Source organism: Bacteroides ihuae, from assembly GCF_900104585.1.
GTDB classification, from domain to species: domain Bacteria; phylum Bacteroidota; class Bacteroidia; order Bacteroidales; family Bacteroidaceae; genus Bacteroides; species Bacteroides ihuae.
In genome coordinates this window covers 807,402-922,744 of sequence record NZ_FNVX01000006.1, presented here as the reverse complement: position 1 = coordinate 922,744, position 115,343 = coordinate 807,402, and the positions used below count along the sequence as shown (strand labels likewise).

At 39.6% G+C, this 115,343-nt stretch carries 93 protein-coding genes and 1 tRNA gene (2 of these 94 cut by a window edge); 49 read left to right on the top strand and 45 right to left on the bottom strand.

The features are described 5' to 3' along the window. The 5 genes from BQ5338_RS14460 to dapB form a co-directional block, all read right to left on the bottom strand. A protein-coding gene (locus tag BQ5338_RS14460) for an SDR family oxidoreductase (protein WP_071147504.1) crosses the window boundary here: on the bottom strand, positions 1-486 show its 5' portion. The gene continues 327 nt to the left of window position 1, outside the view; the window shows 486 of its 813 coding nt (coding positions 1-486); it begins with the start codon at positions 484-486; the stop codon falls past the left edge of the window. Between the two features lie 85 nt (positions 487-571). Next, complete coding sequence (locus BQ5338_RS14455) at positions 572-1,201, bottom strand: WbqC family protein (RefSeq protein ID WP_071147503.1); 630 nt, start codon at positions 1,199-1,201, stop codon at positions 572-574. Positions 1,202-1,258: 57 nt separating this feature from the next. Continuing rightward, positions 1,259-2,206 (bottom strand): signal peptidase I, encoded by a 948-nt coding sequence (lepB, locus tag BQ5338_RS14450; protein WP_071147502.1) that lies wholly within the window; start codon positions 2,204-2,206, stop codon positions 1,259-1,261. Positions 2,207-2,213: 7 nt separating this feature from the next. Then, positions 2,214-3,698: a S26 family signal peptidase gene (locus tag BQ5338_RS14445; RefSeq protein ID WP_071147906.1), complete on the bottom strand. Its 1,485-nt coding sequence runs from the start codon at positions 3,696-3,698 to the stop codon at positions 2,214-2,216. Positions 3,699-3,714: 16 nt separating this feature from the next. Continuing rightward, the gene (dapB, locus tag BQ5338_RS14440) at positions 3,715-4,443 is read right to left on the bottom strand and encodes a 4-hydroxy-tetrahydrodipicolinate reductase (protein ID WP_071147501.1); all 729 of its coding nucleotides are present in this window, start codon (positions 4,441-4,443) and stop codon (positions 3,715-3,717) included. A 121-nt stretch (positions 4,444-4,564) separates the two neighbouring features. Between dapB and BQ5338_RS14435 the strand changes: the two genes are divergently transcribed. The 5 genes from BQ5338_RS14435 (at position 4,565) to BQ5338_RS14415 (ending at position 10,130) form a co-directional block, all read left to right on the top strand. Beyond that, positions 4,565-5,833 carry a DUF2851 family protein gene (locus tag BQ5338_RS14435; protein ID WP_071147500.1) on the top strand — a complete coding sequence of 423 codons (1,269 nt, stop codon included), beginning with the start codon at positions 4,565-4,567 and terminating at the stop codon, positions 5,831-5,833. A gap of 86 nt (positions 5,834-5,919) precedes the next feature. Then, positions 5,920-6,486, top strand: a complete 567-nt coding sequence (locus tag BQ5338_RS14430) for a DUF4348 domain-containing protein (RefSeq protein WP_071147905.1) — start codon at positions 5,920-5,922, stop codon at positions 6,484-6,486. A 79-nt stretch (positions 6,487-6,565) separates the two neighbouring features. Beyond that, positions 6,566-7,249 carry a carbohydrate-binding family 9-like protein gene (locus tag BQ5338_RS14425; protein WP_139265262.1) on the top strand — a complete coding sequence of 228 codons (684 nt, stop codon included), beginning with the start codon at positions 6,566-6,568 and terminating at the stop codon, positions 7,247-7,249. Between the two features lie 162 nt (positions 7,250-7,411). Beyond that, positions 7,412-9,316 carry an Ig-like domain-containing protein gene (locus BQ5338_RS14420; RefSeq protein WP_071147499.1) on the top strand — a complete coding sequence of 635 codons (1,905 nt, stop codon included), beginning with the start codon at positions 7,412-7,414 and terminating at the stop codon, positions 9,314-9,316. 13 nt (positions 9,317-9,329) lie between these two features. After that, entirely contained in the window at positions 9,330-10,130 is an 801-nt protein-coding gene (locus BQ5338_RS14415; protein ID WP_394331139.1) for a DUF3108 domain-containing protein, read from the top strand. A gap of 16 nt (positions 10,131-10,146) precedes the next feature. On the opposite strand, the gene cysS is transcribed toward BQ5338_RS14415, so the two are convergent. The 3 genes from cysS to BQ5338_RS14400 all read right to left on the bottom strand — a co-directional run bounded on the left by cysS (position 10,147) and on the right by BQ5338_RS14400 (position 16,622). Next, on the bottom strand, positions 10,147-11,625 hold the full coding sequence (gene cysS, locus BQ5338_RS14410) for a cysteine--tRNA ligase (RefSeq protein ID WP_071147497.1): 1,479 nt from the start codon (positions 11,623-11,625) through the stop codon (positions 10,147-10,149). Positions 11,626-12,130: 505 nt separating this feature from the next. Further along, positions 12,131-15,049 (bottom strand): DEAD/DEAH box helicase, encoded by a 2,919-nt coding sequence (locus BQ5338_RS14405; protein ID WP_071147496.1) that lies wholly within the window; start codon positions 15,047-15,049, stop codon positions 12,131-12,133. A 61-nt stretch (positions 15,050-15,110) separates the two neighbouring features. Then, positions 15,111-16,622: a GH3 auxin-responsive promoter family protein gene (locus BQ5338_RS14400; protein ID WP_071147495.1), complete on the bottom strand. Its 1,512-nt coding sequence runs from the start codon at positions 16,620-16,622 to the stop codon at positions 15,111-15,113. A 90-nt stretch (positions 16,623-16,712) separates the two neighbouring features. Between BQ5338_RS14400 and BQ5338_RS14395 the strand changes: the two genes are divergently transcribed. Continuing rightward, complete coding sequence (locus BQ5338_RS14395) at positions 16,713-17,723, top strand: ATP-dependent 6-phosphofructokinase (RefSeq protein ID WP_071147494.1); 1,011 nt, start codon at positions 16,713-16,715, stop codon at positions 17,721-17,723. On the opposite strand, the gene rnc is transcribed toward BQ5338_RS14395, so the two are convergent. From rnc to BQ5338_RS14380, 3 genes are read right to left on the bottom strand one after another with little or no spacing between them, the layout of a single operon-like run. After that, positions 17,682-18,680 carry a ribonuclease III gene (gene rnc, locus BQ5338_RS14390; protein ID WP_205409956.1) on the bottom strand — a complete coding sequence of 333 codons (999 nt, stop codon included), beginning with the start codon at positions 18,678-18,680 and terminating at the stop codon, positions 17,682-17,684. The genes BQ5338_RS14395 and rnc overlap by 42 nt on opposite strands. Next, positions 18,646-19,908, bottom strand: coding sequence for a beta-ketoacyl-ACP synthase II (fabF, locus tag BQ5338_RS14385; RefSeq protein ID WP_071147493.1), 1,263 nt, complete (start codon positions 19,906-19,908; stop codon positions 18,646-18,648). The genes rnc and fabF overlap by 35 nt, the downstream gene beginning before the upstream one ends. Positions 19,909-19,923: 15 nt before the next feature. Beyond that, entirely contained in the window at positions 19,924-20,160 is a 237-nt protein-coding gene (locus BQ5338_RS14380) for an acyl carrier protein (RefSeq protein WP_002558672.1), read from the bottom strand. A gap of 98 nt (positions 20,161-20,258) precedes the next feature. Here BQ5338_RS14380 and purN point away from each other — a divergent pair, with 98 nt between their 5' ends. Beyond that, positions 20,259-20,894 carry a phosphoribosylglycinamide formyltransferase gene (gene purN, locus BQ5338_RS14375; protein ID WP_071147492.1) on the top strand — a complete coding sequence of 212 codons (636 nt, stop codon included), beginning with the start codon at positions 20,259-20,261 and terminating at the stop codon, positions 20,892-20,894. Positions 20,895-20,907: 13 nt separating this feature from the next. Here the strand turns inward: purN and pdxB are convergent, their stop codons facing one another. Then, the gene (pdxB, locus tag BQ5338_RS14370) at positions 20,908-21,948 is read right to left on the bottom strand and encodes a 4-phosphoerythronate dehydrogenase PdxB (RefSeq protein WP_071147491.1); all 1,041 of its coding nucleotides are present in this window, start codon (positions 21,946-21,948) and stop codon (positions 20,908-20,910) included. A 417-nt stretch (positions 21,949-22,365) separates the two neighbouring features. On the opposite strand from pdxB, the gene BQ5338_RS14365 reads away from it, so the two are divergent. From BQ5338_RS14365 to BQ5338_RS14340, 6 genes are all read left to right on the top strand, one after another. Then, positions 22,366-22,971 (top strand): DUF4254 domain-containing protein, encoded by a 606-nt coding sequence (locus BQ5338_RS14365; RefSeq protein ID WP_071147490.1) that lies wholly within the window; start codon positions 22,366-22,368, stop codon positions 22,969-22,971. 3 nt (positions 22,972-22,974) lie between these two features. Further along, complete coding sequence (locus BQ5338_RS14360; protein WP_071147489.1) at positions 22,975-24,009, top strand: glycosyltransferase family 9 protein; 1,035 nt, start codon at positions 22,975-22,977, stop codon at positions 24,007-24,009. A gap of 85 nt (positions 24,010-24,094) precedes the next feature. Then, on the top strand, positions 24,095-25,204 hold the full coding sequence (gene glf / locus BQ5338_RS14355) for a UDP-galactopyranose mutase (RefSeq protein ID WP_071147488.1): 1,110 nt from the start codon (positions 24,095-24,097) through the stop codon (positions 25,202-25,204). A 13-nt stretch (positions 25,205-25,217) separates the two neighbouring features. After that, positions 25,218-26,246 (top strand): glycosyltransferase, encoded by a 1,029-nt coding sequence (locus tag BQ5338_RS14350; RefSeq protein ID WP_071147487.1) that lies wholly within the window; start codon positions 25,218-25,220, stop codon positions 26,244-26,246. Positions 26,247-26,289: 43 nt separating this feature from the next. Further along, on the top strand, positions 26,290-27,033 hold the full coding sequence (locus tag BQ5338_RS14345; protein WP_071147486.1) for a lipopolysaccharide kinase InaA family protein: 744 nt from the start codon (positions 26,290-26,292) through the stop codon (positions 27,031-27,033). Positions 27,034-27,051: 18 nt separating this feature from the next. After that, entirely contained in the window at positions 27,052-28,098 is a 1,047-nt protein-coding gene (locus BQ5338_RS14340; RefSeq protein ID WP_071147485.1) for a CDP-glycerol glycerophosphotransferase family protein, read from the top strand. A 22-nt stretch (positions 28,099-28,120) separates the two neighbouring features. Here the strand turns inward: BQ5338_RS14340 and BQ5338_RS16895 are convergent, their stop codons facing one another. Further along, the gene (locus tag BQ5338_RS16895; protein ID WP_071147484.1) at positions 28,121-28,909 is read right to left on the bottom strand and encodes a DUF5672 family protein; all 789 of its coding nucleotides are present in this window, start codon (positions 28,907-28,909) and stop codon (positions 28,121-28,123) included. Between the two features lie 649 nt (positions 28,910-29,558). Here BQ5338_RS16895 and BQ5338_RS14330 point away from each other — a divergent pair. Genes BQ5338_RS14330 through BQ5338_RS14305 form a run of 6 tightly spaced genes read left to right on the top strand, consistent with a single transcriptional unit; the run spans position 29,559 to position 34,458 of the window. Beyond that, the gene (locus tag BQ5338_RS14330) at positions 29,559-30,608 is read left to right on the top strand and encodes a CDP-glycerol glycerophosphotransferase family protein (protein ID WP_071147483.1); all 1,050 of its coding nucleotides are present in this window, start codon (positions 29,559-29,561) and stop codon (positions 30,606-30,608) included. 3 nt (positions 30,609-30,611) lie between these two features. Next, positions 30,612-31,475, top strand: coding sequence for a LicD family protein (locus BQ5338_RS14325; RefSeq protein ID WP_071147482.1), 864 nt, complete (start codon positions 30,612-30,614; stop codon positions 31,473-31,475). 7 nt (positions 31,476-31,482) lie between these two features. Beyond that, positions 31,483-32,520 carry a pyridoxal-phosphate-dependent aminotransferase family protein gene (locus BQ5338_RS14320; protein WP_071147481.1) on the top strand — a complete coding sequence of 346 codons (1,038 nt, stop codon included), beginning with the start codon at positions 31,483-31,485 and terminating at the stop codon, positions 32,518-32,520. Between the two features lie 10 nt (positions 32,521-32,530). Then, the gene (locus tag BQ5338_RS14315; protein ID WP_071147480.1) at positions 32,531-33,031 is read left to right on the top strand and encodes an FAD synthase family protein; all 501 of its coding nucleotides are present in this window, start codon (positions 32,531-32,533) and stop codon (positions 33,029-33,031) included. A 21-nt stretch (positions 33,032-33,052) separates the two neighbouring features. After that, positions 33,053-33,838: a glycosyltransferase family 2 protein gene (locus BQ5338_RS14310; protein WP_071147479.1), complete on the top strand. Its 786-nt coding sequence runs from the start codon at positions 33,053-33,055 to the stop codon at positions 33,836-33,838. Between the two features lie 8 nt (positions 33,839-33,846). Then, positions 33,847-34,458 carry a glycosyltransferase family 2 protein gene (locus BQ5338_RS14305; RefSeq protein ID WP_078063503.1) on the top strand — a complete coding sequence of 204 codons (612 nt, stop codon included), beginning with the start codon at positions 33,847-33,849 and terminating at the stop codon, positions 34,456-34,458. Positions 34,459-34,635: 177 nt separating this feature from the next. Here the strand turns inward: BQ5338_RS14305 and istB are convergent, their stop codons facing one another. Continuing rightward, positions 34,636-35,370: an IS21-like element helper ATPase IstB gene (gene istB, locus BQ5338_RS14300; RefSeq protein ID WP_071144985.1), complete on the bottom strand. Its 735-nt coding sequence runs from the start codon at positions 35,368-35,370 to the stop codon at positions 34,636-34,638. Next, complete coding sequence (istA, locus tag BQ5338_RS14295; protein WP_071144984.1) at positions 35,363-36,937, bottom strand: IS21 family transposase; 1,575 nt, start codon at positions 36,935-36,937, stop codon at positions 35,363-35,365. The genes istB and istA overlap by 8 nt, the downstream gene beginning before the upstream one ends. Positions 36,938-37,339: 402 nt before the next feature. Here istA and BQ5338_RS16890 point away from each other — a divergent pair, with 402 nt between their 5' ends. From BQ5338_RS16890 to BQ5338_RS14250, 9 genes are all read left to right on the top strand, one after another. After that, the gene (locus BQ5338_RS16890; RefSeq protein ID WP_071147477.1) at positions 37,340-37,588 is read left to right on the top strand and encodes a hypothetical protein; all 249 of its coding nucleotides are present in this window, start codon (positions 37,340-37,342) and stop codon (positions 37,586-37,588) included. Between the two features lie 27 nt (positions 37,589-37,615). Then, on the top strand, positions 37,616-38,701 hold the full coding sequence (locus tag BQ5338_RS14285; protein WP_071147476.1) for a glycosyltransferase WbsX family protein: 1,086 nt from the start codon (positions 37,616-37,618) through the stop codon (positions 38,699-38,701). 11 nt (positions 38,702-38,712) lie between these two features. After that, positions 38,713-39,699, top strand: a complete 987-nt coding sequence (locus BQ5338_RS14280) for a glycosyltransferase family 2 protein (RefSeq protein ID WP_071147475.1) — start codon at positions 38,713-38,715, stop codon at positions 39,697-39,699. Between the two features lie 491 nt (positions 39,700-40,190). Beyond that, positions 40,191-40,853: a glycosyltransferase gene (locus BQ5338_RS16885; RefSeq protein WP_159431331.1), complete on the top strand. Its 663-nt coding sequence runs from the start codon at positions 40,191-40,193 to the stop codon at positions 40,851-40,853. Positions 40,854-41,169: 316 nt separating this feature from the next. Continuing rightward, complete coding sequence (locus BQ5338_RS14270; RefSeq protein ID WP_071147473.1) at positions 41,170-41,901, top strand: glycosyltransferase family 2 protein; 732 nt, start codon at positions 41,170-41,172, stop codon at positions 41,899-41,901. Positions 41,902-41,903: 2 nt separating this feature from the next. Further along, complete coding sequence (locus BQ5338_RS14265; RefSeq protein WP_235816431.1) at positions 41,904-42,485, top strand: HAD family hydrolase; 582 nt, start codon at positions 41,904-41,906, stop codon at positions 42,483-42,485. Further along, positions 42,475-43,341: a phosphotransferase gene (locus BQ5338_RS14260; RefSeq protein WP_071147472.1), complete on the top strand. Its 867-nt coding sequence runs from the start codon at positions 42,475-42,477 to the stop codon at positions 43,339-43,341. The genes BQ5338_RS14265 and BQ5338_RS14260 overlap by 11 nt, the downstream gene beginning before the upstream one ends. Continuing rightward, a complete protein-coding gene (locus tag BQ5338_RS14255) occupies positions 43,331-44,011 on the top strand; it encodes a glycosyltransferase family protein (RefSeq protein ID WP_071147471.1) in 681 nt (226 codons plus the stop codon). The genes BQ5338_RS14260 and BQ5338_RS14255 overlap by 11 nt, the downstream gene beginning before the upstream one ends. After that, a complete protein-coding gene (locus BQ5338_RS14250) occupies positions 44,008-45,189 on the top strand; it encodes a hypothetical protein (protein WP_139265261.1) in 1,182 nt (393 codons plus the stop codon). The genes BQ5338_RS14255 and BQ5338_RS14250 overlap by 4 nt, the downstream gene beginning before the upstream one ends. Positions 45,190-45,336: 147 nt before the next feature. Here the strand turns inward: BQ5338_RS14250 and BQ5338_RS14245 are convergent, their stop codons facing one another. Continuing rightward, positions 45,337-46,800 carry an MAC/perforin domain-containing protein gene (locus BQ5338_RS14245; protein ID WP_071147469.1) on the bottom strand — a complete coding sequence of 488 codons (1,464 nt, stop codon included), beginning with the start codon at positions 46,798-46,800 and terminating at the stop codon, positions 45,337-45,339. 385 nt (positions 46,801-47,185) lie between these two features. On the opposite strand from BQ5338_RS14245, the gene BQ5338_RS14240 reads away from it, so the two are divergent. After that, on the top strand, positions 47,186-49,018 hold the full coding sequence (locus tag BQ5338_RS14240; protein ID WP_071147468.1) for an ABC transporter ATP-binding protein: 1,833 nt from the start codon (positions 47,186-47,188) through the stop codon (positions 49,016-49,018). Here the strand turns inward: BQ5338_RS14240 and BQ5338_RS14235 are convergent, their stop codons facing one another. After that, positions 49,019-49,642 (bottom strand): ribonuclease H1 domain-containing protein, encoded by a 624-nt coding sequence (locus BQ5338_RS14235; protein WP_071147467.1) that lies wholly within the window; start codon positions 49,640-49,642, stop codon positions 49,019-49,021. Positions 49,643-49,768: 126 nt separating this feature from the next. On the opposite strand from BQ5338_RS14235, the gene BQ5338_RS14230 reads away from it, so the two are divergent. From BQ5338_RS14230 to BQ5338_RS14220, 3 genes are all read left to right on the top strand, one after another. After that, positions 49,769-50,371 (top strand): nitroreductase family protein, encoded by a 603-nt coding sequence (locus tag BQ5338_RS14230; RefSeq protein WP_071147901.1) that lies wholly within the window; start codon positions 49,769-49,771, stop codon positions 50,369-50,371. Positions 50,372-50,504: 133 nt separating this feature from the next. Beyond that, complete coding sequence (locus tag BQ5338_RS14225) at positions 50,505-51,038, top strand: shikimate kinase (protein ID WP_071147466.1); 534 nt, start codon at positions 50,505-50,507, stop codon at positions 51,036-51,038. 25 nt (positions 51,039-51,063) lie between these two features. Then, positions 51,064-51,462, top strand: a complete 399-nt coding sequence (locus tag BQ5338_RS14220; RefSeq protein ID WP_071147465.1) for a hypothetical protein — start codon at positions 51,064-51,066, stop codon at positions 51,460-51,462. Between the two features lies 1 nt (position 51,463). On the opposite strand, the gene BQ5338_RS14215 is transcribed toward BQ5338_RS14220, so the two are convergent. Then, positions 51,464-52,162: a YgjP family zinc-dependent metalloprotease gene (locus BQ5338_RS14215; protein ID WP_071147464.1), complete on the bottom strand. Its 699-nt coding sequence runs from the start codon at positions 52,160-52,162 to the stop codon at positions 51,464-51,466. A gap of 185 nt (positions 52,163-52,347) precedes the next feature. Between BQ5338_RS14215 and BQ5338_RS14210 the strand changes: the two genes are divergently transcribed. Then, a complete protein-coding gene (locus BQ5338_RS14210) occupies positions 52,348-53,082 on the top strand; it encodes a head GIN domain-containing protein (protein WP_071147900.1) in 735 nt (244 codons plus the stop codon). A gap of 13 nt (positions 53,083-53,095) precedes the next feature. Beyond that, positions 53,096-53,872 carry a head GIN domain-containing protein gene (locus tag BQ5338_RS14205; RefSeq protein ID WP_071147899.1) on the top strand — a complete coding sequence of 259 codons (777 nt, stop codon included), beginning with the start codon at positions 53,096-53,098 and terminating at the stop codon, positions 53,870-53,872. Positions 53,873-54,185: 313 nt separating this feature from the next. On the opposite strand, the gene BQ5338_RS14200 is transcribed toward BQ5338_RS14205, so the two are convergent. The 5 genes from BQ5338_RS14200 to speA all read right to left on the bottom strand — a co-directional run bounded on the left by BQ5338_RS14200 (position 54,186) and on the right by speA (position 58,503). Next, positions 54,186-54,629, bottom strand: coding sequence for a DUF4252 domain-containing protein (locus BQ5338_RS14200; RefSeq protein WP_078063502.1), 444 nt, complete (start codon positions 54,627-54,629; stop codon positions 54,186-54,188). A 26-nt stretch (positions 54,630-54,655) separates the two neighbouring features. After that, entirely contained in the window at positions 54,656-55,165 is a 510-nt protein-coding gene (locus BQ5338_RS14195; RefSeq protein ID WP_071147462.1) for a hypothetical protein, read from the bottom strand. After that, complete coding sequence (locus BQ5338_RS14190; RefSeq protein ID WP_071147461.1) at positions 55,155-55,664, bottom strand: RNA polymerase sigma factor; 510 nt, start codon at positions 55,662-55,664, stop codon at positions 55,155-55,157. The genes BQ5338_RS14195 and BQ5338_RS14190 overlap by 11 nt, the downstream gene beginning before the upstream one ends. A 60-nt stretch (positions 55,665-55,724) precedes the next feature. Continuing rightward, on the bottom strand, positions 55,725-56,498 hold the full coding sequence (gene argB / locus BQ5338_RS14185; protein WP_071147460.1) for an acetylglutamate kinase: 774 nt from the start codon (positions 56,496-56,498) through the stop codon (positions 55,725-55,727). Between the two features lie 112 nt (positions 56,499-56,610). Next, positions 56,611-58,503 (bottom strand): biosynthetic arginine decarboxylase, encoded by a 1,893-nt coding sequence (gene speA, locus BQ5338_RS14180; RefSeq protein WP_071147459.1) that lies wholly within the window; start codon positions 58,501-58,503, stop codon positions 56,611-56,613. Between the two features lie 191 nt (positions 58,504-58,694). Between speA and rimP the strand changes: the two genes are divergently transcribed. The 9 genes from rimP to BQ5338_RS14135 all read left to right on the top strand — a co-directional run bounded on the left by rimP (position 58,695) and on the right by BQ5338_RS14135 (position 69,345). Continuing rightward, the gene (rimP, locus tag BQ5338_RS14175) at positions 58,695-59,162 is read left to right on the top strand and encodes a ribosome assembly cofactor RimP (protein ID WP_071147458.1); all 468 of its coding nucleotides are present in this window, start codon (positions 58,695-58,697) and stop codon (positions 59,160-59,162) included. Between the two features lie 2 nt (positions 59,163-59,164). After that, a complete protein-coding gene (gene nusA, locus BQ5338_RS14170; RefSeq protein WP_071147457.1) occupies positions 59,165-60,424 on the top strand; it encodes a transcription termination factor NusA in 1,260 nt (419 codons plus the stop codon). 43 nt (positions 60,425-60,467) lie between these two features. Continuing rightward, entirely contained in the window at positions 60,468-63,500 is a 3,033-nt protein-coding gene (infB, locus tag BQ5338_RS14165; protein ID WP_071147456.1) for a translation initiation factor IF-2, read from the top strand. 133 nt (positions 63,501-63,633) lie between these two features. Then, entirely contained in the window at positions 63,634-64,137 is a 504-nt protein-coding gene (locus tag BQ5338_RS14160) for a CvpA family protein (RefSeq protein WP_071147455.1), read from the top strand. A 4-nt stretch (positions 64,138-64,141) separates the two neighbouring features. Beyond that, positions 64,142-65,596, top strand: coding sequence for a Fe-S cluster assembly protein SufB (gene sufB, locus BQ5338_RS14155; protein WP_071147454.1), 1,455 nt, complete (start codon positions 64,142-64,144; stop codon positions 65,594-65,596). Between the two features lie 37 nt (positions 65,597-65,633). Further along, on the top strand, positions 65,634-66,386 hold the full coding sequence (gene sufC, locus BQ5338_RS14150; RefSeq protein ID WP_071147453.1) for a Fe-S cluster assembly ATPase SufC: 753 nt from the start codon (positions 65,634-65,636) through the stop codon (positions 66,384-66,386). Between the two features lie 2 nt (positions 66,387-66,388). Further along, a complete protein-coding gene (gene sufD, locus BQ5338_RS14145) occupies positions 66,389-67,732 on the top strand; it encodes a Fe-S cluster assembly protein SufD (protein ID WP_071147452.1) in 1,344 nt (447 codons plus the stop codon). Between the two features lie 15 nt (positions 67,733-67,747). Then, positions 67,748-68,959 (top strand): aminotransferase class V-fold PLP-dependent enzyme, encoded by a 1,212-nt coding sequence (locus BQ5338_RS14140; protein ID WP_071147898.1) that lies wholly within the window; start codon positions 67,748-67,750, stop codon positions 68,957-68,959. Between the two features lie 65 nt (positions 68,960-69,024). Further along, positions 69,025-69,345, top strand: coding sequence for a heavy metal-binding domain-containing protein (locus BQ5338_RS14135; protein WP_071147451.1), 321 nt, complete (start codon positions 69,025-69,027; stop codon positions 69,343-69,345). Between the two features lie 278 nt (positions 69,346-69,623). Here BQ5338_RS14135 and BQ5338_RS14130 read toward each other — a convergent pair whose 3' ends face one another. From BQ5338_RS14130 to BQ5338_RS14095, 8 genes are all read right to left on the bottom strand, one after another. Beyond that, positions 69,624-71,846, bottom strand: coding sequence for a S9 family peptidase (locus BQ5338_RS14130; protein WP_071147450.1), 2,223 nt, complete (start codon positions 71,844-71,846; stop codon positions 69,624-69,626). Between the two features lie 16 nt (positions 71,847-71,862). Then, positions 71,863-74,232 carry a glycoside hydrolase family 127 protein gene (locus BQ5338_RS14125; RefSeq protein ID WP_235816453.1) on the bottom strand — a complete coding sequence of 790 codons (2,370 nt, stop codon included), beginning with the start codon at positions 74,230-74,232 and terminating at the stop codon, positions 71,863-71,865. Between the two features lie 55 nt (positions 74,233-74,287). Continuing rightward, positions 74,288-76,342: a family 43 glycosylhydrolase gene (locus BQ5338_RS14120; protein WP_071147449.1), complete on the bottom strand. Its 2,055-nt coding sequence runs from the start codon at positions 76,340-76,342 to the stop codon at positions 74,288-74,290. A 9-nt stretch (positions 76,343-76,351) separates the two neighbouring features. Beyond that, a complete protein-coding gene (locus BQ5338_RS14115; protein WP_071147448.1) occupies positions 76,352-79,072 on the bottom strand; it encodes a glycoside hydrolase family 97 protein in 2,721 nt (906 codons plus the stop codon). Between the two features lie 404 nt (positions 79,073-79,476). Next, positions 79,477-80,781 (bottom strand): DUF6055 domain-containing protein, encoded by a 1,305-nt coding sequence (locus BQ5338_RS14110; protein WP_071147896.1) that lies wholly within the window; start codon positions 80,779-80,781, stop codon positions 79,477-79,479. Between the two features lie 246 nt (positions 80,782-81,027). After that, positions 81,028-82,695, bottom strand: coding sequence for a RagB/SusD family nutrient uptake outer membrane protein (locus BQ5338_RS14105; RefSeq protein WP_071147447.1), 1,668 nt, complete (start codon positions 82,693-82,695; stop codon positions 81,028-81,030). Between the two features lie 11 nt (positions 82,696-82,706). Beyond that, the gene (locus tag BQ5338_RS14100; RefSeq protein WP_071147446.1) at positions 82,707-85,751 is read right to left on the bottom strand and encodes a SusC/RagA family TonB-linked outer membrane protein; all 3,045 of its coding nucleotides are present in this window, start codon (positions 85,749-85,751) and stop codon (positions 82,707-82,709) included. Positions 85,752-85,781: 30 nt separating this feature from the next. After that, positions 85,782-88,217, bottom strand: coding sequence for a glycoside hydrolase family 127 protein (locus tag BQ5338_RS14095; protein WP_071147445.1), 2,436 nt, complete (start codon positions 88,215-88,217; stop codon positions 85,782-85,784). A gap of 279 nt (positions 88,218-88,496) precedes the next feature. Between BQ5338_RS14095 and BQ5338_RS14090 the strand changes: the two genes are divergently transcribed. From BQ5338_RS14090 to BQ5338_RS14080, 3 genes are all read left to right on the top strand, one after another. Next, a complete protein-coding gene (locus tag BQ5338_RS14090) occupies positions 88,497-92,525 on the top strand; it encodes a hybrid sensor histidine kinase/response regulator transcription factor (RefSeq protein WP_071147444.1) in 4,029 nt (1,342 codons plus the stop codon). 182 nt (positions 92,526-92,707) lie between these two features. Further along, on the top strand, positions 92,708-94,912 hold the full coding sequence (locus BQ5338_RS14085) for a sodium-translocating pyrophosphatase (RefSeq protein WP_071147443.1): 2,205 nt from the start codon (positions 92,708-92,710) through the stop codon (positions 94,910-94,912). 526 nt (positions 94,913-95,438) lie between these two features. Beyond that, positions 95,439-96,041 carry a ribonuclease HII gene (locus BQ5338_RS14080; protein ID WP_071147442.1) on the top strand — a complete coding sequence of 201 codons (603 nt, stop codon included), beginning with the start codon at positions 95,439-95,441 and terminating at the stop codon, positions 96,039-96,041. 13 nt (positions 96,042-96,054) lie between these two features. Here the strand turns inward: BQ5338_RS14080 and BQ5338_RS14075 are convergent, their stop codons facing one another. Both BQ5338_RS14075 and BQ5338_RS14070 read right to left on the bottom strand, forming a co-directional pair. Then, a complete protein-coding gene (locus tag BQ5338_RS14075) occupies positions 96,055-96,981 on the bottom strand; it encodes a magnesium transporter CorA family protein (RefSeq protein WP_071147441.1) in 927 nt (308 codons plus the stop codon). Positions 96,982-97,203: 222 nt separating this feature from the next. After that, positions 97,204-99,666 carry a TlpA family protein disulfide reductase gene (locus BQ5338_RS14070; protein WP_071147440.1) on the bottom strand — a complete coding sequence of 821 codons (2,463 nt, stop codon included), beginning with the start codon at positions 99,664-99,666 and terminating at the stop codon, positions 97,204-97,206. Between the two features lie 159 nt (positions 99,667-99,825). On the opposite strand from BQ5338_RS14070, the gene gpmI reads away from it, so the two are divergent. Both gpmI and BQ5338_RS14060 read left to right on the top strand, forming a co-directional pair. After that, the gene (gene gpmI / locus BQ5338_RS14065) at positions 99,826-101,340 is read left to right on the top strand and encodes a 2,3-bisphosphoglycerate-independent phosphoglycerate mutase (protein ID WP_071147439.1); all 1,515 of its coding nucleotides are present in this window, start codon (positions 99,826-99,828) and stop codon (positions 101,338-101,340) included. Between the two features lie 143 nt (positions 101,341-101,483). Continuing rightward, positions 101,484-102,065, top strand: coding sequence for a DUF3109 family protein (locus BQ5338_RS14060; protein ID WP_071147438.1), 582 nt, complete (start codon positions 101,484-101,486; stop codon positions 102,063-102,065). 218 nt (positions 102,066-102,283) lie between these two features. On the opposite strand, the gene gyrB is transcribed toward BQ5338_RS14060, so the two are convergent. The 3 genes from gyrB to BQ5338_RS14045 all read right to left on the bottom strand — a co-directional run bounded on the left by gyrB (position 102,284) and on the right by BQ5338_RS14045 (position 104,802). Beyond that, entirely contained in the window at positions 102,284-104,242 is a 1,959-nt protein-coding gene (gene gyrB, locus BQ5338_RS14055) for a DNA topoisomerase (ATP-hydrolyzing) subunit B (RefSeq protein ID WP_071147437.1), read from the bottom strand. Between the two features lie 191 nt (positions 104,243-104,433). Beyond that, the gene (rpsT, locus tag BQ5338_RS14050; RefSeq protein ID WP_071147436.1) at positions 104,434-104,688 is read right to left on the bottom strand and encodes a 30S ribosomal protein S20; all 255 of its coding nucleotides are present in this window, start codon (positions 104,686-104,688) and stop codon (positions 104,434-104,436) included. A 42-nt stretch (positions 104,689-104,730) separates the two neighbouring features. Continuing rightward, positions 104,731-104,802, bottom strand: a tRNA-Glu gene (locus BQ5338_RS14045). Positions 104,803-105,087: 285 nt separating this feature from the next. Here BQ5338_RS14045 and recO point away from each other — a divergent pair. Next, positions 105,088-105,816 (top strand): DNA repair protein RecO, encoded by a 729-nt coding sequence (gene recO / locus BQ5338_RS14040; RefSeq protein ID WP_071147435.1) that lies wholly within the window; start codon positions 105,088-105,090, stop codon positions 105,814-105,816. A gap of 98 nt (positions 105,817-105,914) precedes the next feature. On the opposite strand, the gene BQ5338_RS14035 is transcribed toward recO, so the two are convergent. The 9 genes in view from BQ5338_RS14035 to BQ5338_RS13995 are tightly spaced (at most 43 nt apart) and all read right to left on the bottom strand, a layout consistent with a single transcriptional unit that may run on beyond the window. Further along, a complete protein-coding gene (locus tag BQ5338_RS14035; RefSeq protein ID WP_071147434.1) occupies positions 105,915-106,364 on the bottom strand; it encodes a GatB/YqeY domain-containing protein in 450 nt (149 codons plus the stop codon). Positions 106,365-106,393: 29 nt separating this feature from the next. Then, the gene (gene ftsZ / locus BQ5338_RS14030) at positions 106,394-107,704 is read right to left on the bottom strand and encodes a cell division protein FtsZ (RefSeq protein WP_071147433.1); all 1,311 of its coding nucleotides are present in this window, start codon (positions 107,702-107,704) and stop codon (positions 106,394-106,396) included. Between the two features lie 20 nt (positions 107,705-107,724). After that, positions 107,725-109,134, bottom strand: coding sequence for a cell division protein FtsA (gene ftsA, locus BQ5338_RS14025; RefSeq protein WP_071147895.1), 1,410 nt, complete (start codon positions 109,132-109,134; stop codon positions 107,725-107,727). A gap of 43 nt (positions 109,135-109,177) precedes the next feature. Beyond that, positions 109,178-109,933, bottom strand: a complete 756-nt coding sequence (locus tag BQ5338_RS14020; protein WP_071147432.1) for a cell division protein FtsQ/DivIB — start codon at positions 109,931-109,933, stop codon at positions 109,178-109,180. After that, on the bottom strand, positions 109,930-111,306 hold the full coding sequence (gene murC, locus BQ5338_RS14015) for a UDP-N-acetylmuramate--L-alanine ligase (protein WP_071147431.1): 1,377 nt from the start codon (positions 111,304-111,306) through the stop codon (positions 109,930-109,932). Before murC ends, BQ5338_RS14020 begins: the two co-directional genes overlap by 4 nt. Next, complete coding sequence (gene murG, locus BQ5338_RS14010; protein ID WP_071147430.1) at positions 111,303-112,424, bottom strand: undecaprenyldiphospho-muramoylpentapeptide beta-N-acetylglucosaminyltransferase; 1,122 nt, start codon at positions 112,422-112,424, stop codon at positions 111,303-111,305. The genes murC and murG overlap by 4 nt, the downstream gene beginning before the upstream one ends. Before the next feature lie 18 nt (positions 112,425-112,442). Continuing rightward, a complete protein-coding gene (locus BQ5338_RS14005; RefSeq protein ID WP_071147429.1) occupies positions 112,443-113,720 on the bottom strand; it encodes an FtsW/RodA/SpoVE family cell cycle protein in 1,278 nt (425 codons plus the stop codon). 26 nt (positions 113,721-113,746) lie between these two features. Then, complete coding sequence (gene murD, locus BQ5338_RS14000) at positions 113,747-115,078, bottom strand: UDP-N-acetylmuramoyl-L-alanine--D-glutamate ligase (protein WP_071147428.1); 1,332 nt, start codon at positions 115,076-115,078, stop codon at positions 113,747-113,749. 15 nt (positions 115,079-115,093) lie between these two features. Beyond that, positions 115,094-115,343, bottom strand: the 3' portion of a protein-coding gene (locus tag BQ5338_RS13995) for a phospho-N-acetylmuramoyl-pentapeptide-transferase (RefSeq protein ID WP_071147427.1). 1,019 nt of this gene lie beyond the right edge of the window; 250 of the gene's 1,269 nt are visible here — the last part of the coding sequence; the start codon falls outside the window, past its right edge — the gene reads right to left on this strand; its stop codon occupies positions 115,094-115,096.

The window sequence follows — 115,343 nt, the reverse complement described above, 5'->3', positions numbered from 1 at the left end:
TACACGGGTGATGGGGCGGAAAGCTGCCATGGATGAGAAATTGATGATGCAACCAGAATGTTGTTCTACCATCGGTTTAAGGAAGATCTGCGTGGGCAGTACGGTTCCGGTCAGGTTTAAGTCTACCACTTTCTGAAAATCTTCTATCTTGAGGTCGAAGAATGTTCCTGTTGGTGCGATCACAGCTCCCGGCATATTGCCTCCGGCAGCATTGAGCAGAACATCCACCCGTCCGTAGGCATTGAGGATGTCGGCAAGGTTTTGCTCGAGCACATCATGACTTAACACGTCTGTGACCAGGAACATGGCTTCACCACCTTCGGCTTTAATTTCGGATACTATCTTTTCGCCCACCTCCGCTTTGCGGCCCATGATGACTACTTTAGCACCTTCTTCTGCCAGATGAGTAGCGATAGCTTTTCCTAGAACACCTGTTCCGCCAGTGATTACTACCACTTTGTTTTTTACACTGAATAAATTTGCCATGATATTTAAATTTTAGAGTGAATATCTATACCTATTTTAGAGGAACCTCAGTTCCTAAATAAACGATTGATATCTGCAAATGTAATCATAAAGTTGATAATACTAACAAACTTTCGGGTCCCATATTGAATAACAAGTCGATGATGCTGAGGTTGGGCACAAAGCCGTGACGTGCTTCGAATACTTGATAGTAAGGTTTGGCTGTAAATTCAGAATCTACGAGGGAGAAGTCTTTCTTCGGATGAATGAGTTCACGAAAGTCATGTTCATCTAAGGCAAACTCTGACTTATATTCTGTAGTACGTTCTAGTTGTGGTTGTATATCTATCAGTCTACACATTAGCTCACATAATTCTTCGTTGAAATCGGCTAAGAAGGTATACTCCTTCTCGTAAAATGGATGGAGATCGTCTTTGTAATATTCAAAGAATGGGCTACTATTATAGGATGACTCAATGGCATTCCAATGCAGATGCTGCCAGTTTCCGTGGTCGGAGATGCGGATGTCTTTCATTGCACATTTCAACGTGTCGGGTCGGATGGTGGGGATAGAGAGAGATTGTATACCTTCCGGGCCGGCTATATTGCAACGGTTGCGATAGGTTTGTTTGATATAGTGGTCGTGTTGCTCTATAAAAATATTGTCATAGGCAAGTAGCTTGCTGTAGTATTCTACGGGGGCCAAATAGGCCGAACTTAAATAAATGGTTTTCATTTATACTATAAACTTTTATTTTGCTAACGAGAGTTATACACTTCACTAAAAGATTACTTAGTGAACCGAGGAAAAGAAGCGATTCCATCGATAGCCCTTGAATAGACCTGCGTTTTCTTCTTGGGAGAACCAAATGAGGCTTGCTTTACCGATGATGTGATCTTTGGGTACGAGTCCGAACAGTCGGGAATCGGCTAAGTTCACTGAATTGTTGGAAGCCATCCAATAATAGTCTTTGGTGAAATAGCAATGCTGAACTGAACGACCATTAATATAGAGTGTGTCATTTTTCACTTCAGCTTGCTTGCCTTCGTGTAGCACTAATGTATTGCGTAGTAACGTTGCGTTCCAGGGGTAGACTCTTACGACTCTTCCTTTGCCCGGGATAACGAATGGATGAAGTGTTTTTAAGCTTGCTCCTTCTTTCTCGGGAAGCGGATAAATCCAATTTTTGCCTTTTACAGCTTGGCCCAATAGGTAATACTCATAGCGGCTAAAACTGCGTACATTCTCTTCTCTGTTCTGTCCCATCAACTGGTTTCCTGCGATGGAAAGGATCGAAAGCAACGAATCCATCGATCTTTCTTTTTCTCTAGGGTAGGCGTAGAGTCTCTTTTCGTCGGGAGTAGATTGTCTTCCGGTCGAAACAATATTAAACAATGAGTCTACTAACAATGTGTCGCCGGGAAGTCCAATGCAACGGCTGATATATATGCCTCTTTGATCGATGACAGGTTGGGTAATTTGGGCAGGGTTATTGAAAACAATGATTTCACCGTTTCTGACAGATTTCTCCATCCAACGATGATAAGAGAATAGTGACATGAACGGAAGTCTGAGTCCGTAGCTCCATTTATTTACCAAGATGCGTTCACCTTGAAATAGAGAGTTTTCCATACCAGAAGAAGGAATGAGGCAGGAGGTGAAAGCAAAGCAACGGAACAACAGCACGATGGCTATTGCTCCGGTTAATGCGATGATCCATCTGCCGGTCCCTTTTCTCATGGCTTGCTTAATGAACCCATTTAAATATTCGATTCCATCGTATCTTTCCGTCGAACCATCCACGATCTTTATCCAGCGATAGCCATACGACGATAGGTTTACCTACAACGTGATCTTCAGGCACGAAACCCCAATAGCGAGAGTCTGCTGACTTGTCACGGTTATCGCCCATCATCCAATAGTAATCCATTTTGAAGGTGTATTTATCGGTTTTCACACCATTGATGTAAATGGTATTATCTTTGGTCTCCAGCTTGTTACCTTCGTAAACATGGATACAACGCTCATAGATAGGCAAGTTGTCTGCTGTGAGAGTAATGGTTGCTCCTTTGGCCGGTATCCAGATCGGTCCGTAGTTGTTTCGGTTCCACTTGTTGTATAGGTTCTGAGGATATAGCTTCCCTGAATATTCATCCGGTTCATTCACCATTTTATGTATTAACTTCTTGTTGTTCGTGAAAGTATCATACATCTTTTTGGTTAAAGGAAGGTCGTAGATGGGATTTAAAACTCCTTGAGCATTTCTGCCGTCCAGTCCCATTTGAATGAATTCTGTTTCCCATCCAGAGTTGTTGCTCATCATCATCTGGTCATCTTTGCTGATGCCAAGTTCTCTTAACATGTCTTCAGGGATGTACGGCCCTGTGGTTTGCACAAAGTAATTGAATTGAACTTCTTCCGGATTTGTGGATATTTTATTGTTGATATATACTTGTCTGTTCACTATTTTAAGTGTATCACCCGGCAAACCCAGACAACGTTTCACATAGTTTTCTCTACGATCTACTGGTCGATAGACTACTTCCCCATATTCTCGGGGGTTAGTAAGTATGGCATTTCTTCCGGCAGCATAATAAAGATCATAAACCTCCTGTTGCTCTTTACGAGATAGGCTGTCCATGTTGATGGGTTTAGGATAGACGTGTTGTCCTTCTTGATAGGCTAGTGAGTAAAAGTCTGTTTGTTGATAATTCACTGCTACAGTGTCTCCCGCGGGGAAGTTGAACACCACAATATCGTTGTGCTTCACTTTCCCAAATCCCTTTACCCGTTTGTAACTCCACTGAGGCCATTCGATATACGATTTACAATTGAGTATCGGCAATGTATGCTGTGCCAGTGGCATAGAGAGGGGCGTATTCGGTACGCGAGGTCCATAGCTCATCTTGCTTACGTATAGAAAGTCGCCTACCAACAATGATTTCTCCAATGAAGAAGAAGGTATCTGATAGTTTTGAAAGATGTATATATTCACAAAGTAAACGGCTACAAGTGCAAAGACGATTGCATCTACCCAGCTCATCACGCTACGAAAAGCGACGTTTTTGGAATTACGCCAAAAAGACCAAGGTACTTTTTTAGTGATGTAGGCATCGAATATGAAAGGAACCACGATTAGTCCCCACCAACTTTGAACCCATACAAGAAATAGCAGATAAAGGACGGTGATGGCACTGCACTTAATCCATTGGTTGAGAGTTGCTTTTTTCATTGTGATATCTTTATTTTTAATCATTCAAGAATGGAAATAAATCGCTCATGCCCAAATAACCTTGTTTATCAACTGTATACTCGGCTGCGAGTACAGCTCCGAACGCAAGAGCTTTGCGGTTTTTTGCATCGTGGGTGATAGTGATACTATCAGCATCGGACTCGTAACGGATGGTATGTATGCCGCACACTTCTCCTTCACGGATTGAGTGGATGGGCAATTCATTCGCACTTTTTGCCTCTTCCTTTACCCAACGATCTTTGCGATTGATGTTCTCTAACAGGTCTTCGGCCAGCGTGATAGCTGTTCCACTTGGTGCATCGAGTTTGTGTATGTGGTGAGTTTCGCTCATTGTTATGTCATAAGCAGGAAACTGATTCATGATCTTGGCCAGGTACTTATTCACAGCGGAGAAAATGCTAACTCCCAAACTGAAGTTTGATGCCCAGAACAATGTCTTGCCACCGTTTCTACACAGTTCTTTTATCTCGTCACCATGTTCGTCCATCCAACCGGTACTGCCCGACACAACTTTTACTCCTGCTGCAAATGCTTTCATATAGTTAGTGTATGCCACCATCGGATTGGTGAACTCTATGGCTACATCGGCCGATCGGAATGTGTCGGATTCATAATCCTGTTGGTTATTGACGTCAATAATACAAACAATCTCATGTCCGCGATTAAGGGCAATTTGTTCTATCTCCTTGCCCATTTTTCCGTAACCTATTAATGCTATCTTCATCGTTGTTTATGATTTGTAGAAATACTTGTTGTTGCTAATCTTATAGACAAATAGTTGACGCAAAGATAACTATTTTGATGGTAAGTTATTACTTTTGTGCCACATTAACGCCCTGTTAACAATGGAACAACTACTACATTACGTCTGGAAACATAAAATATTTCCACTCAAGGAACTTAAAACAACATCTGGACTGCTGCTCGAAGTGATTGATCCCGGATTGGCGAACACCAATGCAGGGCCCGACTTCTTTAATGCTAAGCTAAAGATTGGAGGCACATTGTGGGTAGGTAATGTCGAAATTCATGAGGTTTCGTCAGACTGGTTTCGGCATGGTCATGACAAAGATAGAGCTTACGATTCTGTGATTCTACATGTAGCTGCCGGGGTCGATTGTGATGTACACCGACCCGATGGAGAACCTATCCCTCAACTGCAACTCGATTGTCCTGAAAATGTGCGTACTCATTATGAGGAACTTAGCCAGGCCGAGAGTTGTCGTCCATGTTACTCCATCCTTTCTTTGCTCCCCAAACTTACCATTCATTCGTGGCTCACAGCATTGCAATCGGAACGCTTTGAGCAGAAAACGAACTTAATATTCCAGCGTTTGCAGCAGGCAGACCATCATTGGGAAGATACCTTTTTTATCACCCTCTCACGTAACTTTGGCTTCGGGCTCAATGGAGACGCTTTTGAGACATGGGCCAAGATGCTCTCTTTGCGTGCAGTCGATAAGCACCGTGATGATCTGTTTCAAATAGAAGCGATATTCTTTGGACAGGCAGGATTGCTTGATGAGAGTGTTGAAGAGGATGCGTACTATCAAAAGCTTCAGAAGGAATATCTTTATCTAAAACATAAGTTTGAATTAACTCAGATGGGTGCCTCTTTGTGGCGCTTTTTGCGGCTTCGACCAGGCAATTTTCCTCATGTCCGCATAGCACAGTTGGCCTACCTGTATCATCGAAGTGGTGGCTTGCTTTCCCAAATACTTGAGGCTGATAGTATTAAAGAGGTTAAGGAACTCCTCTCTACCCGTACCTCCGATTATTGGGAAGAACATTTCATCTTTGGCAAATCATCTCCACACAGAGTGAAGAGCCTTGGCGACGGTTCGCTTAACCTACTGATTATTAATACGGTTGTTCCCTTTCTTTACGCTTATGGCCTTCATAGAAGCGATGATTCTCTTTGCCTCCGTGCCGGAAATTATTTAGAGGAGTTGAAGGCTGAAAATAATTATGTAACTCGTTTGTGGGAGGGTGCCGGGCTATCGGTAAATACTGCTGCAGACTCACAAGCCTTGCTGCAACTTCAGAAAGAATATTGTGATAAAAAGAACTGTCTTCGTTGCCGTTTTGGATATGAGTATCTCAAGCATAAATAAGTCATCCTTTTTGGATGTAATGTTAAGAAGATATATTATATTTGCCCGCTGAATTTCGAGCTCCAACAATTAAACGTTTAAACGCTATGAATGCAAAAAGATTTGTGCTCTGTTTATTAATGATTGCCTCAATGGTGGGAGGCTGCTTGATTTCTTGTGGAAACACTTCTTCTAAAGACTCACTGAATAAAGAAAGTAAACCTGCTGACCAAGCTGATAGTGACTTTCAATCCTTTTTAGCTAAATTCACGTCAAGTGCTGCCTTTCAGTATACTCGTGTGAAATTTCCGTTGAAAACACCTGTTACCCTCATGTCTGATGATGGAAACAGTGAAAAAACTTTTCCTTTTACTAAAGAGAAATGGCCTTTACTTGACGGAGAAACGCTTAAGGAAGAACGCATCACTCAAGAAGAGGGTGGCGTATATGTGTCGAAGTTTGTTGTTGATCAACCTACTCACAAAGAGTTCGAAGCCGGATATGATGAGTCGGAGGTGGACTTGCGCGTGGTGTTCGATCTCATTGACGGTAATTGGTTCGTAACCGATTGCTACACTGCTTGGTATAGTTTCGATCTGCCAATAGCTGAGTTGAAAGCAACGATTCAACAGGTGCAGGAAGAGAACAAAGCATTTCAAGAAATACATCCTTAAAGAATTGACACACATGCATGTTTCCTTGCAAATCATAAGGCGGTCTTTCATCTTGGTGGGACTGCCTTTTTGTCTTTTTATGCTCTTGTGTTCACATAAAACAGAAAATCAAATGAAAGAATTACTCGTAAAGAATATACATGCCACTAGCTTGGATGCTATTACTATTCCGACTCTGCTGGATGAACAACAAATCCCTTTTCAAAAGATAGATGAGGTGAATTGGCAGGCTTTCTCTTATCGTCCTCAGGTTACTTTCCGCATAGCTCATACAGAAGAGGCTATTTTACTGAATTTTCGGGTAAAGGAGGCAAGCGTTCGTGCTCGATACGGAGAGGATAACGGATCAGTGTGGACGGATGCTTGCGTAGAATTTTTTGTTATTCCAGGCGATGATGGTGTGTATTACAACCTTGAGTGCAACTGTATAGGTACCATTCTTTTGGGAGCAGGGCCTGAGCGTAGTAATCGCGAACGAGCCCCTCAAGTGGTGATGGATAAGGTTCTGCGTTGGTCGAGTCTTGGACGCCAACCTTTTGAAGAACGCATTGGTGAGTGTAGCTGGGAAGTAGCTTTGGTGATACCCTACAGTGCATTCTATAAACACCAGATAATTTCTCTGGACGGGAAAGAGATAAGAGCTAACTTCTATAAGTGCGGTGATGAACTCAACACTCCGCATTATCTTTCGTGGAATGTAATCAAAGCACCTAAGCCGAATTTTCATCTTCCCGAATTCTTTGGGCTGCTTCGGTTTGAGTAAACAACTTCTAATGCAGAGAAGAAATCGTAAATTTGTAATAGAAGATAGTCTTGAGTTCGTTTTGTAATCAACTCTCTTGAATAGCGTAGTCGTTTGCCTTTATTTTTGATAAATAAGTGTAAAAGAGAACGTTAATTGACTGATAACACCTATTTTTGTACCATGTTAAACGGAAAGTATCATAACACTAAGCGGTTTATCTACACCGCATTGGCAGTAACGTCTTTGGTCGCTGCATTCTATTCTTGTGCCAATGTAGGACATCCCGAAGGAGGCCCAATTGACACAACTCCACCGCGAGTGATCGGTAGCTCTCCTGTTGCTGGTGCTCATAACAATAAGAAAGGTAAAGTAGTCATTGAGTTTGATGAATTTATCAAGCTTGAGAAGGCCAATGAAAAAGTGGTGGTTTCGCCTCCGCAGGTGCAACAACCTGAGATTAAAACTACCGGTAAAAAGGTCTCGGTGAATTTACTTGATTCTTTAAGAGCGAACACGACTTATACCATTGATTTCTCCGATGCGATAGTAGATAATAACGAAGGAAATCCGTTGGGTAATTTTGCCTTTACATTCTCAACAGGCGCGGTGATCGATACGATGATGGTTTCCGGAACTGTACTTGAAGCATCTAATTTGGAACCGGTAAAAGGTATTTTGGTTGGTTTGCATTCCAATTTAAACGATTCTGCGTTCGTGAAGAATCCTTTTGACCGTGTGGCCAGAACGGATAGTCGCGGGCATTTCTCTATTCGGGGAATAGCACCGGGTAAGTATCGTATTTATGCTTTGCAGGATGCCGATCAGAATTTTGCTTTCTCGCAGAAGAGTGAGGAACTGGCTTTTAACGATTCACTCGTCATCCCTTCTTTTCAAGAACGTTTACGTCAAGATACCACTTGGGTAGATTCTCTCACGGTAGATACTATCGTGGAGCGCAAGTACACTCATTACTTGCCCGACGATGTAGTACTTCGCTCTTTTCTGGAAGAGAGACATTCGCAGTACCTACAGAAGAATGAGCGATTATCTCCTGAGAAGTTCTCTCTTTACTTTGCTGATAGAGCCGATACGTTGCCTACCATTAAAGGACTGAATTTCAATGAAAAGAATGCTTTTATTATTGAAAAAACTTCGCGTAATGATACGCTTCACTACTGGGTGAAAGACTCTTTGATCTATAAACAAGATACATTAAGCATGAGCTTGAGTTATCTTTATACAGATACGTTGGATCAATTAGTTCCCCGCACGGATACACTCAACTTGGTTGTGAAAAAGGTAAAGGGTGGAGCTAAAGAACAGCAGCCCAAGAAGAAGAAGAAAGGGCATGAGAACGATCCCGAGCCAACAATATTCTTGGCAATGACGCCTCATGTTCCGTCGCCCATGAATGTTTATGATAATATAAGCTTTGTCTTTGAGAAACCTATAAGCGAATATAATAGTGAGGCTATTCATTTGAAGCAGAAGGTGGACTCTTTGTGGAAAGATGTTCCGTTTGTGTTTGAAGAAGACTCGCTTGAGCTGCGCAAGTATAACCTGTTGTGTAATTGGGAGCCAAATATGGATTATGAGTTGACTGTCGACTCCATGGCTTTCCATGGTCTCTATGGGTTGCATAGCGATAAACTAAAACAGGCTTTCAAGGTGCGCTCACTTGATGAATATGGTGCAATCTTCTTCAATGTAAGTGGGGTAGATACTACTGCGTTTGTTGAACTGCTCGATGCACAGGACAAAGTAGTGCTGAAAGCTTCTGTTGTTGATGGGAAGGCTGATTTCTACTACCTTAACCCAGGAAAATATTGCGCCCGCCTTGTGGAGGATATAAACGATAACGGAGTTTGGGATACAGGCAATTATGCAGAGAAACGTCAACCTGAGAAGGTTTATTACTATACGCAAATACTTGATTTGAAAGCTCTTTGGGAGATAGAACAGGATTGGAATGTAAATGCTAAGCCTTTAGATAAACAAAAACTAGACGAACTAAAAAAACAAAAACCTGATGAAGATAAGAAAAAGAAGAATAGCAAAAATAACAAGAATAGCCAAAGGAGGTAAGAGCCTTGGATTAATGCTACTATTGATCGTGGCTACTTTTGTTTTTACTCTTCCGGTAAAGGCGCAGTGCGAAACAAAAAATGATGCTTTCAAATCGGGTGAACTTGTGATGTACGACTTGTTTTTTAATTGGAAGTTTATCTGGACAAAAGCTGGATTTGCTAGTCTTAGTACCAATGCAACGACCTACCATGGCAAACCTTCCTATCGGATGAACATGCTTGCAATAGGCAGTAAAAAGGCCGATTTCTTCTTTAAAATGAGAGATACGGTTACATGTGTCATTGGTGATGAACTTCAACCTTATTATTTTAAAAAAGCTGCTGAAGAGGGTAAGAGATATACCATTGATGAGGCTCGCTTTTCTTATCACGATGGGGTGTGTTATGTGAAGCAAAAAAGAACGCATCGCGACGGAAAGGTTACAACATCGGATTATAATGATAGCCGATGTATTTATGATATGCTTAGTATTCTGGCGCAAGCCCGCTCGTATGATCCTGCAGATTATAAGGTAGGGCAACGTATTAAGTTTCCTATGACCACCGGACGTAAAGTAGAGGAGCAAACGCTAATCTATCGGGGAAAGAAGAGTTTTACTGCGGAGAATGATACTACTTATCGTTGTTTGGTATTCTCTTTAGTTGAATATAAAAAAGGGTCGGAAAAGGAGGTGATTACTTTTTATGTCACTGATGATAAGAACCACCTTCCTGTGCGCCTCGATTTATATCTGAACTTTGGTTCGGCAAAAGCCTTCTTGCGTAGCGTTAGCGGCAATAGGCACCCGCTCACCTCTATCATACCAAACTAAATAAAATTTGGAGGTATTATTTGTTTAACCTCCATTCGCATCGACCGTCTTTTGTATCTTTAATCTCAAAGCCTAGTGCTGTCAGTTCATTCCTGATCTGATCTGAAGTAGCCCAATCTTTGTTGGCCTTGGCTTTCATGCGCTGTTCCAACAGCATGTCCACTACTCGTCCATAGGCGACTTCACGTCCGTCGGAAGATCCAACTTCTTCTTTCAATCCCAGAATGTCGAACAGGAAGAGGTGGAATACCGCTTTGAGTTCTTCCAGGTCTGCTTCGGAGATGGTGTTGTTTCCGGCCAGAATGTTGTTGATGATCTTGGCACCATCGAACAGGTGAGAGATGACGATCGGTGAGTTCAGATCATCGTTCATCGCCTCGTAACATTTGGTGCGGATGCTCTTTACATCAACGTCCGAAGAAGCAGAGGTTTTTATTTTATCCAATCCGTCAACGGCCTCCATCAATCTTTGCAATCCCTTTTCAGAAGCTTGCAGGGCTTCATTGCTGAAGTCGACTGTGCTGCGATAGTGTGCCTGAAGAATGAAGAAACGTATCGTCATCGGACTGTAAGCTTGCGTTAGCATAGCGTGCGAGCCGGCAAAGAATTCATCGAGTGTGATGAAATTACCCAAAGATTTTCCCATCTTGGTGCCGTTCACGGTGATCATGTTGTTGTGCATCCAGTAGTGCACCATGTCATCTCCTTGTGAGGCAACGGACTGTGCTATCTCGCATTCGTGGTGAGGGAACACAAGGTCCATACCTCCACCGTGAATATCGAAGTGATCACCTAAGTATTTCCGTCCCATGGCAGTACATTCGCAGTGCCAGCCGGGGAAACCATCGCTCCACGGAGAAGGCCAACGCATGATATGTTCCGGTTGCGCGCACTTCCATAAGGCGAAGTCGGCCGAATTGTGTTTCTCTTCTTGCCCGTCAAGTTCACGGGTGGTGTTGAGCAAATCGTCTATGTTGCGACCGGAAAGTTTGCCGTAGTGATGGTCTTTATTGTATTTGGGCACGTCAAAATAGACCGAACCCTTGCTTTCGTAAGCATATCCGTTATCGAGAATCTCTTTCACGAGCTGAATCTGTTCGATGATGTGTCCGGATGCATGCGGTTCGATGCTTGGTGGCAACACATTGAGTGCCTCCATAGCGTGATGATAGCGGTTGACGTAAAATTGCACCACCTCCATTGGCTCTAACTGTTCCAACCGAGCCTTTTTGGCTATCTTGTCTTCACCCTCATCGGCATCATGTTCCAAGTGCCCTACATCGGTGATATTGCGCACATAGCGCACTTTATATCCCAAGTGAGTGAGGTAACGAAAGAGCAAGTCGAAAGTGATAGCCGGTCGGGCATGTCCCAAATGGGCATCTCCGTAAACAGTTGGTCCGCACACATACATGCCTACGTGGGGTGAATGCAGAGGAACAAACTGTTCCTTTTTTCTATCTAGAGTGTTGTAAATAGTCAGTTGGTGCTCCATAACGCTTTGATTTATTTTTTTTTGGAATTACAAAGTTATAATAAATAGTTAAGAAACTGTTTTGATTTTTATGATTTTCTTCTTTTGGAAGTTCTTCTTACTGACTCAATTGTTGACTGTTTGAGATGCTGTTGAGCTCATTCTTGTCAATAGCAAGATTATTGATTCTTAACACTACTTGGGTTCTTCCAAAACATCTAGGCGTTTTTGGAATCTGTTTAGGTGTTATTCGGGTAACATATAAGCATTTTGGTGAAGAGAAGCCTTCTTTCGACCAAAGAGAGCTGTGCAGATGATTCAACTAAACCGTCCTTTTGGGTAAGTGCAACCGTTACTTTGGAGAAATGTAACCCTTATTTGGCCTATCGGACGGTTGGTGCATAAAAAAAGGAAGAAGTCGAAACTTCTTCCTTTTACCGTATTTTAATTTCAAACTACTTTATGATTACACTGACAAATATACTACTTTACACAACAAAAGTCAAGTGCTTTGCTCTCTTTTTTGTTATTCCAATAGTTTTTCCCATTCACTGTCCGTGAGTGTTTCCAATGGATTGTTGTCCGTAATGAATGCCTCAGCCAGTTTTTTCTTTTCTTCTTGTAGTTGCACAATCTTCTCTTCGATGCTACCTTGAGTGATGAAGCGGTAGGCCATGACTTGCTTTTTCTGTCCGATGCGGTGAGCACGACTGACAGCCTGCATCTCTGCTGCCGGATTCCACCATGGGTCGACGATGAAGATATAGTCAGCCTGCGTTAGGTTGAGGCCTACACCTCCCGCTTTTAGAGAGATGAGGAAAGCCCGGATATTATCATCCTCCGAAAAGCGATCGATCTCTTCTTCCCGTTTCACAGTCGTGCCTGTAAGCATGGCATACGGCCATCCACGTTTCTCGAAAGCTTCGCCTATCAACTCCAGATGCTTCACGAAAGAGGAGAAGATGAGTACTTTGTGTCCCTCGCTTTGAAGGGTTTCAAAGGTATTGACGATCTCTTCCAATTTGCCCGAATCTTCAACGAAATCATCCAAAACCATCTGAGGATGGCAAGCCAATTGACGTAGCTTCATGATGCCGTTCAGTATGGTAAGATTCTGGTGCTTACTCTCATTGGCCTTAATTTCGAGCAAAGTATTTCGTAAGCTGTTCTTTTCTTTTTCGTATATGGTGTGTTGCTTATCCGACATGCTGCAATAAAGAATCTCTTCGGTGAGCGAAGGCAATTCCGGTGCTACCTCGTATTTGCTACGACGCAGAATGAACGGTTCGATGACACGTCTTAATCGTTGTTCCACTTGTGCATCTCCTTGGCGGATTGGAAGTGTGAAATGCTTATTGAATTCGATCTCCGTACCCAATAGTTCCGGCTGCAGGAAATGAAATTGTGACCACAAATCTTTCAGAGAGTTCTCGATGGGTGTGCCCGTAAGTACCAACCTTTGTTTCCCTCTTAACTGAAAAGCAGCCTGTGAGGTAAGAGAATCTCCGTTTTTGATGTTCTGACTTTCGTCCAGCACAATGTATTCGAATGGATATTGGCTCAACGTTTGAATATTGTTCCTCATGATGCCGTAGCTAGTGAGGATGATTTGATGCTGCTTGAACGTTTTCGCCGGATTAGGCTGTTTTTGATTGCCACCCGCATATTCGTATACCGATAGATTGGTGAAGCGAGCGACCTCTTTTCTCCAATTGTGCAACAATGAAGTAGGCACTACGATGAGCGAGGCAGGTCTTTTCTTCCTCAAAGGTGGGGCGAAGGGCGATGATTGCGCACTTCCATCTGCAACAGGTGCCGATGACTTCTTGTCATCAGCAGGTTGAGAGTCCACCTTGTTGTATCTGTATTGTAACAAAGCAAGTGTTTGTATGGTTTTACCCAAACCCATATCATCGGCTAGGCAACCGTTAAAGCCATGCTCAGATAAATGTACCATCCATGATAAGCCTTCTTGCTGATAACGACGCAATTTTGCGTTGAAGTGTTTGGGCGTTTCTACTATCTGCTTAGGTTGATAGATATGCACTTTCTCTTCTTTGTTTGAAGAGATGATCGACTGAAGTATGCCGATAAACGGTCTGTTCAATCGAATTGCTTTTTCCTTCTCTTCACCCATTTCGAACAAGTCGCTATACTTGCTAAACCATTCTTCGGGCAGGATGACTATCTGTCCGTCGGGTAAAATATATTCTTTGATTCCTTCGAGGATATGCTTTTTAAAACGGATAAAAGGAATTCGCAGGTCGCCAATGATCACGGTGATATGGAGTTCAAACCAGTCGTGCTCGTCTGTATACGTCTGCTCTATGCGCATGTCACTTAGGTAATAGTCAGCATTTGTTCTTGCATTTACTAACTTGAAGCGTGTGGAGAGCATCTCCTTGCTACCTGCAATCCATTCGGGCAATAGTTTTATCGGTTCCGTCTGTTGCAAGGCAAAATGTCCGTCGTTAACTTGTCTCAGTCCCGACTCGACGAGTAAGTGGATCGTTTCTTCTTCGTACTCCAGATCTCGTTTGAAGTAATGAATAGCTTTCTCTTCTTCGCAGAACCAAACAACCTTTGGAGAAGTTGATGAATTGGGAGAGAATATCTTATCGCCGTAACTGAATGTCAGTAGCAATGCTTTTTCTGCATAAGCGCTTTCGTCTATCGTGAGGATTGCTTCGCATTTTCTTGTTTCTTCAATAATGTTTAAGCCCGATGAGACAACCTCATGATGTCTGATAGCAGGCACAACGATCTTTTCCATATACTTAGCGGTGAACGATGCGTTCACACTAACCGATGACTTGTGAGTAAAAGGGAGTATGCGTGCTGATTCGATCCCTTTAAACACATGCAATTCTTTTCCCATCAGCATTGAGGCCGGTGAGGAAGTCAGCACGATTACCGGCTTTTTATCTTGCAATGAAACAGCTTTGCCTTCACGACTACACTGTATAGCGTAGCTAAATAATTCATCGGTGGCAGTGAAACGAAAGGCCGTTTCTGTAGGATGAGGAGTTGCCAGATAAATGTTGTGATCATACATCAGATTGGTTCCGCTCTGCTTCTCATAAAGCGGAAGCTTCTGAGTCTGGATAAGCTCCACCATTTCGAGCAACTTCTTTTCAATGTAGGGCCGCACAACTTCTTTAAGTGTCTTCTCAGTTAATTTACGTAGAAAATCACTGCTGTTCTTCTCTTTCGAGTAGATTTTCATCAGATACTTTTCTGCATAATGATTGGCTATTTCGATGGACTTTCGCTCTGCCTCGTTCATTTTGGCTATCACAGCATGCGATGCATGAAAAGCTTGCTCAATGAGGCGGATGGTACTATCTTTCTTTATCTCGGCAGTGTAGGGTACTAGCAATGCTCCCAGTACAGGGTGCTGCATTAGTACAATAACAATTTTTGTAGGGATGAGGTTTTCTTTCATTCTTTCATCGTCTGTGAATCGGTTTCAAGGACTTCTCACAGCGTAAATAGCGTAAATTTTATTAAGCTTGGTTTAGTGAGATCATTTCTTCAATATACTGTCGGTGATTGCTCAAACGAGGAACTTTGTGCTGGCCCCCCAGCTTTCCTTTTTCTTTGAGCCAATCATGAAACAGTCCTTTGCGTGCGGGGATCACCTCTAACGGTTGTAGGGCGATGTCTTTCCAGCGTTTAGCCTCGTAATCGGAGTTCACTTCCTTTAATGTCTTATCGAGTACAGAAGCAAAATGTTCTACCGAATCGGGCATCTTAGCAAATTCTATCACCCATTGGTGGCGACATTTAGCATTCTTGTCCATGAAAACAGGCGCGGCAGAATACTCGCACACTTGTGCTCCTGTGTCGGCACAAGCTTTGGCTAAGCCCTTCTCCGCATTGTCAATAATCAATTCTTCGCCAAAGGCATTGATGAAGTGCTTGGTGCGCCCTGTGATGATAAACTTATAAGGACGATCACTGGTGAATTTAACCGTATCGCCAATCATATATCTCCAGAGTCCACACGAAGTAGAGATGACCAATGCATAGTTTTTATTAAGTTCCACTTCTTCGAGACTATATACTTTTGGATCTTCTTTGCCTACTTCCTCCAATGGGATGAATTCGTAAAAGATACCATAATCGATCATCAGCAACATAGCCGGATCCGAAAGATCATTTTGAGTTCCAAAATACCCTTCGGAGGCATTGTAAGTCTCTACATAGTGCATTTTGTCGGAATGAATCACCTGTGCGTACTGATCACGATAGGGAGTGAAGCTGACGCCACCGTGGAAGAATACTTCCAAGTTAGGCCACACCTCTTCCAGTGTCTGTTTTCCAGTCTTCTCTAGTATGCGCTTTATTAGCACCAAAAACCAAGAAGGAACCCCCGATAGATTCGTTACATTGGTGTGTATCGTGCTGCTGGCTATTGCTTCTATTTTGCTTTCCCATTCGTTCATCAGTGCAATCTTCTTGCCTGGTACGCGAATTAAGTTAACTAGCGGATTAACGTTTTGTATTAATATAGCCGATAAATCGCCCACTAAACTATGGTTTGAGTTCAGGTTAGGACTATGGCTTCCTCCCAATATCAATCCTTTTCCTGAGAAGAATCGGCTATTGGGGTTCATCCTAAAGTACAAAGCCATAGCATCTGCACCTCCTTTATAGTGAATGTCCTTCAGCGCTTCCTTGCTAACCGGAAGAAATTTGCTTTTATCATTGGTGGTTCCCGATGACTTCGCAAACCAACGTATCTCTGATGGCCAAATAAGATTCTTCTCTCCTGCACGCAGTCGTTCCACGTAAGGCTTAACATCATCATAAGTCTGTATGGGGAGGCGCTTCTTAAAATCGTCATAGTTTAAGATCGTCTTGTAGTCATATTTTCTTCCCCATTCAGTGTTGGCCGCTTGTATGAGTAAACGATCTAATACATTGTGTTGTATCTCTCCCGCCTGCGTTGCAAATAGGTCTATTTCTTTTAAACGTGAATTAAAAAGTTTACTTATGATTTTGGTACTATTCATTATTGGTTGTAAAATAACGTTTGATCGTACAAAAGTAAGCTTATTTATCTTTTTTTTCTATCTTTACCCCGAAAATATCGTTAAAACTATATGAGAATAGGTATATTAACTGCAGGGGGGGACTGTCCGGGCATCAATGCCACAATTCGTGGTGTGTGCAAAACAGCCATTAATCATTATGGTATGGAAGTCGTTGGTATACATAGTGGCTTTCAGGGATTGTTGGACATAGATGTCGAAAACTTTACAGACAATTCTTTGTCCGGTTTGCTCAATCAGGGTGGGACGGTGCTTGGCACTTCTCGAGAAAAACCTTTTAAGAAGACAATAGCAACTTCAGATGTAAATAAACCTGAACTCATAAAGCAAAATATTAAGAATTTGGGATTGGACTGTATTGTGTGCATCGGCGGGAACGGTACGCAGAAGACAGCGGCCAAATTTGCTGCTATGGGAGTGAACATTGTATCTGTGCCCAAGACCATCGATAACGATATTTGGGGTACCGACTTCTCTTTCGGTTTCGATTCTGCCGTAAGCATCGCTACAGATGCAATAGACCGGCTGCACTCTACTGCTAGTTCTCATAAACGGGTGATGGTGATTGAGGTGATGGGACATAAGGCCGGATGGATTGCTCTTTATTCGGGCATGGCCGGTGGGGGAGATGTGATTCTCCTTCCGGAAATTCCTTATCAAATGAGCGCGGTATCCGAAACCATAATGAACCGCATAAAACGAGGGAAGTCTTATTCTATCGTGGTGGTGGCCGAAGGAATACAAACAGATGGAAGCAGACGTGCAGCGGAATACATTGCGCAACAGATTGAAACTGAAACCGGACTTGAGACGCGCGAAACGGTTTTGGGATATATTCAACGAGGCGGTTCGCCCACGCCTTTTGATCGTAACCTGTCTACTCGTATGGGTGGACATGCCACAGAGCTGATAGCCAATGGACAATTTGGCCGTATGATTGCGTTGGTGGGAGATGATATTACCTCTATTCCTTTGGAGGAAGTGGCAGGGAAATTGAATTCAGTGACTGAAGATCACGATTTAGTTGTTCAGGGTAGGCGAATGGGGGTCTGCTTCGGTTAAGGTGGAGGAAGTCTCTTCTTTTGATGGGATTTCTTTAATCTCTTCTTCTGTACTGCTGCCTATTTCGAGGCCTTCTTTGGTCTGTTCTTCTTGCGCTTCTTGTTCTGGAACTTCCTCTACAGGAATTTCTTCTTCGGCTACTGCCTTCAAAAGAGCCTTGGCTTCTTCAATACTTGCTAAAAAATCAGGGTTACTTTTAATCTTCTTTAAAGCCATTTGAGCCGCATTCTGTTGCGATTCTTTTTTAGAATATCCTGTTCCTGTTCCTGCTGATACCTGCTCTATAAGCACTTCCGTCTGGAATACCGGATTTGATTCTTGATCCAGAAACTGTTCGATGAGTTCAAATGAAACCTCCATCCTGTTTTTTTGGCTCCATTCTATCAGCTTCGATTTGAAGTTGACTTCTTTACGCGATAGCTTGTCGAGATCGATGTAGGGAGTAATGATTTTTTCTTCCACAAATGCTTTACAACGTTTGTAGCCACGGTCTATATAGATGGCTCCGATGAACGCTTCGAAAGCATTGCCGTACATATAGCTATTGTGAGATGAAGATCGTGCAGCAGACTTTATCAGTTTGTCTAGTCCAATTTCCACAGCCAGTTTGTTCAACGTTTCGCGTTGCACAATTTTAGAACGTGTATTGGTAAGAAAGCCCTCTTTCTTGCCATCGAAGTGCAAGTAAACAATATCAGCAACGATAGCGTCGAGAATAGCGTCGCCTAAAAATTCCAATCGTTCATTGTTTATTGGCCTTCCTTTTTCAGTGCGCAGAGAGGTTGATTTGTGCAGGAGTGCTTGTTCGTAAATTCGGATGTCACGAGGATAGAAGCCAAGTATTCGATAAAAACAAAGATAAGACTCTCTGTCCTTGCGGAACAGGAGCCTTATCTCATCTATTTTATTACGTAACACGACGTTATTCTGCGTATTTCTTGAAAATGGCACATGCATTATGGCCTCCAAATCCAAATGTATTTGAGAGGGCAGCTTTAACTTCACGTTTTTGAGCTTTGTTGAACGTGAGGTTAAGGTTGTAGTCAATGTTCTCGTCATTATCACCTTCAGTGTAGTTGATAGTCGGAGGTACAATGCCGTTTTTGATGGCAAGAATACTTGCTATGGATTCTACCGCACCAGCAGCACCCAACAGATGTCCCGTCATGGATTTTGTAGAACTAATGTTCAGCTTAAACGCATGTTCACCAAAGACTTCTTTAATAGCTTTTGCTTCAGAGATGTCTCCTACAGGTGTAGATGTACCGTGTACATTGATATAATCAATATCTTCAGGTTTCATCTCAGCATCTTCCAATGCGTTACGCATCACTAACTTAGCCCCAAGCCCATCAGGGTGAGAAGCAGTCAGGTGATAAGCATCGGCAGATAACCCTGCTCCGGCTACTTCTGCATAAATTTTAGCACCACGTGCTTTAGCATGTTCCAATTCTTCCAGAATGAGGCAACCGCCGCCTTCTCCCATCACAAATCCATCGCGGGATGCGCTGAATGGGCGAGAAGCACCTTGTGGGTCATCATTACGAGTTGACAGAGCATGCATAGCGTTGAAACCACCCACTCCACCAGGAGTAATAGCAGCTTCGGCACCTCCACTTACAATTACGTTTGCTTTACCTAAGCGAATTAGGTTAAATGCGTCGGCAATGGCATTGGTTGAGGTTGCACAAGCAGAACACGTAGCGTAGTTCGGCCCGTGAAAGCCATACATAATAGAGATTTGCCCGGCAGCAATATCCGAAATCATTTTAGGAATAAAGAACGGATTAAACCGTGGTCCTTTTTCCTTATTCGTATAATACTGTGCAATTTCCTCTTCAAATGTACTAATACCGCCAATACCGGCACCAAAAATGACGCCGATTCTGTTTAAATCTTCGTTTTCCAAATCAAGCCCAGAGTCTGTAACAGCTTCATTGGCAACAGCAACGGCGTACTGAGTGTACAGGTCCATTTTTCTTGCCTCTTTGCGTTCGAGATACTTGGTCACATCGAAGCCCTTGACTTCGCATGCGAACTGAGTCTTGAATAGCGTTGGATCGAAATGTGTAATAGGTCCTGCTCCGCTAACTCCGTTCACAAGATTTTCCCAGAAATCGGGAACATTGTTGCCAATAGGAGTAATGGCGCCAAGACCTGTTACTACGACTCTTTTTAATTCCATATTATGAAAAACAGATTACTTAGCGTGTTCTTCGATATACGACACAGCATCACCTACAGTTCCAATCTTTTCTGCTTGATCATCTGGAATAGAGATACCGAATTCTTTTTCGAATTCCATGATAAGTTCTACAGTGTCAAGAGAATCTGCTCCCAAATCGTTAGTGAAGCTAGCTTCTGTGGTAACTTCTGATTCTTCAACGCCTAATTTATCGACGATAATCGCTTTCACTCTTGATGCAATTTCAGACATAACTTTAAGTTTTTAATTAATAATTAGTTTTATTTCTTTAAATTTGCGGTGCAAAGGAATAAAGATTTATTGTTCTAAGCAAATATTTGACTAAATAAATGCAACGTTTTGCACATTTTTCACTGTTTTGTGCATACTTACACCCAATTATGAAGAGAAACATCGCTATTTTTGCTTCAGGCTCCGGATCGAATGCCGAGAATGTTATTCGTTACTTTAAGAACAATCGTTTACTTGCTGTGCAATTAGTCGTATCTAATAAGATTGACGCCTTTGTGCTAGAGCGTGCTCAACGATTAGATGTACCTTCTGTTGTGTTTTCTAAAAAGGAATGGGAGAGTGGACATGAAATTTTGGAGTTATTGGCTACCTATAATATAGACTTTATAGTATTGGCTGGTTTCCTTTTGCGCATTTCTGATTCTTTGTTGCATGTTTATCCTGATAAGATTATTAATATCCATCCTTCGCTTTTACCCAAGTTCGGAGGCAAAGGCATGTATGGCGACAAGGTGCATGAAGCTGTGGTGGCTTCGGGTGAAACAGAAAGCGGCATCACTATACATTATATTAATGAGCATTATGATGAAGGCGGAGTTATTTACCAAGCTACCTGCCCGGTACTGTCCATTGATACTCCTGCTGATGTTGCAGCAAAAGTGCATGCCTTGGAGTATGCTCACTATCCACGAATAATAGAAGAAGTATTTTCTGCAGCGGCTGCGATAGAATAAAGTAATCGTTTCTTTACAGAACAATCTTATAAGCTTTTTCTTCTCTTCTCAATGGATAATCGCCTCGTAACTGTTCAAAGAGTTCAGGGTGCGCCTTTAGTGCATCACTATCTCTTGTTGGATTGTATATTTGTAATAGGGCATTCGCTCGGCTAGTGGCATGGATTAGGTTTGTCGCAGGTGTCGGAGGTGTTATCTCAAAATCCGGTTCAATGCCAAAATGCTTACTTAAAGCCTCTAAAGACATTTGCGTAGCATTCGCTTTTCCATCGGCCGAGTATCCTGCAATGTGTGGGGTAGCGATGAAAGCTTTGTTGAGCAACTCCAAATTGATATCCGGTTCTCCCTCCCATACATCAATGATCGCTCCGGTTATCTTCTCTCCATCCAGAGCATTTAGTAGTGCTTGGGTCTCAACGACCTCTCCGCGTGAAGTGTTGATGATAATTGGCTTTCGCTTTAGTGTTTCAAAGAACTTTTCGTCTGCCAGATGAAAGGTTTTGTATTGCCCTGCATTGTGTAACGGCGTATGAAAAGTAATCACGTCACATTCATTGGCGATAGCAGCTAGATCGGTAAATGCCTTTTTTCCTTCCTTGTCCTGTCTGGGCAAATCGTTAATCAATACCCGCATTCCCAGTTTGCGAGCCATCGTCTCAACCTTAGTCCCCACATTGCCTACCCCTACAATACCTATTGTCATAGAACTTAAGTCCATTTTCTTTTCGGTTTGCAATAGCAGTAATGAAGACTCTATGTATTGCGCCACTGAAGCTGCATTGCAACCCGGAGCATTGGTCCACTTGATGCCTGCCTGTCGACAATAATTCGTATCGATATGGTCATATCCGATGGTGGCAGTGGCAATGAACTTAACGTTGCTTCCTTCGAGCAAGGCACGGTTGCACTGAGTGCGCGTTCGGATAATCAACGCATCAGCATCACGCACCAATTCGGGTGTAAAGTCTTTGCCCGCAGCATATACCACTTCATCGGCAATGCTCTTTATTGCCTCATCTATATAAGGTATCTTATTATCGATGATCACTTTCATAACGATTCTGTTTCTTTTTACTAATATAGCAAAGTTAATCTTTTCCTTGCTATATTTGCTTAATCTCTTCTCATTCTTTATTCTTTTTTTAGAGCTTACTACTTATCTTCTTAAAGAATAGGAGTTCTAATGTGAGAACATCCCCATGTTATCTCTGAAAACATCCCTATGTTATGATAGAGAACATCCGGATGTTTAGTTATACAACATGGGGATGTTCTATGAATGTAACTAGTGCTATTTAATCCCTGTTCAGCCTTTTATTGAGAGAAGAGCATCCTACAACAAAGCAGTTAAGGGTTCTTCAAGTACGTGGAGAATAGGCTATGAAGTAATAAAAAACAATAAACGGTTGCTTGAATGGGAAATATTATATAGTTTTGCTTCATTGTATTTATTCACAAACAAGTTAAGATTATGACATTTAGTAAGCTTTGCAACCAGATATTCTGGGCTTCAACAAATGATTACCATGTTACTGACAGCGTGGACGCTATCATAAATAACCCTTACGAAGTAAAAACTATTGAGTATTACTTGTATCTTAAAAATTGGATAGATGCTGTGCAATGGCATTTTGAAGACATTATTCGTGATCCTCAGATCGATCCGGTAGAAGCTTTGGCTCTAAAGCGCAGAATAGACAAATCAAATCAAGATCGTACAGACTTGGTGGAGCTTATTGATAGTTATTTTCTTGATCAATATAAAGCGGTACTTCCTCATGCAGACGCAACGATAAATACAGAAAGTCCTGCTTGGGCTATCGATCGTTTATCAATCTTAGCTCTTAAGATCTATCACATGCAGCAAGAAGTAGATCGTAAAGATAGCACGGAAGAACATCTGAATCAATGCCGGACAAAACTTAATATTCTGCTTGAACAAAGAGTGGATTTATCTTCGGCTATTGATCAACTGATAGCAGATATAGAAAGTGGTAAGAAATACATGAAAGTTTATAAGCAAATGAAGATGTATAATGATCCGGCGCTTAATCCGGTTCTTTATGCAAAGAAGTAATTAATGGCAAAAATACTGGTTATCCGCTTTTCGGCTATAGGAGATGTTGCAATGACCGTTCCCGTAGTACATTCATGGGCAATGCAATATCCTCAGCACGAGATTGTTTTTTTAAGCCGTCCATCGTTAGCGCCTCTTTTTAGTAATTTGCCTAAGAATGTTACTTTCTATAGTGCTGAACTTAAAGGAAAGCACCAAGGAATGAAGGGACTTTATACTCTTTTCAAAGAGCTTAAAGCATTACATTTTGGTATTGTAATCGACTTACATAATGTGCTTCGAACGAAATTTTTATCCTTTTTATTCAAACTCTCAGGCGTTCCTACTTATTCTTTGTATAAAGGACGATGGGAAAAAAGAAAGCTTGTTCGTCGCAGAAACAAAGTGTTGGCTAGTCAGAAGAGTTCGTTCCAGCGATATGCTGATGCATTTGAGAAGTCAGGCTTTCCTGTACTGCTTAATTTCACTTCTATTTATGGAAATCAGAAGGGAGATATATCCGGATTACATCCTATAACCGGTGAAAAAGGAGAGTTGAAATGGATTGGGATAGCCCCTTTCTCTAAACATAAGGGGAAGATCTATCCATTAGACATGCAGGAAGAGGTCGTGGCTCATTTTGCACAAGATAGTAATGTGAGAGTGTTCCTATTTGGTGGTGGTAAAGAAGAAGAAGATTGTTTCAATGATTGGACCAAGAGATATCCTACGGTAGTGTCATTGATAGGAAAGCTGAGGATGGATACTGAATTGGCACTCATGAGCCATTTAGACGTGATGTTGTCCATGGATTCGGCCAATATGCATCTGGCTTCTCTGGTAAATATTCCGGTTATATCCATTTGGGGGGCAACGCATCCCTATGCAGGTTTTATGGGATGGAAGCAGCTACCCATCAATACCGTTCAGGTAGATGAACTATGTTGTCGTCCTTGTTCTGTATTTGGACAGAAACCTTGTTTTCGTGGAGATTATGCTTGTCTGTATGGCATAAAACCAGAGCGTGTGATTGGAAAGATAGAAAGTATAATATTCTAAATAAATGATGTTTTCTATCAAAAAAGATGCTTGATGATATTTTTTGCTTTTTGAATTTAAGTAAGCCTAAGTATAGGAAAATCAGATGAAAAAATACGATTATTTAATAGTTGGTGGTGGCTTGTTTGGTGCAGTGTTTGCTCATCAGGCAATGGCATCAGGCAAACGTTGTCTGATTATTGATAAACGTCCGCATATAGGAGGCAATATTTATTGTGAAGAAGTAGATGGTATCCGTGTACATAAGTATGGTGCTCACATTTTCCATACTGACAATAAAGAGGTTTGGGACTATGTGAATCGTTTTGTGGAATTTAACCGTTACACAAATTCTCCGCTGGCTTATTATAAGGGAGTATTGTACAATCTTCCTTTTAACATGAATACATTTAGCAAGCTTTGGGAGGTGAATACACCTGCTGAAGCAAAAGCCAAAATAGAGGAACAACGAGGAGAATATGCTGATATAGAGTGTCCTGCTAATTTAGAAGAGCAAGCCCTCAAACTATGTGGGAAGGATATCTATGAAATATTCATTAAAGAATATACCGAGAAGCAATGGGGGCGATCAGCTACCGAACTGCCTGCTTTCATTATTAAGCGGATTCCTTTTCGTTTTACCTATGACAATAATTACTTTAATGATGGATATCAGGGTATTCCGAAGGGTGGGTATAATGTATTAATACAAGGTTTGACTGAAGGAGCCGACGTGCTTCTGAATACGGATTACTTTAAATCTCGTGCTGAGTTGGATGCTTTAGCTGACCATGTTCTGTATACTGGCTGTATTGATGAGTTTTTTGATTTTAAATATGGTCATTTAGAATACCGTAGCCTTAGATTCGAGCATGAATTAATGAATATATCTGATTTTCAAGGCAATGCTGTTGTAAATTATAATGAAAGGGCATTCCCTTATACTCGTATTATTGAGCATAAACATTTTGAGTTTGGTTGCCAACCTCATACTGTGATTACTCGTGAATTTCCTTCTGATTTCTTTGTCGGATGTGAGCCCTATTATCCTGTAAACGATGCAACAAATACTGTTCTGCTTAATCGGTATAAAAAGTTGGCAGAAGAATTACCAAATGTGTTATTTGGTGGTAGGCTTGCTCAATATGCGTATTTTGACATGGATGATACAGTGGCTGCTGCTCTTGACATGGCTCGAAATAGTTTTAAATATTGAAATATAGGCTTGTATGATTTGTTATTTATCAAGAAATTATAAGGGACTGAATAGCGCAGGGAATAAGGCGAAGACTGACATAGAAAAAATAATGAAAGGGCTTCATTATAAAAATGTCGGTTTGGAGCAGACACTCTATACTAATAGTCTTTCTGCATTTATTGTAACATTGATGGGCGTTTTGTTATTTCCTTTCAGACTTCATAGAGGAGACGTTTTGATTTTGCAATATCCTTTAAAGAAGTATTATGTTTATGTCTGTCGTATGGCTCATCTGAGAGGTTGTAAGGTTGTGACATTGATTCACGACTTGGGCAGTTTTCGTCGTCAGAAATTGACAGTTTTACATGAAATAATTCGCTTGAATTATTCTGACTATGTTATAGCGCATAATAGCGCAATGAAGAATTGGCTACAAGAACAAGGTTGTAAAGCTATATTAGGAGAATTGGAAATTTTCGATTACTTGTCTGAAGGAATTAATGTTAAGGAATATGCTACTAGTCAATCACCTTACAAAGTTTTGTATGCAGGGGCACTTGCTTCTCGGAAAAATAAATTTTTATATGACCTAGAGGATCATATAAGTTCATATAGCTTTGTGCTTTACGGAAATGGGTTTGAACCAGAGAGAATAAAAAAGAAAGAGCTTTTTGTTTATAAGGGATTTGTTCCTTCCGAAGAATTAATTGCTACAGCTGAAGGAGATTTTGGCTTGGTGTGGGATGGCAATTCAATTGAAAGTTGTACGGGGAATTTCGGTGAATACCTTCAGTATAATAATCCACATAAAACATCGCTTTATATACGCTGTGGACTCCCTGTTATTATTTGGGAAAAAGCGGCCTTAGCTCCTTTCATTCGTGAACATAAAATAGGCTTTAGCGTTGCTTCATTAAAAGAACTACATGACATACTTCCTTCCATATCTGAGCAAGAATATAAAGAAATGAAGTTTAATACATTGAAAATAGGAGAATGTTTGTCATGCGGATTTTATTCTTCTAAAGCGATCGCTAGAGCAATAGAATTGTTGAAATAAATTTAGGCTGTAAAGTCTCAATTAACACCAAAGAATTGATAGGATGAAAGTATTAGTCAGTCCGAAATTTGAATATTTGCGCGAATACATTGAAACTATCCCAGATCGTTTTGAAAACGAGGGCGAGAAAATTTATGTTGGTAGGAATCTCATAAAGATGCTAGTCGTAGATGGGCTCCAGATAAATGTTAAAAGTTATGGTATTCCCCGGATATTCAATCGGATTATTTATTCTTTTTTTAGGTCACCTAAAGGAGAAAGAGCTTTTATATATCCTACTATACTGCTACAAAAAGGGTTTCAAACTCCAGAGCCAATTGCATATATTGAGAAAAGGCAATATGGACTAATTAGCCAATCCTATTTTATCAGTTTGCAATGTCCTTATAAACGTAATTTCTATGAATTTGGTGATGCTGATATAGAAGATTGTTCGGATGTAGTAAAGGCATTTGCTCGATATAGTGCTCGTCTACATGAAGCAGAAATATTGCATCGTGATTACTCCCCGGGCAATATTCTTTTTGATAAAATAAATGGTAAATATCAATTCTCATTAGTAGATATCAATCGCATGAGTTTTGGAAAAATAAGTGTAAAGGACGGATGTGCTAACTTTGCACGATTATGGGGGCAAATACCTTTTTTTGAGTTATTGGCAAAAGAGTATGCTTCTGCTCGAGGTGCTGATGAGAATCTTTGTAGGGAATGGGTTTTGGGGTATAGGAAAATATTTTGGAAGCGATTTGTGAAGAAGCATAAAATAAAATATAAGTTGAATTTTTAAAGCTTACTAATAATTCTCATGGGCAAGCATTATTTGTTTTTTGTTTCATTGACTTATTCTTATTCCATATTACGTCCTCTGCAAGCCGAAATATGGAGGAGAGGGGATGATGCTGCATGGTTTATAGAATCTTCTTGTGAAAACTGGCTTATAGAGGGAGAAAGGCATTTAGAGAATATCCAAGAGGTACTCCGTTATAAGCCGATTGCCGTTTTTTCTCCTGGTAATTGGGTTTATGACTTTCTCCCAGGAATCAAAGTTGCTGTTTTTCATGGTTATGCTATGAAGAAAAGAATTGAAAAAATAGATGATCATTTTGCTATAAGAGCTTGGTATGACATCTATTGCACCCAAGGAGAAAGTAGCACTCCTTATTTTAAAGAATTAGAAAAGAAGCATGGCTTTTTTAAAGTTTATGAGACAGGTTGGTGTAAAGTAGATGCATTTTTTGCTTCTTCTACTCATGCTTTAGAAGGAGGCACTCAGCCAACAATTCTTTATTCTCCCACGTTTAGTAAAGGAGTATCTTCGGCGCCTTATTTGTTTGAAACTATAAAGACGATGGCAGAGAGCAAACCTTGGAATTGGATAATCACTTTTCATCCCAAACTTGATGACCCTGAGCTAATTAAAAAATATAAAGAATTGGCCGAAACAAAACCTAACGTTGTTTTTAATCGCAGTAATGACGGCCTTAATACGTTTAGGAAGGCCGATGTGATGCTTTGCGATAGTTCATCCATTATTGTGGAGTTTATGTTGCTTGAAAAGCCGGTAGTTACCTTTCGAAATACACATCCCGGCAATTATCTGCTTGATGTTCTTGACGAGAACGAAATTGAAGCTGCAATAGAACAAGCTATTTCTCGTCCCAAAGAATTGATGGATAATATTCATGCCTACACAATGTGTCATGAACCTCATCGTGATGGGCGAAATTCTGCTCGCGTTTTGGATGCGGTTGATGATTTTATTCTAAACTATAAAGGAAAGATTAAATCCAAACCTTTTAATCTCATTCGAAAAATAAGAATAAGGTTTCAAGCGAAATATTATCATTGGTAAATTATTCGACTAGATTATTTCTTTATTCCATAATAATTGGTAACCAGAATTGTCTCATTTTTCGTTTATACCACGAATGGCATCCGAAAGGAAGTTGCTGGTTGTTCATCTGAAAACAAAGTCTGGGATATTTGTCAAAACTAAATTTTAAAGCTTCTTGGTAGCTTGGATATAAGAAGTTTAATCCGTGCTTGTTGACCTCTACGGAAAAGAACACATCTTCATTGAATAGATGATTTTTTTTATGACTTAAGTACTCTTGAATTGTTTTAGTGAGTAAGTCGGTTGCTTTTAAATGACTACTAACTTTGCGCAAAGATAGCCCGCCGTTGCCTGCTTTAAACTCCAACAATCGAGGATTAGGATGATGGAAAACTCGGCAATAGCCATCTCTAACCCATGATACAAGTTTGAATAGAGGGAAATTGTAAATAGGACGCACCAGCCAAGGAGCACCGATATAATCATAATCTTTTGAACACCAGTCTTCGAGTTCGTCTTTAAAAATGTAGGCGTCAAGTTGACAGATAAGAATGTATTTGTAATCTATAAACCGTGCATAGAATTCGCTTGACATCATTAAACGATTGTAGCTGCTAACGCTGGTGAACAAAGAATCATCAAAATTTTCACTCTCAAATTCGGGGAATTCTTTTAGGAAGTGATCAATATTTAGACTGGCTGGTTTTACGATTGTAATGGGGTATCTGCTTAGCATACTATGTGTTTGTACCAAAGATGCCTTCTCGTATTGATTGATTTCATTGGTATACAAGGGCATCACTATTTTCACTAAACGGTTTTGAATCATATTCTTTAGTTTTATCAAGTTACCTTTTTATGTAGCCATACATACTTTTTTCTTTGCACAAAGTGTACTTATTTAAATTACAAATTTAGGTTAGCGATATTACTTAGATATGCCTATTGTGATACAACTTTATGAATAATCCGTTTTTTAAATTGTTTGGTTTGAGGTTTATTTTGATTGCTGGTTTGGGGATTAGGGCAATATTTGTTGATTTGATGTGCAGTATTTTAGTAAATATGCGTTTATTTAATGTGAATAGATAGAACCTTAGAAGTGTAAATAATGTATAAAAATGTGAGGCATTTATTTTTTATGTGTATCTTTGGTGTCTTAAAACGACTAAAATAGACAATGGATAAATGAATAGTGATAAAAAATGTAGAAATATGCTACATGCCATTTTAATATGTTTCGTAGAGCCTCCCAACTTTACTCGCCTTTTCGCAACAGCTTTAACTGGAATTAATAATACTATTATCTCCATTAAACTAATTTCCTCTTTTAGACTAGGGACTTAAAGATAAGTTCTTCTTCTTATAGATTTCTTCTATTTGATAAGGGATCTACACTATGCTTTCAAATCTTAGTTTAAAGAGATTTGGATACTTTGTAATAAACTATTAATCTGTTATATAGACTGTTTTAAATTATGCGTATTGTTTTGTTTTGCGAAAATAAGTATGCCATCGATATATTATATCCAATATACCAAGAAGCGATTCGATCTTCAGATAATGACCTTTTATGGTATGTACATCGGTCGAAAATACCCCAATTCCCTTTGAGTGGAGAGGTGGTATATACCAATGAAATGCAGGAGGTGTATGGCTTTTCTCCAGAAGCTATTTTCGTACCCGGAAATATTGTACCTTACTATTTGCCTGGAGTAAAGATTCAGATTTTTCATGGGTATGCAGCAGAGAAAAGAGACCATTGGGTTATTAGGCGATATTTTGATGCCTATTTTACTCAAGGACCTTTTTTTACAAACGGCTTTTCTGCATTAGCTAAAAAATATGGAGATTTTGAAGTTGTAGAAACTGGCTGGCCAAAGCAAGATTGGATAAAAAAGCATTGGCATGACTTTGATGAAGAGAAAGCAGCGCTGTTGGCTGCTCATGAGAAAAAGCAGGTAGTGCTGTATGCTCCGACTTTTTCGCCTTCTTTAACTTCGTTGCCCTATATAAAGGAGGCTCTTGTTGATTTGGTGAGAGAGAAAGATATTGTTTTGCTACTTAAGTTTCATCCTCTGACAAAGCAGGAATGGGTGGAAGAATATAAGACGTTGGCTAAGCAAGAAGAACATATTATCTGGATTGATGATTTTGATGCCACAAAATATCAGCTGATGTCTGATGTGATGATTAGTGATACATCATCTACTGTGTATGAATTCTTATTGCTTAATAAACCTGTTATAACTTTTCGTACTATATCAAAAGATATATATTGGACTAACATAAATGAAGGGTCGGAGTTAATAGACGCTTTTGAGCAAATCCATCACGCTGAGAATTGCATTCAAAAACGACAATGGATTGTGGATAACTATGATCCTTATTTGGATGGGAATGTTTGTAAACGAATGCTTGCTGCTGCTATTGATTATATTTGCAGGCATGGTGTGCCAAAGGAGCGAAAGCTGAACCTCTGGCGCAAATATGCAAGTATAAAAGCCTTTGGACGAATAAAACGATAAAGAATGATGGCGAATAATTTTAACATGAATGACCTTGATTTTTTCAAGGAAGAGATGCGAGATGGGCATTTAGTTACAGAAAAGATGAAGCGAATATGGGCTTGTGAACTGGATTTATTGAATCGTTTACTTGCTGTTTGTTATAAGTATGATTTAAAATGTTGGGCTGATTCTGGAACTTTAATAGGTGCAGTTCGTCATAAAGGTTTTATCCCTTGGGACGATGATATTGATATGGTAATGTTGCGAGATGATTATGATAAATTACTCAGTGTTGCTGATAAAGAATTTAATGCTCCATATTTTTTTCAAACAATATACACTGATAAACATTATGGACGGCGTCATGCTCAAATCAGAAATTGTGAGACCAGTGCTATTTCAAATTCAAAGGCGAAATACAATCAAGGTGTTTTTATCGATATATTTGTTTTTGATGGAGTCTCTGACGTACCTCGTCTTTTAACTAAGCAACTGCGTAAGATAAATTTCTATAAGAAATTGCTAAAAATGGTATCTAAGGCCATAAACTGCTTTCCTGAGATTCTGTATGATAGGATGCGTTTGGATAGGATATTATTCCAAAGATATGAGAACATATTAAGGAGTACGTCTATTGGGAGAACCGAATTAATGGCTCATTTGTCACTGAACTATCGAGTAAGGATAAAAAATCGTTCTTTTTACGAGCAAACGGAATACTTGGATTTTGAGAACATAAAGATACCTGTTCCTGCTGACTATGATAAAGTCTTGACCATTGATTTTGGTGATTATATGACTCCTGTTTGCGAATCGACTATGCACGGAACTTTACTTTTCGATACAGAGAAAAGCTATACCGATGTTTTGAAAACACACAAATAGATTGCTTATGAAATCATACACATTTCCAGGGAATATAGAAAACGAAATACTTCAGATAGGAGCTCAGCAGATACCATATATGCGCACTGCCGAATTTTCGACTTTAGTTAAACAATCAGAGCAAATGTTGCTTGAACTGATTAAGTGCCCAAATGGGCGTGTTATATTTTATACGGCATCGGGTACAGGTGCTATGGAGGCGGCCGTAACCAACTTTGTGACGCAACGAAGAAAAGCTTATATCATAGCAGGAGGATCCTTTGGTTATCGTTGGAAAAACCTATGCGAGTATTATGCTTGCCCGAATGATGTTTTTGAAGTGCCTTTTGCTAAAGATATAGATTACGATAAACTAGAAGAGGCAGTAATGGAATCTCAACCTGATGTCTTTCTCTGTCAGCATCACGAAACCTCTACAGGGCAATTGTTCGATTTAGAAAAGATATCTAAGATTTGCCATAGACACCATATTTACTTGGTTGTTGATGTGATAAGTTCGTTTCTGGCTGATCCTCTTGATATGGATGCGCTTGGCATTGATATGTGCATTACTAGCAGTCAGAAGGGGCTAAATATTGCTCCCGGACTATCTTTTGTTGTGCTTTCGGAGAGAATGCTGAAAGAACCCTTCGCACAAAGAGGCTATTATTTCGATTTTGTTGAAAACCTTAAAAATTTGGAAAGGGGGCAGACTCCTTATAGTCCGGCTACTAGCCTCTTCATGCAATTACATGCTCGTTTAGAGAAAGATCTGTTGATGGGCGTCGAAGCTATTATCGATGGAGTGAGAGAAAATGCTCATTATTTCAGAAGGCTCTGTAAAGAGAATGGGTGGGAGGTTCCGGCAGAGATCCCTTCCAATTGTATCACAGGCTTTTTTGTTCATCGGAATGGAGATGTTCTTTTTACAGAACTCTTAAAGCAACAAATTTATATAATGCCAGGAGGTACTCCACATTATTTTCGTGTATCTCACTTGGGAGTGCAAACCAAAGAAGACCTTGATGAGTTGGCTACATGCATTAAAGAAATAGAAAACCGTTAACCTAAATGATATGGAAAAGAAAATAGTAAGAGTTTTCACTTCTGGTAGTTTTGACCTGTTTCATGTTGGTCATCTTAACATATTAGAGAAGTCGGCAGCTTTGGGCGATGAGCTTATCGTTGGTGTGAGCACTGATGAACTTATCGAAAAATACAAAGGAATGAAACCTGTTATCCCTTTCGAACAACGCTTTAGGATTATTTCCTCTCTTAAGTGCGTTACGAAAGTTGTAAAACAAGTGAAATTGACTGATATAGCCCAACTTCGTCAAGAGAATATTGATATTGTAACTATCGGCGATGATTGGAAAGATAAATATTTGGAGGGGTTAGATTGGATGAAATCTCAACCAGAGAAAGAAGTTGTATACTTTCCATACACTCCCGGTGTTAGTACTACAAGTATTAAGAAAGAAATTATTAATTGTAGTAACCAAATAGTTGAGGCAGCTCTCCAACGTGAAGCTGTTCTTGACTATAATTGGATGGAAGATGAGAGAGGAAGGAAATAGATAGACCTAAATTTTGAAAATATGTTTGTTTCATTGTTAATCACCACCTATAATTGGAAAGAAGCTTTGGCTCTTTCTTTGCACAGTGTGTCTGCTCAAATGGTGAAGCCGGATGAGATTGTGATAGCCGATGACGGTTCGCAAGATGATACACGCCAGCTCATTGAGCAATTTAGGGAAAAGATTGATATACCTATTGTACATGTATGGCATGAAGATGATGGTTTTAGGCTTTCAGCCATTCGTAACAAAGCAATAGTAGTAGCAAAGGGAGATTATATTATCCAGATTGATGGAGATGTTATTCTCAATAAATATTTTATTGCAGATCATCTTGAACTTGCGGAAAAAGGTTTTTTCGTTTGCGGTAGTCGTGTTGGTTTAGGCCCTCTTTCTACTCGTCGTTTGCTCTGTGGATATGACTATAATCCATCATTTATTAAGCAAGGTCCTAAATATATGCTCAATGGAATTCGTTCACACCTATTGAGGCGCTATTTAGCGAAGCGCTATGCACAGAAAAATATCCCGCGCTTAAGAGGTTGCAACATGGCCTTTTGGAAAGAAGACTTGTTGCGCGTAAACGGATACAATGAAGACCTAACAATGTGGGGACAAGAAGATACGGAAATCGCTTACCGTCTCATACATGCAGGTGTGAAGAAGATGTATCTTAAAATGGGGGGTGTACAGTTTCATCTGTATCATGCGATGGCTTCAAATGAGAATGAAGCCTTCCATAGTAAGGTGCTTCAGCGAGTTATAGAAGAGAAGATTGCTTGGTGCGAAAATGGAATTTTGAAGTAGCATAGATAATGGAACAAATTAGCCAGAGACGGATGGTCAGTGTTATTATACCCAACTACAATTATGCTAGATTTTTGGATGAGCGTATAGAATCAATCTTAAATCAAAGCTTTCAAGATTTTGAATTAATATTATTGGATGATGCTTCAACTGATGATAGTAAGGTGATTTTTCGTCACTATGAACATTCTTCTCACATTACCCATATTTGCATCAATAGTGTAAATAGTGGAAGTCCTTTTGTGCAGTGGGAAAAGGGTTTTCAATTGGCTACAGGCAAATATATTTGGATTGCAGAGAGCGATGATCTATCTGATCCTCTATTTTTGGAAAAAATGGTGGCATTGATGGAAAGAGATGAAGGAATATCTGTTTGCTTCTCAGGCTCTATATTAATTGATGATAATGGACAAGCACTTGTGCAAGATGAGGATCTTTGGGGAAAAAACAAAAGCAAGAACAATGATGGGTATGCCATTTTTGGCGGTATAGATTATATTAAGCATAATCTATACTGGAAAAATTATATCTATAATGCGAGTGCTGTGCTTTTTCGTAAGGACTGCTTATCTGGGATGATGAATTCTTCTTGTTTTAAAATGCGTTTCTGTGGAGATTGATAATATCGCCCGTTTGGTACCGCTATATCACTCCCTTGGTACCGTGTGCGACACTTTCGTGGTACCGCTCGTAGCGTTGGCTGGTACCGGTACCAAATGTGTGATATGAACGTCGTAAAGAGATACTTCTCAAGGGTGGTTGCACACCGCCAAAAGGTATCTCTCTCTGATTCTATTTTATTTATTTTTTCTCTTTCGTAATGATGGTCCTTCAAGATTCAGGTGATGAGATGAGTTTATCAGCCTATCCATGATGGCATCAGCAAGTGTAGCTTCCGCTATGTAGTCATACCACTTGTCCAAAGGAAGTTGAGACATAATAATCATTGACTTCTTTTCATAGCGTTCTTCTAGTAATGTAAGCAATGCTATACGTGTATCACTGTCCATTTTCTGCAACCCAAAATCGTCAAGGACGATAAGATCGTTCTTGTCTAGTCGTGACAACATCTGTGAGAAGGTTCCGTCAAGGCGTGACTGTTTGAGTACATCGACAAATCGGTTCATGTTCAGATAAAGTGTTTTCAGGCCAAGCGTACAGGCTTGATGTCCAAGAGCACATGCCAGATATGATTTTCCGCATCCAGTAAGCCCCGTAATAAGCAGATTTTCTCCACGCCGCACAAAACCGCAGTCAGCAATAGAGGTTAGCTGCTCACGGGTAAAGTTGCGGGCAGTCGAACAAGTGATATCCTCGACAAGTACTTGGTATCTCAATTTGCTCTCCTTCAGCAGTCTGGTAGTTCGGCTGTCATCACGACAACGGATTTCCGTTTCCAGCATTTTTGACAGAGCCATTTCTAAGCTTGGCCGCATCTGCACAGGAAGCTTTATAATATCACTGACCGCTTCAGCCATACCGCTCAGTTTAAGAGCCTTTAGGCGTTCTACAATTGAAGCAAGTTCATTCATGGTCGGCCTCCTTTCTAAGTGATGGTATGGACGTGTACGCAGAAGATCCTCTCACATTGTCGTTAAAGGGAGTTCTTGAAATAGATTCTTTCTCACCGGAAGCCAAATCCCGATTATTCTTAAGCATATTACAGAGAGTCTTATAGCTTGCCACATCCGTTTCTTCTCTCATCATCATGCAAGCATGTTCCAATCTGCTTCTGCCATATTTCTTTGCCAAAGCAAGCAGTCCGTTGCATTTCCCATATGCTTGCTGAGGGAAAGTGGTGCGCTGGAGGATGTCTGTTATTGCCCATTCAACAGATTGCCCAATGCGCGCACCTCTTTCTATGAGTGTTGCGGCATTCTGCTCCTTGCGATGCTCGTATGCAGTATGATTCTCCGGCATGTGCGATTTCTCAGTGGAGTAGCCATATGGTATGAGGCTTCTACGATGCATACAAGCGCATATTGTACCCACATAGATCTCTACAGAGTGCACGTCCCACATGATTTTAACCTTTTGTCCGACATATTTAAACGGGACACTGTAGAAGTGGCGCTCACTGCCTACACATACATGGTATGTACTGCTAAGCTTAACCTCCTTGCGCATACGAAGACGATACATTTGATCCGGCAACGGATTCATTTCAGGCTTCTCATACTTCTGAAAGATCTCCCACCGGGTAGAACCCTTGAAGGGAAGACTACAATATTCTTCAAGGAGTTCAAGGATGCGATCGTTCAGTGCATCCAAAGCGTAGAACTCTTCACCTTCAAGGCGGGCATACACGTACTTGTAGAGTTGGCCCACAGCACCCTCAACAGGTCCTTTGTCACGGGGTTTGCGCACGCGACAAGCTGTAGGTTCTATGCCGTAATACATCGCCCATTCCACATTGGCATCCGAAAACGTAAGGCTGTAGCGGTCAGATTTCGTTACCCATTGTTTCATGTTGTCACTTTTGGCTGTATGGGGGACAGCACCTATAAATTCTAGTCCTTTGTTGAGTCCATGGAAAAACCATTCGGTAGTGGCATTGGGCATGGCCATCATGAATGGCAGATTGCTGTAGGGCATCACGCATACCAATACCACCAGTTTCTGTCTCACCTTGGTGAGCCTGTCGGTCAGAAACAAGGCATCTCCGGCAAAGTCTATTTGCCATTCCTTACCGGGCTCATAGACGTTGTGATAGGAGTAGTCATTTTTCTCTCTATAAGAGCTAACATGCTTCTTGAATTGAGTATAACCATAACCGCTGGGACATTCCTTATGGTAGTAATCCTCAAATACAAACTGGACATTGGCATGCTTGCGACCCAGGCGCTTGATAATTTCCGGCATCATGCGTTCAAGCTCCTGCTTACGTCCATCGTCATTAAGTGCATTCTTTGGGGGCATAAAGATGGTTTCCAGCTCACTGTCTGCCATTGCTAGCAGCTCTTCAAAACTTTGTCTCGTCGTCGATGCAATCTTCCGATAACCCGATACGGTACGTTTGCTGCAATGAACAATTCCACATATATCAGCTTGTGGAATACCATTGCCTAGCATCTGTAAAATCTGTCTTAGTCGTAACATTTGGTTTACTTTTAGACGTTAATAATATTGTTAATTCTGGGCATAACCCAACAACAATATAATGCCATTGCAAATTTTACGAATAGAAGTACCGCTAAAAGTGATATTGATGGTACCAATCAAGTGATATGAACGTGGTTGAAAGTTGGAAATGGAAACACAAACGCCAACGGTACCAGTCAAGTGATACAAGATCAATCAACACGATAAATTGGGGTACCAGAACACCGCTATGGACGGTACCACGGGGATGATATTATCAGTGGAGATTGGCTTTTTTGGGTAGAGATAGCATCTCAGGGAAAAGTTGCTGAAGTATACCAGAAATTAAATCAATTTAGACAACATGAGCAAAGTACAACAGCTAGAGCTCGAATTTTCGGGCAAAACCTAATTGAGGATATGGAAGTTGTGAAACAGATAGAAAAAAGAAATTCCAATTTAGGATGTTATAGAAAGATATTGAGGCGTGGAATTTTTTATAAAAAAATAAAGCGAATAGATGGAGATAGTAATATCAAAAAAAAACTATATGAAGGGCTGAAAACATCTTTAAAGGGGGATGTCAGGTCATATTGGATAGAGCGATTTAATAAAAAAATGAGTTATGTTTTTCCTTGGATTTTAACTATTCCAAGGGATCGAATGTGACATAAATTGAATGAAATTCTCGCAAAAATGAAAAAGAAAAGAGTGATAGCATTTTATTTGCCACAATATCATCCGTTTCCTGAAAATGATGAATGGTGGGGAAAAGGATTCACAGAATGGACAAATGTGGCAAAAGCTAGGCCTCTTTTTAAGGGGCATTATCAACCACATTTGCCAGCAGATTTAGGGTTCTATGATTTGCGTGTTCCTGAAGTTCGTGAGCAACAGGCAGAGATGGCTAAGAAATACGGGATAGACGGATTTTGTTATTATCATTATTGGTTTAACGGACATCAACTCATGCAGCGTCCTTTAGAAGAGGTCTTGTCTTTGGGTAAGCCTGATTTTCCATTTATGCTATGTTGGGCTAATGAAAATTGGACTCGAGCTTGGGATGGAGAACAAAAAGATGTTTTAATAAAACAAATTTATAATGAAGATGATGATCGGAAGCATATTCAATATTTATTAGATAATGTGTTTTTGGATCCCCGATATATAAAGGTTGATGGCAAACCGGTCTTTTGTGTTTATCGTTCCAACTTATTGCCTGATATGGGTAGAACTATTCATATCTGGAGAGAAGAAGCAATGAAGCAAGGGGTCGAATTGTATTTATGCCGAGTAGAAAGCTTTAATTCTGCAGGTGAAAAATATCTTCAGGATGGTTTTGATGCTGCAATTGAATTTCAACCTTTTACTCCATACATGAAAACCTTTATAAAAGCAAAGAGTCCAATTTGTAAATTTATTTATAATTTAAATAGGCATTTTTTTAACCGATGTAAGAAAAGGAAGGTTGATTATGCTGCCTATGTAGAGTATACGAGTAAACTTCCTACTCCTAATTATAGATTATATCCGTGTGTGACTCCAATGTGGGATAATACATCAAGGAGAATACAAAAAATGTTTATATTAAGTGATAGTACTCCTGAAAAATATGGTAATTGGCTGTCTTCTGTTATGAGAAAGTTCAAACCTTTCAGTGAACAAGAAAATTTTGTTTTCATAAATGCTTGGAATGAATGGGCAGAAGGCAATCATCTGGAGCCCGATGCTAAATGGGGAAGTCAGTATTTAGAGGAAACAAAGAAAGCGGTAGAAAATTGATATTATTAGTTATGAAACAGGATTATTTGATAAGTGTTATTATTCCAGTACATAATACAGCACAATATCTTAGAAAATGTGTGGATTCGATACGTAACCAATCTTTACAGGATATTGAAATAATATTGGTAGATAATCTCTCTAGTGATGCTTCCTCCGAAATCTGTGATGAATATTCAAAACTTGATTCTAGAATAAAAGTTCTTCATCTTTTAGTTTCGGGTTTATCTGTTGCTCGAAATGCTGGCTTAGAGATTGCTTCGGCTCCTTATGTTGGTTTCGTCGATAGTGATGATTATGTTGATTCTGAAATGTACTCTGTTTTGTTGAGTGCCTTAGTACAAAATCAGGCACGGATGGCTTATTGTAACTTAAGCTATGAGCTTGATGATAGTTGCTCTGATTTGCCATCTCTTTCTGATTCTGGCGAAATTTATGTACGGACAGCACGAGAAGTATTAAGAGATATGATGCTTGAAAAAATTAGCAGTTCTTCTTGTACTAAGTTATATGATAAACAACTATTCTCTAATCTACGTTTTCCCGAAGGCTTTTTCTTTGAGGACCATAGTACTGTTCATAACTGGATGGTTATGTGTGATAGAATAGTCTGGGTTGATAAATCTTTTTACCATTATATTCAACGCGAAGGGAGTATTTGCCACAGCTTTGATGCTGTGAAACATTATCATTTCTTTCTTGCTAACTTTAGCCGTCTTGAGTTTGTGAAAAAACAATCATTGTTTGAGGGGGAGTGTTTTGAGATAAATACAAAGTTGGTTCAGAACTGTTATTATCATTTTAAAGAAGTGATGGAAATGATTCGGCCAAAACATTTCAGTGAACCTATTAAAGATATGAGGATAAAGTTTAAAAGCTTGTTGTCGATTGATAAAGCTGAATTAGATTCCAAATATTATAAGCGTTTAAGGAAAATCGTTTATTTTTGGCCTCTATATTACTTTGTACGTTTTTATTTAAAAAGGGGAAAATGGTGAATATATGAAATATTCTAAATATTAATTATTTATCTTTAAGAATGAAGGATGTTTTGTTTATAATAGAGACATTGGAAGGCGGAGGAGCCGAAAAATCGCTAATTCAATTGCTTAAACAGTTTGATTACACCCGTTATAAGCTTACTTTGTGCATTGTTTTTAATTCAGGTATTTATTTTGGTGAGATTCCAAAAGGCGTTAAAATAGTATACTTGTATAAAAAGGAAAACTCCTATTATCGGAAATCAAATAGGTACTATAAGAAACATAACATTTCTTGGTTTTTGGCATTTCAGATTAGAAAGAAAACAAAGCGGCATTATGACGTTATTATTTCTTTTCTTGAAGGGCGTTCGTTACTTTTTCACAATTTTATAAGAACGAGAGCTGATAAGAACATATCGTGGATACATTGCGACTTATTTAACTTTCATTGGACTATCCCATCTGCTTTTAATAATAGAGAACAAGAGCTGAATTGCTATAAAAACATGGATGAAATTGTTTTTGTTTCTCGCAATGCAATGGAAAATTTTGCCAATTTATATCAGATTGATACCCCCCAACGGTGTGTCTATAATGTAATTGATGTTGATGAAATTAGGCAATTAGCGGGAGAATTGGTACTCCCTCATAATAGCATGACAATCACAGCTATCGGTAGCTTATCTGAAGTGAAAGGTTTTGATCGCCTTATTAGAGTAGCAAAGAAATTTAAGGATGATGGATATTCATTATTATTCCAAATCATAGGTACGGGAAGTAAAGAGAAAGAGCTCGTTGAGCTTAGAAATAAACTTGGTTTGCAGGAAGATTTTCTTTTTTTAGGTTTTAAGAGGCCACCATATCCATACTTAAAAGCATCTGATATACTTGTTAGCACATCTTTGGCTGAAGGCTTTTCTTTGGTTATTTGTGAAGCTTTTGCTTTAGGCATTCCTATTGTGGCGACCAAAACTGCCGGAGCAATTGAATTATTGGATGGTGGACAATTTGGGGTGTTGACCGAGCAAGATGATCAATCTATTTTTGATGGGATTAAGGCTTTGATTGATGATACTGATTTAATGTCGAAATACCAGAATCTGTCTTTAAATCGCGCTGAATCTTTCCGAGTAGAAGAGGTTATGCGACAAATATACGATTTAATTTAGATATCATTAATAGCGGATGCTGTTTTAAAAGTATGCTGTTCTAAATGAATACTAAGAGGAACGGTAAAGAAACATCTGGTAAACAGTCAAGGCATTAAGGGATAAACTCTCTAGAAAAAAGACCTTTTTGAGCAATCACATAATTATTGCTCATGTAGCGATTCAGTTGGAGGATATCGAGCCTTTTCAAATATAAAAGTAGCACTTCAAGCATAAAGTTTTCAGGTCATTTGTTTATCTTTGCCGCTGATTTAATCAGCATTTTTTTATCTCAAGATATTGATCAAATTCGTTATTATTCATAAATTGAATATAGATGAGACATTTACACATAATAATGCCTATGGCAGGAGAGGGTTCTCGCTTTTTGAAAGAAGGCTGGATAATTCCAAAACCGTTGATAGATTTAAATGGTGTACCACTCTTCAAGCATGCTATCAGTAGCGTAGCGGCAGAGGGGATATCAATGAAGTATTCATTCATTGTTCGCCAAGAACATATCGACAAGTATGCCATAGACAAACAGATTAAGGAAGTATTGTCTGATGCAAATATTTTTTCTGTTCTAAAAACAACTCGTGGAGCTGTTGAAACTTGTTTGATGGCAGAATCAGTTATCTGCTCTGACGACTCAATCATCGTCATGGACTGTGATTTGGAGTTCCGCAGCAAGGAATTCACCAAACAGGTTAGAGAAATACTTTCTAAACCTGTTGAACAGGTTAATGGAGGTTTACTTGTCTCTTTTACATCAAATTTGCCAAAGTATAGTTACGCTGAGGTGGATGATAACAACGTGGTAATTCGTACTGCAGAGAAAGAGGTGATTTCCAATCATGCGCTTTGTGGCGCTTACTTTTTCTCGACAGCCAAAGGTTTCCTTAAGGCAGCTCATCGTTTGCTTAATGATCCGGCATTTACGAAGCCTGAGTTTTATGTGTCTTTGCTTTATAACTATCTGTTAGAGAATCATGAGACAGTGCGCATGGCACAGATAGAGGAATATTATTCTTATGGCACTCCCGAGGAATTGAAAATATACTTATAATCATGATGCGAGGACAGAATATCAAACTACTTATAACTGATTTTGATGGTACGTTGGTGAAAACTTTTCGAGCCAACTACCTAGCTTATCAGAAAGCTTTCAACGAGTGTGGATTATCCCTTACGGAAGAAGCTTATTACAAGTGCTTTGGATACCGTTTTGAGCGATTCATGGAGGTAATGGAGATTAAAAATAAAACTATCGTCGACTCAATTCGAGAGAAGAAAGCGCGGTTTTATCATGAATTTTTTAGCGAGTTACAACTCAATGAACCTCTTTATGGGTTTATTAAATCATTTAAGTGTAGTGGTGGAAAGACCGCTATCGCATCCACCGCACGTCGCAAGAACTTGACGAATGCGTTGGAATACCTGCATCTATTAGAATCATTCGACTTGATATTAGGCGGCGAAGATGTAAATGAAGGAAAACCATCGCCGGAGATTTACTTGAATGTACTGAAACATTTTGAATGCGAACCTCAAAACGCACTTGTTTTCGAGGACTCGTTTGTTGGTATTGAGGCTGCACAGCGTGCCGGAGTTAACTATGTGGCAATTAATAGTCATTTTTATGGAAATTGAAGTTAAGGGCCATTCTGGCTGTCAGATAAATATCGTTCGTGAGGCGAACGAACTTTTTGTCTATAAAAGCTCGCGTGACCCAAAATATCTTGTTCGCCTTTTGATGCAAGCGGAAAAGCAACAACAAGCGGCCAAGTTTGAGTATCAGCACATCCGTGTACCGCATATATTCGATGTTTCACATACATCAGAGATGGTGAATGTAAAAATGGAATACGTCTACTCCAAGAACTTTATTGAATACTTTGAATTGGCAGGGTTTGAGCAAATATCCTATCTTGTCAAGGCTCTCTTGCTCTTCCTTGAAAAGGAGTTGAAGGAGTCTCCAATTGGTGAATTGAATAGTGAGATTGTCGCAGATAAGTTTGATGATGTGTGTGATAAAGTGTTGGCAAACGCTTTGTTGAGAGACGATGAGGATATTAAGAGCCTTCTTGAGAGGACGAAGACCATCTTTAATACTATCAATACAATTATATATATCCCTTTGGGTATCTGCCACGGTGATCTTACTTTTTCCAACATTCTTTTTAATGGTAATAACTACTATCTGATTGACTTTCTAGATTCATTTGTAGAGTCGCCATTACTTGACATTGTAAAGATTCGTCAGGATTCCGCTTATCTCTGGTCACAATTGATGTATATTCATGAGTTTGATAAAATACGTCTTCATGTCATATCAAGAAAGATTGACAATGAGATTGACCGGTATTTTTCTCGGTATGATTGGTATCGTGAGTATTACAAGATATTCCAGTTAATGAACTTCTGGCGCATATTGCAATATGCCCATGAGGAGAAAATCATAAGTTATTTGAAAAACGTAATTAAATCTATTCTCAATGAGTTTTAGCTTGATAGTACCCATAGCAGCCGAAAAGCAGGAATATGCTTCACAGCTGCCACCTATGTTCGCACTTAACAAAGAAGGTGTTTTGCTTTGTGTCAAAGCAATTATGGGATTGGATTTGACGCAGTTTGATGCCATTTATTTCACGATACTTCGTAGTCATGACGAGCGTTATTGCCTATGTGAACTACTGAATCTTCAGTTTCGTCGTTTGGGATTGGATAAGGCTCGTGTCGTAGTGCTTGATAAGCCTACGCGCTCACAGCCGGAGACTATTTATCAGACTGTAATACTGATGAATATCTCGGGATCAATATTTGTGAAGGACGCAGATTGTTATTTCGCAGGAGAGATTTTGTCTCAGAATGGTGTGGCAATATATCCCTTGGAGAAACTAGAGTTGGTCAACCCGCAGAACAAAAGTTATGTGGCCGTTGATGACATGTTCTATGTAACAAACATCATTGAGAAGAAGATTATTAGCCATTACTTCAATGCCGGTGGATATTGTTTTGAGGATGCTTCTGTTTTTTTAAAATATTTCGAGAGGCTTTCAGTAGGCAAGGGCTTATATTTGTCGCACATTGTTTATGCAATGCTGCTTGATAAGCTGATATTCCGTCCTTTCCAAGTAACAAGTTATATTGATTTTGAAAGATTAGTGCAATTATGATGCAAAATAGGCCTACGGTAGTAATAACTAAATTTACTAACTGGACATATTTTCAATGGTTTTTGCTTGGATTCTATGAATTGGAAAGAGCCGGCAAAATTAAATTGAAATTTAAGACCGATTGGATAACAAACGTATCTACAAAAATAAACAACAAAAAAGTCATATCCGGCTTACGTAAACTTTTTAAATATAAAGTTGACATGAATCTTTATGGATACATAAAGGATAATGGGGTTAAAAAGTATTTTTGTATTGATAATGCCGACGCACCATTTCTGTTCGATTCGGAAGCTTTAGATCAAGTGAGTGTTTACTTTAAAATGCAATGTCCCAAGATTTTTGATGCAAATGGGTTTTCATTGACATCTGATGTTTCAATACCTTATTCGGATTATTCATATTCATGTGACGTTAATGAAAACAGTTTTGTTAAGCAAAAAAGATGCACTAATCTGTTTGATAATTTATCCAAAGTAAGCCCTTTGATGGTGGGCTGTAGACAATTAGCCGAAATGAAAAACAGCTATAAGGCATTAAGGCATGGATATGACAATTATATAGAATCTCGATGTAGTGAGCCTTCAAAAAAGGTAATGAGCTATTTTGGAAATGCATTAGGCCCCGAACCTTCAGAATGCGCTAATAAGATAGACGCTAATAGTGAATCTGACATAATGGGATATTTCGTAGGTAAGATTGAACACCCAAATGAAAAGAGGTCTAAGGCCAGTCAAATATTAAATCGTGTAAGTGAAGAAAATGACGCGCGTGTAATTAGTGAAAATTTCGCAGATTCAAAGGAGGTAATAAAAAACGATGACATCGTTGTTCCTCTAGATAAGTTTTGTGAGCATATCTCACATTTTCAATACAACCTAAATATTTCAGGTTATAGAATGAGTATTCCAAATAGATTTATTGAAAGTTTTATCGTAGGAACAGCGATTTTGACTGATAAACTTTTTGTTAGATGGTATTTGCCTTTTGAAGAAGAAGTTATAGAAACGGTTGAGATGGGTTATAAATTGAACAATGATATAGATTGGAGTGCATTTGAAGAGGATCTGAAGAAACTGCCAACTATCAATAAGAAGTCAATTATTGATTCGTTCGAAAGGAAATGGAGTCCAATAGTAGTCGCTAACTATATTTTAAATACAATATTGAAAGCTTAACTCTTCTGGTTGTTTTTTTTGAAGTGCTATGAAAATAATTTATTTCCAATATTGTGGAATTCCAAAATATAAAGCGATTTATTAAGAATAGAGCAAGCGGCTGTAGGTGTGCCTCTTCTCTATTCTTGTTTTTTTATCTATACCGATTTAATCTTTCGGATATATATATCCACCAATATTAGGAGTCAACCTTTTCCATCCTACGAACTTTTCAGGAATATCAGGTATTGTGGATGTATAATGATCTTCACCATCAGCGTTATAATATTCGTATAAGGGAACTGTTCCAAAATTTGAATCCTTATACACATAGCCAGTTATAGCTATAGGCTGTTTCACATATGGAGGATAGAATCGATCAATATCAGAGATTATGGTGGTATAATGATCTCCAGCACCAGCGTTATAATATTCATATAAGGGCACTGTTCCTTTTATCTTGTTTTTTAGAATATACCCTTCTATGCATAAAAGTTTCCAGCCTACGTAGTTTTCCACAACAGATGGATCTGTCGTGCCGTCATGGTCGCCTCCTTCGTCATGATAATATGTATATAAAGGTATTAAATCAAGAACATTAATCTGAGATGCTTCTATGTGTCTCTCCACTGCAGCTTTTACTTCTGCTTTTTTAGCTGGATCTGTAATAAAATCATAAATAGGATAAGTCTCTTCCCATTTGATGTTAGTCAGGTTGGCATTTTGTAGTTTTATTGCGTCTTCCCAACCTTTTATATCAACAGTTGTGGGCATACCTTTTTCTAAGTCGTATTTCATATTTGTGCCATTACCACCATAAAACAAGACATAAAGCTCTTTATTTTGATTATTCTTAATTAAGGTTTCCTCTGTCTGGGTTGCGTGTTCCAAGTTAGCACCAAATCCTATTTTCTTCAATGCAGCCGTGAATCCTGCCTTTACGGTTCTTTTTTTGATTGAACTATCTGTGGTATTTGTGATAACGGATCTGAACATTACCTTATAACGTCCTCCGATAGTAATATCGGTCAAGACATGGGTACCATATCTTTCGACTAATCTATCTGCGGAAAGTCGATTCAAATCTTCTATGAATTCATCGGATAAATATTGTGAAATACGGCTGATTTCATCGTTTATGCGTATGTACTTGATGTTTCTGATGGCATCTAAGCTTGCAAATGAATACTTAGAGGAATAAGAATATGTTGATTTGAAATAGCTATTTGAACTGATTGTACCGGAGAATTTTGCACCACTTTTTGCTTCAATGCTCATGTTTGCATCGACTTTAGTCTCATTCGTGATCTCTTTAAGATAATCTAAAGACGAGTAGCCGGAATACATTTTATCATAGCCAAATGATGCGGTGCCGGTAACTATACGGTTTCCAAGATCTTTTTTGTATTTCTCGATGTCCAAGACGGGGTTCCGAACGGACAAAGGATGCAAATATTCTCCCGTTACATCATAGCCATAACCTAAAACGTCATAAATGGCATCACCTGCACTCCTTGTGGTGGCTTTACTTTCTTGTTCGTCACTATTATCTCCCACGGAGACAAGGTCGTTGTCACAGCTACCTAGGCCTAAGGCCAAGAATAGCATAAAAACTAAAGAATTCTTTTTCATGATTTTATAAAGTTTGAGTTTATGCCAAAGTTATAAATGCATCGTGATTTTTCATTGTAATTTCACAACTTATGCGTAGACATGCTATGCTTGATAATCAGTGATTTACGTACTTTTGCGTAGACATGACCTGAGAGTATACACATTTCTAGCATGTTTGGAGGAAATTATTACGAAAAGAACCTTAGATGTGAGGAGAAATAAGATAAGAAAATTAGCCACTGCCGTCTTGTATACATGCCTTTTTGCAACTGCAAATTCGTCAATGCCTTGTTTGATCATTCTTGGTTCAGGTGTAATGAAGTACTATTTAATATGAATCAGCCGTTCACTCAAAAAAAATATCCTATCTTTGCATGCTAATTATTCTAACTAACAACAAGCAATGAAGGAATTTTTTCAACTCATGAAGCGGTTTTTATCGCCTTATAAAAAGTACTTGGTTTGGGCCGTACTTTTAAATCTACTGTCTGCTGTATTCAATGTTTTTTCATTTACTTTGCTGATTCCCATTCTACAGATACTCTTTAAGATGGACAATAAGGTTTATGAATTTATGCCTTGGGATGCTGCCGGAGGGTTAAAAGAGGTAGCGGTGAATAACTTCTACTATTATGTTACTGAGATGATTGCTACTAATGGAGGATCTCTTACGTTGTTATTCCTTGGACTCTTTTTGGCTTTTATGACGATGTTGAAGACTTCTTGCTATTTTGCTTCTTCTGCTGTCATGATTCCGTTGCGAACGGGAGTGGTTAGAGATATACGTATTATGGTTTATACTAAAGTAATGTCTCTTCCGTTAGGCTTCTTCTCAGAAGAACGCAAAGGGGATATTATTGCTCGTATGAGTGGGGATGTCGGTGAGGTGGAAAACTCTATTACGAGTTCACTGGATATGTTGATAAAAAACCCTATACTGATTGTGATGTATTTCGCTACTTTGCTGGTAACGAGTTGGCAACTAACTCTGTTTACCTTGATTGTATTACCTGGGATGGCTTGGGCCATGGGAACAGTCGGGAAAAAGCTAAAACGCCAATCTCTTGAAGCTCAGGCTAAATGGAGTGATACAATGTCTCAGCTTGAAGAAACTTTGGGTGGCTTGCGTATCATAAAAGCCTTTGTTGCTGAAAAGAAAATGGTTGATCGCTTTACGACATGCAGTAATGAATACAGGGATGCAACGAACAAGGTTGCGATGAGACAGGCTTTGGCACACCCGATGAGTGAATTTCTGGGAACGCTGCTTATTGTAGTGGTGTTGTGGTTTGGTGGCTCGTTGATATTAGGACATAACTCATCTATCGAAGCACCTACTTTTATCTTTTATATGGTAATTCTGTATAGCGTCATTAATCCATTGAAAGAATTCTCTAAAGCGGGCTACAACATTCCAAAGGGACTGGCCTCTATGGAGCGTGTTGATAAGATTCTGAAAGCAGAGAATAAGATACTAGAGATCGCTAATCCAAAACCTTTGAAAGGACTTAAGGAGGCTGTTGAATTTGATAACATTTCTTTCAGTTATGATACCAGAAAGGATGTACTTAGAAATGTTAGCTTGACAGTACCGAAAGGAACGACTGTTGCACTGGTTGGACAATCAGGATCGGGTAAATCTACATTGGTTGATCTTCTACCGCGTTATCATGATGTGCAACAGGGGGACATTAAGATTGATGGCGTAAGCATCAAAGATGTTCGCATCTCTGATTTACGTGGCCTTATAGGAAATGTGAATCAAGATGCTATCTTGTTTAATGATACTTTCTTTAATAATATTGCTTTTGGTGTAGAGAATGCAACGATGGAACAAGTGGTTGAGGCAGCGAAGATTGCAAATGCTCACGACTTTATCATGGAGAAGGAAGATGGCTATAATACTAATATTGGAGATCGAGGTGGTAAGCTGTCCGGAGGTCAAAGGCAACGTATCAGCATTGCTCGCGCTATATTAAAGAATCCTCCTCTTTTGATTTTAGATGAAGCTACTTCGGCTTTGGATACAGAATCTGAACGTTCTGTGCAAGAAGCTCTGGAGAGGCTGATGCAGACGCGTACTACTATCGCGATTGCTCATAGGCTTTCGACCATTAAGAATGCTGATGAGATCTGTGTGCTTTACGAAGGAGAGATTGTAGAACGAGGAAAGCATCAAGAGTTGTTGTCTCTGAATGGATATTATAAACGATTGCATGATATGCAGAGCTTATAATCACTTTCTCCCAAAATCAGCAGGTATCTCACCCCATATTTTTGTTTCCCATTTTAATATCGAGGTGGTATATTTGTTTTCTTTCAACCATTTCTCAGCACGCTCAATGACCTGGAAGAGTGTTTCGGTCTCTGGCGTACGGGGAAGTTTGGTCTTACATTTCTTTTGCTTCACCCAACTAATGGCATTGACGCTATCGCTATAGATAGGCATGTCGAACCCTTTTTGTTTTAGAATGGCCAATCCATGAACTAGTGCCAAAAATTCTCCAATATTGTTTGTTCCTCTCATGGGCCCGAAACGAAATATTTCCTGTCTGCTGGCTACATGCACACCTCTATATTCCATCGGCCCTGGATTGCCGCTACATGCAGCATCTACAGCTAAGCTATTTTCAATGATGGCTTCCGAGAAAGCTTTAGGTTTGGAGATAGTCGCTTTGGCCTTTTTGCCTATATACGCATAAGGAGATGAGGCAAAAGCTTGTTCGGCTTCTTCTCGTGTGTCAAATGACTTATATTTGGCACTTTCGTATCCTTTGGTTTGGAGCAAACAATCATTCCAACTGGTATAAATACCCGGAGTTACACCGTCCCAAACCACATAAAATTTTTGCTTTGCCATCTTTTCTATCGACTACTTATTTTAATTGCCGAAGCAAAGGTACGACTATTTTTTATTTTCGAACAAGTTAGTTAATTCGGTTGTTATACCACAATAAAATAATTAATTAAAATGGAGGATTGGTATATGAAAAGATCTTTTGAAGAAGCTTTGAAGCATAGAAGGAGCTATTATTCGATAAATAATGAATCTCCTATTTCTGATTTGGAAATTGAACAAATCGTTAATACGGCAGTGACCCATGTTCCTTCCTCTTTTAACTCGCAGTCTACTCGTGCGGTGTTACTTTTGGGGGAGCACCATCTGAAATTGTGGAATATAGTGAAAGAAACATTGAAGAAGATGATATCGGCTGAAGCATTTGTGCAAACAGAAGCTAAAATAGACGGTTGCTTTGCCAGTGGTCATGGAACGGTTTTATTTTTTGAAGATCAAACGGTGATTGAGGGACTGCAAAATGCTTTTCCTAGCTATGCTGATAATTTTCCGATATGGTCTATGCATACATCTGCAATGCATCAGTTGGCTATTTGGACAATGCTTGAAGATGCAGGATTAGGAGCAACTTTACAACATTACAATCCATTGATTGATGATGAAGTAAGGACTACTTGGGATTTGCCGATTTCATGGAAATTGGTTGCTGAAATGCCCTTTGGTACTCCTACTGCAGAGCCTGGCAGCAAAGAATTTCAAGACTTGAAAGAAAGAGTGAAAGTCTTTAAGTAACTGTTTGATTTGTTTTTACTAAGGTTGTGTAATGCTTCTGTACATTGTGTTTTCTCTTATTTTCTTTGCAAACTTGGTTTGCTGTATAATCAAATTGATTATCTTTGCTAAGAACTAATAGCAACGCAACATTATGATTCGGATTTTTTTGACCGGCTATATGGGAGCAGGGAAAACAACCTTAGGAAAAGCTTTTGCCCGGAAGAATAATTTGTCTTTTATCGATCTTGATTGGTATCTTGAAGGGCATTTTCACAAAACGGTGCAGGAGTTATTCGTTGAGTATAGCGAAACCGGCTTTCGAGAACTGGAAAGAAATATGTTACATGAGGTTGCTGCATTTGAAAATGTAGTGATCTCTACAGGTGGTGGAACTCCTTGTTTCTTTGATAATATGGAATTCATGAATGGATGCGGCCAAACGGTTTTTTTAAATGTGAACCCCGATGTTCTATTTCATCGACTACGAGTGGCTAAGCAGCAACGACCTATATTACAAGGGAAGAAGGATCAAGAACTTATTCTTTTTATTACTGAGGCGCTAGAGAAGCGGGCTCCGTTTTATACGCAGGCGCAGTATGTTTTTAATGCTGATGAGCTCGAAAATAGCAAGCAAATAGAGAGTTCTGTATTACATCTGGAAAAATTACTCCACTTCTCATTTTAATATAAATGCTTTAAACTATTTATTGATGACACATCATTTAAATACGAACAAACAGTTTATGGTAGGCAACGGTCTACTGGCGTTTGCGGTTATCATTGTTGTTGCTCTTTTTGTCTATATTAGTATGAAAATGCAACAAGATAAGAAGACTGAACGGAACTATATAGAGACATATGTTGTTAGTCTGGAAAAAGGGTTTGTAGGTGATTCGCTTTCGTTGTTTGTAAATGATAGTCTTGTAATGAATCGTTTAGTTAAGACGGAGCCTACATTGGTCGAAATAAAGCGTTTTGCCCAACAGAGTGCGTTGATGATTGTGGATAATCGAACTGAGAAGGTTTCGACCTTCGATTTAAGCGAAAAAGGTGGGAAATATCGCTTTGAAAAGGAGAATGATACCATAAAGCAATTGGCGCAAGAGTAATTTAAACCTCTGTTTTATACTTCTTAAGCTCTTCTCGTAGACTAAATGCCTTTCCATTGGTTAGGTTGTTGAGTAAATCCCAAAATCGATCACCGTGATTCATTTCTCGTGTGTGGCAAAGTTCATGTAAAAGTACATAGTCTATCAAATACTCTGGTAAAAGGACTAAAAAGAAAGAGAGATTGATGTTTTTCTGGGCGGAACAACTTCCCCAACGACCACGACTGGAATTGATCTTCACGCTTTCATAATGTAATTTACTTCGTTCGGCAAGCATCTGAATCCGAGGGGGAAGAATGATCTTGGCATTTCTGCGTAGTGCTTCCTCTATTACTTTACGCAACCAAATTTGTAGTTTTTCATCTGCGAAATTTGCACTTGGCGGGCAAATAATTTGCATCTTTCCCAATTCTGAGTGAGCAAGAAATTGCTCGCGATCACCTCTTTCCAATGATAATTTGAAATACTCAGTGTCTATTTTATAGTCAAGGTTAATGAAAGAGTTAGAGCTTTTTCTCTTGGAGGCCAATAATTTGACACGTAATTGTTCAATAGCAGCTTCAATCTCTTTTTGAGAGGTTTGAGGAGGTACTGTAACGGTAATCTCATCATTCTTCGTGCGAAAAATTAATCGCTTGGCACGTGGGTTTACGCGTATCTTTAGGCGGCCTAGCTCTTTGTCTTCTATTTCTTTATCCAATTTTATCAGCTTCTATTGTGGGTATACCTATTCGAAAGATCTATAGTAGAATCGTTGCAAATTAATGCATAATATTTTGAATCAACAAAGGAACTATTCATTCAGTTCAAAATAAATGTTGTGGGTAGTGCAACTTTTTACGTGGTGCTTACGTCTAATATTAAAATGAACTAATAAGGATGATCATGAGAACAGGTATAAAACTTTTTTCGGTAACGCTTCTTCTAATCGGCTTACTCACTGGCTGCACCATTTTAGGTGATAGTATAAAACCTAGTAAGAATTATATAACCAGAAAGTATAAAGTAAAAGAGTTTAGAAAGATTGATGTCAGTACGGTAGGTGACGTGTTTTTTACTCAGTCTACAGACGGATCGACCTCTGTACAAATTTACGGTCCTGATAACATTATAGCTCTCATGCAGGTTGAGGTGAAGGATAACACTTTGATTCTGAATACAGAAAAGCATAAAAAAATAAGGAACTTGAAAAAAATGAAGATTACAATCAGTTCTCCTGTTTTGGTTGGGCTTTATTTTAAAGGTGTTGGTGATGTTTCCATTGAGGATAGTCTTGTAACGTCCGATCTGGAAATCGAAAGTAAGGGAGTTGGCAATGTTAAGGTGAATGCCTTGGAATGTACAACATTGAAAGTTAGTTCAATGGGTGTTGGCAATGTGGAGCTGAAAGGTTTAGCAAAAGACGCGATTTTCAGCTCTAAAGGGGTGGGGGATATAGAGGCGGTGGACTTAAAAGCACATTCCGTGGAAGCTTCTTCTCAAGGAGTTGGTAATATTTCCTGTTATGCAACAGAGTCATTGTCCGCTTCGGTTAAAGGAGTTGGTAGCATCAATTATAAGGGTATGCCTAAAGAGAAGAATTTCAGTAAAGGTGGCATTGGTACAATAAAAGCATTCTAAATAAATGAAGATTATGAAACACAAGTTGTATTCTAGCGGAGTATTAGCTTTTCTGCTATTTCTTTCATCGTGTACGCAGGCCCAGATAATTGTGGGAAGTGGTAATATTGTTACTAAAGGAGTTAAAGTGGGTCTGTTCAATAGCTTGAAACTTCAGGGAAGCCCTGATGTTATTTATAAACAAACGACAGGCAAACCTTCGGTAGAACTGTACGGATCTGATAACATTGTTGGTCTCTTAGAAGTAAAAATAGAAAGTGGGATCTTACTGATCAAATTTAAAGATAATGTAAATATACGCAATCGTGGAAAATTAGAAGTCAGGGTGTCAGGACCAGCTTTGGAGCGGCTAACAGTTCAGGGCTCAGGAGATGTGTTGTTGGTTAATGGGATTAAAAGCCATAAAGACTTAGCGATCTCTATTCAAGGTTCGGGCGACATTCAAGGCAAAGGAATTGAATCCCCTCTTTTGTCACTGTCGGTAAAAGGTTCAGGCGATATCGATTTGAGTGATGTAAACGCTCGTCGGACTAATGTGAAAATTGCCGGCTCGGGTGATATTACATTGCGCGGAAAATGCCAGGAAGTTGATTTGGGTATTTCAGGTTCGGGTGACATTAATGCTGCGGGATTAATGGCGCAGAAAGTCTTGGTAAAGGTTGCCGGTTCGGGTGATGTTTCGTGTTATGCTACTGATTATCTGACAGGGAGTGTAAGTGGTAGTGGCGATGTCGGCTATAAAGGGAATCCTAAAATTAATTTTTCCAAAAAGGGATTGTATAAACTATAAAATTCTCTCTTAAATTTAATAAACCTCGTAACAGAGGAAAATTTGGAGTGTTCGTGATGAATACTCTTTTTTTTATAACTACTATAGCACACGTGGCAATGTCTTTAGTAGAAGCGTGTATGAGTACCTAGTTAGGGATGGCTTTAAAGTAATAAAAGGGTTACTACCTCTCGTAGTAACCCCTTTTATCTTAGTTATTTACAAAAAAGTTAAGAGAATTGAAACTTCACAGCTTCAAGTTGTTTTAATAAAGCGTACTAACTATTGTATATTTAAAGCAAATGAAAATTACATTTTTAAATAATGAAAGCTTTTATTCCATCGAATTAGCTAATTTTGAAATAAACTCAGCGCTCATAATACCAGTGAAATTGATCACCATAAAATGGTTTTTTTCGTGCATGAGCATAACTAATTCAACAATTGCTTCATTTTTCTTTCTTACCATAATCTGGCAATTCTCTGACTTATCACGAAAAGAAAGAAACGGTTCAAATCTATCAGAATTCTTTTTTACAACCTTTAAAGCTTCATTATAGTAGGCTTTGCCTTTCACTTTAGAGGTAAGCATTTGCATGCTTTTTAGGTTTGATATTATCGCCAAAACGCCTTCGTCTTTTTTTGAGTCATTTTTTAATATTTCTTCCATCATTTTCGGGCTGATTGTAACACAAGATAGATTCGTATCTGTTCTATGTTCTTCCAAAAAACGACTAGCAAAGTCTTGAGCCAATACTAAGACAGGCAATAATGTCATTAAAGATATTAAAAGAGCTCTTTTTCTCATTCTTTTATCACTTCAGCCTTAGCTTTTATGCTATCGGCAAAATGTTGATCTTGTGATTTATTGATCCCTTCTGATAACATCATTAATGCGGATGATACTTCCTTATATGCTACTTCTGGATCATCATAAGTATCTGTATATGCGTCGTAGTTGTAATCTAATTTGTCATTGCCAAAAAAGGTTTGTTGAGCAGCATTACCTAATGATAACATTAGTGCTACAACTGCTGCAGCCTTAAAAAATGGCATAAATCTAGTAGTGAGGGTGAGCCGCTTAGCCTTAACGATAAGAGGTTCTACCTCTGCCAAAACTCTCATGTCAAACTCTTTCCCTAGTCTAACTTCTTGTTGAAGTTGTTGATATGCAAATAAATCTTTGTACTGTAATAGATGCGCTGGAATTTCTTCATTTTTCATAAAGAAAGCTCGCAATTCGGTTTCTTCCTCCAAAGAGGTTTCGCATTGCCAATATTGCTCCAAAAGCTGTTCTATGTATTTATAATCCATATTCTTCTATTTCAGTATACCGTTGTTTGACTTTTTGCCTTGCTCTAAAGAGGTTTACTTTAACTTGTTCCTCTGTCAAATTTAGCACAGTCGCAATTTCTTTATATGTTTCTCCTTCAATGTCTCTCAGCTGCATAATCAGCCTCTGTTTTTCAGGAAGGTCGTTAATCAATTGATGAATGAGTTTCATTTGTTCTTCATTTACCAATTGGTCATAAGGGCCAGATGCATCATAAGCTTTTTCTAAATCGGGAGTCAGTTCTATGTTCTGAGCTTCTTTTTTTTGGCTGCGATCAATAGCTAAGTTCTTAGTAATCACCAAGCAGTAAGCTTCAATAGATTCAAACTGAGACCATTCTTCACGTTTATTCCATACCCGAATCATCGTGTCTTGTACGATATCCTCAGCCTCAGCTCTGTCGAGTGTAATTCTGAGAGCTAACCGAAAGAGTTTATCTTTCAAAGGCAGTATGTCATTTCGGAAGCTAATTTCTTGCATCTCTATATTAATGACGGGTGGGTAATTGAAAAGTTACATCCTTACTCTTCTTTTTTTAAATTATTTTTTAAGTCGTGTTCCTTCAGTTGAATTTATGGCGGATGCCAGAGTAATAACAACTTCTAAAACTCCTTCTTCTAAAGCTTTGAAGGCATTTTCTAGTTTTGGTATCATTCCTCCTTGAATTATTCCGCTTGCCACATGTTCTTCAAAATCAGATCGGCTTATAAAAGGGATAACGCTATTGTCATCTGTCTCATCACGAAGCACTCCTTTCTTTTCAAAGCAATATATTAGAGTTACGTCAAAATCCCCGGCAAGGGCTTTCGCTGTTTCTCCGGCAATAGTATCTGCGTTTGTATTCAATATATTTCCCTCTCCATCGTGAGTCAATGGTGCTAGAACGGGTACAATGTCTTTCTCTAGTAACTCAGTAAGTATAGCTACGTTAACATTCTCTATATCTCCTACAAAGCCATAGTCAACGTCTTTCACTGGGCGTTTTTTCGATTGGATAATATTCAAGTCGGCTCCGGTGAGGCCCAAGGCATTTATTCCTCTACTTTGTAAGCCAGCCACAATATTCTTGTTCACAAGTCCTCCGTACACCATTGTTACAACTTTAAGGGTTTCTGCATCAGTAATGCGTCTGCCGTTCAGCATTTTACTTTCAATTCCTAGTTGTGCGGCAATCTTGGTAGCTGAACGCCCTCCACCGTGAACAAGTATCTTACAACCGTCTATTGTTGCGAAATCAGTCAGTAAACTGTTCAAAGAAGATTTTTCCTCTACAATCTTCCCACCAACTTTAATTACTGTAAGCTTTTTCTTCATTTTTTCAGCTTTTATTTTAATAAAAACATGCGTTCTGCATCTTCATAATTTGGTTACAAAGTAGCAAAACGCATGCCATGCATCTTTCAAATTCTTGTTTTATGCTTTTAAATTATTCCAAATAAGTATATCCGTAAAGTCCGGAACGATAGTTAGATAGAAATTCCTTTCCTTCTTCCACCGTTATTTTTCCTTCTTTTACTGATTTTGTGACCCAAGTTTCCAATGTGCGTACAAGCTTCTTCGGGCTATATTGTACGTAATCTAAGACCTCTGCGACCGTTTCTCCATCAATAATCTGTTCTATATTATAGCCTTTTTCATTCACTGATACATGCACTGCATTAGTGTCGCCAAATAAGTTATGCATATCACCTAGGATTTCTTGATAGGCTCCTACTAGGAATGTCCCTAGATAGTAAGCCTCTTTGCTCTTTAGGCTATGTACAGGGAGGTAATGAGATGCATTTTTTGTAGAAATAAAATTGGCTATTTTCCCGTCAGAATCGCATGTTACATCCTGCAGAGTTGCAGAACGATCCGGCTTTTCATCTAACCGTTGTATTGGCATTATCGGAAATATTTGATCTATTGCCCACGAGTCCGGCAAGGATTGGAACAAAGAGAAATTGCAGAAATATTTATCTGCTAGTAGCTTAGATAAGCCCCGAAATTCATCTGGAGCATGTTTCAATCCTGAGGCTATTTGGTTTATTTCTCGGGTAATCGACCAATATAATCGTTCTATTTGTGCGCGTGTTTTTAGATCTACGATGCCGTGGCTGAAGAGATCTAGCGCTTCTTCTCGTATCTGTTGTGCATCGTGCCATGCTTCCAACATCTTATTCTGATTTAGTGTGTCCCAGATACTATATAGGTCTTGCACCAATTCATGATCCTTCTCTGTTACAACGATATCATCATCCCATTCAGGTAAGGTCGTTGTTTCCAATACTTCAAATATAAGCACAGAATGATGAGCAGTGAGTGCTCGCCCACTCTCGGTGATGATGTTTGGATGTGGTATCCCGTTTTTGTCGCTTACGTCGACAAGGGTAGAGATAGAATCGTTCACATATTCCTGGATAGAGTAATTAACGCTACTCTCACTGTTCGACGAACGAGTACCGTCATAATCAACGCCTAGTCCTCCTCCAATATCAACAAATTCGATATTGAAGCCCATAGCGTGGAGTTGTACGTAAAATTGTGAAGCCTCTCTTAATGCTGTCTTAATACGGCGGATTTTCGTCACTTGGCTGCCAATGTGGAAGTGGATTAGCTTTAGGCATTCTTGCATTTCCTTTTTTTCGAGAAAGTCAAGAGCTTCTAGTAGTTCACTTGATGTTAGTCCAAACTTGCTTGCATCTCCTCCTGATTCTTCCCATTTGCCACTTCCTGATGAGGCTAATTTGATGCGAATGCCAATATTAGGCTTTACATTTAATTGTTTGGCTATCTTAGCTATTAATTTTAGTTCATTAAGCTTCTCAACAACAAGAAAGATTCTCTTTCCCATTTTTTGTGCAAGAAGCGCCAATTCTATGTAACTTTCATCTTTGTAGCCATTACAGATAATTAGAGAATCAGAATCGGTGTTAACAGCTATTACGGCATGAAGTTCAGGCTTTGAACCAGCTTCTAAACCTAGATTAAATTTCTTTCCATGGCTGATAATCTCTTCAACAACTGGGCGCATTTGATTCACCTTTATTGGATAAATTATAAAGTTCTGAGCCTTGTAGCCATATTCTTTGGATGCTTGTTCAAAGCAACGGGCTGTTTTCTCGATGCGATTGTCCAATATATCGGGGAAGCGTATTAGCATGGGAGCAGCTACATCGCGCAATTGCAATTCATCAACCAATTCTTTTAAATCAACTCCAACTCCATCTTTGCGAGGAGTGACTACTATGTGTCCCTTTTCGTTAATACCAAAGTACGAGGTTCCCCAACCTGTAATGTTGTAAAGTTCCTCCGAATCTTCAATACGCCATTTTCTCATTTCTTTTTCAGTCGTTATTTATAAATAATGTGGCAAAAATACGTATTAATCTATAGTATTCAAGCATAAATCTCTTGATTTTTTTCGCTAATATTTTGTAGTCGAATAGATTATTTGTATCTTTGCGCCGAAAACGGATGAGAGGTGGAGGGGCGATTTGGCTCCTTTTTTTGTATTTATATAACTAGTTCATGATAGAAAAAAGCATTGTTTGCCAAATTGTTGAAGAATGGCTTGAAGAAAAAGAGTACTTTCTTGTAGAAGTAACTGTTACTTCAGATGACAAAATTGTCGTTGAGATAGATCATGCGGAAGGAGTTTGGATTGAGGACTGTGTAGAGCTAAGCCGATTTATAGAATCTAAACTTAATCGTGAAGAAGCTGATTATGAACTGGAAGTGGGATCTGCTGGTATAGGGCAACCCTTTAAAGTGCTTCAGCAATATCATATTCATATTGGAAGTGATGTGGAAGTGCTAACTAAAGATGGGCGTAAGTTGACGGGAGTTCTCAAAGAGGCCGATGAAGAAAGGTTTGTGGTTGGAGTGCGAAAAAAAATGAAAACTGAAGGAAGCAAACGTCCAAAACTGCAAGAAGAGGATGAAACTTTCACTTATCCTGAGATAAAATACACTAAATACTTAATTAGTTTTAAATAATTATGGCCAAGAAAGAGGAAACAATCAGCTTGATTGATACATTTTCCGAGTTTAAAGAGCTCAAAAATATTGATAGAACAACTATGGTAAGTGTGCTCGAAGAGTCTTTCCGTAGTGTACTTGCGAAAATGTTTGGCACAGACGAAAATTACGATGTTATTGTAAATCCCGATAAAGGAGATTTTGAAATATGGCGTAATCGTGAAGTTGTAGCAGACGAAGATTTGACGAATCCGAATATGCAGATTCCATTGACGGAGGCTCAGAAAATAGATGCTTCGTTTGAAGTTGGTGAAGAGGTGACAGACGAAGTCATTTTTGCCAAATTCGGTCGTCGTGCTATCTTGAATCTTCGCCAGACATTGGCCTCTAAAATTCTTGAGCTTGAGAAAGATAGCCTTTACAATAAGTATATAGATCAAGTAGGCACTATTATTAATGCGGAAGTCTATCAGATTTGGAAGAAAGAGATTCTGCTGCTTGATGACGAAGGGAATGAGCTGCTGTTGCCTAAAACAGAGCAAATACCTAGTGACTTTTATCGTAAGGGAGAGACGGCACGTGCTGTTGTAGCTCGTGTAGATAATAAAAACAATAACCCTAAAATAATTCTTTCACGTACATCTCCAGTATTTCTTCAACGATTGTTTGAGATGGAAGTGCCTGAAATAAATGATGGGCTGATTACAATTAAAAAAATAGCTCGCATACCAGGTGAACGTGCGAAGATCGCTGTGGAATCTTATGATGACAGAATTGATCCCGTGGGAGCTTGTGTAGGAGTAAAGGGCAGCCGTATACATGGTATTGTACGTGAATTGCGAAATGAAAATATTGACGTGATCAATTACACTTCAAATCTTTCATTGTTCATTCAACGTTCTCTCAGCCCAGCAAAGGTTTCTTCCATCAGATTGAACGAGGAAGAACGTAGAGCGGAAGTCTTCCTTAAACCGGAAGAGGTTTCGCTAGCTATTGGAAAAGGTGGTTTGAATATCAAACTGGCCAGTATGTTGACCGAGTACACTATAGATGTATTCCGTGAGTTGGATGAAGCCGCGCAGGATGAAGATATCTATCTGGATGAATTCAGTGATGAAATTGATGGATGGGTCATTGATGCTATTAAGAGCATAGGCATTGATACAGCAAAGGCCGTATTAAGTGCTCCTCGTGAGATGTTGATTGAAAAAACGGATCTGGAAGAAGAAACAGTGGACGAGGTGTTGCGTATTTTGAAATCGGAGTTTGAAGAAAATTAATATTTAATAGCTAGGTCACTTCATTCTTCATTTAATTTAAACTATGACGATAAGGTTAAGCAAAGTTACAAGAGATTTGAATGTGGGAATCACGACAGTTGTTGAATTCTTGCAAAAGAAAGGGTACTCTATTGAGGCGAGTCCTAATGCGAAAATTACTGAGGAACAATATGCTATGCTCGTGAAAGCGTTCAGCACAGATAAAAACTTGAGGATAGAGTCTGAACGTTTCATTCAAGAACGTCAGAATAAAGACCGTACGAAAATTGCGGTTACTATCGATGGTTATGAAAGTGATGAACCAGAAAAGCCCAAAGTGGATGATGTTATTAAAATTGTCGTCCCTGAAGACGTTCGTCCAAAGTTTAAACCTGTCGGAAAGATAGATCTGGACAATCTGCGCAGAAGAAAAATTGATAAGCAGCCAGAAGTGGAAAAGCAACCTGTGGTTGAACCTGGGCAAGTAAATGCTCCAGTACTACAAATAGTGGAAGAAACAGTAAAGCCTGTTGTTCCAATAATAGATATAGATTCGGCTAAAACAGTAGAATCGGATAAGACATTGGTTTCGGTTGCGCCTGAAATAATGAAAGAGGTTTCTCCCGTTATTGAAGAAAAACCAGAGGAAGTTCCAATGTCGGTCATAGAAGAAAAGCTAGAAGAAAAAATGGAAGCAACTCCCGATCCTGAGTTATCTTTGCCTAGTGGTGATGATGATGTTTTCAAAATTAGACCTACAGAGTTTGTGTCAAAAATTAATGTCATTGGTCAAATAGATCTTGCTGCATTGAATCAGACTACCCGTCCCAAAAAGAAGTCTAAAGAAGAAAAACGCAGAGAACGCGAGGATAAAGACAAAGTTAGACAGGATCAGAAAAAACAGATGAAAGAGGCTATCATCAAAGAAATTCGTAAAGAAGAGCCTAAGCCGATCAAAATTGTGCCAAAAGAAAGTTCTGATGCTGCTGCTAAGAAGAAACGTAATCGTATTAATAAGGAAAAGGTTGATATTAATAATGTAACATCTAACTTTGCACGTCCTGTACCCAATAGCGAGAAAACGGTGAAAGCTCCTAGTCAACATCAAAATGGAACTACTCAGGGGCAAGCGAATAAAAATAGACCTAGCATACATAGTAAAGACCGCTTTAAAAAACCTGTAATTAAACAGGAAGTAAAAGAAGAGGATGTCGCTAAGCAGATAAAGGAAACTTTGGCTCGTTTGACAACTAAGGGTAAGAATAAGACATCAAAATATCGTAAAGAGAAGCGCGAGACTGCCTTCAATAGGCAACAGGAACTTGACGATCAAGAAATGGCTGAAAGCCGTGTAATTAAGTTGACTGAATTTGTGACAGCCAATGAACTTGCTAATATGATGGATATTTCTGTCAATCAAGTTATCGGAACGTGTATGAGTATCGGTATGATGGTATCTATTAATCAACGTTTGGATGCTGAAACGATTAACCTTGTGGCTGAAGAATTTGGCTATAAAACAGAGTATGTAAGTGCAGAGGTTTCACAGGCTATAGTTGAGGAAGAAGATGCTCTTGAAGAATTAGAACATCGTGCACCAATTGTTACAGTAATGGGACACGTTGACCATGGTAAAACTTCGCTGCTTGACTATATCCGTAAGGCAAATGTTATTGCTGGTGAAGCTGGTGGAATCACCCAGCATATTGGTGCATATAATGTGAAGCAGGAAGATGGACGTAGAATCACTTTCCTTGATACTCCTGGACATGAAGCTTTTACTGCTATGCGTGCTCGTGGAGCTAAAGTAACAGATATAGCTATTATTATTGTTGCGGCTGACGACAATGTGATGCCTCAGACCAAAGAAGCGATTAACCATGCTATGGCTGCTGGAGTGCCCATTGTATTTGCAATTAATAAAATAGATAAGTCAGGGGCTAATCCTGATAGAATTAAAGAAGAATTAGCTGGAATGAACTTCCTTGTAGAAGAATGGGGAGGTAAATACCAGTCACAGGATATTTCAGCAAAGCAAGGTCTGGGTGTTAAAGAACTGATGGAAAAGGTTTTGCTCGAAGCTGAGATGCTTGATTTGAAAGCAAATCCTAATCGCCGTGGAATGGGATCCGTCATTGAATCTACCTTGGATAAAGGTCGAGGCTACGTGGCAACAGTTTTAGTCTCTAATGGTACGTTGAAAATGGGAGACATAGTTTTGGCCGGAACGAATTTTGGGCGTGTAAAGGCTATGTTTAACGAACGTAATCAGCGTATTAAAGAAGCTGGACCTTCTGAGCCGGTATTAATTTTGGGACTAAATGGTGCACCTACTGCTGGTGACACTTTCCATGTTATTGAAACGGAGCAAGAAGCTCGTGAAATAGCAAATAAACGTGAGCAATTGCAACGTGAGCAGGGATTACGTACTCAGAAGATACTTACGCTTGATGAGCTTGGACGTCGTATTGCTCTTGGTAACTTTAAGGAGCTTAATATTATTGTGAAGGGTGATGTGGATGGATCTATTGAAGCATTAAGCGATTCGTTGATTAAGCTTTCTACAGAACAAATACAAGTGAATGTTATTCACAAGGCAGTAGGACAGATATCAGAATCTGATGTAACGTTGGCTGCTGCTTCAGATGCAATCATCATCGGCTTCCAGGTCCGTCCTTCTGCTTCAGCTCGCAAATTCGCTGAACAAGAAGGAGTTGATGTTCGAATGTACTCTATTATTTATGATGCTATAGAAGAAGTCAAGGCTGCTATGGAGGGTATGCTTGCTCCAGTGGTGAAAGAAGTTGTTACTGCTTCTATTGAAGTTCGTGAAGTCTTCCACATAACTAAAGTGGGTACTGTAGCTGGTGCTATGGTGAAAGAAGGAAAAGCTAAACGCTCTGACAAGGCTCGTCTTGTAAGAGATGGTATTGTAATCTATTCTGGAGGCATTAATGCACTGAAACGCTTTAAAGATGATGTGAAAGAAGTTGCCGTGAATTATGAGTGCGGTATTAGCTTGGTGAATTTCAATGATTTGAGAATTGGTGATTTCATCGAAACATACGACGAAATAGAAGTGAAGCAAACATTATAAATGCAACAGCACGAATGTGCTAATGTGCCAATATGCTGAACGCCAATGAAGTTGTATCTTTTGTTGGTTCACTTCAAGGAGCATATTGGCACATTTTTTTTATGGATTTTTTTGTAAGAGTAAAATATATGTGATGACAATAATAGATAGCATAATTCTTATAGCGATAGCTCTTGGAGCGTTTCTGGGCTTCATGAAAGGGTTTGTGAAACAATTGGCTTTCATACTAGGGCTTGTTGCCGGTTTACTGGCCGCAAAAGCCTTATATGCTTCGTTGGCAGAGAAGATTTGCCCAACATTAACTGAATCCATGACGTTGGCTCAGATTATAGCTTTTTTTGCAATATGGATTGTTGTTCCTTTATTATTTGGAATAGCTGCTGCATTAATAACCAGAACGATAGAGACTATGTCGCTCGGTTGGCTTAACCAATTATTGGGAGCGGGATTGGGCGCCTTAAAATATTTGCTTATTATAACTCTCCTTGTAGGTATAATTGAGTTTGTTGATACAGGGAATCACATGATAAGCCAAACAAAGAAGACTAAATCAGTGTTATATTATCCCATGAGGGATGTTGCGGGGATCTTTTTCCCCACAGCAAAAAAAGTTTCGCAACAATATATTTTCAAATAGAACTATGCAACAAGAAGAACCTAACAAATATGTAAAAGAGCTTACTCAAGAGAAGTATAAGTATGGCTTCACGACGGATGTGGATACAGACGTTATTGAGAAGGGACTTAATGAAGATATTGTTCGTCTTATCTCATCCAAGAAAGACGAACCTGAATGGCTGCTCGAATTTAGATTAAAAGCTTACCGTCATTGGCTTACGTTGGAAATGCCCACATGGGCTCACTTACGCATACCTGATATTGATTATCAAGCAATATCTTATTATGCCGACCCTACTAAGAAAAAGGAAGGACCTAAGAGTTTGGATGAAGTAGATCCTGAATTGATCAAGACATTCAATAAATTAGGCATTTCTCTGGAAGAACAGATGATTTTAAGTGGAATGGCTGTTGATGCGGTGATGGACTCAGTTTCCGTTAAGACTACTTTTAAAGAAAGTCTGATGGAAAAGGGTATTATTTTTTGCTCATTTAGTGAAGCGGTACGAGAACATCCTGATTTAGTGAAAAAATATATGGGCTCAGTAGTGGGCTATCGCGATAATTTTTTTGCGGCGCTCAATTCCGCTGTTTTTTCGGATGGCTCTTTTGTATATATACCAAAAGGAGTACGTTGTCCAATGGAACTTTCTACTTACTTTAGGATAAATGCGATCAATACAGGTCAGTTTGAAAGAACACTTATTGTGGCCGATGATGATTCATACGTATCATATCTAGAAGGCTGCACAGCTCCAATGCGTGATGAAAATCAGTTGCATGCTGCTATCGTTGAAATAATAGTGCATGATAGAGCTGAAGTGAAATATAGTACCGTTCAAAACTGGTATCCAGGTGATGCTCAGGGTAAAGGAGGCGTTTATAACTTCGTTACCAAGCGAGGAAATTGTAAAGGTGTAGGTAGTAAACTCTCGTGGACTCAAGTGGAAACCGGAAGTGCTATTACATGGAAGTATCCATCGTGTATTCTTACAGGGGATAATTCTACTGCTGAATTTTACAGTGTGGCAGTAACCAATCATTACCAACAAGCCGATACTGGTACAAAGATGATTCATCTTGGCCGTAATACGCGTAGCACCATTGTGAGCAAAGGTATTTCTGCGGGCAAAAGTGAGAATTCTTATCGTGGTTTGGTACGTGTAGCCGAAAAGGCTGAAGGAAGTCGTAACTATAGTCAATGTGATTCTTTGCTACTGGGAGATAAGTGTGGTGCACATACTTTCCCTTATATGGATATACGTAACGAAACGGCTGTCGTAGAGCATGAAGCAACAACAAGTAAAATCAATGAAGATCAAATCTTTTATTGCAATCAGCGCGGCATTTCGACCGAAGATGCTATTGGTTTGATTGTGAATGGTTATGCTAAAGAAGTTTTGAATAAACTTCCCATGGAGTTTGCTGTTGAAGCACAGAAACTATTGTCCATTTCTCTGGAAGGGAGCGTAGGTTAATTTAATGTTAAATAGTAATAAGTTAAATCGTATATAGATGTTAGAAATAAAAGATTTGCATGCCGCTATCAACGGCAAAGAAATATTGAGGGGTATCAATCTTTCTGTAAAGCCTGGAGAGATACATGCTATTATGGGACCTAATGGTTCAGGTAAAAGTACTTTGAGCAGCGTATTGGTAGGTAATCCTGTCTTTGAAGTTACTAAAGGCAGCGTTACTTTTTGTGGCAAAGATCTGTTGGAACTTAGTGCCGAAGATCGTAGTCACGAGGGGATCTTCCTTTCTTTTCAATATCCGGTAGAGATTCCGGGTGTTAGTATGGTCAATTTTATGCGTGCTGCTGTCAATGAGCAGAGAAAATATAGAGGGCTTCCATCCATTACTGCGAGTGAATTCCTTAAACTGATGCGTGAAAAGCGTGCAGTTGTGGAGCTCGACAATAAATTGGCCAACCGCAGTGTGAATGAAGGTTTTAGTGGTGGTGAGAAGAAACGTAACGAGATATTTCAGATGGCTATGCTCGAACCTAAATTGAGTATTCTTGACGAAACAGATTCAGGTCTGGATATTGATGCTTTACGCATTGTAGCTGAGGGAGTGAACAAATTGAAATCTCCCGATAATAGTTGTATTGTGATTACCCACTATCAGCGACTGTTGGATTATATTAAACCAGATGTTGTACATGTTCTTTATGATGGCCGTATTGTTAAGACTGCGGGTCCGGAATTGGCTCTAGAACTCGAGGAAAAGGGTTACGATTGGATCAAGAAAGAGATAGGAGAATAATTATGAGCGTAGAACAGCAATATATAGATCTCTATGCACAGTGTGAAGCAATGATTTGCACTCATAGCTCAGAGATACTAAACTCTGCCAGAGCAGGAGCGTTTGCCGATTTTAAACGGCTGGGCTTTCCTACACGGAAGCAGGAAAATTATAGATATACCGACGTTAGCAAATGTTTTGTTCCTGATTACGGACTGAACTTGAATCGTCTACCTATACCTGTAGATCCTTATGAAGTGTTTAAATGTGATGTGCCCAATATGAGTACATCCTTGTTTTTTGTGGTGAATGATTCTTTCTACAAGAAAGATTTGCCCAAATCTAATTTGCCAGAAGGAGTAATTTTTGGGAGTTTAAAAGATGTAGCAGAACAACGTCCTGAACTAATAGAAAAGTATTATGGTAAGTTGGCCGATACATCAAAAGATGGCGTAACAGCCTTCAATACAACTTTTGTTCAAGATGGTGTAGTCTTTTATGTTCCTAAGAATGTAGTGGTAGAGAAACCTATTCAACTAGTGAATATCTTGCGTGGAGACGTCAATTTCATGATGAACCGGCGTATATTGATTATTCTTGAAGAAGGTGCTCAGGCACGATTGTTGATCTGTGACCATGCGATGGATCATGTGAACTTTCTTGCTACGCAGGTAGTGGAGATTTATGCAGGTGAAAATACCGTGTTTGATATGTATGAACTTGAAGAAACACATACAAGCACTGTTCGCCTTAGTAATATATATGCTAAACAAGAGGCAAGTAGCCATCTTCTCTTGAACAATATGACTCTTCATAACGGCATTACACGTAATACAACTGAGGTCACTTTGGCTGGTCCCGGTGCTGAAACCCACCTTTATGGGATGGCGATAGCAGATAAGAATCAGCATGTGGACAATCATACGTTTATTGACCATGCCGTACCCGATTGCGAAAGCAAGGAACTCTTTAAATATGTGCTTGATGATCATGCAGTGGGAGCTTTTGCAGGAATTGTACTCGTTCGTCCGGGAGCACAACACACGAATGCACAACAAACGAACCGTAATCTTTGTGTGACTCGTGATGCGCGTATGTACACTCAGCCTCAACTAGAGATTTATGCTGATGACGTCAAGTGTAGTCATGGAGCAACAATCGGTCAGTTAGATGAAAATGCGTTGTTCTATATGCGTGCTAGAGGTATTTCTGCGAAAGAAGCTCGTTTGTTGCTGATGTTTGCTTTCGTTAATGAAGTGATAGATACCATCCGTCTGGATTCATTGAAAGATCGATTGCATTTGTTGGTAGAAAAAAGATTCCGTGGCGAGTTGAATAAATGTCAAGGTTGCGCTATCTGCAAATAAATAAGAATAGACATGATGGATATAACTAAAATAAGAGCTGATTTCCCTATACTTTCTAGAGAGATATACGGAAAGCCTTTAGTCTATTTTGATAATGGAGCAACTACGCAGAAGCCTCGTTGTGTGGTCGATGCTATTGTTGAAGAATACTATTCTGTGAATGCTAATGTTCATCGTGGTGTACATTTTTTATCGCAACAGGCTACAGAATTGCATGAAGGCTCTCGTGAAACAGTTCGTCAGTTTGTTAATGCCCATAGTACGAGTGAGGTTATCTTCACTCGTGGTACTACGGAAGCCATTAATTTGGTTGCTTTTTGCTTTGGCGAAGAGTTTATGAATGAAGGAGATGAAGTTATCATTTCTACGATGGAGCATCATAGTAATATTGTTCCTTGGCAATTGTTGGCTGCTCGCAAGGGGATTACCCTAAAAGTGATTCCTATGACTGATCAAGGTGAATTGTTGTTGGATGAATATGAAAAGCTTTTTTCTGAGCGTACGAAGATTGTAAGCATAGCTCATATCTCTAATGTGCTGGGTACGATCAATCCGGTAAAGGAGATGATTGAGACTGCCCATGCTCATGGAGTTCCCGTACTTATAGATGGTGCACAATCGGTGCCTCACATGCAGATAGATGTGCAAGATTTGGACGCTGATTTCTTTGCTTTTTCCGGTCATAAGGTATATGGTCCTACAGGCGTGGGTGTGCTTTATGGAAAAGAGGAGTGGCTTGACAAATTGCCACCTTATCAAGGTGGGGGTGAGATGATTCAGAGTGTGAGTTTTGAGAAGACAACTTTTAATGAGTTGCCTTTTAAATTTGAGGCTGGCACGCCCGATTACATTGGAACTACGGGTTTAGCAAAGGCTCTGAATTATGTTTCTGCTATTGGTATGGATCAGATTGTTGCGCACGATCAAGAACTTACAGCCTATGCGATGCAACGCCTTAAAGAAATAGAGGGTATGCGTATCTTTGGAGAGGCAGAGCACAAAAGCAGTGTTATTTCTTTTTTGGTTGGCAATATCCACCATTTTGATATGGGCACTTTGCTCGATCGTTTAGGGATTGCTGTGCGTACAGGACATCATTGTGCAGAGCCGTTGATGCGACGATTGGGCATAGAAGGTACTGTTCGTGCTTCTTTTGGGCTTTATAACACGAAGGAGGAAATCGATTCATTGATTGACGGAATAGAAAGAGTAAGAAAAATGTTTTAGCAGTTGCAACTAAGTGCATACTTGTTGCGTCTAATAGAACATAAACTATAAAACAGAAAGTAATTATGCTATTATCTACTACTCCAACTATCGAAGGAAAACGAATAACCAAGTATTATGGCATTGTGTCTGGGGAGACTATTATTGGTGCTAATGTGTTTCGTGATATATTTGCTAGTATTCGCGACATTGTAGGCGGGCGTTCCGGTTCTTACGAAGAAGTTCTTCGTGAGGCTAAAGATATAGCGCTTAGAGAAATGGAAGAACAGGCAGCTCGCTTAGGTGCAAATGCGGTGGTGGGCGTTGACTTGGATTATGAAACAGTGGGTGGTAGTGGCAGTATGCTTATGGTTACTGCCTGCGGCACAGCTGTTTCTCTGGAATAACTCAATAATTGAAAAGAGTAGGCTATTAATGACTTCTGTAGATTAAGAATATTCTTAATCTACAGAAGTCATCTTTGTTTTTAGTCTTCTCTTTTTGAGATTGCTTTCATTTTCTATTCTCATTCTAATTTTATGCTGTTGTACTTAACGAGGTGTTTGGCTGGAATGATTTGCTTTTTTAATAAAGGAATTCACCTAACAATTCCAGCTAAGTGTAAAAGCATGAACCGCTATTGCAAGCCTCCTGAGAGGGAAAAACAGAAAGATCGTACCATGTTTTACCACTTGGGTGGGCTCACATTCAATAAATTACGTACGAAGAAATCATATCGTTTATGTTCTCCATAATCTCCTCCCATTGTATGATTAGAGCCGGGTATTACAACCAATTCAAAGTCTTTCTTTGCCTTTATTAGTGCGTTGACCACCTGCATGGTTGAGGCCGGATCTACATTGTCATCCACTTCGCCTACTACTAGCATTAGCGGGCGTTTAAGTAAATGTGCATTGACTACGTTTGAGCATTCTTCGTATTGCTTCTCTATAGGATAACCCATCCATTGTTCGTTCCACCAGATTTTATCCATGCGATTGTCGTGACATCCGCAAGAAGAGTAGGCTGCTTTGTAGAAATCCGGATATAGCAAGAGGGCATTGGTCGATTCCTGCCCACCGGCAGATGCACCGAAGATACCTACCCGACTGACATCCATATATGGGTATTTGGTTACTGCTGCTTTTATCCATGCTATTCGGTCGGGTAATCCGGCATCTTTCAGATTCTTATAGCATACATCCTCAAATGCTTTGGAACGGAAAGAAGTCCCCATTCCATCGAGTTGTACTACGATAAATCCTAGCTCAGCCAAACCGGACATAGACCAATTATATGCTGAAAAAGATTTAGGTGTGTATTGGCTACCGGGCCCGGCATAGATGTATTCAATAATTGGGTACTTCTTCGTGGGATCAAAGTTCGTTGGCCTGAAGATGACACCCCACATATCGGTTTTGCCGTCTCTTCCTTTAGCCGAGAAGACCTCAGGAGCCCGCCATCCAGTCTTTACTAATTCGCTTATGTCCGCGGTCTCTAGTGGCATGATAACCTTTCCGTCGCTCGCACTACGAAGAACGGCAACCGGAGCTTTATTCACCAAAGAATATACATCCACCAAAGATCTCATATCTGTAGAGAATGTAGCCTGATGCATTCCTTCCTCCGGAGTGAGGCAGATTAGTCCGCTTCCATCGAAGTTAATGCGATAATATCTGAGAAGATAAGGATCCTCATTGGGCACCATGCCATTGGCTGAGAAGTAAATGATCTGCTTTTGTTCGTCAACGTGTATCACGTCACGTACATACCATTCGCCTTTGGTTATTTGATTTTTTACTTTACCTGCGTGTCGGTCGTATAGATACAAGTGATTCCAATTATCACGTTCGCTCATCCAGATGATCTCGTTTCCATTGGTAAGATCCTTTCGGAAGTAGCGGTTGTAGTTTACAAAGGTCTTGCTAGTCTCTTCGATAATAGTGCTCACTTTTCCGGTTTCTGCCGATAGCTCCAATACTCTAAGCGCCTGATGTCCACGTTCATTATACTCGAACAGAATATTCTTACTTGCGGCATCCCATTCCAGTCCTCTCACTTCGAACTGACTGTTGAAGAGATCAATGGAAGGAACGTGAGCCTCGTCGCCATTTACATTGAAAATACGAGGGCACCTGAATGGTAACGCATCGCCTGGTTTGGTATATTCGCGTTTATGAAGCTTGGGTTGCAATTGATCTTCAGGAGACGATTCTACGAAATAGATATATCGCTTCTCTGCCGGGCGAACTTTCATCACGGCCACCTTCTTTGAGTCGGGTGACCATTGGATATAAGCCGAATAGAATTCACCCGGAGAACCGTCAAAACTTAGTGCTTTTTCTTTTCCCGATGCATTCTCTTTCACATATACATTCTGATTTTTGATAAATGCCGTCTTTGTTCCGTCGGGAGAAACCACAGGTTCACCCTTACTTTCATCACCGGCTTCAGCCCAATAATTGGCTGTAGGCTTTTCTATTTTTCCTTCATCTTTCAGTAGATCTTTTTTTTCAAGGTACATCCATTTATGATCGTTTTGTACAAAACGGAGTGTGTCGTGAGTTGCGTTTACCCTCAATTGCTGAAGATTTAGGTTGTTTGCTTCTATTTTGTTCTGCGTTGCCGAAGAGAGTTGCTTAGCCAGTTTTTGGCGGTTAAATAACTCTTTTCTTGTCTTTTTTGCTGCGTCAACAATCACATAAACTCTTCCTTCAGGAGTGACCCTTACATACCAAAATTGATTGGTATTGTTTATCCACTGAGGGCGCACATCCGAATAGAATACTTTATTTTTCCACTTTTGGTTCAGCGTAAAGGCGCGTTCATAGTCTTCTGCAGTGCCTTGTGCATAGAGCGCATTGATAGAAATCAGTGCACCGATAGTCCATAATATTGCTTTCTTCATAAATTATTTGGTTGAGTTATTCTACTTCCCATTCAAAAATTCCCGATGCATTCTTTTCCGGAAGCTTCACCTCTAATTTTATTTCTGTGGTTGTAACAGGCTTGAAGGAAACTTCATTACCAACACCTTTCTCTGTTCCATAAACCGTGGTGTTGTCCACTGTCTTCCATTCTCCCGAAGTGGTTTTATAATATAGCTTCCATGATTTAGGAACCCGGCAACCTCCCCATGGGCCATCGTCATACCAGTATACAGTGGATCGTGAAATAGTTTTAGCATCCTGAAATTTATATGCTATCCATTCGGTTGTTCCTTCTTTAGGCCACCAATGGTAGTAAGGAACCGAACGATCATTTTCATCTTTTGGAAAGAGTTGATCGTTAATAGCTGTAATAGATTTCACATTGTGCGAAGCTGTTATTTTACTTTCGGATGCAATAGTAGGAGGTAAGCTAGCCCTCGTTGCGTTTAAGTCAATAGGTAACCAAACAGCCATTTCTCCACTTCCGCGATGTGCCCAAGCGTAGTAAGGAATCATGTTCAGCTTTACATCCTTAGTAACTAAATGGCCGCTTTCATCGTAACTCAACGTTTGCGCATCGGTTTGAATCATGTTGATGCCATAAAGCAAATCAGGTTTTGAGATCACGTTGAATTGGGGCTTTTTATTCACTAATACACTTAGCACACTAAAGTCATTGTCCGGCCATTCGGCACAGTATACCAAAGGACCACGTTCTATAGCTACCTTTCCTCTATCAGCTTCTACCAGCGAGTGAGCTTTTACAGTTCGCGCTTCCATGTCAAAATGAACTTCAACACGGTCTCCTTTTTTCCAGATACGGTTAATCGTGAAGTATCCTTTTTCAGTACTTCTTTCTATTTGCTGTCCATTTACTTTTATACTATATCCCAATTCTTTCTTGTCTGAATAACTGTATAAGTTACCAGGAACAACAGAACCTTGTACCCAGCCCGGAACACGTATTTTGAGGTTAAACTTCTGTTTACCGCTAGGAGAGACTTCTAGTTTAATATCCCCTGTCCACGGATAATTGGTTTCTTGTTTTAGTGTTACAGCTTTTCCGTTTACTTTCAAATGAGCATCGTTTCCCATAAAGAGATTTACATACACATCACTGTTGTGCACAGCATATACATACCCTGGAACGGAAGGTATAAAGCGACAGATGTTTGACGGGCAGCAAGCACAACCAAACCATGGCTGACGTTGATGTTGTCCGATAGATTCCAAAGGGTTAGGGTAGAAGAACCCGCCGCCATCGAGTGATACTCCGGAAATCAATCCGTTATAAAGCGTACGTTCCAAAACATCATAATATTTAGATTCTCCATGAAGAAGGAATAAACGATAGTTTAAGTACACATTTCCTATCGCGGCACAAGTTTCGCAATAAGCTGACATGTTGGGTAGTTCATAATTCTCTCCGAATGCCTCTCCATTACTTGTTGCTCCGATGCCTCCGGTGAGGTAAAGCTTCTTGCTCACAATGTTATTCCAAATTCTATCAATAGCATGAATGTAGGCCGTGTCGCCAGTTAGTGCAGCTACATCCGCCATCCCGGAATACATGTAAGCTGCCCGCACGGCATGTCCTACAGCCTCATCTTGCTTAATAACTGGTTCATGTGCTTGACTATACGCATCTTTTCGTTCGGTATATCCTCTTTTGTCGAGAAAGAATTTAGCTTCATTGAGATATTTCTTGTCGCCGGTGACTAAGTAAAGTTTGGCAAGCGCCATCTCGGCTATCTGATGGCCCGGTACAACAACTAACTGTCCTGGCTTATCACCAATGGCGCGGCACACACAGTCAGCATATTTAATTGCTATATCAAGAAAATTGCGTTGCCCGGTTGCCTGATAGTGTGCTACTGCACCTTCAATCATATGTCCCAAGTTGTAAAACTCATGACTTAAATCTTCTACTTTTTCCCAACGTCTACTACCTGCCCATTCGTGTGGATGCTTTGGGTTTTGCGTACGTGCAGTGTACAAGTAGCCATCTGGTTCTTGAGCAGCTGCAACAATCACCAATATGCTATCAATGTATTTGGCCAGTTTCTTATTTGGGTACATTTGCATAGAATAACTGGCACCTTCAATTGTTTTATATACATCTGTATCGTCAAAAGAGAATCCACCAACTTTGATTGTGTCGCTTGGATGAGCTGCCCGTACAAAGTTTAGATAACGTCCAGTTTCTTCACATTTGCTAAAAGCAAGAGGAATGGTTACTTCTCGGCTTGCTTTGAGACGCTGCCCCCAGAAAGAATCAGTCACCTTCACTGCGGTAAAAGGTACAGGAGCAAAAGGATAACCGGCATTATCATGCTTCTTCTGAGCATTGGCAGCGAGCGTCATGGTAGCCAATGTAATAGCAAATAAAGTTTTTCTCATGATAGGTATAGTGTTTAATTTATAATCCGTTTTGAATCTCTTTTTCACTAAAAGGTATATCATATACCTTTAAAGAATGAAGATAACCAGTAAAAGGCCAGTCACCAATGGCTGTTTTGCCAAGTGCGATGTATTCTCCCTTAGGCAAAAGTAATACAATATCTTTTTCCTTCATCTTTTTCCCATTAAGATATACTTTTTCTACATATCCATCGTAAGTAATGACCCAATGTTGCCATCCTCCTTTCTTCACTATTTCAGAAAATCCCATATCTTCAAACCATCCAAAGTGGCAAACGACGCCGCATCGTGGTTCGGTGCCATTACATAGCATGATCTTTTCCAATTCTCCTTCTGATGAAACTAGATCGGCGATGCATTCGTTTACCTTAGCTTGCGGATTCAACACCCATGCTTCGAGTGTATATGGAGCACTGTCCCTCATTGTTTCTGGCAGATTGAAGTCTGATTTAAACCACTGTGTACTGTCAAAAGCAAATGCTTTGAATTGGTCTTTCATTACGACGGGCAATGAAGATGTTTCGCTGGTGAATACTCCTTTACCAATGCGGTTCTTGATACTTCTAATGGAATCACCTACTTGGTAGTCGTCAGCATTGATATCAAGGAACAATCCTGCTCGTTTAGTTGCTGCCAGAGTTGGGGGACCCCCGTCCTGATCGTTATCAGCAAATACTTTGATATTCCATATTGCTCCGAACTGTCCCCCCTTTTGTCCACCCGTCACAGTTAATCGTATGTAGCGAGCCTTTGTATTGCCAAAGTCGGTCATTGGACTGCCTGCCAACCGATTGTCTCGCTTGTCTGCAAAGATGGTCCACTTTTTACCGTTCGTAGAAGTCTCTATCATGTATTGATAAAAAGAGGTCGGATATTCAAACTGCGTCCAAATGCGACGTACGGGTTGAACCTTCTTTAAATCAATTTCAATCCACTCTTTTCCACAAGTACGAGGTCTCCACAGAGTTGCGTTGTTATCGTCTACTGCGTATTCCGGTTTAAAAGATTCATTGTAATACGAAGACGCTTTCACCGATTTACCCAGTGCAAGGTTAGGAGAAAGATTGATTGACGGTTGTAAGCAGCCAACTCCCAGATGCCCTGCATCAACCCTTTCTATTGTTCCGTCTTCACTGAAGATTAGTTTATCGATCGCTATCTGTCGATGCATTCCGCGAGTAGAATGTGGGATGTTGTGGCGGTGATACACGATGTAGTAGTCATCACCCTCTTGAAGAATGCTGTGGTGACCAGGTCCATGTATTGTGCTATCTGCATTCGTTGATAAGATCGGATTATTCTTTCCAAATGTGAATGGGCCCATTGGTCCTACCTTGCTAGTGGCATATTGCACACGATACGTATGGTCATGACAAGATCCCGATGAATACATGAAATAATAGATTCCATTCCTTTTCATCATAAAAGGAGCTTCAAAGAAATCCGTAGCCTCCGTGTTGGGGATGAGGTGTGTTTGGGTAAAGCTTTTCATATCATCCGAAAGTTTGCCTACTCCGCAACCAAAGCCTTTGTAAATGCCCCAAGTACCCCAATAAAGATACGTGGAGCCATCATCATCAACAAAAGACTGCCCATCCAGCGTAATCGCATTGGTGACAAACCGGTCGGGGACCAATACCGCTGTGTCATCTCCTAATATGTTATGCCAAGGGCCTGTAGGTGTATCCGAAACTCCGCAATAGATTTTACAGGGTTCGCAGTAGTACATGTAGTATTTACCATCTTTTCCCTGTAACACATCTGGTGCCCAAATATGATAGGTCGTCGGCCAGTTCATGGGCATCATCGTCCAATTTTGAAAATCTTTAGACGCCCATACCACCGATGGGCCTAATCCTCCTCCATTACCATCAGTCGTTGCATAGATATAATAAGTATCACCGAACTTCTTAACCGTGGGATCAGCAAAGTATCCGGGGATAATAGGATTTCCATTGCTCGGAGTATTCCATGCCGTTTGTTGTGATGAGGCAGGTGTGATGTTGCCAAAGCAACAGAGTAAGGAATAGAAGATGTAGAGTAACTTTCTCATAATTAATTATTAAAGATGAACTTGATTACAAATAGGGAGATCCGTTTCGTAAAAGTAATTTAGTAGTAACTGATACATTTCCGGATCATATTCTTTTAATTTTTCTCTTCTGTTTATGGAATTATGTACCCCATTGGGCTCTTCTGAATACCGGTTACAGTTGAAGAAAGATTGTACTGTTTCTGCAAAATACTCCTCTTTGTTAGATAGTGCATAAGTATTCTTCCATAATCCTTTTTCTCTGGCATGATTCATCACCGTCTCTAACTTATTATTAAAATCAGGATCGACACCGACTATACCAACTGTATGAATAAGGTGGGCAAATTCATGAATCAGAATATTCTCTCCTTCATAACGATCTCCGGGTAGACAAATCAAGTTCTCTTCTCCGCAACTCGAACTGAGATCATCCTCGGGTGCACCACCAAATCCTCGGGCCCGTTTATTCCAGTAAGCAATGCTATCCGGCGAATTGCAAATATGAGCATATTCAGGTATGTCACAAACTTCTTCTTTTTCACCGATAACCATGAATCGACAATGTTTTTTCACCATGTAAGCCTTTATGTCCTCTCGTTTGGCAAGCATTCCCACAATGATTTTACGTGCTACTTTCAGAGCCTCATCATCTACTTTCTCCGATGAAATGATTGGTATTCCATCAGCATCCATATATTTTTTGTAGAATGCAGTTAGCTTTAAGGAATCAGGAACCGCTGCAGGCGTTTCTTCCTTTTCTAGCCGGATAGCAAAGCCACCTCCTGAAGCCAAGTGAAGCGTTAGTTTACTATCTCGGGTTACTTGTATCTTTTCTTTTCTGTAGTCTGATGCTTGTTTGCCGGCGTTAATGCCATCTTTAAAAATAACGGCATTGTAAATTCCATCATTATCCAAGAAAGAGCAATCAATAGTCACATCTCTTTCATCCCAATTTGTCATCCCACCGATGTACCAATTAGCACCTTTTTTGCGGGCGGAAATAATATATTGTCCCAATTCACCGGATAGAATCCGGGTTTCATCTATATCTATGGGAATAGATGAGATGAAATCCAAGCATTGTTGTTCGTTGTTGTAATTGCTAGGAGCGTCGCAAAGCATTGTAAGCGGAGAATCATGTACAATGTAGGCTGCCAGCTGATGGCATCGAGTCCCCATGCTCATTGGGTTTGAATAGATTGCTTGGAAATCTTTTTTTGTAGCATTGCGCATTGCTCCCGGTGTATAATCTACCGGTCCCGCCATCATGCGTATATAGGGAAAAGTGACGTCATAGAGTGGTATGTTTCTTTCGACAGAACTCCACTTCACCTCTTCCATGCCAAACACACTCTCAATATTAATAACATTCGGATAAGTGCGATTTAATCCGGTAGGCTTATACATTCCATGCAAGTCGAGCGTTAGTTTATATTTGGCAGTTGCTTCGGCAATACGATAGACCATCTCTACCGCTTTTTGATCGTCTCTATCGAGAAAATCGACTTTGAAGCCTTTAACGCCCATGGACGAATACTTTTTGCAAGCTTCTGTAAGTTGACTATCCAGTACATTGAAAACCGTCCACAAGATGAGCCCGACCTTCTTACTCTTGCCATAAGCAATAAGCTCCGCAAGGTTTAGAGCAGGGATAGGAGTAAGCATATCTCCACTTTTAGGATCATACCAACCCTCATCCAGCACAATGAACTCAATACCATGTTGTGCTGCAAAATCTATGTAGTACTTATAAGTTTCCATGTTAATTCCTGCTTTGAAATCAACTCCTTTTACTCCCCAGTCATTCCACCAATCCCAAGTAACTTTTCCTGTTTTAATCCACGAAACGTCTCCAATCCTATTAGGCGAAGCCAGCGCATAGACTAAATTGTTCGTTGGCATATCAGAATCTTTTTCTGTAATTGCCAGAATACGCCAAGGAAAAGAACGGGCACCTTTGGTGCGAGCAATGCTATTTCCATGTTCTGTCACATACTCCTGTTTACGCCAAGGATAGAAATTCGTTTTAGTTGGCAATGGAGCAAAGACTGCTTTCATATTTTGTCCTCCTGCTTGTACAAAAATTCCGGGATAATCTTCCAAATCAGATTCCAGAACGGTTAACTTCAACCCTTTTCCATAATCTACTGTGACGGGTAAAAAAGCCAGTTGAGACTTAGCTTTGCTCAATGGTGTCACATCATATGTGTTTTGGAAAGCCATAGCGAAAGGTTGTTTTTCATTCGTAGAGTAAGGCAAATAGGCCGTATAATCCTCATTGAAATTAAACTCGGCTATCTCGTTCTTTATCTCTACTTTTTTATTGAAAGTAGTATAAAAACGGTAAGCAACCCCTTCATCGTAAGCTCGGAAGATAATTCCATATCCGCCTTTAAATTTTAGATCCAATTCATTGTAAGAAGCTGTGAATGATCCGAAGCGATAAAAAGGAGAGAGAATACGATCCTTTATAGCTCTCTGCTTTTTACTAATTACCTGCGGATTCTGACCTAAGATTATTCCATTGGATAAGACTAAACCGATCTTACTGCCGGCCAGAAGAGTTCTAGTCTGGTTATATGCGACGGAATAACACAGCGTGTCTCCACCGGTGGAAATAGTTACTTTCAGTTTCCCATCGGGGGAGCTTACCGTAAAATTGTTGTTTTTGGCATATACAGTCCCACACCCTGCCGTTATTATGAATGAGCAGAGAACAATGACGTGAAAAATCTTCTTACCTCTCATGATATTTTTAGTTTTCTTTAGCTATTTACTCTTTTTGTATCAATGTCGTTTCTTTAAGCTCATTAAGTACGTCATCTTAATTAGTTTATACCATTATCGCTATGCCTTCCTATTTATTTACATATAAGATCGTCCAAATAGATCTAACTAGTTCAGTGCGGTTAACTAACTAGTTCAGCGTGGTTAACTAACTAGTTCACCACGGTTAATTAACTAGTTCACCAGACCCCTCTCACAACGCTTGTAGAGGGGTGTTGGATGAGTTCTTAAACATTGACAAATAACTTATTAAGAGCTTCTTTTTACTCATCTCAATTGTACTTAACTAAACGACATTGATTTAAGATTAAAATTATAGGTCATTCATTTAATAAGGTTTAACAAAGAGTTATCTCGTTTGAATGCTATTTGTTCAGCAATTCGCTGCCCGTCACTCTTATTCGATACGGCCACTGTGCATCCTTCTCTTCTGCTCCGGGATTTATCCAATGTTCTGTTGGAGCTCCCATAACAACTAACCACAGATGTGCCGGTGGTGGAGTATCTTTCGATATGGTATAACTAAGGGAGCCAGTTGCGTCACGCTTCATCTCGCTATAAATGGATTTCCCATCTTGTGTCACAGCTACAAAACTATAGCGCCAACCGGCTTTGTTAGTCTTGACCGCTGCATATCCTTCTATTCCGGCTTCTCCATAGAAATCTACATTAACCGTATTTCCGGGCTGAGGAACGGATAAAGGTATTGCGTTAAAACCGTAGTTTTCCGGGCAATTATCTTGTGCAACCCGATACCATCCCTGTTGGACTGCTGCCTCTAGATGCGTAGTATAGCGGTTTGCATACGGACGGGTCTCTTTCCAAACACGTTCAAAATCCCAATTGATGAAATGGCTGCAAGCATCAAACATTTCATCACAGAATTGTTCTTGAGTTTGTCCGGTCAAACGTTTATAGGTGATTACGGGGTCTTCACCTCTTTTACCTTGTCGGTAAAGTTCAGCAATGAAAGGTAAACCTTGTTTGACGCTCCAATATTCCAGTACGTAAGGAGAATGGTAGATATTCTCTAGGTGAAGATAAGCCTTGTGAGTCAATTTGTTGAAAGCAGTCCAATGATATTCTTCGTCAGCAATCCATTCTGGGTTTACCTGCCAAAGCATCCATTGTGAAGTCATCTCGAAAAATCCGCATCCACCCCATGCTTCTCCTGTCCCGTCACAGGAGATTTGTGATTGGAAACTATGTCCAAGTTCGTGAGCGATGCAGTTTAACTTTTCGTCTTGAACACGATTGGGAGCAATCCATAATGCACCAATTTCGCTGTCGTAATCCCCACCGTAAGCCGTACCGTCAAGTGAATAATTGATCATTACCATCATGCGGTATTTGTCACACTTAGAACCAGATTTGGTAAATTGTAATGCCTCTCGGTAATAGCGATAAAAGCTTTCCAGCTTTTTCATTAGATTAGGTAGATCCACTTTCATCGAATGCCCTTCTAATTGTGGTGGATTAGATAGATCATTGCCAAAACCTTTCTCCCAGAAAACAACAAAATTATCGGTATATGCCATGCAATGATAATTCCACTTACTCTCGGGATTTTGCAGGTCCACTCCTTGCAAATCTTTAGGTATGTAAATGGATTTACCCGGTGGTAATGGTATTCCTGTTGCATCTTGAGCTTTAGAGCAGCTACTGATCATCAAAAAAGTGAGTAATACTGCTAGTATACGTGATTTAATCTGTATCATTTGTTTTTTTTAGTTTTTAGGCGTTAAGTGAACTAAAAGGCTTCCGTGCGCAGGTAGTTCCATTATAAGTTTTGTTCGAGTCGTTCCTATACTTTTATGTTGCCATAAATGGAGCGTAATTTTGGCTTTCTTGCTACGCTCCATTCGTTTTTTCTACTACGTTTTATTTAGTAAGAGAGATGTTTTTTTTGTATCAGATTAATATCCTGTGTTTTGCTTTAATTTTAGATTTGCATCTAAGAAATCTTGGTAAATAGGATAAATGTTTCTGTGTATATCTGAAGGATTTGTTTCTGCGTCTTTACAAAACCATGATTTACCGTTATATACATTCATGTTTTTACTCGTTAATCTGAAGCGGATTAAGTCTTGACGGCGGTGATGTTCACCTACAAACTCCCATGCTAGGTCATCAAGTAGCCCTCCTAATTGTATATCACTTCCTCCTTCATTTGTTTGAACAATATTGTCCGTTTCTCCTTTTTTAGCAATGTTTTCTCTATGCCCATAAGCATAGCTGCTACCTCCTTCTAATTCGCTTACTGTGCGTATTGCTTTTTGGGGATTGTTCTTAAAGGCACGTGTTCGGATCATTGTAACAATCTTAGCAGCATCTTCTTTTGATTCACCGTTATACCCTCCAAGGCGAAGCAAGCATTCAGCTTTTATCATATATGCATCTGTTAGACGATAAAAAGGGACATCATCTGCTGATGTGCCATGCTTTCCTGCTACGATTTGATATTTATGAAAACGTGCTCCTTCCATAGAATAGGCGCCAGGGTTATCTATGCTATGAACCGATTTTGTGTAATTTAAAGCTTCATTATCTACTTTTATTAATCCCCCGTTTTGGTCATATTGATTGCCGATGAGCCAAGTGTCAGATAGGCGTGAATCGTCTGAATCATAAGTGTCTATGAACTGTGGGATTGCGCAACTTCCATTCCATGGAGCACCTGACAAACCAAAAGTTGAAGCACTTGCTCCATGCAAACATTTGTTGGCTAAATAGTTTCCTGTAGCATAGGTGTAATCAAATGGGATTGCAAAAATGATTTCTGCGCAACTTGAGCCATCTTCTTGAAAAGGATCTGTGTAATTGGAAGAAAGCGTATATTTGTGTGCACTGATGACTTCGTTTACTTCCATGTATGCTTTTTGATAATATGTATTGTCATCTGTATTAAACCATGCATTGTGGTTTAGATACATTTTAGCTAATGTCATGCACACTGCATACTGATTGAACTGCCCATATTTAGCCTTTTTGTTGAGCTTTTCTTTTACCTCATTTAGCTCTGAAATTATAAAGTCATATGTTTTTTGTGGATCGGCTTGTTCTGGTAAATATCCATCCTCTTGCTTATATGTTGTTTCTAATGGCACGTTGCGAAAATTATCAAATAGGATGTAATAAAAAAGTGCACGATATGCTCTTAATTCAGCAGATGCCGTTTCTGATTCTTGAACTATATCTCTGTCTAATAATTGGTTGCAACTATTGATCCCTTGATATGCATTATACCAAATTGTATAATAATGATCAATATGAGAATGGAATTGGTGTTTATGCATCGGTATATAAAGATCTCCCCACCCTATGCCTATTCGTAGAGGGGTCATCATGCAATCTCCTGATTCTTCGGAAATATCAAATAATCCATTCCAGCCCCAATAGACGCCTCTTAAACTTCCATATACAGCAGAGAACATGCTTTGTATATCTGCATCTGTAAAGGTATAATTATCAGAGGAAATCTCACTATATATTGTCTCATCAAGGTCTGTGCATGAAGATGCTAACGTTAGTGTTGCGCTAATAAACATTGCGTAGGCACACGCTTTTATATGTTTTAGTCTCATATTCTATATTGTTAAAAGGTTAAGTTAACTCCAAATGTAAATGAACGAATAGTAGGATATTTGTCTCTATAATCATTACCTGCAGCTTTTAGGTCAGTATTTGCTAATTCAGGGTCTAATCCGTCATAACCGGTAATGCAGAACAAATTCTCACCAGATAAATAGACTCTAAGTTTGCTGATGTATCTGGATTCGTTTAATTTGAAACTATAGCCTAATGTTAGATTAGTCATTTTCATATAATCTCCTTTTTCTAGATAATAGCTAACGAATGTTTGAGATTGAGCTGATGATAGGGCTCTTTTCCCAAATAAGATATTTGCTGCTGATTTTAATTTGTTATAAGCGATGGAGTTATTTTCATAGAACATTCGTTGTTCATTTAATATCTTGAAGCCCAATTGACCAGTCATTTGTATATTGAGGTCAAAATCTTTATATCTGAAAGTATTACTCCATCCCAAATTCATCTTGGGAAGCCCATTGCCTAAATATTGGCGATAATTGTCATTTAACATATCGGCTGAGAACTCTTTGACTTCTTTTGTTTCTGGGTTTTCAATCATCCATAACCCATTATCTGATATACCTACAGACTTCATCCCCCAATAATTCCCCATTGATTTTCCCACTTCTAGGCGATGAGTAGGAAGTGAAACTGGGTCACCAGCGATACCTGTATTTAAATAATTCTTAGTTTCATATAGATCATTAGATAGGCTTAACAGTTTATTAGAATTGTGTGACATAGTTATTGTTGTATTCCATTGGAAATTCTTTGTTTTTAGAGGTGTTGCATTTAACACGATTTCAATTCCTGAATTTCTCATTTTACCTACGTTAGCCAATGTTTGGCTATAGAGATTAGGAGGCATTGGAACATTATACCACCAGAGCATATCCGATGTTTTTTTATTGTAATAATCAATTGAGCCACTTAAACGGTCTTTTAAAATGCTAAAATCTAATCCAATATTGAACTCTGCCGATTTTTCCCATTTTAAATCTTTATTTGTATTTGAAGTAGCTTGTAAACCTGTAACCCATCCGTTTCCATTATAATAGTAAGAGTTTCCATAGCCATATTTATTCATAGATAGATATGACTTATTGGGCTCTACGCCTGTAACGCCGTAACCAGCACGCAGCTTTAGGGTATTAATGAGAGAGATGTTCTTCATGAATTTCTCATTGCTTATCGTCCATCCTACCGATGCAGAGGGAAAGGTACCCCATTTGTGGTTGTCTCCAAATTTGGTGGAACCTTCCTGGCGGAGGCTAAGCAGGACATTATATTTGTTATCGAACCCATAGCTTATGCGTCCAAAGAAGCCTATAAGTTTGCTGTCGTATTTATCGCTATCCATGCCAGCATTACCTTTTTTAAGTGCACTTCCTAATCCTAATTTATTGTATAAATAGAAATCGGTTGGATAATCATAGTTTGATGCGTTAAATCCGCTATATACATTATATTCATAGCTATAACCCGCTAGAGCAGAGAGATGGTGTTTGTCCTTATTTAGATTGTATTTAGATGTAAGTTCTAGGTGGTCAGATCTGGAATCGGAACTACCTTGGTATGCTGACCCTGTACTACCATCTACCATGCATGCATAATAATTTGTGGTCTGGTAGGATTCATCATGACTGAAGGATCGACGAGTGGCTACCATTAAATTTGTTTGCCATCCTTTTATGGGTTCAATAGTTATGTTACTTGTAATTCGTGTCCATTCTTTCCTGTTCTCTCCTTTTAATTCATTAATCATAGAGACAGGGTTGTAGTATTGATATACATTGAAGTCTTCATAGTAGCTGCCATTTTCGTTATATATTGGGGCTGTTGGATTGTGGATGACAGCTTGTCGATAAATGTTGGCAATTCCGGCTTCTGATGCTTTTGTAGCATTGTTTTTATGTAATCCTTTAACTAAATTGAAATTCACTTTTAATACATCATTGAGCATCCAATGAGATATGTCAAACGATAATTTCATATCACGGCTATTCGTTTTTTTTACTACTCCATTGTCGTCTCTATATGAAGCATCTGCCGAATAGGTTGTTGTTTGGTTGCCACCGGTAATATTAAAATTATGATTATGTACAAATCCAGTATGCGTAATAGCCTTTACCCAATCTGTATCGTAACCTTTATCAGTAAAAGTAGTTAGTCCATTTCGAGTATCTTCACTAGTCATGAAGTCAGCTTCTTTATAAAAATTGGAAGCAGTGACATAACCAGAATACATTGCTTGTACTTTCTCGTTGCGGCGACTATTTTTGGTGGTTATAAGGATAACTCCATTAGCTCCGCGAGTTCCATAGATTGCAGCTGCTGATGCGTCTTTTAAAACGTCAATAGAAGCGATGTTTTCAGGAGCTACCGTACTCAATCCTCCGGGAATACCATCAATTAGAATTAGGGGGGTGGTACTACCTTCTAAGGTGGCGATTCCTCGTAATAATATGCTTGATGTACCATTAGGATCCCCTGAGCTTTTAGTTATTGTCAAGCCGGCTATTTTGCCCTTAACTAATTCCGCTGCATCTGAAATATTTCCAGCAATGAAATCTTCAGCCTTAACACTAGCTATTGAGCTAGTGATATCCCCCTTACGTTGGGTGCCGTAACCGATAACTACAACTTCATTTAAAGCCTCTGAATTCTCTGTTAAGGTAATGTTCAAAATTCCATTTTTAGCTAGTGAAGCTGGTATTTCAATATTCTTATAGCCTATATAACTGCAAATAAGGATCGCCTTATTAGCTATTTGCAATGTATACTTTCCTTCAATATCACTAATGGTACCATTGCTACTGCCTTTTTCAACAATATTGGCGCCAATTATTGTTTCTCCTTTTTGATCTACAACTTTTCCTTTTATAATAACACCTTTTTGTTGTGGACTTTGAACGGTCATATTCTCAGCACTTTTCGCCATAACAGAGGGACAAAGATTAGGCATGGTGCTCCCAATTACACTAAAGAAGCAAAGGCTAATTACTACTTTAGAGGTTCTTTTTTCTAAAATCGTTTGATTCAAATTCATACTTTCACGTTTTAAGATTTATACTAAAGGTCATTTATTCACTTTCCATTCAATAATACCTCCCGATTCTCCTTTCTGTAGTTGGGCGGCTATTTTTAATCCGGTGGTGGTTACCGGCTTGAAGTTCAGTTTGTTATAGCAATCCTTTTTTACAATGTATTGGTTCTTGGCTTCAACCTCTTTCCACGTTTTGCCTTCTTTATAGTAGAGCTTCCAACTTTTGGGGATGCGAAAGTTACCATCATAATGATCGAAATCTAGCCAGTATACTTCTACGTTTGATACTGTTTCCGGCTTGTCAAACTCATAGACCATTGTTTCTAATGAACCTTCCTTTAACCACCAATAGTGGTACGGCTTTGATATGTCCGATGAACTTTTGGGTTCCCATTGGTCGTTTACTCCCCAAGCCCATTCTTCTGTTGAGGCTGATTTGGGTGCATCTTTTTGAATCGGTGTTTTCATCGTGAATGTGTGTGCACGTGAGGCGATTGTTGGTGCAGGAACGGGACGGGTATAGTTGGCTGCGTAAGGAATCCATACGGCCATTTCGTCTGCTCCACGGTTATTCCACGTAGAATAAGGGATAGCTGTGAAGGCAACTTCTTTTTCCTTCCCGTTAAGTGAAACTTCTTTCGCTTTTCCTTTCAGCACCATTACGCCATTTAGGAGATCTTTATCGAATTGAGCCTTGAAGGAAGTGTTTTGGGGAATGTACTTGTTTAGCACATGTTTGTCTGCTTGGTCGACACCTTCCAGGCAATAGACAATCGGGCCACGCTGTATGGCAAGTTTGCCTTCATCGTCTTTCACATTTGGATTGGCTTTTATCCGGCGGACAGGCATGGGAAAGTTAATCTCTATCTTATCCCCTTTTTTCCATGTACGTACTAATGTGATATAGCCGTCGCTCTCTTTTATATTTTCTTTTTTTCCGTTTATGGATAGGCTGATGGCCTGTGATTGATCGGTGAATGAATATAAGTCCGATGGAACGGGCGATTCTTTTGCCCAACCCGGCACGCGTAGTCTCATGGCGAACTTTGATTGTTTCTCCGGATTAACGGTCAATTCCACATGACCTTCCCACGGATAAGAAGTTGCTTGCTTTATCTCTATGTTGTTAGCTTGTGTATTGATGGAACCTTGACTTTGTACATAGAGGTTCACATAGATGTCATTGTCTTGCGTGGCATATACATAGTTTGGTATGGAGGGCATGAATCGGGTGATGTTGCCGGGGCAGCAAGCGCATCCAAACCATTTCTGACGTTCATGTTGTCCCATTGATTCCAGTGGATTGTCGTAGAAGAACTTATCGCCACTTAGGGATACGCCCGATACTACTCCATTATACATGGCTCGTTCTACCACATCAATGTATTTTGCATCTCCTGTAGCCAGAAACATCCGTTGATTCCAGTATACATTGGCTATGGCCGCACAAGTTTCACAGTATGCTTGCTGGTTATGAAGTTCATAGTTTGGTCCGAACCCTTCTCCTTGTGCTCTGGAGCCCATTCCTCCTGTGATATATAGTTTTTTGCTAACCATATTGTCCCAAATGTTTTTCAGTGCATTAAAATATACAGTGTCATGGGTGAGAGAGGCAACGTCGGCCACTCCTGAATATAGATAGCCGGCACGAACGGCATGTCCCACTATCTCTTTTTGTTGCAGAATAGGCATGTGATCTTGGCTATATGCATTTAGCTTGTGTCCGTCTGTTCCCCGACCGGTCTCTTCCACAAAGTATTTGGCAAGTTTCAGATAATTTTCATTTCCGGTGACGTTGTACAGTTTAGCCAATGCCATTTCAACAATCGGATGTCCGGATGGAACATGTTTCTGCCCTTTATTAGGACCGAATACCTTACAGATAAGGTCGGCATTCTTAATGGCTACATTGAGTAATGTCTTTTTTCCGGTAGCTTTATAATGGGCAACGGCGGCTTCGTACAAATGTCCGCAGTTATAAAGTTCATGGCTGTTTATTTTTTCCCATTTGCTGTTTCCCCACCAGCCTGAAAGGCGGGTACATTTGTTGGTGACACAAGTACAAAGGTAGCCGTCTGCTTCTTGAGCTGCACCGATTAAATGAATCACACTGTCGAGATAAGCATCTAACTTCTTATCATATTTTACAGCTAATGAGTATGAAGCTCCTTCAATGATTTTATAGGGATCGGTATCGTCAAACGAGAAGTCGCCTTTATGCTCTCCTTTTATTAAGCCACCGGCAAGGGCAAAGTTGTCAAAACGCCCATTCTTTTCGCACTCTTTGAAGGCTGAAGGAATAGATACTGTTCGATTGGTCTCTATTCTTGGAGCCCAGAAACTGTCGCAGAAGTGGACTTGCGTAAAGGGGACTTCTTTTATCGGATCTCCGGGTTGTTTGTAGGATGAGCTACATGATAATATTCCTATCGTAGTACACCCAATAAGCAGAAGGGTTTTGCCTCTCATAACGTTATGGTTTTTGAATTAGATTTTTAACTTATGTTTCGGTACGATTGCAAATTAAGGTGAAAAAGGGGAGCAGTGGTAGAAGAATAATCCATGACTATGCGAAAATAGTCCGAATAGTGAATAAATGTTTTAGAGCCAATTATCCCTTATTATTAGTGCTTTGAGCTCTATGGCTGGATTATTCTTCTAGCTTTGTGGATGATATTGGGATGCTCTGTCGAATAAAAACGTTAATATTGCAAAAGAAATAAACCGTTAGCCCCCTCTTTTCTATTAATGAAGAAGTATCTATTTTTATTCATAGCTCTTTTAGCTATTTTCTTGTCGATTGCTAAAGCTGAACCCAGAGTCTTTAGCTTCCGTCATTATACGGTAGATAATGGACTTTCCTCTAATATTGTCAGAAGCATCTTGCAAGATAAGCGAGGCTTCATCTGGATTGGAACCGAAGAGGGACTGAACTGCTTTGATGGGCAAAATATCAAAAAGTATTTGAGCAACGGCAATTCTCCTACTACTTTGGGTAACAATTACATCAACGTGCTGTTTGAAGACAGTGAAGGAAAATTATGGATTGGCACGGATACTGGTGTTTATATCTATATCTATGAGAAAGATCTCTTCTATCTTTTTCGTCCGCAAACTAAAGCGGGAGTAACAATCACGTCTATCATCAATAACATTGTAGAAGACAAGCAGGGTAATGTGTGGCTTGCTACTCACGGTCAAGGGGCTTTTAAATATAATCTATCGTCTCGAAAGCTTGAGCAATACATGTTTCCCGGTCAACCACAAGGTTTGATTAATTATATTTATGCGGATAAGCAGGGTGATGTATGGGTGGCATCGAAGATAACAAAGAAACCTTTGGCTAAATTCAACAAGAGTAAAAATGCTTTTGAAAACTTTTCGGTATTACTTGCTCCGGGCGATAAAGAGTCTACCTTCTTATATCTATTGGAAAGTTCTAAAGGAGAATTTTGGTTAGGGACATGGGATGGCGGTATTAGAAAATTGGATAGGCATACTGGTAAAACGACAACCTTTCTATCTCCTAAAGTCAAAGGAGGTATTTTGCATATACATAGTATGGCCGAGATGAGTCGGGATGTGTTGATGATTGGCTCGGACGATGGACTTAGCATTCTGAACACAGACACCGGAGAGCATCAACGATTGGTTTCCGATGAAACAAATCTGACTTCTCTATCCAATAAGTTTATCTACCCTATTGTTAAGGACAAGGAGGGAGGAATCTGGATTGGAACGTACTATGGTGGAGTGAATTACTTATCACCCAACAGTGGTATGTTTAGAGGATATGCTTATTCTCACTTCCGAAACTCTATTAATGGAGATATCATCAGCCGTTTTTGTGAGGATAAAAGTGGAAATATCTGGATTGGTACGGATGATGGTGGGCTTAACTGCTATAATCCCAAGACTGGAATATTTAAACCTTACATGCCCGAAATAGGAAAGAATAGCTTATCTTATCACAATGTACATGCACTTTGCTTAAATGATGATGAGCTTTGGATTGGTACCTATTCGGGAGGACTGGATGTGATGAATCTTAAAACCGGACACTTCAGGCATTACAATACAGATGAAAAGGATCTTAGAACACTCGATGGAAGCAGCATTTATGCCATATTCAAGGACCGGGAGAAGCGAATTTGGGTAACGAGCATGTCGGGTGTGAATCTGTATCATCCTGAAACGGATGATTTTACCAGAGTGAAAGATCTTGGCTTTATGACCATAGACATTAAACAAGATGCGGATGGATATCTTTGGTTTGGTACTCAGGGCAAAGGTCTTTTCCGATATAACCCTTCCCGGCACGAATGGCGTAATTATACTCATGCTGCGGATGACAAGCATTCAATAGCTAGTAATCAGGTTAATAGTCTGTATGTTGATTCTCACGATGCACTTTGGATTGGTACCGGAGATGGTTTGTGCCAATATGATTCGAAGAAGGATAGATTCGCAACCATTTCGTTGAAAATTCCGAGTAATAATATTTGTTGCATCATTGAGAGTGATGATTTATTGTGGCTTACTACTTCAAGAGGCTTGGTGCGCTACAATCATCACGCAACGGGAAAGCCTGTTTGCCAGGTATTCACTAAAAGTGATGGTCTTCAAAGTGACCAATTTATCTTTAATTCCGGGTTGAGAGCATCTTCCGGTCAGATTTATGTCGGAACACTCAATGGCTTTAATACTTTCTGCTCGGACAAAATTAAAAAGAATGCATATGTTCCTCCGGTGGTTATTACAAACCTGGAGATCTTCAATAAAGAAATTCCGATTGCTCCAAATGGGTTGCTACCGACAGAACTGTCTAGTATAGATTGCTTGAACTTATCTTATAAAGAGAATGTATTTAGTCTGAGGTATGCCGCATTAAGTTACAGTACTCCAGAGAAGAACCAATATGCTTATAAGCTTGAAGGATTTGATGTAGAATGGAATTATGTTGGTACTCAGACAAAGGCCACTTATACCAATTTACCCGCAGGTAGCTACACCTTTAAAGTGAAGGCATGCAACAACGATGGAGTTTGGAATGAGGCTGGAGCGCAATTGCGCATTGTTATTCATCCTCCGTTTTATATGACAGTTGGTTTTAAAATTGTTTATTTCGCTTTACTCTGTTTGTTGGTTGTCTTCATCACCCGAACAATGCATCAGCGTTCGGAACGTAGACATAAAGAGCGAATAAAAGAGCTCCAGCAAGAAAAGGAAAAGGAGGTATACGACTCGAAGATTCAATTCTTTACAATGATAGCTCATGAGATTCGAACGCCGGTTTCGCTCATCATTGGCCCGATGGAAAAGATTATGTCGGCCGACTTTTCCTTGCCGGATGTTGTTCGGAAAGAGCTGAATATCATTAACCGAAACAGCCAAAGGTTGCTTACGCTGGTTAATCAACTTCTTGATTTCAGGAAAGTGGAGCAGGGGGCCTTTACGATTACGCCAAGTAGGTGTACTATTTTCGAATTACTGATGAATGTATATGAACGCTTCAATCCTTTGCTGCAACAACGAGGAATAGATTTTGTGTTCGACTGTTCGGATAAGGAATTTGAGGCAGTGGTAGATCAGGAGGCAATGACGAAAGTGGTGAGCAATTTGCTTACGAATGCCAATAAATTCACCAAAGATCGTATTGTTCTTCAATGCTTACTCAACACTGCTGAATTGAGCTTCCAGATACGGGTAACCGATAATGGCTGTGGCATTCCCGATGAGGAAAAGGAAAAAATATTTCAACCGTTCTATCAGATTGCATCGGGTACAAAGCCAGGTACAGGCATCGGCCTGAACTTGGTGAAAAGTATAGTAGAAGCGCACCACGGTATGGTGGAGGTTGAGTCTGAAGTAGGGAAGGGAAGTTCGTTCATAATTTCTCTCCCTATTCAGGGGAGTGTACTAACAAATAGTCATGCAAGTCCGCTCTCGGAGGATAATGTTGTTCAGGAACTTTCTTTGTGTGATGAAAAACCGAAAGGATATTATGATGGTAACAAGCTTCGATTGCTGATCGTTGACGATAATGAAGAGATGAGGCACTTTCTGGCTGATAGCTTCCTGGATGAATATCAGGTGATTACGGCAAGTGATGGAGTAGATGCATTGGAGGAACTAAACAAAAATAATGTGAATCTTATAATAAGTGACTTGATGATGCCTCGTATGGATGGGCTTACTTTGTGCAAGCAACTCCATTCGGAGATGATGTACAGTCACATTCCTATTATTCTGCTTACAGCGAAGACTGACTTGAGTTCTAAAATTGAAGGGATGAATATTGGTGCCGATGCATATGTAGAGAAGCCTTTCTCTATTCAATATCTGAGGGCTTGTGTGCGTAATTTGCTCGCTTCACGCATGATGCTAAAGACTAAATTTACTGAAATGCCTTTTGTCCCATTGAAAAGTATTGCTGTGAACAAAGCGGAAGAACAATTTTTGGGACAGATGAATGAGGTGATAGAAAAGAATCTTTCCAATATTGACTTTTCTGTGGATCTGTTGGCCAAAGAACTTTGCATTAGCCGTTCGGGATTGTTCGCTAAAGTGAAGACGATGGCAGATGTTACACCTAATGAGCTGATACAGCTCGTTCGTCTGAAGAAAGCGGCGGAATTACTAGTAGAGAAAAATATGCGAGTGAATGAGGTGGCTTATGCTGTAGGGTTTAATAATCCGTCTTATTTCGCTAAATGTTTTCAAAAGCAATTTGGGCTAAAACCAATGGAATTTGTAACTAAATGGAAGAAATGCTGACGGATTAGGCGAATTTTAATATTTTATAAATTAATCTTTGGCCTGGCAATAGTCAATACTGCGATAAAAAAGCTTATTTAGCGGATTTATTCTTCCGAAGGCTGCTTTTCCTGTTTTTTTCTTTGCCTATATCGTTAATAATCAATACTTTTAGACCATTGTAACCTCTAATATTGGAATTTATGGATAGCTTACTTTTCTGGCTTATTCCTGTGGCCGCTTTTGCGGCCCTTTGTTTTGCTCTCTTTTTTCATAAGCAGATGATGAAAGAGAGCGAAGGAACTCCTCAAATGGTAAAAATTGCTGCGGCCGTTCGCAAAGGAGCCATGTCTTATCTCAAACAGCAGTATAAGATTGTGGCGTGGGTCTTTCTTGGCTTAGTAATTTTGTTCTCGATTATGGCTTATGGCTTTGGAGTGCAAAATTCTTGGGTGCCGGTTGCTTTTCTTACTGGTGGCTTCTTCTCTGGACTTTCGGGTTTTCTGGGCATGAAGACTGCTACGTATGCTTCTGCGCGTACCGCCAATGCAGCTCGCACCTCTTTGAATAAGGGATTACACATTGCTTTTAGGAGTGGTGCAGTGATGGGACTTGTTGTTGTTGGCTTGGGATTGCTTGATATCTCATTTTGGTATTTGTTACTTAACTGGGTAATACCGGCCGATGCGCTTACGCCTACTCATAAACTTTGCGTGATCACGACTACCATGCTTACTTTTGGGATGGGAGCGAGTACGCAGGCTCTTTTTGCTCGTGTAGGAGGGGGAATTTATACTAAAGCAGCCGATGTTGGGGCTGATCTGGTAGGGAAAGTGGAAGCTGGAATTCCGGAAGATGATCCTCGCAATCCGGCGACTATTGCCGACAATGTAGGCGACAATGTGGGTGATGTGGCTGGTATGGGGGCCGACCTTTATGAATCATATTGTGGCTCTATTCTAGCTACCGCCGCCTTGGGTGCAGCGGCGTTTATTCACACTGCGGATACTTCAATGCAGTTTAAAGCGGTTATAGCACCGATGCTAATAGCAGCTGTTGGCATTCTTCTTTCCATTATAGGAATCTTTTCTGTCCGCACAAAGGAAAATGCAACGATGAAAGATTTGCTCAGTTCATTGGCCTTTGGTACTAATCTGAGTTCTGTATTGATAGTAGCGGCCACTTTTTTCATTCTCTGGCTGTTGCAACTCGAGAACTGGATGCTGATTTCGTGTTCAGTGGTGGTTGGTTTGGTTGTAGGTATCATCATTGGTCGTTCTACGGAGTATTATACTTCGCAATCCTATCGACCTACTCAGAGGCTTTCCGAAAGTGGTAAGACGGGTCCGGCCACAGTGATCATTTCCGGCATTGGTTTGGGAATGATCTCTACGGCTATCCCTGTACTAGCAGTAGTGGTTGGTATCATCGCTTCTTATTTGTTTGCTGCCGGTTTTGACTTCTCTAATGTGGGGATGGGACTTTATGGCATTGGCATTGCAGCTGTGGGAATGCTCTCTACATTGGGTATCACGTTGGCAACAGATGCTTATGGTCCGATAGCCGATAATGCTGGTGGAAATGCTGAGATGGCCGGATTGGGAGAGGAAGTACGCAAACGTACGGATGCACTCGATTCGTTGGGTAATACTACGGCAGCTACAGGGAAAGGCTTTGCTATTGGCTCGGCAGCTTTAACGGGACTTGCGTTATTAGCCTCTTATATTGAAGAAATTCGTATTGGACTTACTCGCTTGGGCACTACGGTTTTGGACCTTCCGCATGGAGGCACTGTTAGTACTTCTCAAGCTACGTTTATTGACTTCATGAATTATTATGGTGTAACGCTAATGAATCCTAAAGTTCTTTCGGGAATGTTCATTGGCTCAATGATGGCCTTCTTGTTTTGTGGACTGACGATGAATGCCGTTGGACGTGCGGCGGGTCACATGGTCGATGAAGTGCGTCGACAGTTTAGGGAAATAGAAGGAATACTCACTGGTGAAACAGAGCCGGATTATGAACGTTGCGTGGCTATATCTACCAAAGGAGCGCAGCGCGAGATGATATTGCCATCTATGCTGGCTATTGTTACTCCTATTCTGACCGGATTTATATTTGGTGTTCCCGGTGTGCTTGGTTTGTTGGTTGGCGGATTGAGTAGTGGATTTGTACTTGCCATCTTTATGGCTAACGCCGGTGGGGCATGGGACAATGCGAAGAAGTACGTGGAAGAAGGAAACTTTGGTGGTAAAGGGAGTGAAGTTCATAAAGCTACCGTAGTGGGCGATACGGTTGGTGATCCGTTTAAAGATACTTCCGGACCGAGCTTAAATATATTGATAAAGTTGATGAGTATGGTCGCTATTGTGATGGCGGGACTTACTGTAGCTTGGAGCTTATTCTAAAGAAAATATTCTTTGGTCGTATTTTAATAAGAAGATGTGAGTGCTCTAGTAACTGCTGATTATTCTATACAGATTGACTGAGTTGAGCTTATTCTTGTCAAGAGCAAGTTTATGGTTAATTAATGATGTCGTACAGTTGAATTAACAATAGAAGTGCTTGAACATAATAGTAGGAGAAAATCGACCTCATTAGGAATCATTTTGATGACAAATAATGAAGTGAGTGAAGAGAAACTGTCTTTTTAAGAAACATAACCGTGCAGTTGACCGAACACAACCGTCCTTTTAGGTAAACTAAACCGTTGTTTTGGTTGATTTGCACCGTTCTTTGATCTTAAATATGGGATGTAGATACATAAAAAGGGAGAAGCGTAAACTTCTCCCTTTTTATCTGCTATTTATTGAATATACTTTATGATTATGTACACAAAGATAATACATTTAATTGCTAAAGTCAAGTGTTTCTACCGATAAATAATGGGTAAAAGGTAGAATGATGTATCTTTGCCATTAAAATACTCAAGGAATGTTATTACCTTATTTGCACGAAGATTTAGTGGAAGCCGGTTGTGATGAGGCCGGGCGTGGATGCTTGGCAGGAGCTGTATATGCTGCAGCTGTTATTCTTCCGAAAGACTTTAAGAATGAATTGTTGAATGATTCTAAACAATTGACAGAGAAGCGAAGATATGCTTTGCGCGAAGTGATAGAAAAGGAAGCTTTAGCATGGGCCGTCGGAGTCGTTTCTCCAGAGGAGATTGATAAAATTAATATCTTAAATGCTTCGTTCCTGGCTATGCATCGGGCCATCGATCAATTAACTCTTTCTCCGCAACATTTGTTGATCGATGGGAACCGTTTTAAGAGTTATAAAACGATCCCCCATACCACTGTGGTGAAGGGCGACGGCAAATATCTTTCTATAGCGGCTGCTTCTGTGCTTGCAAAGACTTATCGGGATGACTACATGAACTGTTTACACGAAGAACTCCCTTACTATGATTGGGATCACAATAAGGGATATCCTACAAAGAAGCATCGTAGTGCCATAAAATTGCATGGCCATTCGCCTTATCATAGGCTGACTTTTAATTTGCTGGGTGATAGTCAGCTTCAATTGCCTTTCTGAGTAATGCTCTTTTTTAAAACCATTTAATTTTTCGGAAGATCACAAATGCCATCGCCGATAACCCTATGGAGAATAGTACGATGAGGGCAAAAGCATGTGGCACTTGATCTAAATGGACGTTGACATTCATACCATAAAAACTGGCAATGAGTGTAGGAACCATTAAGATGATGGAAATACTCGTCATTCGTTTCATGATCGTATTTACGTTATTCGAAATGATAGAAGCAAAAGCATCCATTGTTCCGGTAAGAATGTCGCTGTAGATGTTTACCGTATTATAGGCTTGCTTCAGCTCGGTAATTACGTCTTCCAATAGTTCCTCGTCCAAGTACTCTGGTTGCTGGAAGATGCTTTTTAGTCTTCCAATCATGACTTCATTGCCACGAATGGAAGTGTTGAAGTAGACCAATGTCTTCTGCAACTTCATCAGCTGCAGCAGGTCTTCATTACGGATGCTTCGCTCTAGCGCTTTCTCTGCAGCGGTTACATCGTTGTTTATCTGCTTCAGGTACTTCAGAAACCATACGGCCGATGAATAAATGAGTCGTAAAATCAAATCAAGCTTATTGTTCACCTTCAATCCTTTTCGACGGGTGTAATTGATGAAGTCGGGCATTATCTCGGTGCGGTAATAGCAAACAGAGATAATAATTTCGTTATTGGTAATAATGCCTATAGGTACGGTGGTGAAGGGTGTGCCATTCTGCGAACTTTGCATGGGTATGCGAAGAATGGTGAGTAACCAGTTATCCTCTGTCTCCGTACGTGGACGTTCATCTACGTCGGCAATGTCATTCAAGAAAGATTCAGGAACTTCCAGTTCTTGGGTGAGGAATCTTAAATCATCGGCATCCGGACATTCTACGTTTATCCAGCAATTAGGTTGCCATTGCGGCTTTTCCACAAAGCCGGCTTCACAATAAAGATATGTTCTCATTATTGTCTCCTTTCGTTAGTTATCCGAGCAGAGACATTGAGATAGAGGACTCTGTTCGTTTTAGTTAATACTCTTACTGTACGGTCGCGGGTTTGAATCGTCCATGTTTTTTCTTTTCTTGTTATATAAAGCGGCGCAAAAATACATAAAATTAGATGAAATATAAGTTTTACGCCGCTTTTTGTGATTTCTTGTTTTATTGGAGCTATTGCTTGTCCGAGATTACTTTCCGAAACGTTTATTAAGATAACTGTCCAATTCTCTTGATTCCGGAACTTGTACTGCTACACTTCCATCTTTTTCTATTAGTTCGTAGTGAGGGATGCCGCTGAACTTAAATAGTTGGCGGAGGTAGTTGTATTCTGTTTCACTTACACTATAAGAGGCTTCTCCTTCCAGATTCTTCTTCACATAAGCATCGTAGCCTTCTTTAGGAGATTCTTTGTCGCTGGTGATATAGATGAATTGAAATTCCGGGTGATTCTTATACTTCTTCCGCAAATCAGCCGTATGCTCAATGCCGTATCGACATGGACCGCAACCTGTAGACCAGAAGTCAACGAATAGTACTTTGCCCTGATGGTCTTTAATGATATTACGGAAGATGTCAGTGCCTTTACCTTCTGGTAGTTGATAGGTGGCTGTTGCATCTTTGGGGTGAGTCATTTCGAGCATTCGTTTTGCTTCAGAAATAAGGATAGGGCTTTTTAAATGAGTGCTTAAAGTATCGATATATTCCATAGCAACTTCCTGATTATGATAATTCTTTAGCTCGTAGTCCAGGCTTCGGATAAGAGATACTTGCCAAAGGAAAGGGTTGGATTGACCACTCAGTTCTTGGACTACCGATTCTCCTTCTTTCCAATATCTTTTTGCTCTATTTAGTTGTTCTTCTTCCTTGTCTTTATTAAATTTTTCGGAGTCGGAAGTCTGCTTGACTGTCACTTCTGCCTGCTTTTTGTTGTATTCCTCCACCAATGCTTGTTGGGCTTGGTAGAGATTGGAAATCGGCTTAGACTCATCGATGAGTTCTTTATAACTCACTTTGAGTGTTTTTCCGGCGAGTTTTTCTCCTTTCAAGCGTAATTGATCTTGCTCAGGAGTTAATTTGACTCCTTTTTCTTTCAGAAAGCTAAGGAAAGGTTGGGCTGGATAGCTTATTGTGATGCTATCTGGTTGATGGTTATATGCTTCATTTATAGCTTTCATTAGAGGATCCATATATTCGAATCTATTGATAAATACATCGGAATTACTATCTGCGAGCAACACCTTGTCATCGAGTGGCATATTTTTCAGAAAATCATAATAAGAGCTGTCCGCATTGACTTTTAATACTTGATTGGCAGTATCTTGTTTGGCATAGTAATCTCTACTCATAAGAAAGTCTAATAGTAAGCCTCCTTTTTTCAAATCTATATTGTTCTTTATCAGATGAACAGCCTTGGGAGAGGAAGCATATATTTTTGATAATGAGTCTCTTATCTGATCCCATCTATCAAAAGTCGCTTGTTCCTTTGCCTTGAACTGCTTTGGAGTTAGCTCTTTTTTGTCTTTTTCGAACCCTTCGTAACGGTACTCTGCCAATGTTTTCAACTTCCTATACATTTGAGATATATTAGCAGAAGGACCCATGTAGCGTATATTTTTGATCGGGTAATGACGATCGCGTGCGCGATTATATGCTAAGATTGCTTCCCAGTCAATATATATTGTGAGTGTCTGCCCTGGTTCTACATAGAAGGGAATACAACCGCTATTTAGAAAGATTGCACTCTCTATCGGATGATTGAGGACTATTTTTCCTTCGAAGCTTCCATCGGGGTTGATATTTACTACTGTAGGATAATCTTCTCTGGTTAGCTTGTTTGTGATGTAGACAAGGCTATTCTCAAATCCTAAACGAGGATCATACCCGTCAATATATCCTTGAAGGAAAGCAGTGTCTTTACGGAAAAAAGTAGAGAAATCAGCTTCGGGTGTTATCGCTTCTGTGGGATTGTCTTGTCTGACGTAGCGCAGCTTTTTTTCGTTATTGATTTGTATGGTGCAATTGCCGTCTTTCTGATGGATGATTCGCAGAGTACTTGTGTTGCCGTTCTTTTTGTTTTGTACGGTCATCTCTATGGTTTTTCCTTTTATTCGAATGTTTTTATTAGTATATATTTGGTTGTGCATAATGGTGATAGAGTCATAAATGCCGTATTCCCACTTGCTTGGTTCGTTTGCTCCATACCAATTCCCTTTGATAGCATTCAATGGAACTTTCTGTTTTTTTTCTTTCGTATCTAAAGAGATGCCATAAATTCTGCCTTCTGTTTCTTCCGGGTCAATATAATCTATTTCTTTCGTTTCCTTTGGGAGAGGATCGAAAATAAGCGTATAATCCATTTGCCCGGAATCCGACATATATACTTCTTTGTTTAGTTCAATACCTTCAGCGCTTTGGAAGGCATATTTTTCACCTGTATTTACATCTCTCAGATAAGTTTTGCCGCTTTCTTTGATCCACCAATGGGGCCGGAAGATGGCGTGTATAAATATACGTGTGTTTTTCGGGGTGCGTTCGATACGGGTGATGTTGGTAATACTTCCTGAACGCGCTTTGAATGTAGGATATTCAATTGTTTGCGCGAACGTGATGGTGGAGAACATGAATAGAATGCAGAATAGAATGTGTTTCATGATATTTGATTTAAATGTTATTCAACAAAGTAAGTAAATAAAATTCATTTTGTGTCGTATTATATCTCTAACTTAACATAGATTAAATCTTTCTTTAATCAACTTTTTTGTAGCTTTGCACTTGGGAATGAAAAAGAAGAACTTAATTATTATATAATCATGAGTAAAAAAGCCCTTTTAATGATTCTTGATGGCTGGGGAATCGGTAGTCACGGAAAAGCTGACGTAATTTTTAATACTCCCACTCCTTATTGGGATTATCTGGTGAAAACATATCCGAACTCTCAACTGCAGGCAAGTGGTGAGAATGTTGGTTTGCCCGATGGACAAATGGGAAATTCAGAAGTAGGCCACCTCAATATTGGTGCCGGACGCGTAGTTTATCAGGATTTGGTCAAAATCAATCTGGCTTGCCGTGAAAATACTATTATGCAGAATCCTGAAGTGGTTTCAGCTTTCTCTTATGCAAAAAACAATGGAAAGAGCATTCATTTCATGGGCTTGACTTCTGATGGTGGTGTACATAGTTCACTCGACCATTTGTATAAACTTTGTGATATTGCTAAAGAATACGGAATTCAAGACACATTTATTCACTGCTTTATGGACGGTCGTGATACTGACCCGAAGAGCGGTAAAGGTTTTATTGAACAACTGGATGAGCATTGTAAGGCTTCTGCCGGAAAAATAGCTTCTATTATTGGTCGCTATTATGCTATGGATCGCGACAAGCGTTGGGAACGTGTGAAAGAGGCTTATGATTTGTTGGTAAACGGAACAGGTAAGAAAGCTGATTGCATGATTCAGGCAATGCAGGAATCTTATGATGCGGGTGTGACAGACGAGTTCATCAAACCAATTGTTAATGCTGAGGTTGATGGGACGATAAAAGAGGGTGACGTGGTTATTTTCTTTAATTACCGCAATGACCGTGCCAAGGAACTTACCGCTGTGCTTACTCAGCAAGATATGCCTGAAGTGGGAATGAGAACGATTCCCGGTTTGCAATACTATTGCATGACTCCATACGATTCTTCATTCAAAGGTGTACACATCTTGTTCGATAAGGACAATGTTGAAAACACATTAGGAGAATACCTCGCCAAAGAAAATAAATCTCAGTTGCATATCGCCGAAACAGAGAAGTATGCTCATGTTACTTTCTTTTTTAATGGTGGGCGTGAAACTCCTTATGAAGGTGAAGATCGTATTCTGGTTGCTTCTCCTAAAGTGGCAACTTATGATTTGAAGCCTGAAATGAGTGCCTACGAAGTAAAGGATAAGCTGGTTGCTGCAATCAATGAAAACAAATATGATTTCATTGTAGTAAATTATGCGAATGGTGACATGGTGGGTCATACTGGTATTTATGAAGCCATCGAGAAGGCTGTTACAGCTGTGGACTGTTGCGTAAAAGAGACCATTGAAGCTGCCAAAGCTCAAGGCTATGAGGCTATTGTTATTGCTGATCATGGCAATGCGGATAATGCAATGAATGAAGATGGATCTCCTAATACGGCTCACTCACTGAACCCTGTTCCTTGCATCTATGTAACGGAAAACAAGGACGCCCAGGTTGATAACGGTCGTTTAGCGGATGTAGCTCCTACGATTTTGAAGATAATGGGTCTTGAAGCTCCTAAAGAAATGACAGGTAAAATCTTGATTAAATAAAGAAATCTTCTGAAATAGATTGGTTCATACTCGGGATAGAAATTGAATGAGTATCTAAGAGAGAGATATTCCGCTCTTGATTATAATATGAAACAAAGGCGGGAGACGACAAAAGTCTTCCGCCTTTTTACCCTAAAAGAAATATGATTCAGATAGATGATGTTGTTGTAACACTTGATGTTCTTCGTGAAAAGTTTCTTTGTAACCTTGATGTCTGTAAAGGTGAATGCTGTGTAGAAGGGGATGCTGGTGCTCCACTTGAAAAGGAGGAAGTTGCGGAGCTAGAAAGGGTTCTTCCAGTTATTTGGGATGATCTTTCACCTGAAGCACGCGCGGTTATTGATAAACAAGGTGTGTGTTATAAGGATGAAGATGGTGACTTAGTCACTTCTATAGTCAATGGAAAAGATTGTGTGTTTACCTGCTACGATGAAAAAGGTTGCTGCTATTGTTCTATTGAGAAAGCCTATCGTGCTGGTAAGGTGGATTTTTACAAACCGGTCTCTTGCCATCTTTATCCAATTCGTGTAGGTAATTATGGATCTTTGAAGGCCGTGAATTATCATCGTTGGAGTGTTTGCAAGGCTGCCGTTCTATTGGGAGAAAAGGAGAATGTTCCCATTTATAAATTCTTGAAGGAGCCTCTTATTCGTAAGTTCGGTGAGGCATGGTATAAAGAGTTGGACATTGCTGCTGAAGAGTTGAAAAAGGGTAATGTGATATAATATGCTCAAATAACAGTTCCTTGTTTTTATTTCTTTACGCTATTATAGTGGCTTCCACAAAAATAAGTAAGGGCATTTCTGTTACCAGCAAAAAAGCTTCTTGCTCACCTTGTTCAGTCTGATGTGTAAAAGAATAGATTATCTATATTATAAAAGAATCGCCGTAAGAAAGGATTATCCTTTCTTACGGCGATTCTTTTATAAGTTGTGCCTAATTGTTATGCGTCAATGTTAGCATATGTGGCGTTCTCTTCTATAAATTGGCGGCGAGGTCCAACGTCTTCACCCATCAGCATCGAAAACACATAATCGGCTTCAGCGGCATTTTCTATATTGACTTGCTTTAGCATGCGGTTATCTGGGTCCATTGTTGTTTCCCAAAGTTGCTGTGCGTTCATCTCACCCAAACCTTTATAGCGTTGTGTATGAATAGCCTTTTCTTCTCCTGATCCATAAGCCTCAATGAACTTTTGGCGTTGAGCATCTGTCCAACAATACTCTTCGTTTTTACCCTTCTTGCAAAGATAGAGTGGAGGAGTAGCAATGTACAAGTATCCGTTCTGAATAAGTTGAGGCATATAGCGAAAGAAAAAAGTCATAATCAGTGTGTCGATGTGTGAGCCATCGACGTCGGCATCGGTCATGATGATTATTTTCTTATATCTCAGTTTAATCATGTTGGCTTCTTTACTATCCTCTTCAGTGCCAATAGTAACTCCAAGTGCAGTGTATATGTTGCGTATTTCTTCGCTTTCCAAAGCTTTGTGATACATTGCTTTTTCTACATTCAAAATCTTTCCGCGTAGGGGTAGGATAGCTTGAAATGAACGGTTACGTCCTTGTTTAGCTGTACCACCAGCTGAATCTCCCTCGACAAGGAATAATTCACATCTGTCTGGATCACGATCAGAGCAATCGGCTAGTTTACCGGGTAGTCCACCACCTGACATGGGTGATTTGCGTTGCACCATCTCGCGTGCTTTACGTGCAGCGTGGCGTGCAGTGGCAGCTAGTATAACCTTATCTACAATTAGTTTTGATTCTTTGGGATGTTCTTCCAAGTAATAGTTCAATGCTTCTCCAACGGCCTGATCTACTGCTCCCATTACCTCATTGTTTCCCAACTTGGTTTTTGTTTGCCCTTCAAATTGTGGCTCGGCTACTTTAATTGATATAACGGCTGTTAAACCTTCGCGGAAGTCATCACCGGAAATCTCAATCTTTACTTTGTCGAGCATCTTAGAATCCTCAGCATACTTTTTCAGTGTGCGTGTTAATGCACGACGGAAGCCAGCCAGATGAGTTCCACCTTCTATGGTGTTGATGTTGTTGACGTAAGAGTGAATATTTTCCGAAAAAGAAGTGTTGTACATGATAGCTACCTCAATTGGAATACCTTGTTTTTCTGTATTTAGGTAGATAACATCATTGATTAGGTGTTCGCGAGATGAATCAACAAAGCGAACAAACTCTTTGAGGCCATCTATCGAATGAAATTTTTCATGCTTAAAGCTCCCATCTTCGTTGATAACACGACGATCTGTCAATGTGATGGTGATACCTGCATTTAGGTAAGCTAACTCACGCATGCGAGTAGCCAATATGTCGTATTTATAAATCGTTTCGGTAAATATTGAAGCGTCAGGAAGAAACGTTATTTGTGTTCCGTTATTCTCGGAAGGTCCCATCTCTTTCACGCTATATAGCGGTTTTCCACAAGCATATTCTTGCTTATACATCTTTCCGCTTCTTTCTACCAAAGCTGTCATTTGGATTGATAGCGCATTTACGCAAGATACACCTACACCATGCAAACCTCCGGATACTTTATACGAGCCCTTATCGAATTTTCCGCCAGCGTGTAATACAGTCATTACGACTTCTAATGCGGATCTTTGTTCTTTTTCATGGAAGTCAACCGGAATCCCACGCCCGTTATCTTGAACGCTGATGGAATTATCTTCGTTAATAGTAACTTCAATGTGGTCGCAATAACCGGCTAATGCTTCGTCAATAGAGTTGTCTACGACTTCATATACCAAGTGATGCAATCCTTTTAAGCCTGTGTCACCAATGTACATTGCAGGACGTTTTCTTACAGCTTCAAGTCCTTCAAGTACCTGGATACTATCGGCAGAATATGCGCCGCTATTGGTAGCAATTTGTTCTTCAGTCATAATATATTTTCTAATTGTAATAACAAAGCAAATGTACTGAAAATATATGAACTGGTGAAGAACTAAGAGCGAAAAGATATGGAATAAAATGAAAGCTTGTTATCTTCTAATTTCATTTAGTGTAATGCACAAAAGGTCGAACTAAAAAGTTCGACCTTAATGAATATAAAGGTTGCTAAGAAGTATGCTACTTAAGCTAGCTTGTTGATATAGATAGCCAGTCTAGACTTCAAATTATTAGCTTTGTTTTTGTGAATGATATTCACCTTAGCTAACTTATCTATTGTCTTAATAACAACTGGATACATTGCAACTGCCTCTGCCTTGTCAGTAGTAGAACGAAGTTTTCTAATAGCATTTCTCATGGTTTTGCCATAATATCTATTATGAAGTCTTCTTTTTTCTTCTTGTCTGATTCTCTTGATTGATGATTTATGATTTGCCATCTCGACTAATCTTTTTTTAATTCGTTTATTATCTTAATTTTGTAGCCCATAGGGGAGTCGAACCCCTCTTTCAAGAATGAAAATCTTACGTCCTAACCGATAGACGAATGGGCCATCATGTAAAGCATTTCTGCTTTTGCAATCGGGGTTGTTCCTGATTGCGGATGCAAATGTATGGACTATTTTTGAATTAGCAAAATGTTTGTGAGTGAAAATTTCTAAATATCATTCTATATATTACTATTATGTATTGTTGTTGATTGATTATCAGTAATTTATAAATTTATTTTTTTTCTTCTTATTTGCCTATCTTTTTTTCTCGTAAGGCTTGAGTTGTTGCTTTGCCTCTTTTTTTGTAGCTTTGTTTTCAAATAAGGGGGTACTTTTAAACGAAAAAAGATGTTGCAGAAAACGACTGGGATTGTTCTTCATGTATTGAAATACAGCGATACATCTAATATCATTGAGATGTATACTGAGCAATTGGGAAGATGTTCGTACATCATTTCAGTTTCCCGTGCAAAGAAATCGAACGTGAGAACTGTTTTATTTCAGCCTCTGTCTATTATAGAGTTTGAAGTTGATTATCGTCCTACTGTTAATCTGCATCGTATTAAAGAAGCAAAATTGTATCTTCCTTTCACTTCAATTCCTTATGATCCCTACAAATCGGCTATAGCTCTTTTTTTAGCTGAATTTCTTTATAAAGCTGTCAGAGAAGAGGTTGAGAATCAATCTTTGTTTGCTTATTTACTTCATTCTATCGCTTGGCTTGATGGGCAGGAAGAAGGATATGCTAATTTTCATTTAGTATTCTTGATGCGTCTTTCTCGTTTTTTGGGCATATATCCAAATTTGGAAAGTTATCAGGAGGGTGATTACTTTGACTTGCAGAATGCTTGTTTTGTATCAATGCGTCCCCAACAGCACTCTTTTTTTATTGAACCGCATGATTCTAGCCGCTTGATGCAGTTAATGCGTATGAACTATGAAACTATGCATCTTTTTGGCATGAATAGAGCTGATCGATCCCGTTGCCTTGCTATTATTAATGAGTATTACAGACTTCATTTACCGGATTTTCCGATACTTAAGTCTTTGCTGGTACTTCAAGAGCTGTTTGACTAAATTCTGCTTAAATAAAAAGTCACGCATCATGTCTTTGTAACATGTGCATGACTTTTTTATTTTTTGAGCTCTATGAGCTGCCGGTGAAAGAAAGAAGATTACCCTAGCAGTTCTTTTACCTTTGTTGAGATTGCACGTCCTTCGGCTAGTCCAGCCAGTTTTTTCGAGGCAATCCCCATTACTTTGCCCATATCTTTGGCATCAGTGGCACCAACTTCAGCGATAATCTCTTTCAAAGCTGCTTCCAATTCTTCCGCATTTAGCTGTTTGGGTAGATAGGTCTCGATGATTTTTACCTGGGCAAGCTCTGCATCGGCTAAGTCTTGACGATTTTGCTGAGTATATATTTCTGCTGAGTCTTTACCTTGTTTTACCAGTTTTTGCATGATCTTTAATGCATCAGCATCAGCAAGATTATCATTAGCACCTGGGGCTGTTTTTGCTTCAATAAAGAATTTCTTAATATTTCTCAATGTTTCAAGAGCAACTTTATCTTTTGCTCTCATTGCGTTTTTAATGTCTTCGCTGACTTTTTCAAATAAATCCATGATTATGAAGAGTTATAACTTATGAATAATTAAAATGTAATGACCCCACTATTGTCTATTGCTTCTTCTGTGGTTTTTTGTTCCTCTACAGTAGCCTTTGCTTTAATCTGGTTCAATGTCGTTTTATCGCGAAGGTATGCAGGTGAATTTTCGACAATAGAAACGATATCATCGTTATCAAGGTCTTCAGGAGAAAAGAGATATATATGACGTCGTTTATGGATGTTTTTGCTACCAATGCTGTTAGCACTTTCTCCATAAGCTTTGCGGATGCGTTCTTTATTTTTCTCTTTTTCTTCTTCAAGTTGTAATTGACGTTCTTCTTCTTCTTGACTACGCCTTTCTAAAACGCTGTCCATTCCCGGAACATCTTCTACACCAAATCCGGTAGCTAATACTGTGATTTTTACTTTTTTATCAAGTGCATTGTCCATTGCAACTCCCCAGATTACTTCTACTCCCTCACGGAACTTACTCATGAATTCATGAATTTCATTCATTTCCTCCATCATTAACTCTGAATTCTCGCAAAAAGAGACATTGAGCATTACTTTTTTTGCATTGAAGATATCATTATTGTTGAGTAAAGGAGAGTGTAGCGCATCGTCTATCGCTTTAGTCACTCTGCTATCGCCTTCTCCAAAGCCTGTACTCATTATGGCTACTCCACCATCTTTGAGTATGGTTTTTACATCAGCAAAGTCAAGGTTGACGGTTCCGCGCATTGTAATTATTTCGGCAATACTTTTAGCTGCAATAGAAAGCGTGTCATCAGCTTTTCCAAATGCATTCATAAAAGTTAGGTCGGAGTATATCTCTCGTAAACGTTCATTGTTGATAACCAAAAGTGCATCGACATGTTGCGCAATGCGTTCAACACCATCTAGCGCTTGGATAATTTTTTTTTCGCCTTCGAAAATGAATGGTATAGTAACAATTCCTACGGTTAGGATATCCATTTCTTTGGCTATGCGTGCTATTACGGGTGCAGCTCCTGTTCCGGTTCCACCTCCCATTCCTGCAGTGATGAACACCATCTTGGTACCATCATTAAGTATAGCTTCAAGGTCTTCAATGCTCTCTTCTGCAGCATCCCGAGCACGGTCAGGACGGTTGCCTGCTCCCAAGCCTTGAGTTATTGAGCGACCTAGTTGTAGCTTTATTGGCACTTCTGACTCTGCTAAAGCTTGGTTGTCAGTGTTGCATAGTACGAATGTTACGTCATGTATGCCTTCTTTGTACATGTGGTTAACAGCATTGCCACCACCACCACCAACGCCTATTACCTTTATTATCTTTGGTGAATCGGTTGGAAAATCGAATTGTACTATCTCGTCCATATCTTGCTAACAATTACAAATTATTTCATATCTTCATCAGAGAATATTTCATTAGAAAGCTTGTCGAATGTTCTTGAGATCCAGCTTGGTTTATTCTTCTTTGCTTCGTCCTTTAACCTTTTTTCTTCAATCTTTTTCAGTCTTTCTTCTTCTTCTCTTTTCTTTTTTGCTGCTTTAGCTTCTTCTTCTTGTCTTTTTAGATCTTCGTCTGCTTCAAAGAAATCTCTTGGAATCGCTGTATTACTGAAAGGAGCTATGGGCTCCTGAATCATTTTGTTTTCTTGTAAACAACAGTTTTCTTCTCCGGCAAAGAGTAGAGCAAAGAGAGTATTTTGCGTACCATCCTTTTTAAGCAAATCTCCAGTAGTGTGTACCGCATTCCTGATGAATTTAGCTGTTTTTATTTTATCGATCTTGCTTCTTTTCCGAAGTGCCTCATCCAGGTTTTTCAAGTTTGCTGCACCTCCTGTAATAATAATACCTGCAAGAAGTTTGTCATCATATCCCGACAGTTGAATTTGATTCCAAACATTGGCGATGATTTCTTCTGTTCGGGCTTCAATAATATCATTCAACGTACGTAATTCAATACTTCTACTCTCGTCTTCAGTTTGAATGACTGTCTCTGCGCCTTCTTCAGCTTCGTATAGGGCATTGCCATACTGTATCTTTAGTATCTCGGCATCTTCTTCTTCGAGTTGTAGATAAGTGATGTCATGTGTGATAATGTTCCCTCCCAGTGGAAGTACGGTAAGAAAGCGAAGAATATTATTTTTATAAATGGAGATTGTGGTAGTATCGGCTCCGAAATCAACTAATGCGCAACCAGAACGCTTTTCTCCTTCTGTTAGCACAACATCTGCTGTAACCGAAGGTGCAATAAAGATATCTGCAATTTCAATTTTTGCTTGTTCGAAACAACGTTCCAAGTTCTTTTTAATTGAAGAGCGCGCTATGATATTTAAAAATCGGCCTTCTATATGGTTCGCTGTAACTCCTACAGGGTCTGCTTGCAGGTTATTCCCTATTTTGTATTCCTGGGGAGCAACATCCAAAATATCTAAATCGATTAGCGGAATCGATATGTTTTCGTCACAGATAGAATCAATTAGTTCCTGAGAAATAATTGTCTCCTCTTTCAAGTTTCGGCCTACAACATTTCTAACCGTTCGCAGAGATTGTCCTCCAATTCCTACATAAACCTTTCCTATGGCACTATTTAGTTCACCTTCTAGCGTATTGATGATCGATGTCAGGCTTTGAGCGGTTTTGTCTAAATTGTAAATGACTCCTTTCCTGATGAAAGAAGATGAGTCTTCACTTGCGTAAGCCAAAACCTGTATGCTTCCGTCGCTGCTCTTTTTACCTGCTATTCCTGCTATTTTTGATGAACCAAGTTCGATAGCGGCAATAAAATCTGTTTTTGACACCATTTTTATTTACTATTTTGACGATTTGCTCTTTTAATATCAATCATTGATGTTGCATAATTGTGCTATCTTTTGTGCAAATGATCTGGTTGTTGAATTCCATATTGATGCGAGAATATTTGTTCCAGCCCACTTGATTGAGCGCTTTCTCGTAGAAAATCTTTAAACGAGATAACTTATTTTCAAAATTATCTATTTTTCCGAGATATATAATATGATTGCCTACACGTGGAACCAGCTCAATTTCTTTTCCCTGTAATACATTGATTTGTTCTATTTGGGCATTCCAAAATTTATTCTGCTGCAAAAATACACCAAACTTATGTAAATTCCTCATAGCGAATGACTTTTCTACGTTTCCCGTCACAATAGCAAGATGCGCTATACACTTTGCTTCGGGTGGCATAATTGTTCCTTTATTATCAACATAGTAATTATCGCCATTGTCACTCATTATTCGGAGTACGGGTACCCTTTGTGTTACTTCAATACATATTTTCCCACTAGGTGTTTTGTAGCATTCCGTTTTCTCTATAAGTGGATGTTTGTCCAACTCTTTTTCTAATACTTTGGTACGTACATGCTCCATTTCTTTTCCAACAGGGTAGATTCCTTTCTTTTGAAGAATGCCCGCTATTTCTTGCCTGGTTATGAAGCCGGCATTGACCGTATCTTTTATGATTAATTCCATGTCACTACAAACCATCTTTGATGGCTTCTTGTTGAAAGTCGTTACGGCCACAACGAGGTAAGCCACAACGAGTAACAAAACAAATGACAGAAGAATTCTTTTAATCATCGTTTTTCAAGCATTTGTTCGATGGCTGGGACGTAGTTATCAATATCTCCCGCACCGAGGGTAATCAAAACTTGGATGTCTTTTTTTCTCAAAACATTAACAATATCTTCCTTAGCACACAGACTCTTTTCTATACCAGGCCGTAGATTATCATAAATTAGCTGGCTTGTTATTCCTGGAATAGGCAATTCGCGAGCTGGGTAAATGTCAACAAGAATGACCTCGTCCAGCAGCGAAAGGCTGTCAGCAAACTCTTTATAAAAATCTCTTGTACGAGTATACAAATGAGGTTGAAAGATAGCTGTAATTTTCTTGTCGGTATATAACTCACGAATGGACATTACGCTTTGCCTTATTTCTGACGGGTGATGTGCGTAGTCGCTGAGGAAGACAATCTTATCGTTTTTTATTTTGAAGTCGAATCGTCTATCTACTCCTCGAAAACTAGCCATTCCAGATTTAATTTCTTCTGCACTTACTCCATTCAGATGAGCAAGAGCCATAGCGGCAACGCCGTTTTCTATATTGATACTGACTGGTACTCCTAATTGAACATTATTGATTCGGCAGTCGGGTGTAACAAAATCGATAAATATTTCACCATTTCCGATACGAATGTTTTCCGCATGAAAATCACCTTCATTTTTAGAATACGAATAGACCTTTACTCCATCCTGTACTTTAGGTTTCAAAGAGATATCTTTGCGCATGATGAGGCAACCACCCGGTTGAATTAAAGAAGTGTATTTTTCGAAACTTTCTAGATATGCCTCTTCAGTTCCATAAATATCCAAATGGTCAGGATCTGTAGCTGTAACGACAGACATATAAGGTGATAACCAGTGGAAAGAACGGTCAAATTCATCTGCTTCAATCACTGTGTAAGGGCTTTTTTGCGAAAGCAATAAATTTGTGCCGTAGTTTTTAGAGATGCCTCCCAGAAAAGCGGTGCATTCTACATGTGACTGGTGTAAAAGGTGGGCTACCATGGTCGATGTTGTAGTCTTGCCGTGTGTACCTGCCACACATAATCCTTTGCTTGAGCGGGTGATAGCTCCTAATACTTGTGCTCGTTTCTGTATTTCAAATCCATTTTTACGGAAGTAAGTTAATTCGGTATGTTCTTGAGGGACAGCAGGAGTTAAAACTATTAATGTTGTAGTTTTATCCATACATGCCTCGGGAATTAGCGTCACATCTTCTTCATAGTGTATTTGTGCCCCTTCAGATACAAGTTGTTCGGTCAGTTCACTAGGTGTTCGGTCATAACCGGCTACTAATTTCCCTTTAGAGAGGAAATAGCGCACGAGCGCACTCATGCCAATGCCGCCTGCACCAACAAAATAAACTGATTTAATTGTCTCTATATTCATCGTTTAACTGCTTTAATTGCTAATTGATACACCTCACTGGCTATGATATTAGCCGAATCAGGTAGTGCTAATTTACTGATATTTTTGCTCAACTCGCTGAGTGATTTCTCTTCATTTATTGTACTTAATGCCTTTGTTATTAACTCTTTATTGGCATCAGCATCTTTGACATAGATGGCTGCTGATTTGTTAACTAATGCCATTGCATTCTTCGTTTGATGATCTTCTGCAACATTAGGTGATGGTACCAAGATCACTGGTTTTCCAAGTAAACAAAATTCGGAAATGGACCCGGCGCCAGCCCTTGAGATTACTAAGTCGGCAGCAGCATAAGCACTTGCCATGTCTTTGATAAAGTCGGTTGTGTATAGGTTTTCAATTTTTCCGATGTTTTCTACAGCTTTTTGCGCCTGCTCAAAATAGATCTTTCCTGTTTGCCATATAAACTGTATGCCAGATACTTGGATTTCCTCCAAATGGCCCATTATACATTGGTTAATAGTTCTCGCTCCCAGGCTACCCCCTAAGATGAGGATTGTCTTTTTCTCTGATTGAAAATAGAAAGACTTGAGTGCTTCTTCTCGGGTGACAGTATGGTTTAGTAATGCTTGGCGGACAGGATTTCCTGTCATTATGATTTTATCGATTGGAAAGAACTTCTCCATGCCGTCATAAGCGACACATATTTTGTCTGCTTTCTTAGCCAAGAGTTTGTTAGTAACTCCCGCATACGAATTTTGTTCTTGTATTAATGTGGGAACTCCCATCATACCTGCCATTTTTAGTGTTGGTCCACTGGCATAGCCACCTACACCTACAGCTACGTCAGGTTTAAAACTCTTGATGATGTTGCGAGCTTTCCATTGACTTTTGAGCAGCTTCACTAGTACAGAAAAATTTCTTAATAGATTCTTTCTATCGAACCCTGCTACAGGAAGACCTATTATTTCATATCCTGCATCGGGAACACGTTGCATTTCCATTCTTCCTTCAGCACCAACGAAAAGGATTTTAGCTCTGGGGTGTTGCTCCTTTATGGCGTTGGCTATAGAAACAGCAGGAAAGATATGCCCGCCTGTACCACCACCACTAATGATGACTCTTATTTCTTTTTCCATTTTTCTATCTTTACCTGTTTATTCTTCAAATTCAGTATCGCTGTTAAGTAGCTCAGATGTAGGCTCTGCAGCTTCTTCGCTTGGACTTATCACTTCCATCTGAATTTTATCATTCTTTTCTTTTTCTTCTTCCAAGCGTGCTGTATATCTACTTACGCTAAGTATCATGCCTATATAGGCACAATTGATGAGTGTGCTGGTACCCCCTTTGCTAATGAGCGGGAGAGGTTGCCCTGTAACAGGGAAAAGCCCTACAGCTACCATCATGTTTAAGATGGCTTGCGATACAAGCATAAGGGCAATGGCCATCACCAAAAATGCAGGGAATGTCCGTTCACATTTTTTTGCTATGCGTCCCGCTCGTATCAACAGCCAGATGTAGAGCAATGCAACAAAGGCTCCTCCTACCAATCCTAACTCTTCGATGATAATGGCAAAAATGAAGTCAGAGAATGCCTGACTTAGAAAGTCTCGTTGTACAGAGTTTCCAGGTGCTTTACCGATAAAATTGCTTGTTGCTATGGCAATGTGTGCATGGGCTATTTGTCCGTCTTTGTCTATGTCAAATTTTGCTGCGGGTACTTCCTCTTTATCTGTGAAATTAGTGATTCGACTTTTCCATGTACTTAAGCGGTGTAAGAAAGGAATCTTACTATTTTCGGGAGCAATGAGGACGACTGCTGCCAGCAATCCTCCGGCTAGTGCCAAAGTTCCAAATAACATCAATAATTTTTTCATTGCTACGCGACCGATAAACATCATCAAAACCACTACTCCAAAAAGTAGCATGGCTGTAGACAAGTTTTCCGGAGCTATCAGTAGACAGATTAACCCTGTGATGATCATGATGTATTTAAACGCTTTTGGGTTGGCTCCTTCATCGTCTTGTTTTTTTGACAGTATGAATGATACGGCAATGATTACTGCCATCTTAGCTAGTTCGGAGGGTTGGAACTGCACCCCAAAAAAGGTCATCCAGCGAGCTGCTCCATTTACACGATCGCCGGTAATAACTCCCATTAGCGTGACAAAAGCAAGTAAGCATAATGATAGGGGTAGCAGGAATATAGGAAATACCTGAAACCACTTATATGGAATATTATGCATAAAAACGACCACAACCACTCCAACCATCAATATTACTGAGTGCTGTGTAATAGGACCCCAATGATCACCACTTTTGTAGGTAAGTGTACTTGCAGCACTAAACACCTCGATGATGGAAATAAGGCAAAGGCATAGGAATATAATCCATATAACCTTGTCTCCTTTAAATATGTTTTTTACTAAATCCATTCATTAGTTAGTTACGAATCACTTGCTTACAAATCACAGACATACTTCTTGAACTGATCTCCTCTGTCTTCATAGCTTTTGAACAAATCGAAGCTGGCACAACATGGAGATAATAATACCGTTTCACCTTTCTTAGCCATTTGATAGGAGGCATCTACCGCATCTTTCATGCTTTGCACATCAGAGACAGGCAATCCCAGATGGTCAAAGAAATCGTGTAGCTTCTCATTGTGTAGTCCCAAATAGACTAGTCCACTGCATTTTTCTTTTACTAAGTCTTCAATCTCTGTATAATCGTTGCCTTTGTCTTTTCCTCCGATAATCAGAATCGCTTTAGTAGTCATGCTTTGTAGGGCATACCAGCATGAGTTAACGTTTGTGGCTTTCGAATCGTTAATAAAATCAATTCCTCTTACACGGGCCACTTTCTCTAATCGATGTTCCACTCCCTTAAAATCAGACAGTGCTTTGCGAATATGCTCTTTGGTGATGCCAGCCAAATTTGCCGAGATACCTGCTGCCAAAGAATTATATAGATTATGTGTGCCTGTCAGAGCAAGCTTTTCTTGCTCCATATTGAAAGCTATCGGTTCATTGATAATCACCTCATTATCATCTACGTAGGCTATGGCATCATTCTCTTTCATGGCAGAGAAAGGGTATAGATGAGCGTGAATGCCGTGTTTGTCCAGTTGGCATTTGATGATGGGGTCATCATTCCAAAAAATAAAGGCATCTTCGGGCGTTTGATTTTGTGCAATTCTAAATTTAGCGTCAATATAGTTCTGCATGTTATGGTCATAGCGATCCAGATGGTCGGGCGTGATATTCATCAGTACCGCTATGTCAGCTTTAAAGTTGTACATATTGTCCAACTGAAAGCTACTCAACTCAATGATGTAATAATCGTGCTTTTCTGTAGCCACCTGCAGAGCTAAACTCTTTCCTATATTTCCGGCCAATCCTACATTAACTCCCGCACTTTTAAAGATGTGATAAATTAGGCTGGTCGTTGTTGTTTTACCATTACTTCCCGTAATACAAATCATTTTGGCATTTGTATATCGACCGGCAAACTCTATTTCAGAGATAATAGGCGTTCCTTTGGCTTTAAGTTTCAGAATAATAGGAGCGTCGTTGGGGATACCGGGGCTCTTGATTATCTCATCTGCACTCAGAATAAGCTCTTCCGTATGTTGCCCTTCTTCCCAAGCAATATTCTGATTGTCGAGGAGTTCTTTATAGTGGCTTTTAATTAGAGACATATCCGACACAAATGTATCAAACCCTTTTGATTTGGCTAGTACAGCAGCACCTGCGCCGCTTTCACCAGCTCCTAATATTACGATTCTTTTCATATCAGCAGATTAATATTATCTTATTTTTAAAGTAATAATTGTTATAGCAGCCAGTACGATGGTGACGATCCAAAATCGTATAGTTATTTTAGACTCATGAAGCACATTGGTTGGCTTAGTAAACATATACGTACAATTCGGATCAAGTTGAGATGCAGTGGTTCTAAAATGATCGTGTATAGGTGTACGTTTGAATATACGTTGTTTGATCCCTTTTCTTTTACCTAATTTGAAGAAATTCACCTGTAAAATAACGGATAAGTTC

Coding starts and splice junctions, on each gene's coding strand:
- gyrB (WP_071147437.1), bottom strand. CDS start 104,242: ATGACTGAAGAACAAATTGCTACCAATAGCGGCGCATATTCTGCCGAT.
- BQ5338_RS14160 (WP_071147455.1), top strand. CDS start 63,634: ATGACAATAATAGATAGCATAATTCTTATAGCGATAGCTCTTGGAGCG.
- BQ5338_RS14345 (WP_071147486.1), top strand. CDS start 26,290: ATGAAAGTATTAGTCAGTCCGAAATTTGAATATTTGCGCGAATACATT.
- BQ5338_RS14250 (WP_139265261.1), top strand. CDS start 44,008: ATGATGCAAAATAGGCCTACGGTAGTAATAACTAAATTTACTAACTGG.
- BQ5338_RS14200 (WP_078063502.1), bottom strand. CDS start 54,629: ATGACATTATTGCCTGTCTTAGTATTGGCTCAAGACTTTGCTAGTCGT.
- BQ5338_RS14280 (WP_071147475.1), top strand. CDS start 38,713: ATGAAACAGGATTATTTGATAAGTGTTATTATTCCAGTACATAATACA.
- BQ5338_RS16885 (WP_159431331.1), top strand. CDS start 40,191: ATGGATGAAATTGTTTTTGTTTCTCGCAATGCAATGGAAAATTTTGCC.
- speA (WP_071147459.1), bottom strand. CDS start 58,503: ATGAGAAAATGGCGTATTGAAGATTCGGAGGAACTTTACAACATTACA.
- glf (WP_071147488.1), top strand. CDS start 24,095: ATGAAAAAATACGATTATTTAATAGTTGGTGGTGGCTTGTTTGGTGCA.
- BQ5338_RS14365 (WP_071147490.1), top strand. CDS start 22,366: ATGACATTTAGTAAGCTTTGCAACCAGATATTCTGGGCTTCAACAAAT.
- BQ5338_RS14380 (WP_002558672.1), bottom strand. CDS start 20,160: ATGTCTGAAATTGCATCAAGAGTGAAAGCGATTATCGTCGATAAATTA.
- murC (WP_071147431.1), bottom strand. CDS start 111,306: ATGAATATAGAGACAATTAAATCAGTTTATTTTGTTGGTGCAGGCGGC.
- cysS (WP_071147497.1), bottom strand. CDS start 11,625: ATGGAGCACCAACTGACTATTTACAACACTCTAGATAGAAAAAAGGAA.
- BQ5338_RS14125 (WP_235816453.1), bottom strand. CDS start 74,232: ATGACGCTCGCTGCCAATGCTCAGAAGAAGCATGATAATGCCGGTTAT.
- BQ5338_RS16890 (WP_071147477.1), top strand. CDS start 37,340: ATGGAAGTTGTGAAACAGATAGAAAAAAGAAATTCCAATTTAGGATGT.
- BQ5338_RS14400 (WP_071147495.1), bottom strand. CDS start 16,622: ATGAATAGTACCAAAATCATAAGTAAACTTTTTAATTCACGTTTAAAA.
- pdxB (WP_071147491.1), bottom strand. CDS start 21,948: ATGAAAGTGATCATCGATAATAAGATACCTTATATAGATGAGGCAATA.
- sufB (WP_071147454.1), top strand. CDS start 64,142: ATGCAACAAGAAGAACCTAACAAATATGTAAAAGAGCTTACTCAAGAG.
- BQ5338_RS14420 (WP_071147499.1), top strand. CDS start 7,412: ATGTTAAACGGAAAGTATCATAACACTAAGCGGTTTATCTACACCGCA.
- BQ5338_RS14210 (WP_071147900.1), top strand. CDS start 52,348: ATGAGAACAGGTATAAAACTTTTTTCGGTAACGCTTCTTCTAATCGGC.
- fabF (WP_071147493.1), bottom strand. CDS start 19,908: ATGGAATTAAAAAGAGTCGTAGTAACAGGTCTTGGCGCCATTACTCCT.
- BQ5338_RS14255 (WP_071147471.1), top strand. CDS start 43,331: ATGAGTTTTAGCTTGATAGTACCCATAGCAGCCGAAAAGCAGGAATAT.
- BQ5338_RS14090 (WP_071147444.1), top strand. CDS start 88,497: ATGAAGAAGTATCTATTTTTATTCATAGCTCTTTTAGCTATTTTCTTG.
- istB (WP_071144985.1), bottom strand. CDS start 35,370: ATGAATGAACTTGCTTCAATTGTAGAACGCCTAAAGGCTCTTAAACTG.
- BQ5338_RS14235 (WP_071147467.1), bottom strand. CDS start 49,642: ATGGCAAAGCAAAAATTTTATGTGGTTTGGGACGGTGTAACTCCGGGT.
- istA (WP_071144984.1), bottom strand. CDS start 36,937: ATGTTACGACTAAGACAGATTTTACAGATGCTAGGCAATGGTATTCCA.
- BQ5338_RS14100 (WP_071147446.1), bottom strand. CDS start 85,751: ATGAATTTGAATCAAACGATTTTAGAAAAAAGAACCTCTAAAGTAGTA.
- lepB (WP_071147502.1), bottom strand. CDS start 2,206: ATGAGAAAAGGGACCGGCAGATGGATCATCGCATTAACCGGAGCAATA.
- sufC (WP_071147453.1), top strand. CDS start 65,634: ATGTTAGAAATAAAAGATTTGCATGCCGCTATCAACGGCAAAGAAATA.
- BQ5338_RS14330 (WP_071147483.1), top strand. CDS start 29,559: ATGCGTATTGTTTTGTTTTGCGAAAATAAGTATGCCATCGATATATTA.
- BQ5338_RS14285 (WP_071147476.1), top strand. CDS start 37,616: ATGAAAAAGAAAAGAGTGATAGCATTTTATTTGCCACAATATCATCCG.
- BQ5338_RS16895 (WP_071147484.1), bottom strand. CDS start 28,909: ATGATTCAAAACCGTTTAGTGAAAATAGTGATGCCCTTGTATACCAAT.
- BQ5338_RS14140 (WP_071147898.1), top strand. CDS start 67,748: ATGGATATAACTAAAATAAGAGCTGATTTCCCTATACTTTCTAGAGAG.
- BQ5338_RS14120 (WP_071147449.1), bottom strand. CDS start 76,342: ATGAGAAAGTTACTCTACATCTTCTATTCCTTACTCTGTTGCTTTGGC.
- ftsZ (WP_071147433.1), bottom strand. CDS start 107,704: ATGGACGAGATAGTACAATTCGATTTTCCAACCGATTCACCAAAGATA.
- recO (WP_071147435.1), top strand. CDS start 105,088: ATGTTGCAGAAAACGACTGGGATTGTTCTTCATGTATTGAAATACAGC.
- gpmI (WP_071147439.1), top strand. CDS start 99,826: ATGAGTAAAAAAGCCCTTTTAATGATTCTTGATGGCTGGGGAATCGGT.
- sufD (WP_071147452.1), top strand. CDS start 66,389: ATGAGCGTAGAACAGCAATATATAGATCTCTATGCACAGTGTGAAGCA.
- BQ5338_RS14060 (WP_071147438.1), top strand. CDS start 101,484: ATGATTCAGATAGATGATGTTGTTGTAACACTTGATGTTCTTCGTGAA.
- BQ5338_RS14225 (WP_071147466.1), top strand. CDS start 50,505: ATGATTCGGATTTTTTTGACCGGCTATATGGGAGCAGGGAAAACAACC.
- BQ5338_RS14425 (WP_139265262.1), top strand. CDS start 6,566: ATGCTCTTGTGTTCACATAAAACAGAAAATCAAATGAAAGAATTACTC.
- BQ5338_RS14205 (WP_071147899.1), top strand. CDS start 53,096: ATGAAACACAAGTTGTATTCTAGCGGAGTATTAGCTTTTCTGCTATTT.
- BQ5338_RS14070 (WP_071147440.1), bottom strand. CDS start 99,666: ATGAAACACATTCTATTCTGCATTCTATTCATGTTCTCCACCATCACG.
- BQ5338_RS14315 (WP_071147480.1), top strand. CDS start 32,531: ATGGAAAAGAAAATAGTAAGAGTTTTCACTTCTGGTAGTTTTGACCTG.
- BQ5338_RS14095 (WP_071147445.1), bottom strand. CDS start 88,217: ATGAGAGGCAAAACCCTTCTGCTTATTGGGTGTACTACGATAGGAATA.
- BQ5338_RS14220 (WP_071147465.1), top strand. CDS start 51,064: ATGACACATCATTTAAATACGAACAAACAGTTTATGGTAGGCAACGGT.
- rpsT (WP_071147436.1), bottom strand. CDS start 104,688: ATGGCAAATCATAAATCATCAATCAAGAGAATCAGACAAGAAGAAAAA.
- BQ5338_RS14340 (WP_071147485.1), top strand. CDS start 27,052: ATGGGCAAGCATTATTTGTTTTTTGTTTCATTGACTTATTCTTATTCC.
- BQ5338_RS14115 (WP_071147448.1), bottom strand. CDS start 79,072: ATGAGAGGTAAGAAGATTTTTCACGTCATTGTTCTCTGCTCATTCATA.
- BQ5338_RS14245 (WP_071147469.1), bottom strand. CDS start 46,800: ATGAAAAAGAATTCTTTAGTTTTTATGCTATTCTTGGCCTTAGGCCTA.
- murG (WP_071147430.1), bottom strand. CDS start 112,424: ATGGAAAAAGAAATAAGAGTCATCATTAGTGGTGGTGGTACAGGCGGG.
- BQ5338_RS14265 (WP_235816431.1), top strand. CDS start 41,904: ATGATGCGAGGACAGAATATCAAACTACTTATAACTGATTTTGATGGT.
- purN (WP_071147492.1), top strand. CDS start 20,259: ATGCAACGTTTTGCACATTTTTCACTGTTTTGTGCATACTTACACCCA.
- BQ5338_RS14445 (WP_071147906.1), bottom strand. CDS start 3,698: ATGAAAAAAGCAACTCTCAACCAATGGATTAAGTGCAGTGCCATCACC.
- BQ5338_RS14260 (WP_071147472.1), top strand. CDS start 42,475: ATGGAAATTGAAGTTAAGGGCCATTCTGGCTGTCAGATAAATATCGTT.
- BQ5338_RS14415 (WP_394331139.1), top strand. CDS start 9,330: ATGCTACTATTGATCGTGGCTACTTTTGTTTTTACTCTTCCGGTAAAG.
- BQ5338_RS14110 (WP_071147896.1), bottom strand. CDS start 80,781: ATGATCAGTAGCTGCTCTAAAGCTCAAGATGCAACAGGAATACCATTA.
- BQ5338_RS14395 (WP_071147494.1), top strand. CDS start 16,713: ATGAGAATAGGTATATTAACTGCAGGGGGGGACTGTCCGGGCATCAAT.
- BQ5338_RS14325 (WP_071147482.1), top strand. CDS start 30,612: ATGATGGCGAATAATTTTAACATGAATGACCTTGATTTTTTCAAGGAA.
- murD (WP_071147428.1), bottom strand. CDS start 115,078: ATGAAAAGAATCGTAATATTAGGAGCTGGTGAAAGCGGCGCAGGTGCT.
- BQ5338_RS14130 (WP_071147450.1), bottom strand. CDS start 71,846: ATGAAGAAAGCAATATTATGGACTATCGGTGCACTGATTTCTATCAAT.
- BQ5338_RS14310 (WP_071147479.1), top strand. CDS start 33,053: ATGTTTGTTTCATTGTTAATCACCACCTATAATTGGAAAGAAGCTTTG.
- infB (WP_071147456.1), top strand. CDS start 60,468: ATGACGATAAGGTTAAGCAAAGTTACAAGAGATTTGAATGTGGGAATC.
- dapB (WP_071147501.1), bottom strand. CDS start 4,443: ATGAAGATAGCATTAATAGGTTACGGAAAAATGGGCAAGGAGATAGAA.
- BQ5338_RS14105 (WP_071147447.1), bottom strand. CDS start 82,695: ATGAGACTAAAACATATAAAAGCGTGTGCCTACGCAATGTTTATTAGC.
- BQ5338_RS14075 (WP_071147441.1), bottom strand. CDS start 96,981: ATGAGAACATATCTTTATTGTGAAGCCGGCTTTGTGGAAAAGCCGCAA.
- BQ5338_RS14320 (WP_071147481.1), top strand. CDS start 31,483: ATGAAATCATACACATTTCCAGGGAATATAGAAAACGAAATACTTCAG.
- BQ5338_RS14135 (WP_071147451.1), top strand. CDS start 69,025: ATGCTATTATCTACTACTCCAACTATCGAAGGAAAACGAATAACCAAG.
- BQ5338_RS14435 (WP_071147500.1), top strand. CDS start 4,565: ATGGAACAACTACTACATTACGTCTGGAAACATAAAATATTTCCACTC.
- BQ5338_RS14080 (WP_071147442.1), top strand. CDS start 95,439: ATGTTATTACCTTATTTGCACGAAGATTTAGTGGAAGCCGGTTGTGAT.
- BQ5338_RS14020 (WP_071147432.1), bottom strand. CDS start 109,933: ATGATTAAAAGAATTCTTCTGTCATTTGTTTTGTTACTCGTTGTGGCT.
- nusA (WP_071147457.1), top strand. CDS start 59,165: ATGGCCAAGAAAGAGGAAACAATCAGCTTGATTGATACATTTTCCGAG.
- BQ5338_RS14305 (WP_078063503.1), top strand. CDS start 33,847: ATGGAACAAATTAGCCAGAGACGGATGGTCAGTGTTATTATACCCAAC.
- BQ5338_RS14230 (WP_071147901.1), top strand. CDS start 49,769: ATGAAAAGATCTTTTGAAGAAGCTTTGAAGCATAGAAGGAGCTATTAT.
- BQ5338_RS14195 (WP_071147462.1), bottom strand. CDS start 55,165: ATGGATTATAAATACATAGAACAGCTTTTGGAGCAATATTGGCAATGC.
- rnc (WP_205409956.1), bottom strand. CDS start 18,680: ATGCATGTGCCATTTTCAAGAAATACGCAGAATAACGTCGTGTTACGT.
- BQ5338_RS14035 (WP_071147434.1), bottom strand. CDS start 106,364: ATGGATTTATTTGAAAAAGTCAGCGAAGACATTAAAAACGCAATGAGA.
- BQ5338_RS14240 (WP_071147468.1), top strand. CDS start 47,186: ATGAAGGAATTTTTTCAACTCATGAAGCGGTTTTTATCGCCTTATAAA.
- BQ5338_RS14270 (WP_071147473.1), top strand. CDS start 41,170: ATGAGACATTTACACATAATAATGCCTATGGCAGGAGAGGGTTCTCGC.
- BQ5338_RS14430 (WP_071147905.1), top strand. CDS start 5,920: ATGAATGCAAAAAGATTTGTGCTCTGTTTATTAATGATTGCCTCAATG.
- argB (WP_071147460.1), bottom strand. CDS start 56,498: ATGAAGAAAAAGCTTACAGTAATTAAAGTTGGTGGGAAGATTGTAGAG.
- rimP (WP_071147458.1), top strand. CDS start 58,695: ATGATAGAAAAAAGCATTGTTTGCCAAATTGTTGAAGAATGGCTTGAA.
- BQ5338_RS14360 (WP_071147489.1), top strand. CDS start 22,975: ATGGCAAAAATACTGGTTATCCGCTTTTCGGCTATAGGAGATGTTGCA.
- BQ5338_RS14190 (WP_071147461.1), bottom strand. CDS start 55,664: ATGCAAGAAATTAGCTTCCGAAATGACATACTGCCTTTGAAAGATAAA.
- BQ5338_RS14005 (WP_071147429.1), bottom strand. CDS start 113,720: ATGGATTTAGTAAAAAACATATTTAAAGGAGACAAGGTTATATGGATT.
- BQ5338_RS14350 (WP_071147487.1), top strand. CDS start 25,218: ATGATTTGTTATTTATCAAGAAATTATAAGGGACTGAATAGCGCAGGG.
- BQ5338_RS14085 (WP_071147443.1), top strand. CDS start 92,708: ATGGATAGCTTACTTTTCTGGCTTATTCCTGTGGCCGCTTTTGCGGCC.
- BQ5338_RS14405 (WP_071147496.1), bottom strand. CDS start 15,049: ATGAAAGAAAACCTCATCCCTACAAAAATTGTTATTGTACTAATGCAG.
- BQ5338_RS14455 (WP_071147503.1), bottom strand. CDS start 1,201: ATGAAAACCATTTATTTAAGTTCGGCCTATTTGGCCCCCGTAGAATAC.